Annotated in this window: 103 protein-coding genes and 4 pseudogenes; 55 read left to right on the plus strand and 52 right to left on the minus strand. The window is 61.5% G+C overall.

Annotation, left to right across the window (positions count from 1 at the left end):
* Positions 1-398 (plus strand): hypothetical protein (locus MESS4_RS34200; RefSeq protein WP_210161682.1); only part of this gene is annotated, 398 nt, incomplete at its 5' end.
* Positions 399-812: 414 nt separating this feature from the next.
* Here MESS4_RS34200 and MESS4_RS09915 read toward each other — a convergent pair.
* The 5 genes from MESS4_RS09915 to MESS4_RS09935 form a co-directional block, all read right to left on the minus strand.
* The gene (locus tag MESS4_RS09915) at positions 813-986 is read right to left on the minus strand and encodes a hypothetical protein (RefSeq protein WP_244441099.1); all 174 of its coding nucleotides are present in this window, start codon (positions 984-986) and stop codon (positions 813-815) included.
* 132 nt (positions 987-1,118) lie between these two features.
* On the minus strand, positions 1,119-1,865 hold the full coding sequence (locus MESS4_RS09920; RefSeq protein WP_006329545.1) for a VWA domain-containing protein: 747 nt from the start codon (positions 1,863-1,865) through the stop codon (positions 1,119-1,121).
* 13 nt (positions 1,866-1,878) lie between these two features.
* Positions 1,879-2,928, minus strand: a complete 1,050-nt coding sequence (locus MESS4_RS09925) for a hypothetical protein (protein WP_244441100.1) — start codon at positions 2,926-2,928, stop codon at positions 1,879-1,881.
* A gap of 43 nt (positions 2,929-2,971) precedes the next feature.
* Positions 2,972-3,631, minus strand: coding sequence for a TerD family protein (locus MESS4_RS09930; protein WP_006329549.1), 660 nt, complete (start codon positions 3,629-3,631; stop codon positions 2,972-2,974).
* Positions 3,632-3,695: 64 nt separating this feature from the next.
* Positions 3,696-4,871: a hypothetical protein gene (locus tag MESS4_RS09935; RefSeq protein WP_006329551.1), complete on the minus strand. Its 1,176-nt coding sequence runs from the start codon at positions 4,869-4,871 to the stop codon at positions 3,696-3,698.
* A gap of 276 nt (positions 4,872-5,147) precedes the next feature.
* Here MESS4_RS09935 and MESS4_RS09940 point away from each other — a divergent pair, with 276 nt between their 5' ends.
* The 3 genes from MESS4_RS09940 (at position 5,148) to MESS4_RS32020 (ending at position 7,377) form a co-directional block, all read left to right on the plus strand.
* Positions 5,148-6,077 (plus strand): YihY/virulence factor BrkB family protein, encoded by a 930-nt coding sequence (locus MESS4_RS09940; protein ID WP_006329552.1) that lies wholly within the window; start codon positions 5,148-5,150, stop codon positions 6,075-6,077.
* Between the two features lie 44 nt (positions 6,078-6,121).
* Positions 6,122-6,706 carry a DUF922 domain-containing protein gene (locus MESS4_RS09945; protein WP_006329554.1) on the plus strand — a complete coding sequence of 195 codons (585 nt, stop codon included), beginning with the start codon at positions 6,122-6,124 and terminating at the stop codon, positions 6,704-6,706.
* 401 nt (positions 6,707-7,107) lie between these two features.
* Positions 7,108-7,377, plus strand: a complete 270-nt coding sequence (locus MESS4_RS32020) for a zf-TFIIB domain-containing protein (protein WP_081609681.1) — start codon at positions 7,108-7,110, stop codon at positions 7,375-7,377.
* 220 nt (positions 7,378-7,597) lie between these two features.
* Here the strand turns inward: MESS4_RS32020 and MESS4_RS09955 are convergent, their stop codons facing one another.
* Entirely contained in the window at positions 7,598-8,725 is a 1,128-nt protein-coding gene (locus MESS4_RS09955) for a cell wall hydrolase (protein WP_244441101.1), read from the minus strand.
* 118 nt (positions 8,726-8,843) lie between these two features.
* Here MESS4_RS09955 and MESS4_RS34470 point away from each other — a divergent pair.
* The 5 genes and pseudogenes from MESS4_RS34470 to MESS4_RS09975 form a co-directional block, all read left to right on the plus strand.
* Positions 8,844-9,020: pseudogene (locus MESS4_RS34470) on the plus strand (penicillin-binding protein 2); the annotation flags it as partial.
* Between the two features lie 211 nt (positions 9,021-9,231).
* A complete protein-coding gene (locus MESS4_RS09960; RefSeq protein WP_006329571.1) occupies positions 9,232-11,979 on the plus strand; it encodes a heavy metal translocating P-type ATPase in 2,748 nt (915 codons plus the stop codon).
* Between the two features lie 71 nt (positions 11,980-12,050).
* A complete protein-coding gene (locus MESS4_RS09965) occupies positions 12,051-12,782 on the plus strand; it encodes a cytochrome c biogenesis protein CcdA (protein WP_006329572.1) in 732 nt (243 codons plus the stop codon).
* A 36-nt stretch (positions 12,783-12,818) separates the two neighbouring features.
* Positions 12,819-13,709: a cation diffusion facilitator family transporter gene (locus MESS4_RS09970; protein ID WP_006329573.1), complete on the plus strand. Its 891-nt coding sequence runs from the start codon at positions 12,819-12,821 to the stop codon at positions 13,707-13,709.
* A 233-nt stretch (positions 13,710-13,942) separates the two neighbouring features.
* The gene (locus MESS4_RS09975) at positions 13,943-14,626 is read left to right on the plus strand and encodes a transporter (RefSeq protein ID WP_036241022.1); all 684 of its coding nucleotides are present in this window, start codon (positions 13,943-13,945) and stop codon (positions 14,624-14,626) included.
* Between the two features lie 58 nt (positions 14,627-14,684).
* On the opposite strand, the gene MESS4_RS09980 is transcribed toward MESS4_RS09975, so the two are convergent.
* From MESS4_RS09980 to MESS4_RS10000, 5 genes are all read right to left on the minus strand, one after another.
* Positions 14,685-15,269 (minus strand): isoprenylcysteine carboxylmethyltransferase family protein, encoded by a 585-nt coding sequence (locus tag MESS4_RS09980; RefSeq protein ID WP_157385548.1) that lies wholly within the window; start codon positions 15,267-15,269, stop codon positions 14,685-14,687.
* Positions 15,270-15,360: 91 nt separating this feature from the next.
* On the minus strand, positions 15,361-15,903 hold the full coding sequence (locus MESS4_RS09985; protein ID WP_006329578.1) for a L,D-transpeptidase: 543 nt from the start codon (positions 15,901-15,903) through the stop codon (positions 15,361-15,363).
* 196 nt (positions 15,904-16,099) lie between these two features.
* Positions 16,100-16,990 carry a peptidylprolyl isomerase gene (locus MESS4_RS09990; protein ID WP_157385549.1) on the minus strand — a complete coding sequence of 297 codons (891 nt, stop codon included), beginning with the start codon at positions 16,988-16,990 and terminating at the stop codon, positions 16,100-16,102.
* A gap of 26 nt (positions 16,991-17,016) precedes the next feature.
* Positions 17,017-17,841 (minus strand): DsbA family protein, encoded by an 825-nt coding sequence (locus tag MESS4_RS09995; RefSeq protein ID WP_244441102.1) that lies wholly within the window; start codon positions 17,839-17,841, stop codon positions 17,017-17,019.
* A gap of 518 nt (positions 17,842-18,359) precedes the next feature.
* Entirely contained in the window at positions 18,360-19,355 is a 996-nt protein-coding gene (locus tag MESS4_RS10000; RefSeq protein ID WP_006329582.1) for a murein L,D-transpeptidase family protein, read from the minus strand.
* A 217-nt stretch (positions 19,356-19,572) separates the two neighbouring features.
* Between MESS4_RS10000 and lspA the strand changes: the two genes are divergently transcribed.
* Both lspA and MESS4_RS10010 read left to right on the plus strand, forming a co-directional pair.
* Entirely contained in the window at positions 19,573-20,079 is a 507-nt protein-coding gene (gene lspA, locus MESS4_RS10005) for a signal peptidase II (RefSeq protein WP_006329583.1), read from the plus strand.
* A 7-nt stretch (positions 20,080-20,086) separates the two neighbouring features.
* Complete coding sequence (locus tag MESS4_RS10010; RefSeq protein WP_244441103.1) at positions 20,087-20,317, plus strand: hypothetical protein; 231 nt, start codon at positions 20,087-20,089, stop codon at positions 20,315-20,317.
* Positions 20,318-20,593: 276 nt separating this feature from the next.
* Here MESS4_RS10010 and MESS4_RS10020 read toward each other — a convergent pair whose 3' ends face one another.
* The 3 genes from MESS4_RS10020 to MESS4_RS10030 all read right to left on the minus strand — a co-directional run bounded on the left by MESS4_RS10020 (position 20,594) and on the right by MESS4_RS10030 (position 22,570).
* Positions 20,594-21,184, minus strand: a complete 591-nt coding sequence (locus MESS4_RS10020) for a transglutaminase-like cysteine peptidase (RefSeq protein ID WP_006329589.1) — start codon at positions 21,182-21,184, stop codon at positions 20,594-20,596.
* 238 nt (positions 21,185-21,422) lie between these two features.
* On the minus strand, positions 21,423-22,049 hold the full coding sequence (locus tag MESS4_RS10025; RefSeq protein ID WP_006329593.1) for an SCO family protein: 627 nt from the start codon (positions 22,047-22,049) through the stop codon (positions 21,423-21,425).
* Between the two features lie 11 nt (positions 22,050-22,060).
* Positions 22,061-22,570 (minus strand): copper chaperone PCu(A)C, encoded by a 510-nt coding sequence (locus tag MESS4_RS10030; RefSeq protein WP_006329595.1) that lies wholly within the window; start codon positions 22,568-22,570, stop codon positions 22,061-22,063.
* Between the two features lie 247 nt (positions 22,571-22,817).
* Here MESS4_RS10030 and MESS4_RS10035 point away from each other — a divergent pair, with 247 nt between their 5' ends.
* Together MESS4_RS10035 and MESS4_RS10040 are read left to right on the plus strand one after the other, a co-directional pair.
* Positions 22,818-23,231, plus strand: a complete 414-nt coding sequence (locus MESS4_RS10035) for a helix-turn-helix domain-containing protein (RefSeq protein WP_006329597.1) — start codon at positions 22,818-22,820, stop codon at positions 23,229-23,231.
* Between the two features lie 432 nt (positions 23,232-23,663).
* Entirely contained in the window at positions 23,664-24,728 is a 1,065-nt protein-coding gene (locus MESS4_RS10040) for a DMT family transporter (protein ID WP_006329599.1), read from the plus strand.
* Positions 24,729-24,779: 51 nt separating this feature from the next.
* Here the strand turns inward: MESS4_RS10040 and MESS4_RS10045 are convergent, their stop codons facing one another.
* Positions 24,780-25,967, minus strand: a complete 1,188-nt coding sequence (locus tag MESS4_RS10045) for a metal cation transporter (protein ID WP_006329603.1) — start codon at positions 25,965-25,967, stop codon at positions 24,780-24,782.
* Positions 25,964-27,082 (minus strand): multicopper oxidase domain-containing protein, encoded by a 1,119-nt coding sequence (locus tag MESS4_RS10050; RefSeq protein WP_198292743.1) that lies wholly within the window; start codon positions 27,080-27,082, stop codon positions 25,964-25,966. Before MESS4_RS10050 ends, MESS4_RS10045 begins: the two co-directional genes overlap by 4 nt.
* Before the next feature lie 787 nt (positions 27,083-27,869).
* On the opposite strand from MESS4_RS10050, the gene MESS4_RS10055 reads away from it, so the two are divergent.
* A complete protein-coding gene (locus MESS4_RS10055; RefSeq protein ID WP_006329610.1) occupies positions 27,870-28,583 on the plus strand; it encodes a phosphatase PAP2 family protein in 714 nt (237 codons plus the stop codon).
* A gap of 78 nt (positions 28,584-28,661) precedes the next feature.
* Here the strand turns inward: MESS4_RS10055 and MESS4_RS10060 are convergent, their stop codons facing one another.
* Positions 28,662-29,561 (minus strand): lipid kinase, encoded by a 900-nt coding sequence (locus MESS4_RS10060; RefSeq protein ID WP_006329612.1) that lies wholly within the window; start codon positions 29,559-29,561, stop codon positions 28,662-28,664.
* 113 nt (positions 29,562-29,674) lie between these two features.
* Between MESS4_RS10060 and MESS4_RS10065 the strand changes: the two are divergent.
* Positions 29,675-29,926, plus strand: a pseudogene (locus MESS4_RS10065) (cation transporter); the annotation flags it as partial.
* A gap of 81 nt (positions 29,927-30,007) precedes the next feature.
* Here the strand turns inward: MESS4_RS10065 and MESS4_RS10070 are convergent.
* The 4 genes from MESS4_RS10070 to MESS4_RS10085 form a co-directional block, all read right to left on the minus strand.
* On the minus strand, positions 30,008-30,472 hold the full coding sequence (locus tag MESS4_RS10070) for a hypothetical protein (RefSeq protein WP_006329618.1): 465 nt from the start codon (positions 30,470-30,472) through the stop codon (positions 30,008-30,010).
* Positions 30,473-30,544: 72 nt separating this feature from the next.
* On the minus strand, positions 30,545-31,462 hold the full coding sequence (locus tag MESS4_RS10075) for a cation diffusion facilitator family transporter (RefSeq protein ID WP_006329619.1): 918 nt from the start codon (positions 31,460-31,462) through the stop codon (positions 30,545-30,547).
* Positions 31,463-31,530: 68 nt separating this feature from the next.
* Positions 31,531-31,881, minus strand: a complete 351-nt coding sequence (locus MESS4_RS32040) for a zf-TFIIB domain-containing protein (RefSeq protein ID WP_006329620.1) — start codon at positions 31,879-31,881, stop codon at positions 31,531-31,533.
* A 337-nt stretch (positions 31,882-32,218) separates the two neighbouring features.
* Positions 32,219-34,198 carry a M23 family metallopeptidase gene (locus MESS4_RS10085; RefSeq protein WP_006329621.1) on the minus strand — a complete coding sequence of 660 codons (1,980 nt, stop codon included), beginning with the start codon at positions 34,196-34,198 and terminating at the stop codon, positions 32,219-32,221.
* Positions 34,199-34,389: 191 nt separating this feature from the next.
* Here MESS4_RS10085 and MESS4_RS34975 point away from each other — a divergent pair, with 191 nt between their 5' ends.
* The 13 genes and pseudogenes from MESS4_RS34975 (at position 34,390) to MESS4_RS32055 (ending at position 42,837) form a co-directional block, all read left to right on the plus strand.
* On the plus strand, positions 34,390-34,977 hold the full coding sequence (locus MESS4_RS34975; RefSeq protein ID WP_157385550.1) for an NrsF family protein: 588 nt from the start codon (positions 34,390-34,392) through the stop codon (positions 34,975-34,977).
* Positions 34,978-35,423: 446 nt separating this feature from the next.
* A complete protein-coding gene (locus tag MESS4_RS10095) occupies positions 35,424-36,047 on the plus strand; it encodes a transglutaminase-like cysteine peptidase (protein WP_006329623.1) in 624 nt (207 codons plus the stop codon).
* Between the two features lie 223 nt (positions 36,048-36,270).
* Positions 36,271-36,651, plus strand: a complete 381-nt coding sequence (locus tag MESS4_RS10100) for a hypothetical protein (protein ID WP_006329625.1) — start codon at positions 36,271-36,273, stop codon at positions 36,649-36,651.
* A gap of 129 nt (positions 36,652-36,780) precedes the next feature.
* The gene (locus tag MESS4_RS10105; RefSeq protein WP_036241028.1) at positions 36,781-38,223 is read left to right on the plus strand and encodes a multicopper oxidase family protein; all 1,443 of its coding nucleotides are present in this window, start codon (positions 36,781-36,783) and stop codon (positions 38,221-38,223) included.
* Between the two features lie 60 nt (positions 38,224-38,283).
* Positions 38,284-38,724 carry a DUF411 domain-containing protein gene (locus MESS4_RS10110; RefSeq protein ID WP_006329627.1) on the plus strand — a complete coding sequence of 147 codons (441 nt, stop codon included), beginning with the start codon at positions 38,284-38,286 and terminating at the stop codon, positions 38,722-38,724.
* Between the two features lie 38 nt (positions 38,725-38,762).
* Positions 38,763-39,203, plus strand: a complete 441-nt coding sequence (locus MESS4_RS10115; protein WP_006329628.1) for a DUF411 domain-containing protein — start codon at positions 38,763-38,765, stop codon at positions 39,201-39,203.
* Between the two features lie 88 nt (positions 39,204-39,291).
* Positions 39,292-39,903, plus strand: coding sequence for a DsbE family thiol:disulfide interchange protein (locus MESS4_RS10120; RefSeq protein ID WP_006329629.1), 612 nt, complete (start codon positions 39,292-39,294; stop codon positions 39,901-39,903).
* A complete protein-coding gene (locus MESS4_RS10125) occupies positions 39,900-40,427 on the plus strand; it encodes a TlpA disulfide reductase family protein (protein ID WP_006329630.1) in 528 nt (175 codons plus the stop codon). The genes MESS4_RS10120 and MESS4_RS10125 overlap by 4 nt, the downstream gene beginning before the upstream one ends.
* 13 nt (positions 40,428-40,440) lie before the next feature.
* Positions 40,441-40,764, plus strand: a complete 324-nt coding sequence (locus tag MESS4_RS10130; RefSeq protein ID WP_006329631.1) for a hypothetical protein — start codon at positions 40,441-40,443, stop codon at positions 40,762-40,764.
* Positions 40,764-41,546, plus strand: coding sequence for an SCO family protein (locus MESS4_RS10135; RefSeq protein WP_051070868.1), 783 nt, complete (start codon positions 40,764-40,766; stop codon positions 41,544-41,546). The genes MESS4_RS10130 and MESS4_RS10135 overlap by 1 nt, the downstream gene beginning before the upstream one ends.
* A gap of 15 nt (positions 41,547-41,561) precedes the next feature.
* Entirely contained in the window at positions 41,562-42,359 is a 798-nt protein-coding gene (locus MESS4_RS10140; protein ID WP_157385553.1) for a DsbA family protein, read from the plus strand.
* Positions 42,360-42,388: 29 nt separating this feature from the next.
* A pseudogene (locus MESS4_RS10145) lies at positions 42,389-42,589 on the plus strand (cytochrome c biogenesis protein CcdA); the annotation flags it as partial.
* Positions 42,565-42,837, plus strand: a complete 273-nt coding sequence (locus MESS4_RS32055; protein WP_006329636.1) for a LysR substrate-binding domain-containing protein — start codon at positions 42,565-42,567, stop codon at positions 42,835-42,837. The pseudogene MESS4_RS10145 and the gene MESS4_RS32055, both read left to right, overlap by 25 nt.
* A gap of 441 nt (positions 42,838-43,278) precedes the next feature.
* Here the strand turns inward: MESS4_RS32055 and MESS4_RS10150 are convergent, their stop codons facing one another.
* Positions 43,279-44,181 carry a LysR family transcriptional regulator gene (locus MESS4_RS10150; RefSeq protein WP_006329639.1) on the minus strand — a complete coding sequence of 301 codons (903 nt, stop codon included), beginning with the start codon at positions 44,179-44,181 and terminating at the stop codon, positions 43,279-43,281.
* 310 nt (positions 44,182-44,491) lie between these two features.
* Between MESS4_RS10150 and MESS4_RS10155 the strand changes: the two genes are divergently transcribed.
* Entirely contained in the window at positions 44,492-45,232 is a 741-nt protein-coding gene (locus MESS4_RS10155; protein WP_006329640.1) for an SDR family oxidoreductase, read from the plus strand.
* Between the two features lie 12 nt (positions 45,233-45,244).
* Positions 45,245-45,490, plus strand: coding sequence for an SDR family NAD(P)-dependent oxidoreductase (locus MESS4_RS10160; protein WP_006329641.1), 246 nt, complete (start codon positions 45,245-45,247; stop codon positions 45,488-45,490).
* A gap of 425 nt (positions 45,491-45,915) precedes the next feature.
* On the opposite strand, the gene MESS4_RS33410 is transcribed toward MESS4_RS10160, so the two are convergent.
* Positions 45,916-46,071, minus strand: coding sequence for a hypothetical protein (locus MESS4_RS33410; protein WP_006329642.1), 156 nt, complete (start codon positions 46,069-46,071; stop codon positions 45,916-45,918).
* A gap of 245 nt (positions 46,072-46,316) precedes the next feature.
* On the opposite strand from MESS4_RS33410, the gene MESS4_RS33930 reads away from it, so the two are divergent.
* The 4 genes from MESS4_RS33930 (at position 46,317) to MESS4_RS10180 (ending at position 52,612) form a co-directional block, all read left to right on the plus strand.
* Positions 46,317-46,643 carry a hypothetical protein gene (locus MESS4_RS33930; protein ID WP_198292740.1) on the plus strand — a complete coding sequence of 109 codons (327 nt, stop codon included), beginning with the start codon at positions 46,317-46,319 and terminating at the stop codon, positions 46,641-46,643.
* A 28-nt stretch (positions 46,644-46,671) separates the two neighbouring features.
* Positions 46,672-49,164, plus strand: a complete 2,493-nt coding sequence (locus MESS4_RS10170; RefSeq protein ID WP_006329646.1) for a DEAD/DEAH box helicase — start codon at positions 46,672-46,674, stop codon at positions 49,162-49,164.
* A 521-nt stretch (positions 49,165-49,685) separates the two neighbouring features.
* Positions 49,686-52,238, plus strand: a complete 2,553-nt coding sequence (locus MESS4_RS10175) for a caspase family protein (RefSeq protein WP_006329648.1) — start codon at positions 49,686-49,688, stop codon at positions 52,236-52,238.
* Positions 52,239-52,255: 17 nt separating this feature from the next.
* A complete protein-coding gene (locus tag MESS4_RS10180) occupies positions 52,256-52,612 on the plus strand; it encodes a hypothetical protein (protein ID WP_006329650.1) in 357 nt (118 codons plus the stop codon).
* A gap of 117 nt (positions 52,613-52,729) precedes the next feature.
* Here MESS4_RS10180 and MESS4_RS10185 read toward each other — a convergent pair whose 3' ends face one another.
* Complete coding sequence (locus MESS4_RS10185; RefSeq protein ID WP_198292741.1) at positions 52,730-53,308, minus strand: hypothetical protein; 579 nt, start codon at positions 53,306-53,308, stop codon at positions 52,730-52,732.
* 194 nt (positions 53,309-53,502) lie between these two features.
* On the opposite strand from MESS4_RS10185, the gene MESS4_RS10190 reads away from it, so the two are divergent.
* Positions 53,503-54,036, plus strand: a complete 534-nt coding sequence (locus MESS4_RS10190) for an OmpA family protein (protein WP_006329659.1) — start codon at positions 53,503-53,505, stop codon at positions 54,034-54,036.
* A gap of 57 nt (positions 54,037-54,093) precedes the next feature.
* Here MESS4_RS10190 and MESS4_RS10195 read toward each other — a convergent pair whose 3' ends face one another.
* The 8 genes from MESS4_RS10195 to tagH (MESS4_RS10230) form a co-directional block, all read right to left on the minus strand.
* Positions 54,094-55,968 (minus strand): caspase family protein, encoded by a 1,875-nt coding sequence (locus MESS4_RS10195; protein WP_244441105.1) that lies wholly within the window; start codon positions 55,966-55,968, stop codon positions 54,094-54,096.
* The gene (locus MESS4_RS10200; RefSeq protein WP_006329663.1) at positions 55,965-58,295 is read right to left on the minus strand and encodes a M23 family metallopeptidase; all 2,331 of its coding nucleotides are present in this window, start codon (positions 58,293-58,295) and stop codon (positions 55,965-55,967) included. Before MESS4_RS10200 ends, MESS4_RS10195 begins: the two co-directional genes overlap by 4 nt.
* Complete coding sequence (locus MESS4_RS10205; protein WP_244441106.1) at positions 58,292-58,735, minus strand: DUF1036 domain-containing protein; 444 nt, start codon at positions 58,733-58,735, stop codon at positions 58,292-58,294. Before MESS4_RS10205 ends, MESS4_RS10200 begins: the two co-directional genes overlap by 4 nt.
* Positions 58,736-58,809: 74 nt before the next feature.
* Positions 58,810-61,356, minus strand: coding sequence for a serine/threonine-protein kinase (locus MESS4_RS10210; protein ID WP_006329668.1), 2,547 nt, complete (start codon positions 61,354-61,356; stop codon positions 58,810-58,812).
* A complete protein-coding gene (locus tag MESS4_RS10215; RefSeq protein WP_036241035.1) occupies positions 61,356-62,126 on the minus strand; it encodes a protein phosphatase 2C domain-containing protein in 771 nt (256 codons plus the stop codon). The genes MESS4_RS10210 and MESS4_RS10215 overlap by 1 nt, the downstream gene beginning before the upstream one ends.
* A gap of 160 nt (positions 62,127-62,286) precedes the next feature.
* Positions 62,287-65,844 (minus strand): type VI secretion system membrane subunit TssM, encoded by a 3,558-nt coding sequence (gene tssM / locus MESS4_RS10220; protein WP_006329670.1) that lies wholly within the window; start codon positions 65,842-65,844, stop codon positions 62,287-62,289.
* Positions 65,845-65,866: 22 nt separating this feature from the next.
* Positions 65,867-67,117 (minus strand): type VI secretion system protein TssL, long form, encoded by a 1,251-nt coding sequence (tssL, locus tag MESS4_RS10225; protein WP_244441107.1) that lies wholly within the window; start codon positions 67,115-67,117, stop codon positions 65,867-65,869.
* Positions 67,118-67,795: 678 nt separating this feature from the next.
* Positions 67,796-68,860 carry a type VI secretion system-associated FHA domain protein TagH gene (gene tagH / locus MESS4_RS10230; RefSeq protein WP_006329672.1) on the minus strand — a complete coding sequence of 355 codons (1,065 nt, stop codon included), beginning with the start codon at positions 68,858-68,860 and terminating at the stop codon, positions 67,796-67,798.
* A 251-nt stretch (positions 68,861-69,111) separates the two neighbouring features.
* Between tagH (MESS4_RS10230) and tssI the strand changes: the two genes are divergently transcribed.
* The 3 genes from tssI to MESS4_RS10245 are packed head-to-tail and all read left to right on the plus strand — an operon-like array spanning position 69,112 to position 72,223.
* Positions 69,112-71,442: a type VI secretion system tip protein TssI/VgrG gene (tssI, locus tag MESS4_RS10235; protein ID WP_006329673.1), complete on the plus strand. Its 2,331-nt coding sequence runs from the start codon at positions 69,112-69,114 to the stop codon at positions 71,440-71,442.
* Positions 71,443-71,450: 8 nt separating this feature from the next.
* Positions 71,451-71,876 carry a DUF6484 domain-containing protein gene (locus MESS4_RS10240; RefSeq protein WP_006329674.1) on the plus strand — a complete coding sequence of 142 codons (426 nt, stop codon included), beginning with the start codon at positions 71,451-71,453 and terminating at the stop codon, positions 71,874-71,876.
* Positions 71,876-72,223 (plus strand): hypothetical protein, encoded by a 348-nt coding sequence (locus MESS4_RS10245; RefSeq protein WP_006329675.1) that lies wholly within the window; start codon positions 71,876-71,878, stop codon positions 72,221-72,223. Before MESS4_RS10240 ends, MESS4_RS10245 begins: the two co-directional genes overlap by 1 nt.
* Here the strand turns inward: MESS4_RS10245 and MESS4_RS10250 are convergent.
* The 17 genes from MESS4_RS10250 to tssA are packed head-to-tail and all read right to left on the minus strand — an operon-like array spanning position 72,220 to position 92,460.
* Positions 72,220-73,254 carry a hypothetical protein gene (locus MESS4_RS10250; protein WP_006329677.1) on the minus strand — a complete coding sequence of 345 codons (1,035 nt, stop codon included), beginning with the start codon at positions 73,252-73,254 and terminating at the stop codon, positions 72,220-72,222. The genes MESS4_RS10245 and MESS4_RS10250 overlap by 4 nt on opposite strands.
* Positions 73,251-74,240, minus strand: coding sequence for a PAAR-like domain-containing protein (locus MESS4_RS10255; protein WP_036241011.1), 990 nt, complete (start codon positions 74,238-74,240; stop codon positions 73,251-73,253). Before MESS4_RS10255 ends, MESS4_RS10250 begins: the two co-directional genes overlap by 4 nt.
* Positions 74,237-75,262, minus strand: coding sequence for a hypothetical protein (locus tag MESS4_RS10260; RefSeq protein WP_006329681.1), 1,026 nt, complete (start codon positions 75,260-75,262; stop codon positions 74,237-74,239). The genes MESS4_RS10255 and MESS4_RS10260 overlap by 4 nt, the downstream gene beginning before the upstream one ends.
* Positions 75,259-76,371, minus strand: a complete 1,113-nt coding sequence (locus MESS4_RS10265) for a DUF2169 domain-containing protein (protein WP_006329683.1) — start codon at positions 76,369-76,371, stop codon at positions 75,259-75,261. The genes MESS4_RS10260 and MESS4_RS10265 overlap by 4 nt, the downstream gene beginning before the upstream one ends.
* The gene (gene tagF, locus MESS4_RS10270) at positions 76,371-76,898 is read right to left on the minus strand and encodes a type VI secretion system-associated protein TagF (RefSeq protein ID WP_006329685.1); all 528 of its coding nucleotides are present in this window, start codon (positions 76,896-76,898) and stop codon (positions 76,371-76,373) included. Before tagF ends, MESS4_RS10265 begins: the two co-directional genes overlap by 1 nt.
* On the minus strand, positions 76,895-80,434 hold the full coding sequence (tssM, locus tag MESS4_RS10275) for a type VI secretion system membrane subunit TssM (protein WP_006329692.1): 3,540 nt from the start codon (positions 80,432-80,434) through the stop codon (positions 76,895-76,897). Before tssM (MESS4_RS10275) ends, tagF begins: the two co-directional genes overlap by 4 nt.
* A 1-nt stretch (position 80,435) precedes the next feature.
* On the minus strand, positions 80,436-81,758 hold the full coding sequence (gene icmH, locus MESS4_RS10280; protein WP_006329694.1) for a type IVB secretion system protein IcmH/DotU: 1,323 nt from the start codon (positions 81,756-81,758) through the stop codon (positions 80,436-80,438).
* A 4-nt stretch (positions 81,759-81,762) separates the two neighbouring features.
* Complete coding sequence (tssK, locus tag MESS4_RS10285; protein ID WP_006329696.1) at positions 81,763-83,097, minus strand: type VI secretion system baseplate subunit TssK; 1,335 nt, start codon at positions 83,095-83,097, stop codon at positions 81,763-81,765.
* A gap of 39 nt (positions 83,098-83,136) precedes the next feature.
* Positions 83,137-83,589, minus strand: coding sequence for a type VI secretion system lipoprotein TssJ (gene tssJ, locus MESS4_RS10290; RefSeq protein WP_006329698.1), 453 nt, complete (start codon positions 83,587-83,589; stop codon positions 83,137-83,139).
* Between the two features lie 3 nt (positions 83,590-83,592).
* The gene (gene tagH, locus MESS4_RS10295) at positions 83,593-85,065 is read right to left on the minus strand and encodes a type VI secretion system-associated FHA domain protein TagH (RefSeq protein ID WP_006329700.1); all 1,473 of its coding nucleotides are present in this window, start codon (positions 85,063-85,065) and stop codon (positions 83,593-83,595) included.
* Positions 85,062-86,147 (minus strand): type VI secretion system baseplate subunit TssG, encoded by a 1,086-nt coding sequence (gene tssG, locus MESS4_RS10300; protein ID WP_006329702.1) that lies wholly within the window; start codon positions 86,145-86,147, stop codon positions 85,062-85,064. The genes tagH (MESS4_RS10295) and tssG overlap by 4 nt, the downstream gene beginning before the upstream one ends.
* The gene (tssF, locus tag MESS4_RS10305; RefSeq protein ID WP_006329704.1) at positions 86,111-87,976 is read right to left on the minus strand and encodes a type VI secretion system baseplate subunit TssF; all 1,866 of its coding nucleotides are present in this window, start codon (positions 87,974-87,976) and stop codon (positions 86,111-86,113) included. The genes tssG and tssF overlap by 37 nt, the downstream gene beginning before the upstream one ends.
* A gap of 1 nt (position 87,977) precedes the next feature.
* Positions 87,978-88,733 carry a type VI secretion system baseplate subunit TssE gene (gene tssE, locus MESS4_RS10310; RefSeq protein ID WP_006329706.1) on the minus strand — a complete coding sequence of 252 codons (756 nt, stop codon included), beginning with the start codon at positions 88,731-88,733 and terminating at the stop codon, positions 87,978-87,980.
* Positions 88,720-89,181, minus strand: coding sequence for an Hcp family type VI secretion system effector (locus tag MESS4_RS10315; RefSeq protein ID WP_006329708.1), 462 nt, complete (start codon positions 89,179-89,181; stop codon positions 88,720-88,722). Before MESS4_RS10315 ends, tssE begins: the two co-directional genes overlap by 14 nt.
* A 48-nt stretch (positions 89,182-89,229) precedes the next feature.
* Positions 89,230-90,735, minus strand: coding sequence for a type VI secretion system contractile sheath large subunit (tssC, locus tag MESS4_RS10320; RefSeq protein WP_006329710.1), 1,506 nt, complete (start codon positions 90,733-90,735; stop codon positions 89,230-89,232).
* A gap of 3 nt (positions 90,736-90,738) precedes the next feature.
* Positions 90,739-91,275, minus strand: coding sequence for a type VI secretion system contractile sheath small subunit (gene tssB, locus MESS4_RS10325; RefSeq protein ID WP_006329712.1), 537 nt, complete (start codon positions 91,273-91,275; stop codon positions 90,739-90,741).
* Positions 91,276-91,281: 6 nt separating this feature from the next.
* Entirely contained in the window at positions 91,282-92,460 is a 1,179-nt protein-coding gene (gene tssA / locus MESS4_RS10330; RefSeq protein ID WP_006329715.1) for a type VI secretion system protein TssA, read from the minus strand.
* Positions 92,461-92,790: 330 nt separating this feature from the next.
* Here tssA and tssH point away from each other — a divergent pair, with 330 nt between their 5' ends.
* Positions 92,791-95,544, plus strand: a complete 2,754-nt coding sequence (tssH, locus tag MESS4_RS10335; protein WP_006329717.1) for a type VI secretion system ATPase TssH — start codon at positions 92,791-92,793, stop codon at positions 95,542-95,544.
* Between the two features lie 8 nt (positions 95,545-95,552).
* Here tssH and MESS4_RS10340 read toward each other — a convergent pair whose 3' ends face one another.
* Both MESS4_RS10340 and MESS4_RS10345 read right to left on the minus strand, forming a co-directional pair.
* A complete protein-coding gene (locus tag MESS4_RS10340) occupies positions 95,553-97,124 on the minus strand; it encodes a GMC family oxidoreductase N-terminal domain-containing protein (protein ID WP_006329718.1) in 1,572 nt (523 codons plus the stop codon).
* 46 nt (positions 97,125-97,170) lie between these two features.
* Positions 97,171-97,848, minus strand: a complete 678-nt coding sequence (locus MESS4_RS10345; protein WP_006329719.1) for an FCD domain-containing protein — start codon at positions 97,846-97,848, stop codon at positions 97,171-97,173.
* A gap of 212 nt (positions 97,849-98,060) precedes the next feature.
* On the opposite strand from MESS4_RS10345, the gene MESS4_RS10350 reads away from it, so the two are divergent.
* From MESS4_RS10350 to MESS4_RS10390, 9 genes are all read left to right on the plus strand, one after another.
* Positions 98,061-99,689 (plus strand): choline dehydrogenase, encoded by a 1,629-nt coding sequence (locus MESS4_RS10350; protein WP_006329720.1) that lies wholly within the window; start codon positions 98,061-98,063, stop codon positions 99,687-99,689.
* A gap of 279 nt (positions 99,690-99,968) precedes the next feature.
* Positions 99,969-101,120, plus strand: coding sequence for a cupin domain-containing protein (locus MESS4_RS10355; protein WP_006329721.1), 1,152 nt, complete (start codon positions 99,969-99,971; stop codon positions 101,118-101,120).
* A 79-nt stretch (positions 101,121-101,199) separates the two neighbouring features.
* Positions 101,200-102,327, plus strand: coding sequence for a hypothetical protein (locus tag MESS4_RS10360; RefSeq protein ID WP_006329722.1), 1,128 nt, complete (start codon positions 101,200-101,202; stop codon positions 102,325-102,327).
* An 11-nt stretch (positions 102,328-102,338) separates the two neighbouring features.
* Positions 102,339-102,746, plus strand: coding sequence for a RidA family protein (locus tag MESS4_RS10365; RefSeq protein ID WP_006329725.1), 408 nt, complete (start codon positions 102,339-102,341; stop codon positions 102,744-102,746).
* A 25-nt stretch (positions 102,747-102,771) separates the two neighbouring features.
* A complete protein-coding gene (locus MESS4_RS10370; RefSeq protein WP_006329730.1) occupies positions 102,772-103,392 on the plus strand; it encodes a glutathione S-transferase family protein in 621 nt (206 codons plus the stop codon).
* Positions 103,393-104,322, plus strand: coding sequence for a 5-formyl-3-hydroxy-2-methylpyridine 4-carboxylate 5-dehydrogenase (gene fhmpcd1, locus MESS4_RS10375; protein ID WP_006329731.1), 930 nt, complete (start codon positions 103,393-103,395; stop codon positions 104,320-104,322).
* 136 nt (positions 104,323-104,458) lie between these two features.
* The gene (locus MESS4_RS10380; protein WP_006329732.1) at positions 104,459-105,301 is read left to right on the plus strand and encodes an ABC transporter ATP-binding protein; all 843 of its coding nucleotides are present in this window, start codon (positions 104,459-104,461) and stop codon (positions 105,299-105,301) included.
* Positions 105,298-106,113: an ABC transporter permease gene (locus MESS4_RS10385; protein ID WP_006329733.1), complete on the plus strand. Its 816-nt coding sequence runs from the start codon at positions 105,298-105,300 to the stop codon at positions 106,111-106,113. Before MESS4_RS10380 ends, MESS4_RS10385 begins: the two co-directional genes overlap by 4 nt.
* A gap of 39 nt (positions 106,114-106,152) precedes the next feature.
* Positions 106,153-107,160, plus strand: a complete 1,008-nt coding sequence (locus MESS4_RS10390; RefSeq protein ID WP_006329734.1) for an ABC transporter substrate-binding protein — start codon at positions 106,153-106,155, stop codon at positions 107,158-107,160.
* Between the two features lie 39 nt (positions 107,161-107,199).
* On the opposite strand, the gene MESS4_RS10395 is transcribed toward MESS4_RS10390, so the two are convergent.
* Positions 107,200-107,601: a hypothetical protein gene (locus tag MESS4_RS10395; protein ID WP_244441109.1), complete on the minus strand. Its 402-nt coding sequence runs from the start codon at positions 107,599-107,601 to the stop codon at positions 107,200-107,202.
* Positions 107,602-107,759: 158 nt separating this feature from the next.
* Between MESS4_RS10395 and MESS4_RS10400 the strand changes: the two genes are divergently transcribed.
* The 7 genes and pseudogenes from MESS4_RS10400 to MESS4_RS10430 all read left to right on the plus strand — a co-directional run bounded on the left by MESS4_RS10400 (position 107,760) and on the right by MESS4_RS10430 (position 115,280).
* Positions 107,760-108,752: a BMP family protein gene (locus MESS4_RS10400; protein WP_244441110.1), complete on the plus strand. Its 993-nt coding sequence runs from the start codon at positions 107,760-107,762 to the stop codon at positions 108,750-108,752.
* Positions 108,753-108,831: 79 nt separating this feature from the next.
* The gene (locus MESS4_RS10405; RefSeq protein ID WP_006329740.1) at positions 108,832-110,403 is read left to right on the plus strand and encodes an ABC transporter ATP-binding protein; all 1,572 of its coding nucleotides are present in this window, start codon (positions 108,832-108,834) and stop codon (positions 110,401-110,403) included.
* Complete coding sequence (locus MESS4_RS10410) at positions 110,400-111,497, plus strand: ABC transporter permease (protein WP_006329741.1); 1,098 nt, start codon at positions 110,400-110,402, stop codon at positions 111,495-111,497. Before MESS4_RS10405 ends, MESS4_RS10410 begins: the two co-directional genes overlap by 4 nt.
* A gap of 4 nt (positions 111,498-111,501) precedes the next feature.
* Positions 111,502-112,437 carry an ABC transporter permease gene (locus tag MESS4_RS10415; protein WP_006329742.1) on the plus strand — a complete coding sequence of 312 codons (936 nt, stop codon included), beginning with the start codon at positions 111,502-111,504 and terminating at the stop codon, positions 112,435-112,437.
* Between the two features lie 47 nt (positions 112,438-112,484).
* Complete coding sequence (locus tag MESS4_RS10420; protein ID WP_006329743.1) at positions 112,485-113,291, plus strand: 4-pyridoxolactonase; 807 nt, start codon at positions 112,485-112,487, stop codon at positions 113,289-113,291.
* 26 nt (positions 113,292-113,317) lie between these two features.
* Positions 113,318-114,496 (plus strand): alanine--glyoxylate aminotransferase family protein, encoded by a 1,179-nt coding sequence (locus MESS4_RS10425; RefSeq protein WP_006329744.1) that lies wholly within the window; start codon positions 113,318-113,320, stop codon positions 114,494-114,496.
* 38 nt (positions 114,497-114,534) lie between these two features.
* Positions 114,535-115,280: pseudogene (locus MESS4_RS10430) on the plus strand (SDR family NAD(P)-dependent oxidoreductase).
* Positions 115,281-115,343: the final 63 nt, after the last annotated feature.

Genomic DNA, 115,343 nt, shown 5'->3' on the forward strand with positions numbered 1-115,343 from the left:
CGAAAATAGACCAACCTATATCGATAGTCTTTGAAACCGAGCAAATCGCGGATCGCCGAAATTCTCCTTTGAATTCAAGAGCGAGAATTTCTGACGGATCCGGGATACGGTTCTTCGTCGTCAGCGGAAAAATTTTCCTCGATGGATCAATGCGTTATGATGCTTCAGAACAATCGAGTGGGAATGATTCAGGCCTATCCAGACGCATCCGAAACTACGCTATGGTACGCCACAAGGCATTGAAAATAAAAATAAATCAATTCGTTGGCAATCGACAGCTATCGGCACGCAGAGTTTGGCTTTGGCGGCTGCGTGACGGACCTCCGGCATATTGGGTGACAGGTGGCGAGATCCGTTGGTGCTTGCCCGATGAAGAGCAATTCAACTTAACAGGATGAGCATTGTCAAAAGCCAAGCCGGCGAAGGGCAGAGCATCGTCGCCGATCGGCGGCTGGCTATCGAGAATCGTAACCACGCGCGACCGGTCGTTCGGCCCCCATCCTGGCGCAACATGCGGACCACCACGGACGGGGACAGTCGGTCCCGCGTCCCGTCCTGCGGCCGGCGCTATGCTGACGCTCCCTGTCCCGTTCACTGTCTGCGGCGGGGGCGAATTTCCTCCATCCTACGCGCGACAATCGTCCGTCGTTGCGGACGCGCGCAGGACTGCGGCTTATACGCCGTTCTTCTTAATCCACAGATCGGCTTGCGAACAGTCCGTGCGAGGTCTGCGACTTCGACCGCTTGTGTCCAGGCGAGGAACAAAGGACGAAATCGTGCGTTGCTTTGGGCTGCTTAAAGGTACGAGCACGTCAACCAAGGAGGAAACAATGCCGCAGGAAAAACCTGGCCAACATCACGATCATCCCGGCCACAAGCCTGGCGATCTCGATCAGCACGGCCACCGCGACAAGGCTGGTCAGAAGGAAGTCGCCGGCGAACACCACGATCATCCCGGCCACGAGCCTGGCGATCTCGATCAGCACGGCCACCGCGACAAGAGTGGGGCGGCCAAGAAGTAGCTTTGACAGGTTGAATTCTATGCGGCTTCTCGCATTTCGCGGGGAGCCGCATTTGTGAGTCGAACTGGCTCTAACTTGACGCCCGATACGCGGCCGTCAGGATCGGAGCCATTGCAGCAATTCGGATCCAAGAAGCTGCGCGTTCAGTTCCTCGTCGGAAAGGTCCACGAAGCTGTCGAGATCTCTCACGATCACGACGCCGGTGTTCTTAAAACGCTTTGCGATGGTGTCGAGGAATTTGAATTCGACGGTGTGCTCGCAGGCTCCCATGAACAGAAAATACACCTGGTCGCCGCGCTTCTCGGATTCTTCCAGAACACGCATGGTCCGATCTTCGTCGGAAGGGTCGTTATCGCCGTCGGTGACGAAGATGACGACTGACCGCTTCTTTTCCAAAACCGGCGCCTCCCTGGAAATTCCAAAGAACCGGCTAAGGAAGCCTCCCGTCTCCTCGCCCGGCAGCCAGCCGAAGTGTTGGAGATTACGCTCCAGCACATAGCTGTAGGTGGTCCCGCCCTTCCAGCCAGGCACCTTGTCGATCACGTTTCGGACGATGTAGTTCTCGCAATCGTCCGGCGTCACAGTCCCGACATGGTGGACGTGCGCCTTGCCGTTGCTGAAGCTGAAGACATCCACCTTTCCGTCGGGGTCGAGCACCATGCCGTAGGGCACCAGCCGTGCGACGAGCTTGCTCGTGGTGCCTTCCTCGTGCTCGTGCTCGAAAGACCCGGAGACATCCATGTCGAAGATCAATTCGGCTTTGATGTCCGCCGCGACCCCCGCCTTGTCGAGAGAAAGACGCAGCGTTTTCGCCGACTTATTGAGGTTGAGTTGCAGTGCCATGGCCGATCGGTCCTCACTCTTTGAGTTGCTGCAGGATGTTCCGAAGCTGATAAGCAAGTTCGCCGGCTTCGGTCGGCGTCAGCTTGCGGTTGCTGTCGAGCATCGTGGTCAGCGCCGCGATGCTTCCCAAGAATCCGGGAACTGTGACGAGCGCCACATTCTGGATCGCCTCAATGAGCCGCAGCGGCTGCTCAATCTGCACCTCGCGCATCGATGCGCCGCTACGGATCTGCGCCACGGTCTGTGTCAGGCTCATGCCGCGCTCCAGGAACCGTTGCGAGAGCGGCGGCCGGATTGCGCGTAGGTGATCCGACAGGAAAGACGCCGCCAGTGCCGAGGCTTCGGCCTCGTCCCCAATGCCCTCGATCCGACGGGCATGCTGCTCCAGCGTCTCCTTGAATGACAAGAGCTGTTCAAGTGCCTCGCCCATCAGCCTTACCAACTGGTCGAGCTCGATGCGCGCCGTTTCAAGCTCGCCGGCCGTATCGATCCTGCTGTTCGTCTTCTTGAAGTACTCGCCGAAAATTCCCGCCCTCGAAGGGGCGCCGCAGACGGCCTCAATGTCGATCGAGCCGAGGATATCGGTCATGCGGCCGATATAGCCCGTCGCCTTCTTGAGCACATCGGCCTGCGAGAGTTCGAGCGTGCGCGACACCAGATCGCTGTAGTCCAGCTGGAGGTGATGGCCCCAAAGCACCGCCTGCCTGTCCCGCGCGCTTTCCACCACGAAGGACTGGATCAGCCGAAGCGCCTGTTCCAGCACGGCAGGTTTTGCCAGTGGCGACAGTTTCCCGATGTCGGAAAGCCCGACAGCGATCCGCTTGCGTTCCACACCGGGAATCGCCGTCGGCCTGGCCACCGGCGGCGTCCGCACGGGCGTTTCAGGCTCCGCCGCATTCGCGCTGCGGGTTCGGTCGCGGGCGCCGGCGGGCGCTACCACGGTCGACCCGGCGGGAGCGTCGTGTTGGGCAGCTTCGGCTGCCTTGGCCTTTAGGGTCCGTGCCCGCGCGGCTGGCGGAATGATCACGGTGGGGCGAAGCCTCCCCTGGTCATCGACCAGCATGGAACCACGTGAGGGAGGGGTCTTGTTCTGGGGCATCGCTGTCTCAAGAGAAATGCGCGAGAACGTCGTTGAAGGTGCCGTTGAAGCCACGGCCGACGGCCGCATATTCCCAGCCATTGGGGCCGAGCAATATGCTGCCCAGCTGGACGACATTGAATTCCTTGAATTCGTCCGACAGCTTGTAAGCGCCGAGTTGCTTGCCGGTGTCGTCCGACAGCGTGATGGTGCAGACGTCGATGTCGCCGAACGCCGCTTCCTCCTCCTCTTCGGCGCCCTGTTCGGTCTCGTGGCTGCCTCCATGTTCGGCTTCATGCACCGTGACGAAGATCGGTATCTCGTTGATCCCCGCCGACAGCTTGGAGCCGTCAATAACGATGGACTCGGTGTTGTTTTGCACTCTCTTGTCGCCACTGTGGAAGAGCCCGCCGTTGGGCGTCTGGAACGATCCGTCGGGGTTTGACGGCAAGGCGCCGCCCTTCGGGTTCATCCGCGTGGTGTTGTAGGTTGACAGCACGCTGGCAAGATCCGTCACCTTCGCGCCGTTCCCGTCATTGCGCGCCTCGAGCGCATGGACGTCGACATCATCGGCGTGGTCGGCATCGCATATCCACTCGACCTTGACGGTGAACTGCGCTCCCTTGTTGAGGGAAAGTCTGAGCTTTGGCGTCTCGGTGCCGGGCTTTTCAAGGGAGAGGGTCAGCATGCTGGTGAAATTCCTTTGATCTGACTACTTGCATGGTTGAGGCAAGGAAGCCGATGGACGCAGTTTAGCGCGACGAGAGGGTCGCGAGTTCCTGACGTGCGGCTGCGAATTTCTGTCGCGCCAGCTCGAACTTTTCCTCGGTCGACTTCCGCGCCGCCGCGACGAGACCGTGGATCTCGTTGGTGGTGGCAATGATCTGCTCGATCTGCTGCGCCTGAGCGAGGCGGTTGTCCCCCGGCGCCTGCGCGGCGGTGACGGCGACGTCCTTCAGGGCGCGGCCGCGCATCTCGGTCAGCTGCTTGTCGAGCTTGGCCTGGCGGCCGGCCAGTTGCTGCACACTCTTCACCGCGAACGCGCCATGGATCGACAGCAGCGTCATTTTGATCGACGCGAACCGCGACGCTACCGTGGTGGCGGTTTCCTGCAAGGTCGCTATTCCGGCCTGTTCGATCTGCTGGATTACCAACTGGTCGGCCGGCAGCCGCGTGTAGGTGCCTTCCAGCGCCAGCGCGCGGCTCTCGAGCAGCAGGAGCCTGTCCTTGAATTCCATCATCCTGGTCTGCGCCACAGGATCGGCTGGATTGAGCCGCGCCTCCTCGTCGGCGACATAGGCGCGCGCCTTGTCCAGGAAAGCGCGGGCGACAGCCGCGGCCACGGTGAAATCGCTGAAATGGTCGCCATAGCTCTGCTTTAGTGCATCGAGTGCCTGCAACTCGCCGAACAGCTTCTGCATTTCGCTGGAAAGTTCGCCTTCGAGCTTCATCATCCGGTCGGCGAGCGTCTTTGTTCGCCCGGTGATGAGGTCGCCGATTTCCGCGAGAAATGCCGCCGCGACCTCGTCTGGCTGCTTGCCGCGAAACTTTCCCAGCAGCGAGCCTATGAAACCGGGCTTTTCGCCGTTCTGCAATTTGTCGAGAATTTCCGGGAGATCAGCATCCTCGACGCCCTGTTCGAGGCGGCCGAATAGTGCGAATACGGCGGCCGCGCTGTTTTTGTCGAGCCGCGAGAGGAATCCGTCGAGCGTCCGCTGCAGCGCCCGCTCGGCCTCCAGGCCGATCTTGATGACGTCGCCTGACTGCATGGCGGGAAAATCCAGTGTGGCCAGAGCCTTCTCCGCTTCCGGCACCTGCGCCGGGCTGAGCACGATGGCGCCCGTATTCATCGGTATCGCGGGAAGGCTCCCTTGCAGGGGCTCGCCTGTGAGAAGGTTGGGAGGTGAGTCGATGGTTGTCGGTTTCATGAATGAAGATCCTCCTCCAAGATACATTGCTTGCGAACGTGGGAGGGATCTCTCTTATCGCTATAGCATCTAAATCGCAATTCGCAGGCGCGCTTGGCAGTCGAGCGAGAAAGGCCGACGCAGGACAAAAACGGTTTCCTTCCTGCCCCACCGCATTTACAAAAGCCTCACTTGGCACCATCCGGATCAAAGCGCTATTGCTTGGAACCAACGATGGCCCCCTGTGGGCGAAATGATCGACAACCGCGCGTCGACGGCCCTAGGACGAGAGATGCCATGCCTGACAGTTCGGCCGATCATAAGCGTTCAGGCATACTCAGCGATCAGCCGTCGGACTTGGTCGGCGGGTCCGGCTGGCTTGCCATCTGGGCGGTGCTTCGTGAGGCCCTGCTCCGGCTCTGGGATGACGAGGCGTTGCCGCTCGCCGGAAACATCGCGTTCCGCGCGGTACTTGCAATGTTTCCGTTTCTCATTTTCGTCAGTTCGCTTACGGCCTTCATAGGCGATCCGAGCATGGCTAATCGCCTTATCGAATTTCTGATCCAAATTGTTCCAGCTCCCTTGGTGGACACGTTGATCGAAGAGGTTCGCGCGGTCTTGGCGGTAAGACGCGGCGGAGTGGCAAGTATCGGTGTCCTGCTGACTATCTGGTTTGCCGTTGGCGGCGTCGACAGCGTTCGTGTGGGATTGAATCGCGCCTACGACATCAAGGAGCATCGACCGACCTTGGCGATCTTTGCGCTGCAAGTCGTGGTGGTAATTGGCGGTGCGCTGGTCTTTGTGGTTGTCGCGTACCTCCTGGTGATGGGCTCCCTTGTTGGCACAGCAGCGCACCGGCTATTGTCCGGCTTCCAGCCGGCCTTGCTAACGCTCGATTTGGTGCGCTATCCGTCCGCGGCGGCAATTCTGACATCCGCCTTGTTCGCGGCACATATCTTCCTGCCGGCACGTCGGACCCGATTTTCCAGCCTTTGGCCGGGAGTCCTCTTTACCGTTTTGGTGTGGATGGGATTAGCAGCAGCATTTTCCTTATATCTGGCCCGTTTCGCCAATTATGCGAGCTATTATGCAGGGCTGGCGGGCCTCATTGCCGCGTTGTACTTTCTTTATCTTTCTGCGTTGGTTCTGATATTTGGCGGCGAGATCAATCGGGTGATTAGGATCAGGCGGTTGGCGCGCGCGTTCGCTGTGAGTCAAAGTGGCTAGCCATTGGAAGCACACGGAGCGCAGCAACACAAAGGAGCACGACTTTGAATAGCCCATTCTCAAACCGCAACCTGACCGGACGCGCCGTCAAGTTAAGCGGCATTGCCATCCTTGTGTGTGCCGCGCCGGCGTCGGCTGATGTGAAAGTGGAGGTTACGCAGTCAACCTACGAACTGCGCGGCCTGAGCCGTGAAGCGATCCATGAGGACATGCACCGCGTTGCCAGAAAGGACGGCGATGGCATTATCGAAGGCGAGGTGAATGACGATCTGGCCTGGAAGTTCAAGTTTGCGGTAGCGGACAACTCCTGCCATGTCACGTCCGGCGAGATTACCCTCAAGCTGAGCGTCATGCTGCCCACCTGGGTCGATGAAGCGCGCGCGGACGAAAGTGTGCGCACCGTCTGGAATAGCTACTTTCAGGAGCTAAAGGCCCATGAAGATGGCCACAAAACCATCGCTGTGGATGCGGCCGAAAAGATCAACCAGATAGCACATGGCGTCAAAGCGGCCGGTCCATGCAATGCCCTTGAGGAATCGCTCAACGACGCTGCCAGGCAGATCGTCGAGACGGCAGAGAAAGCTCAGGACCAGCATGACGCCGACGCCAAGCCGTTTGCTCTCGAATGAGCCGAGGTCTGACAATCCCTTTGGTCGCTAGAGAATGCACGTGCTCTGGCCGGCGATCCTCGCCGACATCGGCGCGACCGTGATGGTGACGGGCAGCGCAGATGGTGTCGGCTGTGGCAATTTACACACGCGCAGAGCGGCTCGCTTTCGATGAAGCTGGGCGATATGCGTTCCTCTCATCGTAAAGCTGGGCGGTGAATTCGCTGACGAGGCGCGATGGGGACGCGCCTGGTGGTCGAAGGACCAACGCGCGGAAGGTGACGCGCTGATGAAGAGCGAACGGCACGAAACTCCACGATAGAGGGAGTGAGTGCCGTGAAAATCGGGCGCGTCGGTTGAACGAGTTGGCGAACGGTACCATATCCGCCGCAGCGGGCTAGAACACGTATCAGGATTTAAAGATGAAATGTCCAATCGATGATGCAGAACTCGTCATGTCAGAGCGTCAGGGTATCGAGATCGACTATTGCCCCAAATGCCGCGGCGTATGGTTGGACAGAGGCGAACTCGACAAGATAATCGAACGTTCCGCCACGAACGAGATGCAGGCACAAGATTCTGGCGAGCCGCCCGGTCGCGAACAATCCACAGGTCACGGCGAGCATCGTGACACCTACTCGTATCGCGGAAGAAAAAAGAAGTCCCTTCTGGGGGAGCTTTTCGACTTTTGACAGCTTCTCCAACTGCTCGCCCCAAAACCGGAATGGTTGCCGCACGTCGCTGGCAAAGATCGAAGGCCATTGTGGGACAAAATCGCGTACCGATAACGGCTGTGCTGATGTCCGGCGAGGTTTCGTCGAGCCGGAATTTCGCCGGTGTGCAAAGGGTGGCGCCAAGGTATTCGCCGCCGCTTCAACGGCGATGGCGTGTTGCGGGGGCCGCTCCTTCGCCCTAACTCAAGCCTCCCCCGTAGGTTCGATAGAAGAGATGTGAGCCTATCTGGGTCATCTTCTCCATCGCGCGAGCCCAGCCCGGATTCACATATGATGCGTAATAGTGCGTCGACGAGGCGACGTCCGGAAGGAAGATTTTCCCGGCGGCGACGGCCATGGCGACGTCTGCGGCCAGAGCATAGGCGGCTTTATCCGTTATCCGGTCCGGAATGCCGTCGCAGGCGAAGGAAAACTGGCAGCGATTGAACCAATCGTCGTTTTGGTAGACGACTTTGCAGACAGTATTCGGGTATGCGGGATTGCGTACCCTATTGAGGATCACCTGCGCAACCGCAGCCTGCCCCTTGGCGCTTTCGCCCCTCGCTTCGAAATAGACCGCCGTCGCGAGGCAACGCTGTTCTGTCTTCGAGAACACGCTTGCCGGGAGAGGCCGCCTCATCCAATCATGATCACCCTTTGCAAGCGGCGGAATGAAGCGGCCGCCCCCGTCATTGGCCTCTTTCAGCAGGCTGTCAAATGGCGAGGTTGCCTCGTGAAGCGGGTCTGTCGGGGCATAGGCGGTCGCAAGGATGTCAGCCTGGTCGTTGGTAACCAGTTCAGCCAATTTGGCCGGCACGCCGGCGTAGCGATCATCCTTCTTGCTATGAAATATGGCGGCTATGGCCATCTCGCCGCTACCACCAAGGGGCGTTGAAAGGGCCTCCGCATCCAGGCCCGGCCGGAGAGCTACACTCTGCCAAATCGGAACAAGATTCGCGGAGATCGTCTTGATTGGCGGGTCCGCGACCGCATTTGGAATTCGTGGCTGCTTGTCGTCGCGGCCAATGCTGGCCTCATCCAAAGATTCTCTCAATCTTGCCGTTTCGACGCGAAACCCGACCGATCGTGATACCCTCGTGTCCGCGACAATCCTGCGCAGAATAATCGGAACTGGAAGATCCACCCGATGGGTGTTTGTCCAATTGCCGAGGCGGAAGACCCATCCCGGGGCGCCTCTGCCATCCACTTTCGAATCCGGCAAACCCTGCAGCGCGGCAAGGGACGGTACGGCGAATAGGGTGGACAGCCCGCCGGCGATCAATGCAAGCGGAAAGCACGCCAGACAAAGCAATGTCAGCAGCCTCAAGCGGCGACTAGGTTGCACGCTTACCCCCGAAAATCTGTACCTTGGTTCGGCAAAAATGAATTGTTAACCTTGATACCAGGTTAACGCCGCCAGCCTGACGGGGTCGCGGCCTCTGCGTGTAGCGGCGTTTCCGATCGATGCGCCGCGATATGTCGTGCTGGTGATTATTGATGAGCCGCGGGTAGAGGAAGGCAAAGCCGGAGCAACCGCTGGTTCAAACGCAGCTCCAACCGTTGGTGCCATCATCCGAAGGTCGGCGGCTTTGTTGGAGGTAACGCCAGACTTTGAACAAGAGGGAAAGATCGTACCAACGCTGGAGTGTGGATCGCTCATGCCGAATTCGGGGCTGACGTTGGATTGCCGATCCCAAGGCGACTTGCCCACGAGCCCGCGAAGGCAGCCAAGTTATGGGGGACAGCCGAAAAAAACGCTTGCTCCTCTAGTTGCTAGAGGAATTAGCGTCGCGTTGACTAGGAAACGCAAGAGCATTCGGAAGGCGTAATGCGATGAATGAAGCTGTTCTCAAAAGCCGTTACCGGGTAGCGGGCATGGATTGCGCGGCCTGCGCGAAGAAAATTGATACGGCTGCACGGCGCATTGACGGCGTCGCAGACGTCGCGGTTTCAGTTACAGCTGGAACCATGACCATCGACCACTCGCCGAAAGCGGATATGGAAAAACTCGCCAAGCGCGTGGAGAGCCTGGGCTACAAGGTCGCCCCGCTCGCCTTGGCGCAGGTGAAGGCAACTGCCGGCGCGGCGCCGAAGAGCGAAGACGCAAGCTGCACCAACCCCGATCACCATCACGATCATGCTGGCGATGATCATTCGGATCACGATCACGCTGATCACGACCATTCAGGCCACGACCATTCAGGCCACGACCATTCGGATCATGATCATGCCGACCATGATCATGCGTCGCATGGCAAAACGCTGGAGCAGCGGGCAAATGCGGCCGGCCTGATTGCAGCGAACGCAAACACGACCTTGCAAAGCCGGTACCGGGTAGCGGGCATGGATTGCGCCGCCTGCGCGAAGAAAATCGACACCGCGGCGAGGCGGGTTGAAGGCGTCCAGGATGTTTCGGTTTCGGTGACCGCCGGAACCATGACCGTCGATCATTCGTCGAAAGCGGATATGGAAAAGCTTGCCAAGCGCGTTGAAAGCTTGGGCTACAAGGTCGCCCCAATTGCGTTAGGGCAGGCAAAAGCTGTTGGCGGCGCGGCGCTCAGGAGCGATCCCGCAAACTCCACTGACCTGGATCACGATCATCTTGGCCATGACCATTCGGATCACGACCATTCGAGTCACGACAATGGCAAGAAGGCCGATGCCCAGGACGGCGCGGTGGCTGGCCTTCATGGCCACGATCACGGAAGTGAAGAGGGTCCGTGGTGGAAAACCTCGAAGGTGCGGCTGACGATCCTGTGCGGTCTCGCGCTCGCCGCGGCGTTCGTCCTGGCCAAGCTTGTTCCGGAAACCGCGCCATGGGCGTTCATCGCCGCCATGGCGGTGGGACTTATCCCGATCGCGCGGCGCGCGATCATGGCCGCTCTCAACGGGTCGCCGTTCACCATCGAAACGCTGATGACGATCGCCGCCGTCGGCGCCGTCATCATCAATGCCAGCGAGGAAGCCGCTGCTGTCGTTTTCCTCTTCCTGGTTGGAGAAATGCTCGAAGGGGTGGCCGCTGGCCGCGCCCGTGCCAGCATCAAGGCGCTTGCGACGTTGGTGCCGAAGACCGCGCTGCTGGAGGTCGACGGAAAAACATTGGAAGTGCCAGCAGAGAGCCTTGCCGTCGGCTCAACCATACTGGTGCGCCCCGGCGACCGCGTTCCTGCCGACGGCACGATCATCTCCGGCGAAAGCTCGATCGACGAATCCCCAATGACGGGCGAGTCCGTGCCGAAACGGAAGATTCCCGAAGATCAGGTTTTTGCCGGCACGATCAACCAGGATGCGCCGATACGCGTCAAGGTAACCGCGGCTGCCGCGGACAACACGATCGCGCGCATTATCCAACTGGTCGAGAAGGCACAAGAATCGAAAGCGCCGACCGAGCGGTTCATCGACCGCTTTTCAACCTACTATACGCCCGCCGTCATGATCGTCGCGGCGCTGGTGGCGATCGTCCCGCCGCTCGTCTTTGGCGGCGTCTGGAACGAGTGGATCTACAAGGGCCTCGCCATCCTCCTGATCGGTTGTCCTTGTGCGCTGGTCATCTCTACCCCGGCCGCCATCGCGGCGAGCCTTTCGGCCGGTGCCCGCAGGGGATTGCTGATGAAGGGCGGGGCGGTTCTGGAGACCCTTGGCAAGATCACCAAGGTTGCGTTCGACAAAACCGGCACGCTCACCGAAGGCAAGCCCAAGGTCACCGATATCGTTGCGGTCGGGCGGACCGAAGCCGAGACGTTGGCACTGGCGGCCGATTTGGAGATCGGATCCAGCCATCCGCTCGCCGTGGCCATTTTGGATGAAGCCAGAAAGAGGGACATCAATCCCACTTCAGCCAGCGAGGCAAGGGCCATAGGCGGCGAGGGCATCGTCGGAAAAGTGGGCGGCGTTGAACTTTTCCTTGGTTCGCCCAAGGCGGCAGAAAAGCGCTGCGCGCTCACGCAGGATCTGCGGGATCGCATCGCCAAGCTCAATGACGAAGGCAAGAGTGTCTCGGTGCTGCTTGCAGGCAAGGTGGTCGCCGGCGTCATCGCCATGCGCGACGAGCCGCGCGAGGACGCCAAGGAGGGTATTGAAGCGCTGAAACGCCTCGACGTCACTGCTGTGATGCTGACCGGCGACAACAAGCGTACCGCCGCTGCCATCGCCAAGAGTCTCGGTCTCGAACCCAGGGCCGAGCTGCTGCCGGAGGACAAGCTGCGCATCGTCGGCGAATTGCAGAAGACCGGACATATCGTAGGCAAGGTGGGTGACGGCATCAATGATGCGCCGGCGCTCGCCGCCGCCAATGTCGGCATCGCCATGGGCGGCGGAACCGATGTCGCGCTGGAGACCGCTGACGCCGCCGTTCTGCACGGCCGGGTCAAGGATGTCGCCAACATGATAGCGCTGTCGCGGGCGACCATGAGCAACATCATGCAGAACATCACAATTTCGCTCGGGCTAAAGGCGGTGTTCCTGGTCACCACAGTCATGGGGATAACCGGCCTTTGGCCGGCGATTCTGGCCGACACCGGGGCGACGGTCATTGTCACGGCGAACGCAATGAGGCTCCTGGGCTGGCGTGGGCTGAAGTGATCGCATCGGAGACCCGCAGTACATTGGGAGCCCGCGCGGCAAGCAACCGCGAATTCGGGCCGAGCTGAGAAGTGGTAGCGATCGAGGTCTCGGCTATAGGGTTGGCAACCGCCGCACTGGCCGGTGCGATTTCGTTCGTTTCGCCATGCGTCCTTCCTCTTGTCCCCGGATATCTCTCGTTCGTATCGAATGGGGTCGACCCGTCATCCACCCGCATGATCGACCGCCTTCGCGTGACATGGCCGGCGCTGTGGTTCGTGGCGGGATTTACGACTGTCTTCGTGCTTCTCGGCCTTGGCGCGCAGGCACTGGGCGGTTTGTTTATCCGCTACAGCGCCGAAGCGAATCTGGTCGGTGGGGCATTGGTCATCATGTTTGGATTGTTGATGACTGGCCTGATCAGAATTCCGGTCCTCATGCAGGAATTTCGATCGCTGGGCCCGAATTCGGTCTCGGGGCCGGGCAGCGCCTATGTGCTCGGTCTTGCCTTCGCATTTGGCTGGACGCCCTGTATAGGCCCCGTTCTTGGTTCCATCCTGACCGTCTCGGCGCTCTCGGCGGGCAGTGGCGCAATCCTCCTCGCAGCTTATGGTCTGGGTCTGGGCGTGCCATTTCTGCTCGCAGCGGTGTTGTTCGCCAACATGGCGGCGACGCTGAAGCGACTTCGATATGCCGGGCATGTCCTCAACGTCGCAGCCGGCGGCGTGATGATCGTCATGGGCCTGCTGATGATGACCGGCCAGCTCCAGATGATCGCGTATTGGCTGCTTGAGCGATTTCCTGGCCTAGGGTCAATCGGGTAAGGGATTTCCTGCATTTCTCGGTTTTGGAGTGAGCCCATGGATAGAGCCGTGAAGCTTGCCGCTGTAAGCATAGTTGTCGGAATTATTGTTTTTGGAGTGAAATATGCCGCATATCTGCTCACCGGAAGCGTAGCCCTTTATTCGGATGCCCTGGAAAGTATTGTCAATGTCGCCACCGCGATTGTGGCTTTTTATGCTGTAAAATTGAGTGCTGTTCCGCCAGACGCAAATCACCCATTCGGGCACCACAAGATCGAATACCTTTCAGCGGTCTTCGAAGGTGTTCTAATTATCGTCGCGGCGCTTTTGATCATGCGAGCAGCCTATTTCGGCTATTTAGATCCAAAGCCGCTGGACGCGCCCATCGAGGGTCTGGCGGTCAACGCCTTGGCAAGCACTATCAACGCTGGCTGGTGCTTTGCACTTTTCCGTTATGGCCGACGTTGGCGCTCGCACGCCTTGGTTGCGGATGGCCGGCACCTTTTGACGGACGTTATCACATCCGCGGGCGTGCTTGTCGGCGTGGCTCTTGTGGCTATCACAGGTTGGTTGATGCTCGACTCCGCTCTCGCGGCCCTTGTCGCGTTGAATATTCTCTGGTCTGGCTGGAAACTCATGCGTGAATCCGTTGGCGGGCTGATGGATGAGGCAGCCCCAAATGAGGTACTCGCCCGAATCCGTGACATGATCTCCAAGGAAGCCGCAGGAGCTTTGGAGGCGCATGATCTCCGTACAAGGCATGCCGGCCGAATGACTTTTATCGAATTCCACCTCGTTGTGCCGGGGACCATGAGCGTGGCCACCTCACATGAAATTTGTGACCGACTGGAAAGCGCGATAGAGGCTGAGATAACCGATGCCGTCGTCACGATTCATGTGGAGCCGGAGCAAAAGGCCATGCATCTGGGCCGAGTACCGGTGATCTGAGCTGTTTCGCGGTCGAAATCGACCATGACACGTCGGCACGCCTTCAACCGGGCGCTGCTGCGACCGGCTTCAGTGATCGCCCCCCTCGGCTGCATCGGCAATTTCCTGGACTTGGGCGATCGGCCGATTGTCGTATCAAAACGTCGATACCAGACGACATCGCTGCAAAACCGAAAGTCCTAATCTATACTGGAGAAAACCGCAAAGACGAGCCGGCTATGCAATCGCTGGGAATGACCACCCTGATCTATACGCTCATTCCTGTCAGCGCCGCGATCATAGGCGCGGCGATCGCAGCCTATCGCCGTCCGGGGCCGATAGTCGTCAGCGCAATCCAGCATTTCGCGGCAGGCGTGGTCTTTGCCGCGGCAGCGGGCGAAATCTTGCCTGACCTCAAGCATGCAGGGTCGGTGGTGCCGGTTGCTGTCGGAGGCACGATCGGTGTGATCGTGATGCTTTTGCTCAAGAGCTTCGAGGAACGCATGCAGGGGCCGCTCGGTCTCACAACGATTATCGGCGTCGACATCCTGATCGACGGACTGGTGCTTGGGCTCGGATTTGCCGCCGGCGAGAAAGTCGGCCTGCTGCTGACGATCGCGCTTACGATCGAAGTGCTCTTTCTCGGCCTGACCGTGGCGGCGGAACTCGGCGAGTCGATGAAGCCCGGCCGGGTGGTTGGTCTCACCGCTGGCCTCGTGCTGCTGCTGCCGGTCGGGGCACTTGTAGCGATGCCGGTTGCATCTCTGCCCGGCCCTTATCTCACCGGGTTCTTCGCCTTCGGATTGATAGCGCTGCTTTACCTCGTGACGGAAGAGTTGCTGGTCGAGGCGCATGAGGCTCCAGACCGACCTTGGGTCGCGGCCATGTTCTTCGTCGGTTTCCTGCTCCTGCTGTTGCTTGAAAGCGCCATGGGATAGGTCATCCCTCTATTCCCCAATGCGTGTGGCTCCGATCGATCAGCCACCGGCCGCTGTCCTAGGGAAGCAGTGCCAGGACGGGCACTATTCCCAGATTCTGTAGTCTTTCAAGCACTTCGAAGACTGGGATGGCGAGAGCGAACCACATGGCATCAAAAAACGTTGTGACGATAAGAACCGGCGACACCGTGACTGTGCTGGCGTCGCGCCAAAGCGATGGATGCGGAATCCATCGGGGCACCTGCAAAAGATAAAGCTGGTAGTCGTCCCCCAGTTTTCCCAGAAGGTACCGCTCCTCACGCCGAACCACAGCGGCAAACACAATGAAGACGATCAGTCCAATCGCAAGGCCGAGGACGAGGCTACCGCTTGCCAGACCGATGCCAACCGAACCGAGGATCGAGAACGCGTAGAGCGGATTGCGCACGACGGAGTAGGGGCCGTGGCGCACCAGGACTTCGCTCTTGCGTCCGCCGACGTAGAGCGAGCACCATGAGCGCCCGATGATGCAGATTACAATGGCAGCCCAGCCGATAAGCTCGACCCCGATGTGCGGCAGGCTCCCCGTCTCAGCGAGCGAGTGGGTAAAGAGCAAGAAGATCGCTAGCGGGACTGCCGTGATCGCAAGAACGGTCTTTCGCAATTTTTGTATCGATGACAGAGCAAGCATGATTTTTTATGGAGTTCCATTGTCAGGGAGGTAGCTTGATCGCGATGGAGTTCCCTGCGTTCCCTCAAAGCACTACAACCGTGGCGCCAACCGGAACTCTCTCGTAGAGATCCGCAACATGGTCGTTCAGCATCCGAATACAGCCATTCGAGACGGCGCGTCCGATCGTCCACGGTTCGGTGGTGCCATGAATGCGGTAATAGGTGTCGATGCCGTCCCGGTACAGGTAGAGCGCGCGCGACCCCAGCGGGTTGCCCCCACCGCCGGGCATGCCGCCACCGTACTTGGCGTATTTTCCAGGATCGCGCCTTATCATGTTTGCGGTAGGCTTCCAGCGCGGCCATTTCGCCTTGCGGCCCACCGTTGCCGTTCCCGACCAGGCAAGGGCTGCTCGACCGACGCCAACCCCGTATCGCCGCGCGACCCCCAAGCTTTCCACCAGGTAAAGAAACCTGTTCCTTGGATCGACGACAACCGTACCCGGAGCATAGCCGGGGGCGAACTCGACAAGCTGGGGCTGGTACTTCGGATCGAGGACGAACGGTTTCCCGGCCTTGCGGGCCAAAGCGACGCCAGGCGCAGCAAATGCGCCAACGATTCCGAGCATTAATGAACGACGTGTGATCATGTTACACCTGAGAAGAGGATGGACTGCTCAATCGGGACATGCAGACATCTCCGTCGCCTGCCGGCTCTCGCAGCGGGCTGGTTTGCCACGGCTTCACACAGCACAACCGCTGCCACCAAAATGAGCGGCATCCGGTTGCGGTGGCATGCGGCGCGAAGACAGACCAGGCACGACGTTATTCGGCCTGCTGATTATGGCCGTCATCGACCGGCGGCGGCGTGACGTCCGGTACGAACTTTTCGATCTTTGCCTTGCTGCGCAAATCAGCCAGCATCTGTTGCGAGGCCGTGGCTTCAAGCGATTCGCGGATCTGCCCAGAGATGGTCTCGAAGGCTGGAGCAGGGCGCTTGCGCCGCTCGTCCAGCTTGACGACGTGAAACCCGAACGCGCTCTTGACCGGGCTCTGTGTGTACTCGCCCTGCTGAAGTGACGCCGCTGCGGAGTCGATCTCTGCAATTGTCTGGCCCGAACTCACGAACCCAAGATCGCCACCATTGGCCTTTGAGGCCGTGTCTTGCGATACCTCCCTAGCCAGTTCGGCGAAGTCCTTGCCGCTCCGCAACGCGGCGACGGCATCGTTGCCCTGCTGCTCGGTTGCCAGCAAGACATGGCTCAGCCTGTATTCCTCGACCGGCGGGATCTTGACGACCTGGTCGTCGTAAGACTTCCGGACGGCCTCATCCGTAACCCGCTCCGCGACTTTGCTGTCCATGAATATTGTGCGCAGCGTTTGTGCCTCGAAGAATGCCAACTGGCGTTTGAAGGAATCGGTTTCAGCCACGTTCGCTGCTTTCGCGGCGTCGGCGACGACCCGCAGTTCGATCAAAGCATCGACGAGCACGGAACGTCTCGCGTCCTCCGGCATCTTACCGAGCTGGTCGGAGTACATTTCAGCAGCTACGGCCAGATCGGCGCCGGTTATGTCGACGCCGTTTACTCGCGCCAGCACCGCGTTCTCTTGCGGCGCTGCGGCGGTGGACGCAAGGCACGCAATGGCGATGGTTGCTGCACAGGCCGCCAACCGAAATGGCGCACGGGCCTTCAGATGGATTTTCCTTAGGGTCATTTTTCTGGTCTCCTGTCCGCGCTGCGTCATGGTTTCTTTGCCGCAGCGACAAGCGGGTCGATGATCTCGCTGAATTTCTCCAAGGTCAGTGCTCCCTTCTGCATCTTGCCGTTGATGAAGAAGCTTGGGGTGGAATCGACGCCGAAACCCTTTCCGGCCTCGGCGATAGCGGTGATCTTTTCCAGGAGGGACTGGTCCTTGAGACATGTCTCGACCGCGTCGCCAGTCATGCCCGTCATTCCCATTACTGACTTCAAGGCCGTGGTGGGATCGCTAACGCGAGCCCAGCGATCCTGTGAGCGGTAAAGAACATCGATAGTCGCGTACCATTTGTCGTCGCCCGCGCAACGCGCCAGCATGAAGCCGGCTGAAGCGCGCGGATCGAACGGAAACTCGCGCATGATGAAGCGCACCTTTCCGGTGTCGACATATTTTTCCTTGATCGCAGGCCATGTGTCTATGTGAAAGGCCCTGCAATGAGGACAGGTCAGCGACGCATATTCGATGATGGTAACGGGGGCGTCGAGATTACCGAAAGACTTCTCCGGAAGCGGACCTGGCGCGAGTAGATCCGGAATTGTTGTCTGCGCGGATACCGGCCTGGGACTCTGAAAGAGAACGAGTGCCGAGGCACCGGTAAGGAATTCGCGGCGTTTCATAAGGTACTCCATGGCTTGCAAGGATTGTTTCTCCGAAGATTTCGGAACGGCATGTCGTTCGCCACCGAGCACGGATCGGCGTGTGACTTGGAAATGCGTTGGATACGGATCTGCGCGGATGAGCAGGAGTCGCTGGAGCAGATTTTCTGACCTTGACGCCAGCAGCGTCTTGTCAGCCCGGAACGCCAGCAATACGGCTGCCTGCGCCAGTCTTGCGATAGCAGTCGAGTTGGCCGTCTGTGGATTGCCTATCGAGGCGGCGGCACCGAGACGGATGCAGTGGCCGAAGCTACGGCCGCAGGCGCGGGCAGGGTCTGCAGGTTACCAGTTCGACGAACCTGTCGAGCAGTGGTGTCGCCCACCCAATTGCAATTGTCATGGCACGGTGAAAAGTGCTGCGAAGAACCGACGCCCGGGGCCACAATATCGTCTCTGTCGCCCAGTGGAGCGTTGACCTGGCTACCATCAGATCGCAACTCAATGGAAACAACAAGCGAGTTGGCGGGGGCTTGCGCGGCAGCCATCGAAAAGCTTGCCGCGTGAACAAGCAGCATCACTCCGAGCAAGACTGTAAAGATCTGTCGCGCCATCGTCAGCCAGTAAAACATATAGACAGGCTGAAACATAGGGCGGCGGCTTGTCGCAAGGGCTGACGCTGTAGCAAAATCGGAAGGCGTTGAATGTCGCGCGGTAATCTCACGACCGGGCAGCTATTCGTCCTCAATATGAGGATCGGCCAGCGCGGCGTCCGGCCTGCTGACCGGGACAGAGTTTGTCGACGTCATTTCCGCCAGTTTTTTCGGCCCGCGGCGATCAAGCAATTTCCGGAACGACGGGTGCATGCCGCCGTCGGAGTAGGCGTGGACCGATGCTCCAGCTCCGGCCGACACGAGTTTGTTCATGGCAAGCAGATCGGCTTCGTCGCGGGATGCCACGGCCGGAAGCATCGAACTTGTCGAGGGCGGGCAAGCCGCGAGCGGGTCGGCAGGTTCCCCGCCTTCAAACTGGGAATTGAAAACGTAGCGCCTGTCGCAATAGGACACACTTGGCTGTTGCCGTGTGACTTCGAAGAAGTCGTATCCTTGCTTAAGGTTGAGCCAGAAGCTGAAATTCGGATCCCCCCGGTTCTTGGCCATGTTTTGAGGCGTCATTCGAAACGGGAAAGCTTCCACCTGGAACGACGCTTGGCCGCCTCTCAGCGCTTCCCTAGCGACGGCATAGATCTCGGCAACGCCCTCATCCGTCATGGCGAAACATCCGGACGAAGAGCATGCGCCATGCACCATCAGCGCTTCACCGCTGTAACCAAGCGCGCTCTCCAGGCGGTTCGGATAGCCGAGATTGAAGGAGAGGTAATATTGCGAGGCAGGGTTCAGCATCCCCGCCGTAACGTGATAGAAACCCTCGGGCGCCTGGCGGTCGCCGTTTTTTGTCTTTGGACCCAGCTTCCCGGACCAGCGACACATGGGGTAGGTTTTCAACAGCGCGAAGCGCCCTGATCGGTCGCGCTTCCAGATTTCCAATTCGCTCTCGTCTTTGAATATGCGGACGAGGACAGGTGCCGCGGGCGACATTCCCTTCTTGCTCATCTCGGCGATAAGCTTTGCCGGAATGGGTTGCGTTGCCTTCTTATCGACGTCGAGAACATTGGAAACCGACGTAACGCATCCCGAGATGACGATTGAGAGCACAAGCAGCGCAACCAATCCGCATAATCTGTAAAGCAAGTCGCACCGCCTTTCCCGCCAGATTCACCAGACGGAGCCAAATGCACCCCAGTCCATGATTCGTCTCCGCTATTAGCAAGCTTGCCATTCTTCGTCAGTATGATTAACGGAAAATTGACAGTGAGCTCTTGCATCTCACCCTGCTAGAGACGCCATAGGGTTGGATCACAGCATCGGACAGAAATGGTGATCGCTTATGGCTTCATACAAAATTCAACCGGCTTACCTGATGTTTGCCCTGCTTTTCACGCTGTCTGCCGTGTCAGCCGACCTGTTCACCAAGACAATCATCGTGGAACTGGTGATGCAGCCGCCACGAGTCATTCCGGTCACGAGCTTCTTCAATCTGGTGCTCAGCTACAATGAAGGCGTGAGTTTTGGTCTGTTTGCTGACCTCTTCCGCAACCGACCCGGAATTCTCACGTTCGGCACATCCCTTATCGTCTTGATCATTATCGGCTGGGCGGCAGTGGCAAAGAACCGCACCGAAGCTGCGGCTCTTGGCCTCATTTCTGGCGGAGCGAGTGGAAATATCGTCGACCGGGCCAAGAATGGTGCAGTGACCGATTTCCTTGATTTTTATATCGCCGACTGGCATTGGCCAGCATTCAACCTGGCTGACGTCGCCATAGTTGGTGGAACGATCATTCTTGTCGGCGCATCGCTTCTGTCAGCATCGCCATCCGGCATACGCGCCGATTGAGATCTGGTTGAACGCTGTTGAGTTGGAAGGAAAAATATTGGAAATCGGCCTGCAAAAGCTTTCCGAAGCTGAAACGCTGGAACTGGTCCGCAAGCGAAAAAGGGGGAACGCGATTCTGATGGTCGCGCTTCTGGTTTTTGTCGCAGCGGTGTTCGCGTCGAGTTTCGTCCATCTGCGCAAGGAAAGTCGCGGGCCGGCTCCTTCAACCGTCCAGCGTCCAGCGGTCACAAACCAGTGAGTGGCGAGCCGGTGAAAATCGAACCATACTCCCGGCACAAGAAATGTGCTGCCAGGGGAAACATGTCGCTTCTAGGAAGACTGGGTATTTTCGCCGTCGTGGGCTCAACTGCATACGTTGCGTTGTCAGCCGTGTTCTGGCTTTATTGCATTGTAGGTGGCCACGATCTTCTCGAAATGTTTTATGGCGGGACGGCCGCGATTGTCCTTGCGTTGGCGGCCGGCGTCGAATTTGCCTGGCTTGCGCCGTCCTTGAGGCTTATTCGAAATTGATTGCTCAGCCGCTTACGAGACTTACCCATGTATTTGGGTCCGTTTGCGCCTGTCGTTTCAGGAAGTAGATCTCCGCGTCGCGCCACAGCAGGATCTGCTGCTCGACATTGTCCAGCACGAAATCGCCCTTGTCGGTGACTATCGTGAGAACTGCGTGTCCGCCGCCGTTCGCATCTCGACCGACCGTCATCAGAAGAGAGCCAAGTGGAAACCCGCTCTGGTTTAGAAGCTTGCGCTTCATCAGGGCGTAATCCTCGCAATCGCCGGTCGCCTTGGGGTATTCCCATCGTTCTTCGACGCCGAAGATTTCGAGATCGGTCATGGGCTTTACCGAGGCGTTCACCTGGTTGTTGATCTCTATCATCTGGCTCCAGCGCTTCCGAGTTAGCTCGACCGAGTCGCTAACGGCCGGCCGCGCACACTCGGTCGAGATGCGCCGGCAGAACTCATAATAGCCCACCGGTATCGTCGTTTTCCCGAACGTTTGCATGTTCGGCGCCTCGTCCGGCTGAGCGGGATTGAGATGGAGCGCATTTGCGCTCGCCGACGCGCAAGACAAGACAAGCGCAAATGCGCTCAAAACGAAGCTTTTCATGGTGACACTCTCCCCAGAGGTTTATGAGAAGAGCCTACCAAACAGGCGTCAAAACCACCCAAAAACGAGCACTTGGATTTTAGGAAAAGTTGTCTCTAAATCAAATGTTTCGCTTTACAATTCGATCATCTCTTCGAGCCATCTGGATGGCGGCCTGCTAGACCAGGCATCGCCGTCGCAAGCCGTTCGATCATTAAGCGCCGCCGACAACAGCAAGGCCTTCCTCGAGGGGCGGGTTTCAGTTCGCCCCGACCGGGAGCAGGCGTCGAATTTTCTGCAGGGCCATATCGCGTGACTCTTCGCGATCGATCGTTCCGGAAAACCTGCCTTCGCGGTCGAAGAGAAGGACTCCGGCCGTGTGATCCATCGTATAGTCGCCGTCCTGTGTCGGAACCTTGGCGTAGTAAATCCTGTAGGCTTTTGCAAAACGAGTGAGTTCCGCCGGCTCCGGCCGCAGGGCGACAATCCTGCGGTCAAACGATGACATGTACTGCTTCAGTGTGGCCACTGTGTCGCGCTCGGGGTCGACGGATATGAGGAAGCCTCGGAGTTCGTCGGCTTCGGCGCCAAGCGCGTCGAACCAGGATGACATTTCGGCCAGGGTCGTCGGGCAGATGTCGGGGCAATTGGTGAAACCGACGAACATCAGCCACCCCTTGCCGGCGTAGGTCTTTTCAGTAACCACTTCGCCCGTTTGCGAAACCATGGAAAAGGGGCCTCCAAGCGGCTTCCCGACACTTTCTGTTCCGCCGAGAGTTGGCGCCACACTTTTGGTTCCGGTTCCGGCAATAACAAGATAGACCAACAGCGCCAGGGTTGCCGCAATCGCCCCCCAAGTGACCTTGCGAAAGGTGGTGACGTTCATTGGACCGGCTCTCAATCAACTGAACCGTGGTGATGGTCTATCGGCTTGGTGCCTATTGGTCGGGTAATGGCCGTCGTTGACAACGACGCTCCATCCGCAAATGCAAGCAGCAAATCAACCTTGTCGCCTGGCTTGAAATCGACTGTCGGCGCCATGAGCATCATGTGAATCCCTCCGGGCTTCATCAGAAGCTCCGCGTGCCCAGGGATGAATATGCCCTCCTTTATCGGTCGCATCTTCGCCACCCCGTCAACGACCTCTGTTCGATGAAGCGAGACCGAAGCAAAATCGTCGCTCTGAACAGAGACAAGATCCGACTGTTGCTTCGAACCGTTCCAGACGGTGATGTATCCTGCCAGCATCTTTGCGCCGGACAGTGCCAGAATGACCTCGGCGTGTTCGACAACCAGCTTGCTTTCGGCGTCGGCGTGGCGGGGGCGCTCCTGCGCCGAAGCGCTCTGCAAGCAAATGATCAGAGCGCCCGCGGTTAGCGCGACCATCCCGAAGGAGTTTTTGATCATCCGCGAATCCTCGTGGTAGTCGGCTGGCCGAACAGTCGGCCCAGGCTCATGTGTGTGCAAACTTAGATGCAGTCAACGTGACAAACGGCGCCATCTGTCACGCGAGATTGGGCGGTTAGGTTCAAATCTGACTGGAAACATCGCCTTTGGCTTGGCTGCGACAAATCCTCGCGATGTGGCGCGAACAGTTGACGTGCGGCAATTGAGTGGCCAATCTCTAGTCACTATAGAAAATGAGGTGCTGCCCATGCTGACGATTGGCGATCTTTCTCGCAAAACCGGGGTGAAGATTCCCACCATTCGCTACTACGAGCAAATGGGTCTTTTGGATGCCGCGGAACGATCCGAGGGCAACCAGAGACGGTATGCTGCTCCGGAAAGAGAGCGGCTGTCCTTTATCAAGCATGCCCGCGAGCTCGGTCTGACAATTGAGGCAATTCGCGAACTGATCGATCTCAGTGCGCACCCGGAGCGTCCATGCGAGGAAGCCGACCGGATTGCGGCCGAGCAGCTAACCGCCGTTCGGGAGAAGATAGAGAAACTCCGGCGTTTGGAAAAGGAACTCAAGCGAATCGCCACCCGTTGCGCCGGCGACCAGATCAAGGACTGCTATGTCATCCGGGCGTTGGCACATCATGAGATGTGCGAAAGCGACCACTGACAACTGGGTGTACCTCGGGCTCGAAGGATCGGTAATCTACGCGCCGTTATGCATTTCGGCTCAAGGTGGGTTCTCGAGTCTCAAGGCTACCGGGTTGGCCGCCGTCCGCAACTTGCGGCCACCGTTTCGGTCAATGCCGACGCCCTCTATCGCTCACCCTCTGGAAGGCCTATGGCGTCATCAACCCGCCATCATACCTGAGCGGGGCAGCCACGGCCCAGCCAGTTGTTTGAATGCGACCGGACGATTGGCCTAGTCGTGCCTGACATGCCTTGAGGCTCGCCTGGCATGGGCGAAGCTGGCCTGGATACTCACCCCCACGACATGCGGCTGATGCGTGGGACGGCACAACGTCCGTTGTACGCCAGCTATCCATAAATCGCCGGTCGGTTTGAAGGTAGACAACCAAGGCAAGAAGGGCAAGACTCTCACATGATTCAGCCCCGCTCTCATTCGCACCTTTGGCCCGGCGTCCCGCTCGCACTGGGTTCAGCCGCTCTGTTCGGAGCAGTGTCGCCGTTATCCAAGCTGCTGCTCGATGTGGTGAGCCCGCTCATGCTCGCAGGGTTGCTCTATCTGGGCGCGGGCCTCGGGCTGGCTCTGTTCTGGTTTTATCGCAACTCGATCGGCGAAGGCGCAAACGAGGCCTCCCTACAACGGGCTGATCTTCCCTGGCTAGCGGCCGCCATTGCTGTTGGTGGTGTCGTCGCACCTGTCCTGCTTATGTCTGGACTCGCCTTAGCAACTGCTTCCAGCGCCGCCCTACTGCTGAATGTCGAAGGGTTGGCCACCATGGCGATTGCGTGGCTGGTGTTCCGTGAAAACGTCGACCGCCGGCTGCTGGTCGGGGCTGGCGCAATCCTTGCCGGTGCCGTCGTTCTCTCCTGGGAAGGACAGGGGCTGGCACTCAATGCCGGCGCCCTGCTGATCGTTGGCGCCTGCGTGGCTTGGGGCATCGATAACAATCTGACCAGGAAGATTTCCGCAGCCGACCCAGTCACCATCGCAATGCTCAAGGGCTTGGTGGCCGGAACGACCAACGTAGTGGTGGCATTGCTTTCGGGCGCTGCACTTCCTCATCCCGCGTCCTTCTGGGCGGCGGCGGTCGTCGGCTTTCTCGGCATCGGCGTCAGCCTGGTGATGTTCATTCTCGCGCTGCGGCACCTCGGGACGGCGCGCACCGGCGCCTATTATTCCCTGGCGCCGTTCATCGGCGCGTTTCTGGCGATTGCCTTGCTGGGTGAGTCGCTAACCGTCCGGCTGCTCGTGGCCGGTGTGCTGATGGGGGCAGGGCTCTGGCTGCATCTTGCCGAACGTCACGCGCATGATCACGAGCACGAAGGGCTGGAACACGAGCACAGTCATGTCCACGACGCGCACCACCAGCATGCTCATGACGGGCCCGTGACCGAACCGCATTCACATTGGCACCGTCATGCGCCGATGCGGCACTCGCACGTCCACTACCCCGACCTTCACCACCAACATCGGCACTGAGCCGAGGACGTCGTCAGCCGCAGCAGCGCACCTTTGTCGGTGCGGCCATGGTCAGACCTTCACCAAAGCCGCCGTCGCGTACATGAAGGCGACGCCGGCCGCCAGGCCACCCATCACCGGCGGCGTGAAGAAGGCATCGAGGCCCTTCTGGTTGCTGCGCATCAGATAGGCGCCGACCTCGACGATGACCTGCAGGATCGCACCGGCGCCGATGGCGAGCGCAAGTGCTGACCATTGCGGGGCATAGGCCAGGCTGCCGAGCCACATGCCGACCACGGCGGGCCCGCCGGCGAGCAAGGTCAGGCCGACAAACGTCCACAGCGGTGGCCGCTGCTTCAGGATCGGGGCGGCGATGCCGATGCCTTCGGTAATGTTGTGCAAGGTGAAGCCGAGCACCAGGAAGGTTCCGAGGCTTGCCGAGCCGGCGGCGAAGGCGGCGCCGATGGCAAGACCTTCGCCGAGATTGTGAAGGCCGATGCCGAGCGCGATATAGGTGGCCAACGCCAGCCCTGTCGGCGTGCCGCTTCGCCGTCCGATCGCCATCAGCACAAGGAAGCTGGCTAGGCCCGCCAGCACCACCATCACCGGCCCCTGGAAGACGGCGGCCGCGGTTCCGACAAGGTCGAAGGATTCCTCGATCGTATCGATCAGCAGAAAGGCCAGCAGTCCGATGGTCAGCGCCAGCAGGAAGTTCATGCCGCTTCGCCCGACACCGCGCAGCGCCGGGTAGAACAACAGGCCAATGGCGACGGGTAGCACGCCGACGATGACGCCTACCAACCCCTGCAGCTTGAGTTGCCCAGCTGTCACTGTTGGCGTCGGAACGGCAACCTCGATCATATGTTCAAAGGTCACGCCCGTATTGGTTACGACGTTGACTCGATGTGTCTCGCCCAGGATCCATGGGAAAGGCAGGTTGATCCACGCCGTGGAGGCGCGCGCGATATCGCCAGGTGGGTCCTGGGTGAATTGCCAGTAGGCCCCGTCGACCTGGACCTGGGCGATCTTCATCGGCTCGGAGCCGCCGGCCCGCACAAGCAGGTGAAGGCCTGACGTGTCGAGCACGGTACGCTCGAACGTCAGTTTCTCGACAGCGGGCGCGCCATTTGAAAATCCCTGCAGCGGATTGACGGCGAGGATCCACGCCGCGGCAATGGCGAGCGCTGCCAGAGGCAGGCCAATCCACAAAAGACGGATTCGCGACCGTGCCGGCGAACCGGCTGCAACGACTTTGCTCATGCGAGCGCCTCCACGACGTCGAACATTCCCATCCAGCCGAGCTCGGTGAACTCGCTTTGATGCGCGTGGAACATGTAAAGGCCCGGTTCATGCTCTCCGAAGGTGAACTCCAGGATGCCGCGCTGGGCCTGGCACTGCATGATGAGATCGACCGTTTTCAACGTCGGCGTCAGCGTCGTGCCCTGATCGAAATAGTCGAAGAAATTTCCGTGCAGGTGAAACGAGTTGATGAGATCGAACTCCAGCACATTGACCAGATAGATGCGCACAGGCTTGCCGCGCTCGATGCGGATCGGCTTTTTGGCATAGGCATGGGCGATGGTGTTGGCGGCGTAGAATTCGTTCTCCTCGTCGAAATTGGTGTCGAACCCGTTCATGACCATCACCAGTTCTTGCCAGCCGGCATTCTCGGGCGTGCCGAGCAGCCGCGACCGGGCGATCTCCGCCTGGTCGGGATGGCGGTCTGGGTCTGGGTCGATGACGAAGGCGCCGTACATGCCTTTGTGGATATGGCGTTTCAGCGGCAAGGCGTGGCAGTGATAGAGGTGGCAGCCAAACGGCCTGGCGTCGAATTCGTAGACGAACTCTTCACCCGGATCGATCAGCCCGGCGCCGGGAATTCCATCCATGCGGGCGGCATGGATGCCGTGGAAATGCATCGAGTGCGGATGCGAGCCGTTGTTCTGGAAGACGACGCGAATTCGCTCGCCTTCCTTGGCGCGGAGTGAAGGGCCGGGCACGCGGCCGTTGTACGTCCACGCTGGGAAGGTTACGCCCGGCGCGATCTCAATCGTCTTGTCCTCGGCCGTGACCTCGAATGTCCGCAACGGCCGGCCATCGGGCAGAACCGAGACCGTCCCTCGCTCCCAGTCCGTCAAAATCGCGGAGGGGTCGAACCCATTGGCCGCATTGTCGACGTCGCCGACGGTGACCATGGCGCCATGCGCATTCATATGTTGAGGCGCAGCGCCGGTCGGGGCCATAGCAGCCATGTCATGACCGGTAGACGGAGCGGACTGGCTGAGCGCGCCGCGGGCAGCGATCGCCGTGCCGCCAACCGCCGCGAGACTTCCCGTCAAGATGGATCGCCGGCTTATCCGGTCGCGCAACCACATCCCGACATCAACCATTGAACTGTTCCATAAATGCCCACTCTTCGGCCGCAGAATAGCGTTAGCTGTCAAATATAGCAATGGCTTAGTTTGTCGCGAGCCTTCTGCTTTGTGGCATGCTCAGTTCCAAGAAGGTGCCGGCTGCCTGGGCATCTTTCGCGATGCCGGCACTAAGGCGTTTGCACGCAGATGTGTTCGACGTGGTGTAGCCGTCGATGTTATCAATTCCCGTCGCATGCGTTTCCTCCACTTTTCGGTCACGTGCGATCTGGAGCGGTCGCCGGCACGCGGACGCTCCAACAGTTTCCCCTTTCTATGTAGCGGAACACGCCGACGGGCGCAGGTTGCGGAGAAAGCATCTGACCAACTCTCCGACGACCTGGTGGTGAAAATCTGACGCTTGATACCCATGTGGAAGACGTCGCTTGTCGGACGTTCCTTCGACCGGCGCAGCGGGAAAGACTTAAGGCGCCGTATCTGTTTTGGCGGTGCGTGCGGCTCCCATGGCGTATGGAGAGCTCGGTCCTCGGATGAGTCTCAATGGAATCTTGGAGGCTGCGGAAAGGCCTTCGACTACATTCTTTCTAGGCTCGAGAACCGCCGAATGAGCAGCGTGGAGATTGTGCTTGCTTCTATAGCCACTAGAGGGTGTAGAGCGATCAATCGAATTGATGAGCGCCGTCCACGCAGACTGAAGCGCGTTAAATCCACCGGCAGGGGCCGGTGTACCCGCGCGAACAATTCAACGTCAGCCCCCAAATCAAATCACACAAGCCGAGCACACAATCGCATGAACCAAGCTAAGTCAGGCAAATCGGCTATTGCAGGCATTCAGCAATCGGCAAACCGTCAGCCTCCCGAGCGGGCGACGCTGATAACTATCGTGCTTCTTACCAGTTCGGTATTGACCTTTCTGGCTCTCGCAAGTCTCGTCATGCGCAACTGGACGACGGATTTCGACAGGGCCATCCTCTTGATTATGCGCAATCCGACGGATCTCGCCGATCCGATCGGTCCGACCTGGTTTGAAGAACTGATGCGGGACGTCAGCGGCCTAGGGGGCTTAGGGTTGCTCACATTCATCACGCTCGCCGTCGCTGGATTTCTGGCGCTCAGCGGCTCGCTTCGCAATGCCATCGCGGTTATCCTGGCTGTCGGCAGTGGTGTGATCCTGAGCTCCTTGCTGAAATACGGCTTCGATCGCCCTCGTCCGGATTTGGTTGCCTACGGCACGCGTATATACACCTCCAGCTTTCCGAGTGGGCACGCCTTCATGGCGGCCACGGTCTACTTCACCCTAGGCATCATACTGGCGCGCAAGTTTGAACCCCGACTGCTGCGCATCTTCATCATGGCCATCTCGATGCTGGTCACATTCGCGGTTGGGGCAAGCCGAATCTATCTTGGTGTCCACTGGCCGACCGACGTGATCGCCGGCTGGACGATTGGCGCCGGTTGGGCCCTGTTCTGCTCGACGTTGATGGTACGATTGAAGGTGGACTGAAAAGAGGAGCCCTATCGTTCGGGTGACGGGGAAAGTCGTGGGATCGACGGCGTCGCCCTTCCGGTTCACGAGCCTTCGTCAACGCGTGGTCGCGGGCGGAGCGTAGACATTTATCGCCCGTCTAACGATCTTGAAATGGGCTGGCGTCCAGGTGGTAAGTTCGCCATCGGTGTTCACTGGTCTGGGTCGGCTCGTCTTCACCACAAGTTCGGTGGTTCCAAAGGCGCGCACATCATTCCATTTACCGTGCGTCCCCTTGCGCAAGCTAGGCAACAGGGTCAGCAGCCTCCACCAATGATCGATCTCAAGGCTGTAGAAATCGAGTTGTCCATCGTCGGCGGTAGCCGTCTCCTCCACGCTCATCCCCCCGCCGTAATATTTGCCATTGCCTACGGAGACCTGAAGCGTCTTGATTTTTTCTGTCGAACCATCATGCTCGAGATAAGCAGTGAAAAGCCGCGAACGAGCAAGGAGGCGCGCCGCCACCAAGGCATATCCGAGTTTGCCGAAACGCTTCTTGGCCTTCTCGGTAAGCTGAGCGGCGAGTTCCGCGCTGAAGCCAATGCTGGCGACATTGAAGAAGAGTTGCCCGTTCACCTCGCCCAGATCCATCGGCCTCGGTTGCCCCGAGACGATCAGCGCCGCCGCCTTGAGGGGATCGGGTGGGATGCCCACCGTCCTGGCGAAGTCGTTGGCGGTGCCCAGAGGCAAGACGCCAAGTGGCAGGCCCGTCTCCAACAGGCCTTTCGCCGAGGAGTTCAATGTTCCATCTCCACCGCCGAGGACTATCAAATCGCAATCGTTGCGACGGCGAATAATGATGTCGGAAACGGTTTCTCCCTTCCCGATCTGATCTTCCAATAGGGCAAGACCTCCGCCTTCCAACGTCTTTCGGACATCATCTGCCGCCTTCCGACCGTTACGGGCGTTAGGATTGACGATCAAAAGCGCCCGCCTGTCCGGTTTTATGCTCGTCATGCGGCTCCAACACTCCACTTGCCCAATATTGCAACACTCACAACGTCTAATTGGCTACGAGGTCCGGCTGCCGCTACCTTGCCGGCACGGACAAATGAGCGCAGCTTCGTCCAATGAGCCACGACCATCACGTCCATTCGCAGGCAGAGGATAAGCCGGATCACGGGGCGACGCACGCGCACGGACCGGCGAGCTTCGGAAGGGCGTTCGCGATAGGCATAGGCCTCAACACAGCATTCGTTGCCGTCGAGGCGACTTTCGGCATATTCAGCAACTCTGTGGCTCTACTTGCCGATGCCGGTCACAATATGTCCGACGTTCTCGGCCTTGTGATCGCATGGGTGGCGAGCATCCTTGCAAGGCGGCTCGCGGCCCTGCGTCTCCGGTACCAAGCGTTAGATTTCACTTTGGCTGCACGATGCGCAGAACCTTGGTGCCGATCGTGATCAGTGCCGGCGCGCCGCGAGCAGCCGGCCGATTCTCGACAGGATCAAGGGTGCCGTGAGAAGGGCAAGGGCGCCGATCACCCAGAGAATAACGATCGCCGGCTTCGCGACTACTCTCAGCAATGCGATAGCCTGACCCAACAAGCCGCTGACGTTGAGAGCATCCACCGCACCGACTTGCTCCTTGCCGACGCCGATCCCCGTTGCGAGGTTTTTGCCGCTGTCGATAGCGATGCCGGCATTCGCCGCCGCCCAGCCAAGCAGACTGTCAACCGTCACGTAACCAATCCAGGCGGCGGCCGACCAAATCAGCAGGCCGATAAGCACGGCGATCCAGGCGACCGGCCTGAGCGTTCTCGGCGCAGGCCGTCCAGCGACCGGAACGTCCGTGAACCTTCGCTCGGAATACTCATCTCTGCGGTGATCCTCCCGGCCTGAACGATAGCTCCGCTTGTGGCCGCTCATGCGATCTCCTTTGCTCGTACCGGCAGTCGTCGAAGATGCCAATTTACCTTCAAGACCCAGTTTCCCTGATTTCTACAGCCTCAATTCACCTTCGGCCTCGCGCAGGATCCGATCCTCGATCTGGATTGTGGTATGCGTCAGGCCGAAGCTGGTCTTCATGGCCTCATTGGCGCTGAGGAGCGTCGTCCGCGCCTGGGCCATGTCGGCCACGACGAGGTGGCAGCTCATGGCGTCAATGCCGGAGGTTATCGTCCAGACATGAAGATCGTGGACGGCCGTCACGCCCGGGATATCGAGCAGTTTTCGTTCCAGCGACGCGACGTCGACTTCGGGTGGCGTGCCTTCCATGAGGATGTGGATCGCCTGTTTCAGAAGGATCCAAGTGCGCGGGATAATAAATAGCCCGATGCCGGCGCCGATGATCGGATCGGCCAGCGTCCAGCCGGTGAGCATTACGACGCCCGCGGCGACGATGACGCCGAGCGAGCCCAGCATGTCGCTGAGCACCTCGAAATAGGCTCCCTTAACATTGAGGCTTTCCGACGACCCGGCGGACAGGAGCTTCATGCTGATCAGATTGACCGCGAGGCCGACAACGGCAACCGCCAGCATCGGACCGCCCAGAATTTCCGGCGGGTTCAGGAAGCGCTTGTACGCCTCGTAGAAGATGTAGACCGTCAACAGCAGGAGAACGACGGCATTCGTCAGTGCCGAAAGAACCTCCATGCGAACGTAACCGTAGGTCTTCTGCGGAGTCGCCGGGCGTTCCGCGAAGCGGATGGCGATCAGCGCCAGGGCAAGGCCGCCGGCGTCGGTCAGCATATGCGCCGCATCGGCCAGAAGCGCGAGGCTCCCCGTCCACAGACCGCCGATAACCTCGACCGCCATGAAAGTCGTCGTCAGAGCAAGAGCTCCTATGAGCCTGCTCTTGTGCCGCCCCGCGGCAGTCCCCGACGAAGTTGCCGGTGCGTGTGAATGTCCTGCGCCCACGGTCAACTCCCGTCGTCAGTGAAGATCCGGCGCTGCGAAAGCCGACCCCGTATCATGAACGAACGTCGTTAGTCGAACAGCCGCCCGAGGAATGATCCGTGCCTGCGGCTTTGACCGTGGCCGCCACCATGTCCGCCACCGTGCCCCGAACCATGACCGCTATCGTAGTAGCCCTGGGACGGATAGGACTGCCCCTGCGGCGCGGGCTGCGGCGGAGAGGGTTGCACCTGCGCACCCCGAACCTCTTCGCCAGCGCTTCGCTCGATGATCTTGTCGAGTTCGCCGCGATCCAGCCAGACGCCCCGACACTTGGGACAGTAGTCGATCTCGATGCCCTGGCGCTCGCTCATGACGAGGTCGACCCTGCAAGTAGGGCAAAGAAGACCATGCCCAGAAGCAATATTTGCGGCGTCTACCATTTCTTTCTCCTCAGTTTCTGCGGGCATCAGCAACCCAGTGGCCGGCTGAACTGACCTTAGGTGGGGTCTCTAGTTACCAGAGGTTCAAGGGGTGATTGCAATTTTATTTGCGGGTCCGATCTTGATGGCTTGCCGACCTTGCGGCTGAAACCGCTCCGTTGCCCCTAATTCTGTCAGCATCCGACCCAAGGATCAACGGGCCAAACGCGCCCTCAAATAATTGTTTTGCGAATTGGCCGCACGCCTTCTGGGTATTGGAGCAATGCCGAATCTGAACTGATTGTGATGGTCCGGCTAGCCAGATGCCCGACGCCAAGTGCGATATTTGTCCCGCGGTTCAGCAGATGAGTGTTCTGCAGCCTTCAAGCTTGATGCTGGCGACCTTCTGTTGGTCGCTGTCCTCCTGCTTGAGCAGATCGTCGATGCGTTCGCGCTCGCGCTGGAAGGCGACGAGATCGTCGCCCTTCAGCACCTTGCCGACCGGCAGGCGAACGCGCATCGGATCGACCTTGGTGCCGTTGACGGCCAGCTCGTAGTGGAGATGCGGGCCGGTGGACAGTCCGGTCCTGCCGACATAGCCGATGATTTGTCCCTGGCGCACACGCACGCCCGACTCGATGCCCTTGGCGAAAGCGTTCTGGTGATTGTAGGTCGTCTCGTAGCCATTGGTGTGGCGGATGATGGTCTGGTTGCCGTAGCCGCCGGCCCAGCCGGCCTTTTCGACGACGCCATTGCCGGCGGCGATGATCGGCGTGCCGATGGGCGCGGCCCAATCGACGCCGGTGTGCATACGGACATAGCCGAGGATCGGATGCCTGCGGGCACCGAAGCCGGAGGTGAAACGGCCATTTGGCAGCGGATTGCGCAACAGGAACTGCTGCGCGATCGAGCCGTCCTCGTCGAAATAGTCGGTGCCGCCGTCCTGCATCTGGAAGCGGTAGAAATTGCGTGTCGTGCCGCCGAAGGTCGCCGAGACATAGAGGAGTTCGGATTCGTCGGATGCCTGATCGTCGCCGTCCGGCTGCGAGAACAGCACCTCGATGCGATCCGACGGACTGAGCCGCGACTGGAAATCGACACCGGACGCCAGCAGCTTGATCAGCCGCTGGGTCATCGCCTTCGACATGCCGTAGGAATAGGCGGCGCGGTAGATGCCGTCATAGACGTTCGGCAGACTGCCGCGCACCACCACCGGCGGCGAATCATCGAACGCGGTCAGCAATTCGGGATTGGGCTCCGGCTCCTGCGCCGGCACATACTGGCCGCGATCGTCGAGCGCGATGGTGACGATGTGCTGGGTCCTGTCGTAGACGCCGGTGCGGACGACCTTGGCGGTGTCGCCACGGACTTCGAGCCCGACGCGCAAGACGGTTCCTGCCTTGAGCGCCGTGGCGTTCAGCAATTTGCCGATCGCCTCGGCCATGCCGGTGGCGTCGTCGCCCTTGTAGCCCGAATCGGCGAAGGCTTCGGCGATGTCCGTATCCTTGGTGAAGGGAATGATTTCCTCGGCGAAAGCCGGCGCCTGATCGTCTGCAACGGCACGCGGCGACACCGAGACGTTTTCCGGCACGATCTTGATGTCGTAGGAGCTGGTCGCGAACTGCGTTGGCTGACCGCCAAACCGCTGCGGATCGACGTAGTGCAATGCCGCGACCTGCACTGCGCCGTCGCCCAGACCCGAGTTGGCCTCGCGCACCCCCTTTTCCACCTCGTCGGCGGACAGGTCGCTCTTTTCGTTAAACGACGCCGTCCCGATCGGGAAATCGATGGTCTTCAGGCTCATCTCGCTTTCGACCTTGGCGCCATAGATCTGACCGGCGGCGGCGGTCGCCGGCTGGCCGGCACTGTTATCGCTGTCGTCGCCAAACACCTGCATCGGGTCGAACGGCGGATAGGAACGGCTGGTCGTGTACCCGGCGGCCAGCGCCATCTTGATCTGCACGAACGGCATTGTGCGGATGACGTCGCGGTCGCCGACCTTGGTCACCATCGACACTTCCATGCGCCGGCGGTCCTTGGCCTTGGCGATCTGGCGCGGCGCCACCAGCCTGGTCGTCTTGGCGACGTCGCCGGAATCATCGCCGCTGGCAAGGCTGATCAGTTCGGCGATTTCGGGCGGCGTCGCCAATTGCTGGCGGCCGTCAAGGGCGGCGAACAGCGCCACGCCCATCAGCACACTCGAGGTCACGCCGGTGAGAAAAGTACCCGACAACCAGCGCGCCGAGACCTCGCGCCGGTCGGGCGGGCCGCTGCGGCCATCCGCGACCAGCGGTGGCTCGTTGCCGAGCCCAGCTATGACGTCGACCCTGTCGTGCATTCAGAAAGGCTGCTTCTTCCCCGGGCGGAACGGCTTGTCGTTTTTGTTGTGGCCGTGACATTTGCCTGTCGCGGCGGATGAATTCAACGAAGGGTATGGCCAGAGCAGGACTCGGTTGGTTCAGCCTCTCGTCCAGACCGGTTTCCGATGGCAATGGGGCGGCAATTGGGTCCAAATGTGGCAATCCGAAATTGGCACTGGAAGTTCGTCTCGGCAGCTACTCGTTTGCCTTTGCCCGCCACCATCGACGGATGGGCTTCGAGAAAAGAATTGATCATCGTCGCCATCATGGCCAAAGACGCGACGATCATCACGGCGACCTGTGGGCGGCCTTCTTGCAATTTTCGAAGGCTTGCGTGCGCAATCGGATACTCGTCATGTCGCGGGATCGTCGGTGCGAATCTGCTCCTCTGAGGTCCATCAACCGTCGAGTTTTTTGGGAAGTTCGTATTGTATTTTGGCGTGGACGAATGTGTGTTCGGCTGCCCATCAGGCTGAACAATAAGCTGAACCTAGGTAACAAAGGCGGGTCACGAAACGAATTTGTGAAGAAGCGGTTTTCGAATGCTTCGGCCGCCCAGACGCCACGTTTTCTATTTAAGTTTGTAGTCACCATATCGCTTGCGGTGAGCGCGTTTGGTCCGGCTCGCGCGCTTTCGCGGCCCGAGGATGCGTGGCGAAAAGCGATGCCGTATTTGGCGGTCGCTCCTGTACTCATCGCCATTGCCGCGATCGTCGAATTGTTCGTTCTTCCTCAGGATGTCTGGCCGGCAGCATGATCGGCATGAACAGCATGTTTGCCTGACCTACATACCGTTTGGTAGCGGTCCATCGGCCAATTTCCTGGCAGTCTTGCGCCACGACGCACCGACGCAACCGACCCTTGCAGGCGCGATTTGTGGTACATTCGCTGGAGCTATCGCCGCGACATTCTATGCAGCCCAGTGCACGGACGATTCTCCGCTGTTCGTTGCCACCTGGTATATGATCGCCCATCGCGGGTTGGCGGTGATCGGGGCCGTCAGCGCGAACATAGTCGCTCGGTGGCAGCGTCCTCACTCCAGTCGCCAAACGGCTGCATTGCGCTCGTTGTCTTGAGCTGTTGCACAACGGCCGCTGTTACAGCCATCCGGGTAACCATGCTGCCAATCTGGCCGTCGATGTAATTGACACGGACTGCCAATTGCCTTTAACATTTCGTTAACTAACAGGGGCGAGCGGGACAATGATTTCCTTTTCGACGGCGCGGTTGGTCCGCGCGTGTGCCGGGATTGCTGCCGGACTGGCTGTTTCGGCGTGGTCGGCAGCGCCAGCAGTTGCTGCCCATCCGATGGCAACCGGCGGCCCGACCTCGCAACCGATCGGCCACTATGATTTCTGCCGGGCCAATCCTGCCGAATGCTCGATTCGCCCGAGCAACCTTGCTCCAGCCAAAATGACCGATGCGTTCTTGCAGAAGCTGACCAGCGTCACCATCAAGGTCAACGCCGCCGTCAAGCCTATGAGCGACGACGATATCTATGGCAAGGACGAGGTCTGGGCCTACCCTGACAAGGGTGTTGGCGACTGCGAGGATTATGTTCTCGAAAAGCGCCGTGAATTGAACCGCATGGGAGTATCGTTCGCCGCTCTTCTGGTCACTGTCGTCCGCAAACCCGACGGCGAGGGCCATGCAGTGCTGACGGTGCGCACCGACAAGGGCGATTTCCTCCTCGACAATCTGACCGACAAGGTCCGCCAGTGGGATGAAACGGATTATACTTTCTTGAAGCGTCAGGCGATCGACAACACAGGCCGCTGGGTCTCGATCCGCGAAAGCCAGCCAGTGCTGGTCGGCGCGGTAAAATAGGGAGCATGTGCATCGCGGAACGCAGCTTATTGCGCATAGTTTGGCGGATTGGACCGTATAGCTGTGTGGTCGCTGGTGATGATGAGCTGGTAACGTGGTGGCGTACTGAAACTGCAAATGCCAAGCTGACTCCCGCCAAGTATCTTGGCCACAGGCTGTTCCAACATCGCACTCTTTGTTTGGGCTTGCAAAAGCCGCACTTTGCGGTCAGCCTGAGTGGATGATGGCACGCTGGTCGCCAAAATACGTCCTTGTCATGCTGCTCGCGGTCTTCCTGACCGCCGGGTTCAGCCTGTCTGCCGCTCAGGCGAGCGTCATGTCGGTGAAGATGGCCAGCGGCATGACCATGCCGTCCGACGCCGGTATGTCCGGTATGGGAACCGCCGGCGATTGCAGCGCCTGCCTCAAGGGCGCGGGCGACACCGGCAATCCGATGCACTGTCCGCCGACCTGTATCGCGCCGGCGTTCGCTATGCTGCCGCAAAACCTCGCCGTGATGATGGTTCCACCGGCGCAACAGCCATCACCGCTGCCGACCCCGTTCCTGCACGGGCGAAGTACCCTGCCCGAACCATCCCCTCCAAGACCCAGCGCTCTCGTCTGACGCCGTTTCAGCCGTCCCGCGGCTGATTTCCGGCGCTTGACCGCCCGCCAAGCGCGTTGTTGCGCCGTGGGCGCGAACAGCAATTCAATCGATGGCTCGCCGTCGATCGAGATCGCAAAGGGCACAAGGGTGAATTCCGATTTCAGTCATTTCATATCGCGCCGCGGGCTTCTCGTCGCGACGACGGGGCTTGCCGTTGCCGCATCGATGCGCCCGGCATCGTCACTGGCAACAGCCGTCGACGAACGCCGGATCAGGGCCGCGCCGAGCCAGGCCCGGTTCACCGGCCCGGATGGCCCGCATACCGCCGTCTGGGCCTATGACGGCATCATCCCCGGCCCGACGCTGCGCCTGCGCCAGGGCCAACCGGTCCGCATCATTGTCGAAAACGAACTCAACCAGGACACCACGGTGCATTGGCATGGCATCCGGCTGCCAAACGCCATGGACGGCGTACCGGGCCTGACCCAGAAGCCGATCGGGCCGGGGACGAGCTTCGTCTATGAGTTCACGCCGCCCGATGCCGGCACCTTCTGGTATCACCCGCATGCCAACAGTCTGGTGCAGCTCGGTCGCGGCCTTGCCGGCGCCCTCATCGTCGAGGAGGCCGAGCCTGTCGCCGTTGACCGCGACCTTATGTGGCTGCTGCAGGACTGGCGGCTTTCCGGCGATGGCCAGATCGCCGCCGGTTTCGGCAGCCCGATGGATGCGGCGATGTCGGGCCGCGTCGGCAATGTCGTCACCATCAACGGCACGGTGCCGGCCGACCAGAGCGTGAAAGCCGGCGAGCGCGTCAGGCTGCGGCTCGCCAATGGCTCGCTCGCCCGTATCATGGCGCTGCGCTTCGAAGGCCATCGCCCGGTCGTCGTCGCCATCGACGGTCAGCCCTGCGACCCGCATGAGCCGGAGGGTGGCCGTCTGCTGCTGGCGCCGGCCATGCGCATCGACATCGTGCTCGACATGCAGGGCGGCCCCGGCAAGCGATACGCGGTGATCGACGATTATTATGACGGCCTCGCCTATACGCTGACCACGCTTGCCTATGACAATGCACCACCGCTGCGGGCGCATCCTCTCGACACGCCTGTCGGCCTGCCGCGCAATCCCTTGCCCGAACCCGACCTCTCCGGGGCCGAGCGCCAGCAGATCGTATTGCAGGGCGGCATGATGGGCGGCGGCAAGCTCGCCGGCGTCGGCGGCATGATGGGTATGGCGATGCCCGGCATGAATGGCGGCGCTGCCTGGGCGATCAACGGGATGTCGATGACCGGCGACGGCCACGCCGGCATGATGCCGCGGTTCACGCTGAAACGCGGCTCCACTTGTCATCTCACCATGCGCAACGAAACCGCGTGGTGGCATCCCATGCACATCCACGGCTTCAGCATGCTGGTGCTTTCGCGCAACGGTTCGCCGGTGCCGTACCGGCAATGGCAGGACGCGGTGCTGCTTGCCCCCAAGGACACGATCGAATGCGCCTTCGTCGCCGACAATCCCGGCGACTGGATGCTGCACTGTCATATCGTCGACCACCAGATGGCAGGTCTCATGACCGTCTTCCGGGTGACCTGATTTTTCGTCAACCCTGAACCTTTGCGTCGGCCAAGCCGACCAATCAACCGAGGAACTGCAATGAAACCGACTTACGCCTTCGCCGCCTTCGCGCTCGCAGTCGCCATGCCGATTCCAGCCGTCGCGGCGCCAATCCAGACACTGATGTACAAGAACCCGAGCTGCAGTTGCTGCGAGACCTACGCTGCCTATCTCGAACAGAACGGCTTCAAGGTCGAACTCAAGCCGACTAACGATCTGTCAGAGATAAGCGCCGGGCTGGGCGTTCCCGCGCAATTGCAGGGCTGCCATTCGGTGGTGATCGGCGATTACGTGGTCGATGGCTTCGTGCCGGTCGACCTGATCAAGAAGATGCTGGCGGAGCGACCTGAAATCGCCGGCATCGCCATGGCGGGCATGCCGATAGGCTCGCCGGGAATGGGCGGCCAGAAGACCGAGACCTGGAAAATCTACGCCTTCACCAAGGATGGCAAGGCGCCGACCGTCTACGCGACAGAGTAACGGCCGACCCCGGACCTCTGCAACCAATGGAGATTTCAATGAAGCTGACCTATCGCCTTGCCGCTCTATCGCTGCTGATCGCTACGCCTGTGCCTGCGGTTGCCGCGACGATCAGCGCCGTAATGTACAAGAACCCGCAATGCAGCTGCTGCGAGGCCTATGCCGCTTATCTCGAGCAGAACGGCTTCAAGGTCGACATCAAGCCGGTCAACAACCTTTCGCAGATCAGCAGCGATGCCGGCGTGCCCGCCGATCTCGAAGGCTGCCACACGATGATGGTCGACGGTTATGTCGTCGATGGCCTGGTGCCGGTCGATATCGTCAAGAAGCTATTGACCGAACGGCCCGCCATATCCGGCATCACGCTGGCCGGCATGCCGGCGGGGGCACCGGGCATGGGCGGCGAAAAGGATGGCACATGGACGATCTACGCCTTCACCAAGGACGGCAAGGCGCCGACCGTTTATGCGACGGAGTGAAAGGCGACCGCGATGTTGGCCAACGTGTCTGAATGCCCTGCAAGAATCTGGCTTTCCATGACGTTCCTTTTGGATCAGCGGATGCATCATGACCAGCGGTAACATCATTCAGTCCGACGCGGACCCACCGGCCGCCCAGCGCACCACGCTGCAACGGCTTGCGGTCTTCCTGCCGGCGTTGATTTTCGCCGGCATGGCCGCCTTGCTTGCCTGGGGGCTCACGCGCAACGCATCCGATATCCCATCGGCGCTGATCGACAAGCCGGTGCCCGCATTTGGCCTGCCACCGGTCCAGGGCCGCACCCTTGGCCTGTCGAGCGGTGACCTCAGGGGCGAGGTCTCACTGGTTAACGTCTTTGCATCCTGGTGCCTGGCCTGCCGGGAGGAGCATCCCGTGTTCATGCAGTTGGCGGCAGACGGCACTGTGCCGCTGTATGGGATAAACTACAAGGACAGGCCCGACGACGCCGCGCGATGGCTCGACACGATGGGTGATCCCTATACGCGCACCGGCGCGGACCTCAACGGCCGCGTCGCCATCGACTGGGGCGTCTACGGCATCCCTGAAACCTTCGTGGTCGGCGCCGACGGCCGCATTGCCTACAAGCACATTGGCGCTGTGACAGAAGAGGTTCTTGAGAAGACGATCCTGCCGCTCGTCGAGCGCTTGCGTGCCGAAGCAAGGGGGCGGCAACCATGAGCAAGCTCGCCATCGCTTTTCTTGGCGTGCTGCTGGCGTCGTCGCAGCCTGCATCGGCGGCTGAGCCGCCGCAGAACTTTGTCGTTCATGAGGCTCCCGTGCCGGTGGCGGAAATCCGCTTCGAGGACGGCGCCGGCCAGCCGAGAACACTCGCCGATTTTTACGGCAAGGTCGTGCTGCTCAACATCTGGGCGACATGGTGCGCGCCCTGCCGCAAGGAAATGCCGACGCTCGACCGGCTGCAGGCCAAGCTCGGTGGGCAAGATTTCGAGGTCGTCGCGCTCTCCATGGACCGCGCCGGACCGGACATCGTCAAAAAGTTCTACGCCGAGACGGGCGTCACACATCTCGCGCTCAATATCGACACCTCTGCCAAGGCGATGTTCGCGCTCGGCACCGTGGGCCTGCCGACAACCCTGCTGATCGACCGCCAGGGCAAGGAGATCGGCCGGCTGATCGGCCCGGCTGAATGGGATGCGCCCGACATGGTCGACTTCATCAGTGGCCGCATCGCCGCAAAATGAGAAAGGAAATGACATGACGACGACAGAACTGACCCAGGCCCGGCAGGCATCGCCAAGCCGCGATATCCAATCTTTTCGACCCGGCCGGCGCGGCCTGATTGCCGCCGGCGCGGCCATTGCCGTCGCCGGCCTTGCCTTCAACTGGTCGTGGCTGATTGCCGCAGGAATTGCGCCGCTGCTGCTCGGCGTCCTGCCCTGCGTCGCCATGTGCGCGCTTGGGCTCTGTATGAGCCGGATGACAGGCCGCGCCTGCTCGACCGAAAATGTTGTCCCAAAGGCCGACGGGGACAGCGATGGCGCCAAGGCACTGCCCATCAATCTGAAAGCCAATGGGTGATGTTCGTCCGGGTCCAAGATAAGCCGCAGGCTCCGTTGCCGGCTTTACGAATGCGCATGCTGCGCGGCCTGATCGCCCTGACGGCGCTGATCGCCGGCTTTGTCCACGGCGCGCAAGCGCACTCGCTGGATGAAGTCGACGCCATGCTCCGGGGCGACGAGAAGTACTTCCAGCCGATCGACAAACCGGCGCCCGATTTCACGCTGCGCACCGCCGACGGACGCGTCGTGCGGCTGGCCGATCTCAGTGGCAAGGTCGTCGTGCTCCACTTCATCTACACATCGTGCCCGGACGTGTGCCCGCTGCACGCCGAGAAGATCGCCGAGATCCAGAAGATGGTGAACGCCACGCCGATGAAGGATCAGGTTACCTTCGTCAGCATCACGACGGATCCGAAGAAAGACACGCCCGATGTCCTCAAAGGCTACGGGCCGGCGCACGGGCTCGACCCCGCCAACTGGCTGTTCCTGACCACGACGCCGGACCAGCCCGAGGATACGACGCGCAAGCTGGCGGAAGCCTTCGGCCACAAATTCACCCTGACCGATGACGGCTACCAGATGCACGGCATCGTCACGCATGTGATCGACAAGGAGGGCCGCTGGCGGGCAAATTTCCATGGCTTGAAATTCGAACCCATCAACCTCGTCACCTTCGTCAACGCGCTGACCAATAATGTCGAACGGCCGCACCACGAGCAGGACGAAGGCTGGCTGGCAAAATTGAAGGGCCTTTTTTTGCCCATTTTTACATCACCGGCACCCGCTGGCCCCAACAGATAGCAAGGGGAGACGAACATGAGTACAGCAGCAAAACAGATGAACCGATATAGCGGCGGCAGCCTTGGCGCCCTCCTGCTTATAGGACTGACGGGATGGTTCCTGCTCAATCCCGGCTTTCAGGGGGCGCAGCGATCAGCGAACGCCGCAGGCGAGATGTCCCAGGACCAGTTCGACAAGCGTGTGCGAGATTATATTCTCGCTAATCCCGAAATCATCATGCAAGCCTTGCAGAGCCTGGACGCTCGCCAGCGCGAGGCCGAGGCGGCAGAGGCAAAGGCGGTGCTCGTGTCACGCGCCGACGACATCTTCCGCGACAAGCAAAGCCCGGTCGGCGGCAACGCGCAGGGCGACGTCACCATGGTCGAGTTCTTCGACTACAACTGCCCCTATTGCCGCCAGGTGGCGCCGATCATGGCGCAAGCCGCGGCCGACGATCCGCAACTCAGGATCGTCTACAAGGAATTTCCCATTCTCGGCCCAGATTCGATGTTCGCGGCCAAGGCGGCGCTCGCGGCCGAGCGGCAAGGCAAATACGCGGCGTTCCACAAGGCGCTGTTGGGCGCCAAGACAAGGGTGACCGAAGCGATCGTGCTCAAGGTTGCGGCCGAGGCCGGCCTCGACGTCCCGCGCCTGAAGATCGACATGCAGCATCCCGACATCCAGGCATCGATAGACCGGAACGCGGAGCTGGCCCAGGCGCTGAAAATAACCGGAACGCCGGGTTTCGTCGTCGGCGACCAGATCTTTCCCGGTGCCACCGACCTTGCGACGATGAAGAAACTGATCGGGCAGGCGAGGGGGCTGCAGAAATGAGGCACGCGCCAGCAACCGGGAACAACTGAATGCCCGAACTCTCCAACATCGGCGTGCTGACCGCATTCACGGCGGGCATCGTCTCGTTTCTCTCGCCCTGCGTACTGCCGCTGGTGCCGGGCTATGTTTCCTATGTCGCCGGTAGGACGCCAATGGACGGGCCCGCCGACCGGACGACTCGCTTGTCGGCAGCGGGCCTCAGCCTGTGCTTCGTGCTCGGATTTTCGACATAGACGGAGAGGTCCGCAGCGTCCCTTTGCCGGCGACGCTTTCGGCGACAGGGCCCGAGAGCTACCTCTCGGGCGTAAGGCTCGGGCTCGGTCTGGCGCAAATGCCGCGCTTCCATGTCGAAGAGGATCTTCGTCGAGGAAGCCTCGTGGCTGTGTTGCCTGATCTTCCGCCGCCCTCTGTTCCTGTGTCTCTCCTTTATGCGCAAAGCCGGCGGCTTTCACCGCGTGTCCGGGTCTTTATCGATTAGTTGGCGCAGCAGTTCTCTGGCCGGCTGGGAAGACCGCGGCCACACATGCCCGAGCAAGGCGTTTGAACTCGCTGGTCTCTATGTAAGACGGTCAAGAGGCGCGGCGAGAAAACGGCGAATTTTGGCGCACATAGGCGGGTTCAACCATGGGAGCCGCCAAAACAGAGGTGCGCAGGCGGCGTCCTGTTCTCCTACTGCGGGCACATCATCCACATCGAGCTGTCAGTAAGCTGCAGTTGCACGAGGCGCTTGGCGAGTCCGTGATCTTTGCCATCGGCAACAGGACGCGGCGTTGCTTCAGGAGGCGGGGTTCTCGAACATCGAGCTGTTCTATGTTGCGTTCACATTCAAGGGTTGGGTCGGGTAAGGTTTGATGGCTTGCACCGCCCAGGCTGCGCAAGCTTTCACTCACCTCTCGCGGGCTTCTGGTGATGGTTTCGATCACTTTTGGTGCGCTTGGGCCGATCGAAACAGCTCGGAGAGCCAGTCGATGAAAACCCGGATGCGCGACGATAGATGGCGGCTCTGGGGATAGAGCACGGAGACGGGCATCGGCGGGGGTGGAAAGCCGTCCATCACCACGACGAGCTCTCCTGTCGCGATTTGATGCTCGACGCGGTAGCGCGGGACCTGAATCAATCCCAGCCCGGCGACACCCGACGCGGTGTAGATCTCCGCGCCGCGGACGAGCAGGTCGAAGGGTAACGGGATGTCCAACGGCCGTCCGTCCTTCTCGAACTCCATCGGATAGGGCTGGCCTGTCGCTGAGGCCGTATAGGCGACCATCCGATGGCCCTCAAGTTCGTCTGGCCTCGAGGGGATGCCATGGCGTTCGAGATAGGCCGGACTGGCGAGGGTCACTTGCGGGAGCGAGGCGATCCGGCGGCCAATGAGTGATGAATCCGACAATTCTCCAGAGCGGATAACGCAGTCGACCCCTTCGGTGATGAGATCGACCATGCGGTCGGCTTCGCTCAGGTTCAACGAGATTTCCGGGTAGCGGGCTATGAAGTCAGGCAACCCGGGGAGCACGAAGAAGCGCGCGACGGTGCCTTGCATATCGACGCGAAGCGGCCCTTTGGGCTCCGCGTTGCGAAAGACACTCTCCACTTCGTCGAGGTCGGCCAGGAGACGAATGCAGCGCTCATGGTAGAGCGCGCCGTCGAGCGTCGGCCTCACATTCCGCGTTGTCCGGTCGAGCAGCCGGACGCCGAGATCGGCCTCGAGACGCTGAATGGCATGGGTCGCGGTCGGGCGCGGAACCTGCAGGTCCCTAGCGGCCTGAGCGAAGCTCCCACGCTCCACGATCCGAACGAACAAACGCATGACGCCGATGCGATCCATGAACGTCTCGTAGCAGATTGTTATGTTTTCTGAAATGCTGATGTTGAAACAGGCTCGCTACCGCTGAAATTCGAAACGGCTACTTTCTGCGCCACGAAGCGACGGAAAGGAGTTCCAAATGTCGAATGAAGCAAAAAGGATAGCCGCCGGTGCACTGGGCCCGGAAACGCGGCCGCGCCGACGAGACCTTCACCATCGCCAAGATGCAGGAAATGCAGAAGCAGAACCCCGGCTGATCGGTCGCATTTGGGGCGATCTCACGGGCCGCACGCCGTCGTCTCGACGGGGCAACAATTACAGGAAAATCACTATGACCACCTCAACGAACAAGGTCGCAATCGTCACCGGGGCGTCTCGCGGCATTGGAGCCGCCATCGCGCGGCGACTGGCAAGCGACGGCCTCACAGTCATCGTCAACTATGCGGGCAACACCCACGCGGCCGCCAAGCTTGTCGATCGGATCGAGAAGGCGGGCGGCCGGGCCATATCCGCCCAGGCCGATGTCAGCGACCCGCTGGCTGTGAAGCGGCTGTTCGATTCCGCGGAGGCGACCTACGGCGGCGTCGACGTGCTGGTGAACAACGCCGGCATCATGAAGCTGACGCCGGTGGCCCAGGTTGACGACGCGACGTTCGATCAGACGATCGCGATCAATCTGAAGGGCACCTTCAACGGTCTTCGGGAGGCCGCAAAGCGGCTGCGCGACGGCGGGCGCATCGTGAACTTCTCCTCGAGCGTCGTGGGTCTCTATCAGCCGACCTATGGCATCTACGCGGCCACGAAGGCAGCGGTCGAGGCCCTGACGCATATCCTCGCCAAAGAGCTTGGATCTCGGGGGATCACCGTCAACGCGGTCGCGCCCGGGCCGGTGGCCACCGAGCTTTTCCTCGAGGGGAAGGACCAGGCCACGCTCGACCGCATCAAGCAGATGAACCCGCTCGGCCGCCTGGGCGAGGTCGACGACATCGCGCGCGTCGTCTCCCTGCTCGTGGGACCGGACGGCGGCTGGATCAACGGACAGATCGTGCGCGCGAACGGCGGCGTGGTCTGAGGAGTAAGAACTATGAAGCAAGTTGTTCTCATCACCGGCGCATCGAGCGGCTTCGGCCGCATGATGGCCAATGCGCTGGCGGCGTCCGGTCACACGGTCCATGCCTCGATGCGTGGACTGAGCCGCAAGAACGCCGGACAGATCGCCGAGGTCGCCACCTACGCCCAGGAGCACAAGGTCGATCTCCGGACGGTCGCGCTCGACGTCCAGTCCGACGCCTCGGCGACGTCGGCGATCGGGGGCAAACGGCGGCAATAGCGCAGGTTTGTCGGGTTATCGCCCTACGTCCGTCACTTGATACGATCTGCCTCCACCTGGCACCAGGGCCGATTAGAGCCGCGATCTTCGTGATGACCCGGTTGGTCGCCCGCTCGAGGATCGTTCTGCAAATGCGCATCCAAGCAGCGGGCTCACTGCATCCCAGACGACGCGCTGACATGGACAACGCTTAGAGATGGTGCGGATGGCGCTGGCGATCATCTCGTCCGACGTGGTCCGGACACGCGCGATCGTATCAAACGTGAGCGCCTCTCGACCGAACTGTGCTTGACCTGCCGGCCCATCTCACTAGCCTTGCTCAAATCGCAGAGGTGGCTGCGAGCAGATAGCCGAAGGGCTCTTAAACATTTCGGCGTGGCACATGTAAACGCGCATTGCACGCATTTGGAGGAGGTCGTTCCGTGCTAGGCGGTGACGCCGGGGGTGAACGCGAAATTGAGGCAGGGATCGAGCGGATTCGAGCCCGAATGGCCGCGATTGAGTCCGAACGGGCTGAACTCGAGGCGGCCCTGAGCGATCTCGTGGATCAGCGCGTGGCGATGACCCAGATAAATCATCAACCAAACACCCTCGGAGATGCGCTGACCGTCACGACGACATCCTCCAGCACCGACAAGATCGCGCTCTTTCGGCGCCTGTTCGCAGGTCGTCCTGACGTATATCCTCTCCGATGGGAAACCAGAAGATCGCCAAGTCCGGTTATGCGCCCGCGTGCGCGAACGAGTGGGTCAGGGGGATATGCGGCAAACCGCGGGTCAAATGCGGCGAGTGCCCTCATCAAGCCTTCATACCGGTCTCCGATGGCGTGATCGAAAAGCATCTGCGCGGTGCCGACAGCCTGCGCCCATCTACCAATGACTTCGTCGCTGGCGTTTACCCGCTTCTTCCTGACGAGACCTGTTGGTTTATTGCTGCCGATTTTGATGAGGAGAACTGGGCGGCCGATGCGTTAGCTATATGCTCGAAACGTGCCGTGCCAAAGGGGTGCCCGCCGCCCTTGAGCGTTCTCGATCCGGCAATGGAGGTCCCGTCTGGATTTTCTTTGGCGCGCATGGCGGCAAAGCGGAGAACGGGATATCGGTCGCTCGGTTACACAGTTGAGTCGCCCGCATCTACGATTAACGTCTCGTGAGAAATTTTTCTGAACGGATTATGCTTCGATGAAATCCAAGCGCCAAAGCCTGAATTCCGCGATCAAGCCGAACAGGGAGCCTAAGCTCTCGCGCACCCACGCGCCTACCGATCTTTCGCCGGTGGACTGGCAACGCGGGTTGCGCCGCCAGTTCGGGCGCGAGCAGGACTTCGGGCTTGAGAATCTGACCAACGAACCGTTTTTCTCCGAATTTCGGGTCAGCAATCCTGTTTCGAAGTCCAGCTACCGCGTGGCGATCCGAGGCTTGGGGCCAGGTGGAAATTTCTGTTCATGCCCCGATTATGCCACCAGCGAATTGGGGACCTGCAAGCATCTCGAATTCACGCTTGCCCAGTTGAAGAAAAAGCGCGGCGCCAGGACGGCGTTTGCGCGCGGTTACCAGCCGGCATTTTCCGAGCTTTATTTGCGTAATGAAGGCAAACGCCGCGTACATTTTCGCGCCGGAACGGACTGCCCGCCGGCGGTAAGCGAGGCCGCCGACGGTTTGTTCGATGCCGAACGCAACGGGATGCTGCCGGACGAGCGCTTTGGCGAGCTGGAGCGTTTCATGACCATGGTGTCGAAGTGCGGTCATGAGTTGCGAGCCTATGACGATGCGCTCGATTTCATCGCGGCAAGGCGAGATGCGGACTGGCGCGCCGCAAAGCTCGAACAGTTGTTTCCACGCGGTGCCGCCGATCCCAAGCTGCTGGCACTGCTGAAGGTACCGCTCTATCCCTATCAGGCCGAGGGGGCGCTGTTCGCGGTGCGGTCCGGCCGGGCACTGATCGGCGACGATATGGGGCTAGGCAAGACCATACAGGCAATTGCCGCGGCGGAAATACTGGCGCGACATTTTGGCGTCTCGAAAGTGCTGGTGGTCTGCCCGACCTCGCTCAAATACCAGTGGCAAAGCGAGATCGTGCGTTTCTCGGAGCGAGAGGGTGAAAATGCCGCGCGAGTCATCAACGGCGGTCGGGCGCAGCGGCAGAAGGACTACGCCCTGGACGATTTCTGCAAGATCACGAACTACGAGAAACTCCAGCCCGATCTCGACCTCATCGCCGCATGGGCGCCCGAACTGATCATCGTCGATGAAGCGCAACGGGTCAAAAACTGGAACACCATAGCGGCGCGCGCCTTGAAACGCATCGATAGTTCCTATGCGATCGTGCTTACCGGGACGCCTTTGGAAAACAAGCTCGAGGAACTGGTCTCCATCGTCCAGTTTGTCGATCAGCACCGGCTGGGGCCGACCTGGAAGCTGTTGCACGAGCATCAGGTCAAGGACGAAGCCGGGCGCGTCACCGGCTATACCGGGCTGGAAAGGATCGGCCAAACGCTGGCGCCGGTGATGATCCGCCGGCGCAAATCCGAGGTGCTGCGGCAACTGCCCAGCCGGACCGACCAGAACCTGCTGGTGCCGATGACAGAGATGCAAACGCTCCATCATCAGGAAAACGCCGACGTGGTGGCGAAGATAGTCCAGCGCTGGCGCAAGACCAGGTTCCTGTCGGACAAGGATCAGCGGAGGCTGACCTGTGCCCTGCAGAACATGCGCATGTCGTGCAACAGCACCTATCTGCTGGACCGCGAAACCGACCATGGCGTCAAGGCAGACGAACTGGCGGCCCTGTTCGACGGATTGTTCGCCGAGCCCGAGGCCAAGGCGGTGGTGTTTTCGCAATGGACGCGGACCCATGACATCGTCATCCGCCGCCTCGAGGCGCGTGGGCTGGGCTATGTCAGTTTCCACGGCGGTGTGCCATCGGAAAAACGGCCGGCACTGGTCGAGCGGTTTCGCGACGATCCCGCCTGCCGCGTGTTCCTGTCCACCGACGCCGGCAGCACGGGCCTCAATCTGCAGCATGCATCGACCCTGGTGAACATGGATTTGCCGTGGAACCCGGCGATCCTCGAACAGCGCATCGCGCGCATCCATCGCATGGGTCAGTTGCGGCCGGTGCAGGTCGTCAATTTCGTGGCAAAGGGCACCATCGAGGAGGGTATGCTTTCGGTGCTGGCGTTCAAACGCTCCTTGTCGGCGGGAATTCTCGACGGCGGCAGTGGCGAGATTTCGCTCGGCGGCTCGCGTCTCAACCGCTTCATGAAGGACGTGGAAAATGTCACCGGAAGCATGGGGGAGGGCGAGGCCGTAACGCCGGCTGAGGAGGTGACGAACATCGCCGCCGCGGATGCGGCCGGATCCGTGGAAGATGTAAATGCGGATGTAAACGCTGGCGCTAGCGAGACGGCGATCGCGCGAACTGATAAGGCCGGAGCACCACCGAGCGATACGGGTGCCGATCCCTGGCACGCCTTGCTGCAGGTCGGCGCCCAGTTTGTCGCCGCGCTGGCGTCCGCCAACGATCCCAGCGCTCCGGCGCATCCATGGATCGAGCGCGATCCCGCCACCGGCGCGCAAAGCCTCAAAATGCCGCTGCCGCCACCGGAAGCCGCGAGACAACTTGCCGATACGCTTTCTGCACTCGCCGACAGCTTGCGGGGGAAGATTGCGTGACGGGCGGCCGCTGAACACATGATCGCTTCGGTCGCCAGCCAACTCGTCTGCCGCGCCGGGCTCCAGTCCGACCTAATTGCAGGCTGGGCCTTAATGCGGCGCGGCTGTCAGCGAGAACAATGTCCATGGCGAGAAGGCCGGTGATCTTGCTTGATGACAACGAACAGCCTGCGCCTCGGGTAGGCCCCAGGGGCGGCAATCTAGAAGGTGAAGGTCCGACCTTTCGCGGAAGTTTCGTGGACCCATCTGACAGCGCCGTTTAATTAACCATAACATCGTTCCGGCAGCCGGCCCCAAGGCGACCATGGATCCGAATAGCCAGGTTGAGAAACCGTCCGGCAATCATTGCGGACACTCGGCCTCTGATGTAATTTAGGAATTGATCAAGTGAGGAATATGCCCGCTGTCGCGACGGCTTTTCTCTCTTTCCTGTCCCGGCAGATTGCATGCTCTCTAACAGACCTTGATACCGCAAGTTGTGTTCTTGTGGTGACCAGGGAACAACGGTTAAGGGATTTGCCATGCTCCGACGTTGCGGATTCGTTGCAGCCGTCATCCTCGCAAGCTTTGCGACCTTGGACGCGTCCGCCCTCGAGCGAAGAGTTGCCTTTGTCATCGGCAATTCCGACTACCGGGAAATCTCGGCCCTCAAGAACCCGGCCAAGGATGTTGTGGCCGTATCCGATATGTTTCGGCAGGCTGGTTTCGAGGTGTTCGTTGCGAGCAATCTCACCAAGCTGCAGTTCGAAGACCAGTTCCGCAACTATCTGGCCGCCGTGGACGGCGCCGATATCGCCGTCCTCTACTATTCCGGTCACGGCTTTCAGATCGGTGGCGAAAATTTCCTCATCCCGGTAGACGCGTCGTTGAAACAGGCGGCCGACGTCGAGGTCCAGGCGATCAAGCTGAACGACGTGCTGGAGCAGATGCGTTCGAAGTCGAAAATCCAGGTGATCATGCTCGATGCCTGCCGCAACAATCCATTCCCGCGAAAGGATTATTGGCTGAGGGATCAGCTTGTTGTCGCGAGCGGCACCGGTCTTGCGCAAGTAAGAAGCTCGCTGAACACGCTGATCGCCTTTGCCACCGCACCCGGCGCGGTTGCCTATGACGGCGCCGGCGACCTCAGTCCTTTTTCCTCAGCGTTTGCTCGTCGCGCTCTGGCCCCCAACCAGGAGATTCACACGGTCATGTCGGCCGTGCGCCGGGATGTGGTTGAGGCTACAAAGGGCTTGCAGGTTCCCTGGGAGAACTCATCGCTGATCGACGAAGTCGTTCTGATGCGTCGCAGCAGCCGCCCATCGCTGCCGCCGGTGCTGGAGAAGGTCGTGCTGTCGGGGGCCGGCCCCGTCGATCTGGATCTCGCGGAACCGGTCGAGGCCGACGGCGGGACAATCACCGTCAGCATCGAAAGATCGCCCACGCTCGGACGCCTGATGCTGGACGGTAAGGTCGTCGAGGCGGGAGAACAGATCCAGGGCAAGGACCTGCCGCGTTTGCAGATGGATGTCCCCAAGGGGATCGGCGAGCCGGAAGAGATGGATATGCTGGCCTATGCCGCACGCGACAATTGGGGCGGCGAAGCCAGGGGCATGCTGGTGTTTCGGGTCAAGAGCGGCGAAGGACCCCGGGGCGAACAGGTGATGGCCTCGCTCGAAGCCGAGCAGAAGCAGCAGGTGCTGGAGCGGGGCATCCATATCACCGGCGCCGCCGAGGCGATCGAAAACCGGGAGATCGACATTCCCGTCGGCGTCGGCCCGATTCCGCTGAAGCTGAATTTCCCGACAGAGGATCCGGCGGTCAGCCTGAGAGTTGCGAGCTATCCGGCCACGGGAACACTCTCGCTGCCCGATCGAATCCTGTCGCCCGACTCGAGTCTGATGGCCGATGAGGTCGACCGGCTGCGCTATGAGCCCCAGATCGGAGCCGGCAAAACGGTCGAGGTCGCCTTCGAGATCCGGGCGGGGAGCGCCGCATCCAAGCCCGCCACGATGAAACTCTCGCCCACCGTCGATCCGTGCGATTCGGCTGCCGGCGAACCCCTCGACCTGCAAGGCGTCGTCCCCGGCCTGCTGCCAAATGAAATCGGCGCCGACGCGGTGAAGCTCTGCGAGGCTGCGGTCAAGGCGTATCCCGATGTCGCTCGCTTCCGCTATGAACTGGGGCGCGCGCTGCTTGCAGCCCGCAAGGTCGACCAGGCCAGGAAAGCTATCCAGCAGGCTGCCGACAGGGGGCACGTGCGCGCCGTTTTCGAACTCGGCTACCTCTACGCGACCGGAACGGGCGTGCCTGTCGACCGCAAGCAGGCCAATACCTTCTACGCGGCTGCGGCCGACAAGGGCGATCCCTACGGGATGACGTCGTGGGGCCGTGCCTTGTTCAATGGCTACGGCGTCGAGCGCGATACGGCCAAGGGGCTGGACCTGCTGCTCAAGGCGGCGGCGATGGGGCACACCTATGCCATGAACGATCTCGGCGCGATCTTCACCGAAGGCCGCAATGGTGTGACCGCCGATCAGGCCCGCGCCGTTGCTTTCCTGGAGGCTGGCGTGCAGCGGCAGGACATGTATTCGATGAACCTGCTTGCCCGGAACTATCTGTCCGGCGCGGGCGTCGAGAAAAATCCGAAAACGGCGCTGGCCCTGTTTCAGAAAGCCACCGAACTCGGCCAGCCCTATGCTCCGGGCAATCTTGCGCGCATGTATCGCGACGGCGTCGGCGTCGAGCGCAACCCGGCGGAAGCGCAAAGACTGTTCGAGATGGCGACCATGCGGGGCGACCCGTCCGGTGCCTTCGATCGCGCGGTTCTCGAAATGGAAAAGGGCGAAAAGGCCGATCAGGCCACGGCCGTCCGTTTTCTGGCATTCGCGGTCGCGCTGGACACCCGCGACCAGTTGCCGGAGGCCCGGACGAACCTCGCGAAATTCGGCACGAAGGTGAAAACGGCAGCGTTGAAGCAGTTGCGCCAGGAGCTCAGGTCGAAGGTCCCCGCATCCGGTTCGCCGGACAATCAACTGGTCGGCGCGGCCAGGCGGGTCTGGGAAGAAGCCAACCCGCGTCGGGACGTGTTTTAATCAATCAGGAGGGGCAAATGGTGCACAGGACATTCAAGCAAGCAATCGTCGGAACAACCCTGTCCGGCATCCTGGCGGGGCTCACCGGCTGCACGTCCTTGATGCCACCCGAACCGACGCCGCTGGTGGAGACGTCGCCGCAAAAGGTCGTTCGCAGGGTACCTGTTGAGCAAAGGGTTGTTCGCAGGACACCTGTGGAGAAAAAGGTCGTCAAGGCCGCTCCCGAACGCGTGGTCAAGAAAAAAGTGATCAAGCCGGTTGAGGAAGAGCCTGTTGCCGCGCCCGTCGTGATCGTTCCTTCTTCGGGCGGCGGCGGCGGCGGCGGGGCCGGCGGGACTGGCGGGAGCAGTGGGGGCGGCGGCTGGGGCGGTTGACCAGGTGAACATTGACCGGCAGCCGGAAGCGAACACCCGTATCTTGGGCGCGGTCAGCCAATTTCCGTGTCGAGAGGCTGGCGTTTGGTCGTAAGGCCTCTCCGGCTTGATCGTCGCTTAATTTGCATCCGCTGATTGGCGCAGCGCCTCGATCTCTGCCATCTGGATGCCCATTTCGACAAACGCGGAAAGAACCGAAAAGCGGTCCGCTAATGCAACACGCGCCAACCCGGCCAGAACTCCCGCATTGACTGCGTGGGCGGCAGGAAATGATTGCAAGTGCGATGCCGCAGCCATGTCCGTGGTCGTACCGTTGCCGCGCCATCCTGCAGCCAGGGCAATCCAGGCAGCCGGCGTTGTTGGCGGCATTGCCGCAGCCTTGCTCACTTCCGCGCTATGGTGAGGACTATCCGGTTGGCCGACCCATTCGTGAACAAGCGCGAGCAACTCCTGATCCCTGCTGTCGAGCAGATCGGTCAGGTGGCTCAGGCACTCATGGGCCCACCAGACCGCGGCCCGCTCGGGAAGGAGATAGGCACAGAACGTAATCGCCTCCTCGGGCACCCGTCCGGCAAGGAGGGCGCGGCAAAACTCGATTGAAGGCTGTTCGGTTGGAAGTGCGACCATGTCCCCGGCAACAGCGGGGCAGGCCATGAAAAGATCCCGTGCCGTTTTGAATCGAAGCTCATTGGCCATGGCCGCCACGCTTTCACTTGGGGAACAATCGGCACTGAAGCCCTGGACGGGGCGCGGGTCAAGCCTCGATCCATGGCAAGGTGGCAACCGCCGTTCATCGCTCATATGCTCAACGTTTATGACAGACAATTGCTTCGCAATTTGGTATAGTCCGGGGCTGGCGAAATCGGATGCTCAAAACAGGAGTAACCGCTGTGCGGTTGTGGGGTTCAGCCTTAGTGGCGGCGGTCGCGCTTTTTTCGGCACAGGCTTCCGCCGATCCACTTCAGAAATCAGAAGACATTGTGAAGTTTTTTGCCGGGGCGAGCGAATTCGGCCCGTCGCGTGGGGTTTGTGTCGGTACCGAAGACGAGTGCAAGAGCAAGAAGAAGGAGGCGGCGCCTGCCGAAAAAACCAGCCTCGATATGCTGATCAATTTCGGCCTGGATTCCGCGGAACTCGACACGACCGCGCGCGCTGAACTCGACGAGTTCGCCAAGGCGCTCAAGGACAGCCGGCTGAGCACGCTGAGTTTTGTCGTAGAAGGCTACACCGACGCTTCCGGTTCGGCTCGCTACAATGAGGGACTGTCGGAACGAAGAGCTCAATCGGTGACCGCCTTCCTGATGTCCAACGGCGTCGACGCTGTCCGCATCAAGGCGATCGGCCTGGGCGAAACGCGTCCACGCAACCCCGACCCCTACAGTCCTGCCAACCGCCGGGTGGAAATGCGGATAAGCACCGAGTAGCCGGAACCGGGACGAAGGCCCGGCTCATGTGCCGAACAGACTTGAAACGCTGGCTCGTCAGTTGTTGTTGAGCACGCCACCAACCGCCACGCCGGTGCCGAAAATCAGCGCCTTGGTCAGGAAGTCGTTGTTGTCTCGCGGCGGAGGGGCATCCCGCCGAACCACCTCGCGGTAGCGCTTTTTCTGCACGACCTGCTGTTGTTTGCGGGGCTTCTGTGCCACTGGCTTTTGTGTCCGAGCCTTCTGTGCCACCGGCTTTTGTGTGCGGGCCTTCTGCACCTGTTTTTTCGGCTGTGTTGCTCGAGCCTGATCGGCGGCATATCTGGCGCGCACCGACTCCATCATGGGATCCGTCTGGATCACCAGGAACGCCAGTTGCTCGCGTGTCAAGAAATTGGTCTGCGGCAGCCCATTCTTCGCCTGCCAGATGCCGATCGCGTGGCGGGTCTTCAGACCGATGGTTCCGTCGATACGGCCGAGTTCATTGCCCAGGGCTTCGATGCGCAACTGCAGATCGATGCGGCCCTCGCGATCGAGACCGATCGCAATTTCTGTCAACTCGGTACCCGGAGTCTGCTTCGCCTCGTCGGAAACGCCAACCGAGGTGCGAACGGCTGAGCCGGAATTGGCATTCGCCTCGTCCTCATCCACCGCCGCGACCTGCCGGTTTTCGGCTTTCGGTTCCTTCAACTGGTCGATGTTCAGCCGTGCCACCGTAGCGAAGCGGCCGCTTGGAAACTGGTCGAGATAGGCTTTGTAGAAAGGAACGGAATTGCGCTTCGAAGCTTCATCCCACAGACGCTGCTCGACCTCCCAGGAAGGAGGCTCGCTGGTTACGGGGGCAGGGGTCGGTGTCGCTGCGGCGCCGGAGGCGTCGGCGACGGGTTTTACGGCAGGCGCCGCTTCCGCAACGGATTGTCCAAGGAAGACCTCGCGCCCCAGCGATGCGTTGTGCCAAGGCCTCTGGCGACCTTTTGTAGTTTTGGTCACTTCGCCGCGCACACGCGTCAGCGCGGTCTGGATTTCAACGCCAGGTTCAGTCAGGTACCTGGCGAGCGCCGCAGTGTAAGGACTGTTGACGCCGTTGCCGTCGAAAGCGATGGCGCCTGGATCCGTTGCATAGGCAATCAGAATGCCGCCGGTTCCAACGCCGTCCGATTTTGCTTCGACCGGCGCCAGACCGGAGCCCAACGACGTGGAGCGGCCCTTCGGCATCGAGGCGGCCAGCATCCTTGCCAGCGGATTGTCGCGGCAGGCATCGAGGATGATCACGCCAACCGCCGGGTCGGGCGGTAGTGCTGCCATGAAGTCGTCGATCTGAATGGTGCGGGTCTTGAGATAAGCGGGCGATGTCAACTCGGCGTCGACCGGAAACAGGAAATTCTTGCCGTCGACCTGCATACCGTGGCCGGCATAAAAAATGACGGCGAGGTCGGCGTCGTAGGATTGCTCGGTAAACCGACTGATGAGGCTGTGCATGCCTGCATTGTCTTGATCGACCCCCTCGATCACCTGGAAGCCGGCATTGCGCAGGGTGGATGCGATGAGGCGCGCATCGTTGGCGGGATTGGGCAAGGCAACGGCATGGACATATTTGCTGTTGCCGATGACCAGTGCCACGCGTTTGGCATCGGGCGCGGCGGCTTCGGCGCCAAGCGAGGCGATGACAAACAGGATAAACCCGCTCAGAAAGACAGCAAATGCTTTCATGGACCAGCCCTCCGCCCCACTGGGGCGCACTTTTGATGTCTGCGCATGCCAAATTTCATCAGCGACATAGTCGCTTCTGCCAAAATGGCTCCTGGGCGTATGTGATCTCGACCACAGTTTTGGTTCACAAAGGGCCAGAAAAAAGTTCGCTATAACAACACTTGGCGCAGGAACACCAATGGTCCAACGGCGAAACTCGCACGCCGCGAGAAGCAGGTTCAAAGGGTATTCTGAATCGAGCTTATGAGGGCCGTGATTGCCTGCTTGTACTTTCCGAACTCCGGCGATGTCTGGCGGACTTCCGTCGTCGTCGTTGTCTGCTGGGCCACTTCGGTCGTCGGCGGGCTCAGCTTCCGACCCATTTTCCTTTCGGCCCAGCTCACGACATAGCTGGCGGTCTTGCCGGTGAGAAACGGGTTGGCTTGAATGACGGCCGACCCGAGCACGGCGCTCAATTGCGCCGAACCCGGCGCCGACAACACCTGATGCGCGCCTTCCATTCCCAGGAAATGGCAGAGATAGAGCCGGCCGGCTGTGATCTGGTGGCCACGCGCCCGAAGATACGCTTCGCCTTCGCGCGCCAGATTGCTCACCATCTCGCGCGAGATCGTGGCGTCGTAGCGCAGAGCGAGCAGGTCAGCGGTTGACAATGTCCGCGCAAGTTCGGGGCGGTATGTGTTCATCATCCTGATCCAGGTCTTTGTTATGAACTGACCGGCGCCAGTCGCTGAGGAATTGGGGTTCTTGGCGCGGGCGCTGCCGCCACTTTCGACTTGAACGATACGGTCGGTCAGCGTTTCGACAGCGGAATCGTCCGTGGCGATTGTGGTGACCGTGCCCAGGGGATCGACGGCCTCGCCACTCCGATAAAGTTCGAAGTGCAGGTGCGGCCCCGTCGAAAGGCCGGTGGTGCCGATATAGCCGATGATATCGCCTGCCTTCACCTTCGTGCCGACGCCGTCCTTGATCGCGAACTTCTGCATATGCGCATAGCGCGTCTCGCGCCCGTTTCCGTGCGAAATCTTCACCAGGTTGCCGTAGCCCCCGCCATCGCCCTGAAAGACGACTTCGCCGTCGAAGGCGGCTGCAATCGGCGTACCCATAGGTGCCGCCCAATCCACACCCTTGTGGATCCGAACGGTTCCGAGGATCGGGTGCTTGCGTGGGCCGAAGGTGGACGTCATGACCCCGTTGACCGGCGTGGCCATGCCGTTGGTGACCGTCAGCGAGCGAACCTGATCGTCACCGCTAACGCATGCAAACTGGCCGTCGCTCTGCTGGAAGACGAAACAGTCGAGGCTCTTTTCGGTACCCTGGATGCCCACATACAACACCCGTCCGGCAGTCTCTCCCTTGCCACGTGGCCTTTGGGAATAGATCAGCACCAGACGCTGGTCTTCGCTGGCGAAGGCATCCAGATCCTGTCCTCTGGAGAGATACATGATCGCTTCTCCGATCACGCCGGTCGGAACTTTGTTGCGTGCCGCCGTCGAATAGATTGCGTCGAGTAGTCGGTATTGCCTCTTGTGCGTGCCTTCCGCTTGTGCGCCGGAGTAGTTGAACAGATCTTCACGGACCCAGGGGTCAACACCAGACACAAACGCACCAGCGGCATTGCGCGTCAGCGTGCCGACAAATACGTTCTTGGCGTAGATCGAAACCTGCATGAGGGACATGGTTGTCGTCTCGCGCGCCGGTCTGAAACCGCGCATGGCGACGACATAACCGGGCTCAAGGCTTTCGCGACTGAAAAGCACCTTCAGGGCTTCGCCTGCCAGCTTGGCATCCTCGGCGGAGAAATGCGCATCCAGGGCAACGCTGTCCAAACTGCGGTCGTTGAGAATCTTTACGAAAATGTCTTCGGTAGCCGCGAATCGTTGGTATTCACTCGTGACAGTTGCAACGCTTGTGTTGTTTTCGATCTGGGTCTTCTGGAATGCGGGAAGGGCTGCCTCGCCTGCGGCGATTGTTTCGCCCCAGCCTGCTTGGGGATCATCGGCGTCCGCCTGCGGGCCAGAAGCAACCGGAGCCTCGCCTGGGACGGGTGGCTGAAGATCGTCTTGCAGATCGCTGGCTGGCGCCGCCGCGGTCTGTCGCTGTGCCTGGAAGAATGCGAAATCTTCTTGCGTGGACGGTATCGTCGTCATGAATTTTTCGCTGGCGCTAAGCATCACGTCAGACAGAATCTCGATCTGGGGAGAAACTCCGGCCTGATCGAGTTCTGCCGGGCGCGGGATCACTTTACCTTTCGTTGCGGCGCCGGCGTCGGGCGCAAGGGTGATCCACATAGGATCCCCTGCGAGGTCGATGATGGCAGGCACATAGACCGATGCATCGGCCGGCACGTCGTCCGTTCCTTCGACCGCCTGCAACTCCTCGTCTTCATCGCCGAACGACCAATAGTCCGCGGTGAGGTAAAAGCCGGTGGCGATCGACAACAGGACAATCACGGCAAGACCGGCAAGGAGCCTGCGCCACAGCGTGCGCCTGCGAAGGGCAGCGCGCGCCTGCCTCTTTGCCCGGAAGCTCGTGTCGATACTGTGCGTCACGGATTGCCTGCGGTGAGGAAAAAGGTCCACCGCGCCTGTTCGAGCGTATCGACTTCGAGAAATTTTGCGGCGATGTGGCCGCGCGGCCAGCATTCATCGATGCCGCGTATCGAGAAGCGCCGCCGGTCGATGCACATTTCGGTCGACCCTGTCAGGATCGCGTGACCAAAAACGTCCGTCGCATAGATGTAGATGTAGCGGTTCGTCAGTTCCTCGCGGATGACGTTTACGCATTGATTTGCGCCGATGGTCCACCAGCCGTCGGTCTGGTCCGCATTGTCGACCTTCTGGCCAACGGCGAGATTGACCACGTCGAGTGTCTGATTGCAGACGGTGAATTCGGCACGCGCTTCGCTGGTCGAGAGGAGAGCCAGCAGCGTCGCGCCCGAGATGACCGTAAGTTTGATACGACCTCTCAGGGCAAGCAGGGCTCGAACCAAGTCATGCTGCTTTTTGGGCGGGACAGCGGGCAGGGAGGAAAAACGCGAGCGGCGGAGGTCCATGGGCGTCCATGCTACCCGCCGAGCCGGAAGTACTGTGCAGTCGCGGAGAATTCAGATCCACTGGTCTCGATTTCCTCGAGGATTTTGGGCAGCAGCATCGAGGCTGGTGTTGGTCCGGAGAATGCCGCAGCCTGAATATCCTGTCGACCTGTGATGACCATTATGATCTGCGGCACGGGCTTGCCGGCCGCCTTGTCGGCGGCATCGAGACTGGTCGGGATGTTGAAAGTGGCCTTGTCCGGTTGCACGACGATACGATCGTCGAGGTTGAATGCCATACCCTCGTGGTCGATCAGGAGCACGCTGGAAATGAGGCCGCCTTGCGTCACCAGCGTGCCGCTGATTGGCGAACCGCTCGGCACCGACGTTCGATCGAGAGCAAGCTGCGGCTTGTCGGCAGCTGTCCGGTCCAGAAAGCGCAGAAAGTTGGTGACTTCGCATTGGGCTGGTTCAATGAGGCGGACGCTGATGTCCGGTTCGACATGGAATCTTGCCTGGAAATCGTTCATCATTCGTTCGAATGGTGGGACCTCCGTTCCAAATCCCTCGATCGCGGCAGCCTTGTCGGTCGCCGACGTCAACGCCGCATAGAAACAGTCGCCGCCGCTGAAGTCGCGCACCCAGGAGACCCGTTGCGCCATCGCATCGACGGGAGGGGCCGGCGGAGCTTCCGGTCTGGGCACATTCAAGGCGACGGCGTCGTTGTCCGGTGGTTTGCCTGCCGGTGGCTGCGGCGCAGGCTCCACCTTTGCTGCCTGCTCCGGGGCCTTGCTTCCGGCGTCGAGCTTGACCTTCTCCTCCGACTCGATCCGCATCGCCTGCTCCGCCTTCTGACGCTCGTCCTCTTCGGCTTGTGTCTTCGCCGCCTCTTCGGCGGCCTGTCGCTCCGCCTTGGCCTTGGCTTCGGCATCAGCCTTGGCTTCAGCATCAGCCTTAGCTTCCTCTGCAGCCTGTTGCTCGGGCTTCTGCCTCTCCACGACATCGGGCTGGACCGCTGGCGGCGGCGGGGCTTTCTCGGCTGGTGACACAGGCGCGACCTCGGCGGTCGGCGGAACCGCCTGCTGGCTGTCGCTGGTCACCGCATCCGGCTGAATTGCCGGTGGGGCTTCTTCGGGTGGCGTTTGCGCCTTGGCTGCAGACGGTTTCGAGATTTCCTCGGTCGGCGGGGGGACTTTGGCCGGCTGTGTCGGCTCCGGCTCCTGACCGGCCGCGGCATCGGCCTGATTTTCAACGGGCGCTGTGACCCCTGTTTGTGACTGCTGAGGCGAAGCTGCCTTTGCCGGTTCATCGCCTGGAGGCTTCGCAGCCCTGTCCGTTCTGGCCGGCTTTGATGCTCCTGGTGCCAAAAGCGATGTATCGCCGGCGACCGGCGTGGAAGGCGTCATCAAGCCGCTCAGATAGACGCCTGCGCCGGACACCGCAGCCAGCGCCGCCAAGGCAGCGATCGCGATGGTTCGGGTCTTTGCAGACTTCCCGGTGGCATCAGGCGTGACCGCGCGCGAAGGAGGGGCGACCGCCGAAGACCGCGGTTCGGACAGATGCGCCGGCCGGACATGCGGGACGAAGCGCTGCTCCCCCGGTTTCGCTGCAATTGGCAAGCCGTGCCCCAGGGCTTTGGAGCCGGGCGCGACGGTCCCCCCGGTGCGCGGCAGACCGCTCCGGTCGCGGGGTGTGATGGACGGTGGAGGCGTTGTCTCCTCGCTGTCATCACGCGTCAGCCTGGCGATGTCCGCCATGCTGACCGGCCGATCCCGCGGGTCCGGTTGCAGCATGGCTTCGACAATGTCGCGAAAATCGGCATCGATGTCGGACAGGTCCGGCACGGTTCGGCGCTTCTCCACGATCTCGAACTGGGAGCCGCCCATGTCGATCGGTTTTCCGCGTAGTGCGGCGGCCAGCACCAATCCCAGGCTGTAGATGTCGGACTGCTCGCTGACGTCGCCGCCATACAGCCCGAGCTGTTCGGGAGAAACGTAGTTGTACTTTCCCGCGAACTTTCCGCCGATCAGGGTCTCCCCGCCGACGGTTGCCGATCGCGCGATGCCGAAGTCGATGATCTTTGCGCGGTCGACCCGGCCTCCTGGCAGGATGATGTTATCCGGGGAGAGGTCGCGGTGTATTGCTCCCGCCTGGTGCACGGCGCTCAAACCGGATGCGAGGCGGTGGCAGAGCTTGCGCACGTCTTCCGTCTGCATCGCGCCACGTCGCATGACGTCGAACAGCGATTCACCGTCGACGAATTCCATGGCAAGGTAGGGCCGGCCGATCCCGGGATCGATCGTGAAGACGTGATATCTGACGACCGCGTCGTGCGACAGGTGATTGAGGATCGAGGCTTCCTTGCGGAACAGGGACAGAATCGTCTGGTCACGGGCGAACTCGGGCAGAACAATCTTGATCGCGACGTGGTCGCCGGTCTGGATGTTGTGGCCACGGTAGACCTCACCCATGCCACCGAACGCGATCCGCTCGTCAAGTTCGTAGATGCCGCTGAGTTGCGTACCTACGGCGGTGTTGGCCAGGCCAGGCGATATTCGTGTCTTGTCGTCGGCGCTCATCAGCCTCCAACCTCCGCGGATGGATCAGGACGGGACCCATTGCTCCCGTCTCCGATCTTCACCAGCACAATCGTGACATTGTCTGTTCCGCCGCGGGCCAGCACAGTTTGCAGCAGGTTTTCGCATGCCGCCTGAGGTGTCGCGGACACCGCTGCCGCCTCGATCTCGGCGTCGGTGACGTGCGCCGTCAGCCCATCGGTGCTCAACACGAAAATGTCCCCCGGCATGATTTCGCCTTGCTGGAAATCGATGACGATCTCGTCGCTGACCCCAACCGCATGCGTGATGACATTGCGGCGCGGCCAGGTGAGCGCTTCGGCCGCGCTGATCATGCCCCTGTCGAGAAGTTCCTGAACTTCGGTATGGTCCCTCGAAATCTGCGAGATCGAGGCGTTGCGGATCAGGTAGACCCGGCTGTCGCCCGCCCACAGGCAGGCAAACCGTCCATTCATCGCCAGCAGGGCGGCGACGGTTGAGCCTATGGTTATGCCGCGAGACTCCGATATCCCGCGGATCTCGGCATTGGCCCGGCTCAGCCGGTCCTCGAAGCGCGCGCGAAGATCCGGTGCGGAACTTGCTATGCCGATCGTTGCCAGATGATCGACGATGCTGGCCGAAGCGACTTCTCCGGCATCATGTCCGCCCATTCCATCGGCCACCACCCACAGGCCGGTTTCCGGCTCGACCAGATAGCTGTCTTCATTGAGCTCGCGGACACAGCCTCTGTGGCTAACGCCGAAGCTTTCAAAGGGAAGGGCGACATTGTTCAATTTGCCACCAAGCGCTTCGCAAGCGTCCTCTGCGGCGCATTTTTCCAGCGCTCGCCCGCGCCAGTTTGCCACAGGCGCAGATATTAAAGTATCGAAATCAACGTCCGAGCGTCTGTTGCCCATGGACAGCGCCACCATGCTGGAAAGCTCGAAGGCCATCTCAAAAAGCCTTTGGACAGCTGAATCCGGAAAGCGCGGGAAGGAGGAGGGGGTTGGGGTCCGAACCGGTCTGGATCGTATAGGCGACATCGCGTCCGCCGATCACGAAGCGGGCTTCAGTGTTGCCGCCGGTGCTGGTGATGGCCGCCTTGTCCAGCAGTCGCTTCAGTGCCCACGGACCGTCGAACTTGATGGCGGACTCACGGCCTGGCATTTCCGGCATGAGGCTCAGGCTGGCGGACGAGGAAGCCGTGCCGCTCGGCCAGGTCACCGTGCTTGGCGCGTTGCCTGCCTGGTTGCTTTGGACGATCTGGCCATCGACGTCGAGTATTGCCGCATCGGCATCGCCATGCAGTGAAGACGGCGTAAAGGTGACGCTCACCGACGGCACAGAACCGCCCGAGGGAAAGAAGACGTTGCGGATTTCCGCAGCCAGCTGGAAGCCTTTCAAGGTCGACTTCGAGAGGTCGCGCCCGAAGCGCGCATCCTGTTTCCAACTCCAGTCCTGGCTGGTCATGTCGATCAGCGGTGCGAGATTTTGTGCGAAGAAGCGGTCCAGCAGCCCGCCTGGAGCGAACAGTTTCGAGAAATCCGCCATTGCAATGTCCTCGGTGCTGTTGCCAGCGAAAGGATAGTGACCGTTGACGGCCTCTTCGCAGGCGCGCGTCACCGTCTGGTCGAGCATCTGGTTCAGATTCGCCACCGAGGTTTCGGCGACGTTGCCCTCAAACTCGTCGGCCGTCGCGTTGACCATCCGCGCGAGTTGCTTGGGCAGACGCGAGACATTGGCGCGAAGGGTGGATATCTGCAGTTGTAGATTCATGTTGACGCGTTCCGTCTGCGAGGGAACGTCGGCCGCCAGTTGCAGGCTCTGGTAGATGTCACGGAAATTCTGGGTCAATGCATCGATGGGGCGGCGTCCGGCAGGACCGTTCACCAGCGTCTGGAATGACCTGAACTGCGCTTCGATGTTTGCCCCGGGATGCTGGTTCTGTGTGCTCGGGGACCCTGCGCCGGCGCGGCTTTGCGATTTGCCCGTGGCAATCTGTATGCCGATGCGGGCCAAACCCTTGGCGATGTCCGCAGCCTTCCGCGGCTGGTTCTGAACGGCGCTGGATTCTAGTTCGGAGGCTCTGTTGAGCCCGACTTCCCGCGTCAGGGCTGTCTCGTCGGCTATCGCCGTAAAAAGCTGGTCGATCGGCGAGGTTGGTGATGCGGCAGCGGAAAGCGCGATATAGTGCGGTTTGTCTTTCAGCATCGCTTTGAACCTCAGTTCATCGAGGACGGCGTTCCACGCCGCGGCGAACTCCTTCCCGTAGCGATCGAGAAGTTCTGGACCGAGCTTGAGCAGTTCCTGATCGATGCCGCCTTGCTCGCCGCCACCGCCGAGAACCCATTGGTCGTCGACCAGCATCTGCGCAACGCGCGAGAGTTGCCCGAGGTAGAAGTCGTTGAAGCCGGCATAGGTGTAGATACCGGGAACACGAACATCAGACAGATCGCTGCCGTCGGTGCGCTCGAACAGCAACTGCGCTTCCGGGCCACCTTTCGCGGTAACAGAAAAATCGTCCAGCGCCGCCGCGTATGCAGCCGACTTGATCAATGCGGAGGCGCGATCGGCCAGGCTCATGCGCCCGAGCGAGCGCTGGGCGGATTCGACAAGCGGTCGGTTAAGTTCGAAAATCGGATCATAGGCGTCGTCCAATGCAAGCATGGCGCGCAGATGCTTATCGAGCTGCGCCCGTCCCTCGCGGTTGTTTTCGCCCGGATACCGGTTCTGCTCCCAATCCTGTCTCATCCAGGAAACGATCAACGCGTCGTCGACCTTCGGCGCCTTGCCGCCAAGCATCAGATAGATTTTCAACGGTTCATAGAGCGCGGCGGGGTCAGCCATCTTGGCCTGGATCGTCCGCTCGGCCTGGATCAACAGGCGCGCGCGGAATGTGCGCTCCAGTGCTTGCCGGTAAGCCGTTTTGGATGCCGAAAGAAGTCTTTCCCGCTGGCTGAGGCCGAACGTCTCCTCGACCGGTGTCGGCAAGTCACCGGTTTCGAACCCTGCCGGCAGATTGCGCAACTGGTCGAGCGGGTCAATGACGTTTTCGAGATCGACATCGGTGACCGTCGTGCTTTTGAGCAGCGGGTCCGCTGTCTCGCGATACTGGTTCATCGCCTGCGTGGTAGCGGCGATCAGTGACCTGTTGGCTGTAAAGCTCATGGCCAAGGCGCCCAGGGCCACCGCAGCGATCAATGCGATTATGCCAACGCCGCCATATCTGGCGACCGCCGCACGCCTTTCAGCCGATTTGTCGTATGAAACCCACCCGGCCTCCGCAAAAATGACGCGAGTGAGAAGATCGTGCAAAAAGAAGCTTTTGCCGGTGCCGGACAGATGGGCCCTGGAACTGCTGCCGAAACTGCGGCCGATTGCGCCCAGCACCTGGTCGATCGGTGTTCCTTCTTGCGTGCCTGACGAAAAATAAAGGCCACGCAGGCTGACATTCACCTGGCTGCGGGCCGGATCGAACAGGCTGGCGACGAAAGTGGTGATCCGTCCCTTCAGCGCGCCAAATTGCGCCGGAAAGCCAAAGATGGTTATGCGCGCGACCGGATCAGCCTCCTCCTGCAGCCGGTCGGGTATCTCCTCCGCCAGCCGTTTTGCCAGCGCCTCGAACTCGGCCGGAGCCTCGCCGACCATGTTCTTATTGCGATCCGTGGTCTGGAATGTCGCGCCCCACACCTTGCGTCTGCGCTGCTCGTCGAACCCGCCGAAATAGTCCATGAACCCGGAAACAAGGTCGGCCTTGGTGAAAAGCAGGTAGACCGGGAACTGGATTTTCAGCGTCTCGTGGATTTCCCGCAGGCGACTGCGTATTTCGACGATATGGGCGTCCAACTGCTGATCATCGAGGCTGATGAAGTCGGCAAGACTGATGGCCAGGATAACGCCGTTTATCGGTTGCCTGGCGCGGTATCCCTTGAGCAGCGCCAAAAAGGCAAGCCAACTCTTCTTGTCGCTCTCGGCGTGCGAATCCTGCGTTGTGTAGCGTCCGGCGGTGTCGATCAGCACCGCCTCGTCGGTGAACCACCAGTCGCAGGACCGTGTGCCGCCGATACCGGCCACCGGCTGGGCGTCACCCGACCCGGCAAGCGGAAATTTCAGGCCCGAATTGACCAACGCCGTCGTCTTGCCTGCGCCGGGCGGGCCGATGATGATGTACCAGGGGATCTCATAGAGGAAGTTGCGCTTGCCGCTCGACCGCTTCAGCGTCGCAATGGCCTCGTTCATGCGGGCCTCGAGCACCTGCGAGTCGCCATCCCTGTCGTCGTTGTGGACGATTGCCGCCTCGAGCGCCTTCTGCGCCTTTCGCATTTGCCAGAAACGGAAGCCGTAGAAGAGCGCCGCGATCGCCAGGATGACGCCTATTATCGTGGCACGCAGCCAGACGGGGCCGAGCGGGCGGGTGTCGGCAAAACGGATCAATGGCCCGGCAAACCAGATGGCTGCCGCGAAACCGGCCAGCGCGATCGCGCTGAATATCCGCAGCAGCCAACGCGTCATGGGCGCTTCCAGCCGGCCGTGCTCACAACGTCTCCTCCTTGGGGATCATCACGTCGACACGGCGATTCTGGGCGCGGCCTTCCGGCGTCGCATTGTCGGCGATCGGCTCGTCCTCGCCCTTGCCCTCGACCGTGACCCGCGAAGGCTTGCTGAACCGCGGCGCCATCATTGCTTCGACGGCCTTTGCCCGGGCAACGGAAAGGTCGAAGTTGGATTTGAACGCGCTCGATTTTCGCGGCTTCACATTGTCCGTATGGCCGACGATCCTGATCGGTCCGGGCTCGGGTTCCAGCGCGGCGGCGATGTCCGCGGCTATCGGCCCAAACTCCGGCTTTATCTCGGCCCTGCCGGACTGGAACAACAGGAGATTGTTGATTTCCACGACGATGAACATGCCCTGTGTGCCCACGGTCAGTCCGCCGCGCGCGATATCCTTGGCCAGTGCGGAGCGGATGCGATCGATCTGGGTGGCGGTGGCGGCGACAGGCGGGACGACTTTCGCCGGCCCGGCCAACGGCGCCACGCTGGCGCGTTCAATGGTGATCGGTGTCGATGGATTGAGGGCCAGCAATTCGCCGGCTACGGCATCGCCCTCGTTGGTGATGAAGACCCGCAACGCGAAGAATGCCGCTGTCAGCAGCGCCGATGCAGCGGCCGCGACGACCCAGAGCGGCAGCCGGGCCGACGACTTCGCCATTGTCGCCGCCATGCCCTGCCAGTGGGGCGAGAGCTCTTCGTCGGCGCGAGCCCTGAAGTAGCGGAGCGTCTCATAGACGTCGCGCCGGACGCGTTCGAGATTGGTGTCCTCGCGCGCCAGGTCTCGATACTGGCCTTCGAACCCCAACGACAGGCAGGCGTGCATCAATTCGAGCAAATCATAGTGTGCCTCCGAGGTGGCCAGCACCTTGTTCAGCGCTTCGAAGAAGCCGGTGCCGGTGGGTTCGACGTGGAAGAACCGCGACAGCATGCTGTGCTGCGCCCCGTCATCACTCTTGGGCCAAGGCAGATTGCCGATCAGATCGTCGGCGGTTTCGCAAAGGGCGAATTTTGCGATCCGGGCATCCTCTTCGGGTACGCCTGACTTCTCCATTGTCCGGTCGAACTTTTCAATCGTATCGGCGACATGTTCCGCCAGTGGCTCCGCCTGTCTTTCGATAGACATAAGCCTGAGCTGGCCGAACAGCATCAGCAAGGGCGCGGCCGCGGCGAGGATCGGGTTTGCAGCGGAATATCTGACGCCGTCCGCGGCATCGAGCAGGACATCCTGCTGCATGGCTGGCGTCGCCGCGGAAGAACCGGTTGCCACCGCGGCGTTGGAAGATGCGCCTTGATAGATCACAGTTCCGGATGTCCAGCCCGGGGGCGTATGCCGGCCGACACCCGGATCGAAGATTGTTGAATCCTTGACCGGCGGGGGACCGCGCTGCCCGCTGCCAGGAACGGGCCCCTGAGCAGCTGGCGCCGATTTTTGCTCGCGCCGTGGATTTGCGCGAATTACGGTCTTGCCCGCCGGGCCGAAAGGATTGTCCTTCGAGCTCATTGCGGATATTCCATCCAGCCGCGATGCCCGCGTTTGCGCCAGATGGGCGCAAAACGGTTCCTGGTCATGTGCAGGAAATGCAGGCGCTGCTGACGAGGGCAGTGTCTGGAAGAAGGTCGGCTACAAAACACTATCCCGCCGTAACATGACATTTGCCGCAGACCCCTAGGTCAATCAGCCTTACCCGCTGGCGAACTGTCGTATGTGATCGTAATCTCAGAAGCTGTCGATTGGAACCTAAAGCAGTGCTGCGAAAGGATTTTTCTTCGCCACCTACAGCGCCGCGCGTCCTTGGACTCGCAAAGGACGCTCCAATACTTTCCAGTCGCGGCCTAATCCGTTTCGCAACCGAAGGTTAATGCAGCAAACGATCCGATTTCCGGGGCATGCGCCTGATTCAGTCTTCCCAGCCTATTTTTGCTTGTCGGCCTTGGCATAGGCTTCGCTGAAATAGGCCAGGAATATGTCCAGCATGCCGTTTTCGTGGGCTTCCTCCATGGTTCGCCATTTCGCGACAAAGGCGTCCCAGGCCAGACCTTTCTTCGAGCTGAACGAGGTAGGCGGAAGCTTTTTGCCGATCGCCTCGGGCGACAAATCGTCAAGCAGCCGGGAGAGAGCAGCTTGCATGGCTGCATAGGTGGCAAATTCGTGCGTCTTGAGATCGCGAAATGCGTCTTCGATGCTGCGCCTGGCATCAAGATAGCCGGCTCTGCGCCGCGCGAACATGATCTCAAGGATGTCGTCGGTTCCCGGGACGAACTTTAGGGGATTGTTATCCTCGGCACTTATCATCGTCCGGTGTGTGCTCTTGGCCAGTACTTTCGCAGCCGCCCGTGCCTTCAGCAGCAAGGCCAGTTCCTCGACCACCGTCCGCAGCACTGTGCCGATTTCGGCAGCAACTTCATGCGGATCACGAGATTGAAGCAATTCCGGGGAGATGCCGGCTCCGATCGCGATTTCCCGCAGCACCTCGTCTCGTGTCGAGGAGAGAGGCGTCGGTTGCGACGAGAACGTCGGCGCTGGCGCCCGCTGCCCCGACCGTTGCTCCGCCGCCGCATTGAAGAAAGGCTCGTTTTCGAAGCTCAGCGGCCGGCCTGTGGCGACCGGCATTTCCCGTTGCGTCGAACCGTGGTTGCTTTGAGGATGGCCTGTCGTCGCGCGCTCGTCGTCAATCGCTACCAAGATGACGTAGCGGCCAATCAGCAGCCGGTCGCCATGACCGAGCCGATGCGGGCCAGCCATGCGCTGGCTCGATCCATTGATGAAAGTTCCATTGCGCGAGATATCGTGCAGCCAGAACGCGCCTGCGTCGTACCTGACCTCGCAGTGCCGGCCGGAAATGAACTTGTCCGGGTCGGACAAGGTCCAGTCACAAGCCTCGCGTCCGATTTCGAAGCTGCGATCACGGGCTGCATAGCCGGTTGAGATGCCAGCGGGCAGGGCGTCGACATTGTTGATCTGCAGCCTGATGAACATCCAAAATCGCCGTCGATCACCGATCGATACGCCACCACTCTAGCAGCTTGGAAGTATAACAGGACAGCAGCGTTTCAAGCCGGTGAAATCGATGGGTGAGGTTCAGCTGCCGGTCGTTCTTTTTGGTCGGCAGGAAAACCTGTGGTAGGCTCAACATGGCCTGGTGTGGCGTTCCTGAAGGTGATGCCGATCATATAGCAGGAACTTCAAATCCGCTACACTAGCGGCCGCGTCCAGGAGGGGCACGACCCATGCCGAACGAACAACGCGCCACGGTTGTGCAGACACCGGTTGGCGCCGAGTTGTTGACTTTCACCCATCTTGTCGGGCGCGATGAGATCAGTCGTTGTTTGGCCTATACTGTCGGGTTCGTGAGTAGCAGCCCCGATATCGACCCGCTCAAGATGCTGGGCGGTGCTGTCTCGATCGAGGGTGAATCCGATCCGAAACGCTGGTTCAGCGGCCTGATCTCGGAATTTCGGCTGACCCGGATCGAGGACAGGCTGGCATATTACGAAGCGGTCATCAGGCCATGGCTCTGGTTCCTCGGCAACACGACCGACTGCCGCATTTTCCAGAACATGAGCGTCGTCGAAATCGTCGAGGAGGTTTTCTCGAAATACAGCACCGCAAAATTCGAGAAGCGCCTGCAAGGGTCTTATCCGCCGCGCGAATACTGCGTCCAGTATGACGAGACCGATCTCGATTTCGTGCAGCGGCTGCTCGAGCACGAAGGCATTCTGTATTTTTTCGAGCATGACGATGGCAAGCACACGCTTGTGCTCGCCGATGCGATGAGCAAGCTCAAGCCGGCGCCGGGCTATGAGAAAGTGCCTTATCACTTTGAAGGGCAGGGCTCGCGGCGCGATGTCGAGTATATAACGGAATGGATTCCGGGCAGTTCGGTGCGGCCGGGCGCCTATGTCCATACCGACTATGATTTCGAGAAGCCTGGCGCCGACCTGATGGCCAAATCCGCCCAGCCGTTCGGCCACAAACTGGCCGCGGGCGAGAATTACCGCCAACCGGGTGCGCATCTCGAGGTGGGCCGGGGCGACAGCCTGGCGGCGATCCGGCGCGAGGAAATCCAGGCTGTGCACCAGCGCATCGCCGCGGTCGGGACCGTGCGCGGCCTGTATTCCGGCTGCACGTTCAAGCTGGATGGCTTCCCGCGCGAAGACCAGAACCAGGAGTATCTGGTGGTCAGCGCCGAATACCGGCTGTTCGATCCGGGTTACAGGGCTCTTGCCGACGTCGGCAGCGAGAACTTCAAGGTGATCCTGGGTGTCGCGCCGACCGCCTTGCCCTATCGTCCGCCACGGATCACGCCCCGGCCGATCATGCGCGGCCCGCAGACGGCGACGGTGGTCGGTCCCTCCGGCGAGGAGATCTTCACCGACAAATATGCCCGGGTGAAGGTGCAGTTCCATTGGGATCGTCTGGGCAAGAAGGACCAGAACAGTTCCTGTTTCGTGCGGGTCTCGCAGACCTGGGCCGGCAGCGGCTGGGGGTTCATCCAGATACCGCGCATCGGCCAGGAGGTCATCATCGATTTCATCGAAGGCGACCCGGATCTGCCGATCATCACCGGCCGGGTCTACAACGCCTCGCAGATGCCGCCCTACGGGCTGCCGGGCAGCGCCACGCAATCCGGCTGGAAGTCCGACTCATCGAAAGGTGGCGGTGGTTACAACGAGCTGATGTTCGAGGACAAGGCCGGCTCCGAACTGGTCAATTTCCAGGCGCAGAAGGATCATAACCTTCTGATCAAGAACGACCGCGCCAAGCTGGTCCAGCACGACCAGTCGGACCGCATCGACCACGACGCCAAGCACTCCGTCGGCCACAACCTCGACGAAGACGTCGGCAACAACAAGACGGTCAAGGTCGGCGTCGACCAGACGACCGACATTGGCTCGAACGATACCGAGACCGTGGGTGTCGATCGTTCGCTGACGGTCGGGTCGAACGAGACGATCAATATTGGGTCAAACTCCACCGAAACGATCGGCATAGCGCATACGCAAACTGTCGGCGCCGTCCAGACGGTGACCGTCGGTACGGCTCGGGTCGATTCAGTCGGCGCATCAGAGACCCGGACCGTGGGTGGCCCGCAGACGAATACAATCGGTGCGACACGGTCGGTGACGGTAGGTGCGGCGCAGAGCCACGACATCGGGGCTGCGGACAGCTGGCAGATTGCTGCCGCGCAGAGCATTCAGATTGGTGCTGATCAGGGGATAAAAATTGGTGGGGCGCATAGCACCGAGATAGGAAAAACACGGACGACCAAGGTCGGCGGCGATCAAACGGGCGAGGTCGGCGGATCCCACCTGTTGAAGGTTGCCAAAAAGAGCCTGACTCAGGTCGCCGACGACATGACGATTGCCGTCGGCAAGAACATGACGATCGAGGTGAAGGACAGTATCACCCTGAAGTGCGGCAGCGCGATGATCACCATGAAGAAGAACGGTGAGATCATGATCAAGGGTAAGGATATTTCTGTCACCGCTTCGGGCAAGATCAATGCGAAAGCGTCGAGCAATATCACCATGAAGGGTGCGAAAATCCTCCAGAACTGAGGCTAGGCATGAGCACTGTTTTAGAGCGGATCGACGGCGTGGTTATTGGCGTGTTCCTTGGCTTTGGAGAAAGCGGACCGCTGGTCGTATTTAACGGCAATCCGGAAGAAACGGCCTTGTCCGCGCGCAGCCTGGCCGAACTGCATTTGGACATGATTGGCTCGGAAGTCGCGCTGCTGTTTGAGAATGGTGACCCACGCAGACCTCTGATCGTCGGCAGAATTGTGGAGCCAGCGAAGAAGCAAGCGGACACTCATGTAGTCCGCGACGGCGAGACCGTAAAGATTACAGCCAGCGAGCGGCTGGAACTGCGCTGCGGCAAGTCGGTGATCATTATGGAAAAAGACGGCCACCTGACCATCCGCGGAACCTATCTCGTTAGCCATGCCAGCGCGGCTAATCGCATCAGAGGCGGTTCGGTGAACTTGAACTGATGGCGAAGGCTCCCGTTATCGAGAACATTGTACGCCAGCACGCGGAAATGGCGGCGCACCTTTGGAATATTTACGATCATCACTTACTTCACCCGGACGACAACCCGGACATGGACGAGGAACGCTTGGCGCGGCTGGTGGAGCGTCTGGAGGCACACCTTGATGGGCTTCGCACTGCGGAAGAAGCAGGGCGCGAGATTGCACAAGCGCTCTACGCCGAGTTTCCCGAGGCGGGGGAACTGTTCGTGCTGAGGATGCTAAGCTCAAGCCAGCCGCTCAAGGTTGCTACCCTCAATTTGGAGCGGGTTCGAGCGTACTTGGCCGCTACCCTACCGCAACAATCCTAGCCAAGGACAGGCGTCAAACGGCTCCATGAGGTGCCGTCATAGAGTTGAACGGCGTTCCTGTGCACGGCGGCAAGTCCTGCCGCCGAGGGCGAGACACTGAGGCAAGACGTGTCCAACGCTGGAAGCGCATCAGGAAAATCGACGAGTGCGTTGCCTTGCAAGACGAAGAGGGAGTCATCGTTCAGCACGAGTGGACGCCCGTTCCACTGTTTGACGTCACCCCATCCGTCCTGCGGTTGCTCCGTAGCAAAGACTTCCTCGAAAGACCGAAATTCGCTCGTGCGCCAGATGGTGCCGCTAGAGACGAAGATCAGCCAGGTTGATGCATCTTCGACGAGAATTGGCGCCGCTATGCCCTCAACGTCGAACTCGTTCTCTATCCATGTTCCGTCGAACATGCGAATGGTCAGGGTATCGTCGCCGACCGCAGCCAAGATGAGGTCGGCCAAGCGATCAGAATCGTCCTCTTCGTCAGCAGCTTCGATCTCGTCGGTGTCTTGGTACTCCGAAACATTCAAGCCTCCGAAGATGAAGCTGTCGAGGGCAGGGCCCGGAGCCACAGTGAGGAGTGAGGGTGGGCTCGGCGGCATGTCGGACGACGGAGGCACGCTAATGTCCTCCCACCCCGAATCGACACGCCGACGGTAGACCTGGCCACCGAATCCCATTGCAAAAAGCCATCCGCTCGCCTCCCCCAGAGTGTTCATACGGCCGACACCGCGGGAGTCGTCTCGCGCATATCCGGACCCGGGAACAATCTCGGGCTGGGCGCCGGATGGTGTCAAGAAATAGACGAGTCCTTCCGCTGTAAGGCATGCAGCTTGACCCAGTGCTGCCCAGTCGGCGGACAAGCAGATCATGGACACGATCTCCTCAAGGCCGGTGAGCTCCTTCAACACGATCTGGTCGCGCTCGGCGCGTCCGACGGCGACCACGGATTCGTCGTCCTCGGCGTCGTCGGTTTCGACCAGGAGATAGAACGTGCCGCTGTCATGCAGGACACCGCCAGTGAGGGGAGCTTTGTCGGTCATTGATTGTTCATCCTTCCGGCAGCGCTGCTGCTTACGTTGGACAGGCTCTTTTCCGCCCTGATGTCGGCGTTCTCGATATCTTTCGTTGCTTTCTTCACTTCCTCGACCGCCAATTTGTAGCACTCCTCATCCAGCACGCCCTTCTTCACAAGCTTTGCCAGCGACGCAAAAGATTGCCGTCGAACTTTATTGAGTTTGGCGAGGCCGCGATTTCTGGACCCTCTGTTACGACTTGTTCCAAGCTTGGTGAGCTTGTCGTCCAGGTCTGCGTGAACCGCAAAGTCCCCCGCCGCTTTGCCAGCCTTCGTCCCGCAATGGTTCTGCGGCGGAAGGCAGATACAGATACCCTCGCCATGCGACGGGAAACCGTTGTCCTGGCTCATTCGGACGTCGCGCGGGGTCTTCCGTCCACGGACTTTCACACGTCCGGAGCGGAAGCAGCGATCGGGAATGACATGATGGAACTGCCCGGGTGGTTTCTGGGCGGCACATTGCGCCTGTTTCTCGGCGTACTCGCCGACGATGCATTCGATCTGGTTTGGTGCAGCCGGCGCACCTGGCTTTCCAATCTTTACGCTAGGCGCACCACCTGCCGTCGGAGAGGCATGGTCGTTGCTTGAGAGGTCTGAGAACCGACTGATCGGCTCGGCGTCCATCTTGACGTTGCCAGACCACGCATGGGCATACTCCTTGCCCTTGTTCACCGATGTGATGAGATTCTTCTTTGGCGCACAGCCGGCTTCGTTGCCGGTGCATTCGGTGTAGTAGGACTTGTTCTTCTGCGTGACGGTCTTGCCGCCGATCTTGACCGTACCGGTGCCCTTGTCGGTATCTCCGTCCATGCCGAATGTCGGATAGGGAACAGGAACACCGGGGGGCGTAGCCGGCGTCTGGGGCGGAGTCATGCAGACATAGGGAAACGCTGCGATCACCTGGTTTGCCTGCACCTTGCAAGCAATCTCGAGCCCGTTCGCGAACACCGTCATCGGGAAGCCCTCGCCCCCAGCAATGCCGCACCACAAGAACCGGCGTCGCTGGATGCTTCCACAAGAACCGGGTTTCCAGCTTCATAACCTTTCTTGGCCGCCATCCATGCCATGCCAACCATCAGCGGCACCACGGCCGCACCAATATTTCCAAGGGATTCCGCGGGCGACCACAAATCCTGGAACTCGTGCCGCTCTCGCAGCAGCCGGATGCTCGCCAGTGCCGTTTGCTTGAACCAGTACTGCTCGCCTATCAGGTCCGAAATCCGGTATCCGAGGCGGTTCAACTCGATGCCGGCCTCGTTGAGCGCTGCGCGATAGGCGGCCGTCATGCCGTCCGCGCGGAATGGCAGCTCATGGGTATCGTAGATCGGGGCCGGATCGCGCGACAGGCCTAGGCCATACAGGCCAAAGCCGCGGCTCTGGGCATGCGTGCAAAGCACGGCGGCTGCCGCTTCCCCAGGGATGAAGCCATTCGGATTGTTGGGAATAAGCAGGCGATTCTGGCTGAGATAATAGTCGATCGACAATGATGTCAAATAGCTGTCGACGCCGGCGATCATGACATAGGGCGCTTCGCCGGCGGCGATCAGCCGTCGCGCCCGGTCAAGCGCGACATAGCCGGAGGGACGGCCGTGCGCTACGACAGACGGCCGCGGACTGGCATCGAACTCGCCGATTTCGGTGATGCGGCGCACCAACGCGGAGGGATCCTTGTAGGGGCAACCGGGACGGTCCGTTTCGGGAAGACACAGGATCAGGGCTGTCCCGCCGCGCGCCTCGGGCACCGCCTCGAAGGCCTCACAGATGGCACCAGCCGCCAGATGTGCAATGCGGTTCTCGCCGATCCAGTTGCGCGGCAGAAGCACCGGCGCTCCGACTAGCCATTCTCCGCCTGCATCGACAAATCTGGTTTCCTGAAATCCATCCAATCTTGCCCGCATCGCGGCGCAACTGGACGGCGCATCCAGTCCGACAGCCGTCACCATTCCGACCGAGACAATATCGAGGCTGGCGCTCACGCGGCTTCGGCCTCCCCACCGTCGTCCCGAGCCGGTAGATCGAAGGTGCGGATGTAACGCTTGCCAGTTGCTTTGGCGCGCAGCATCCCCCTCGTTGGCGGGCCGACCCAACCTTCGGAGAAATCGAGAATCGTTCGATGAATCCGCTGCGACACGCGCCACACCAACGAGAAGCGTCTGTTTTCCGGGTCGAGCAGGATGGTGTCAGGGTGAATACTCCCCTCGAAAGCCTTCGCGCGACGCTTGAACAAAGTCATCGGCAGCGCGGTGTCCGGCAACCTGAAACTCACCCGGCCCTCAGGCGTAAGGTTGACCAGTTGCACTTCTTCGCCGCCTCTCGGTGGGTCGATCTGCTGGTCGGGCGGCGCCATCTGAAAATACCGCTCGTCGAAGTCAGGCGGCAGAAATGGAAAGATGTTCTTCGTCCAGTTGTCGTCATAGGTACCGCCATATTCGATGCGTCCCGGCCAGCCGCGGCCCATCGGGCCAAAACTCAGCGGCTTGTAGTCGCCGAAGGGCGAGCGGATTTCTTCGCCGACAGCTTGTGTATTCGGCACCCGCAGGCCGGGAATGAGGCGCTGGTTCTTGGTCCGTGACCAGCCGGTTCCGACCGGATTGTATTTGTAGGAGGCGGGGAGCTTGTCCTCCGGGTCCAGCTTGTCGACGCCACCCCAGGCAACGTCATAGGAGATGGGCAGTTTCAGGAAGGGCTGCGGCGACGTGGCGGTAAAGACCGGGCCGATGGAGCGCCATTCGCGGTGGCCGACGACCTCGAATAGTTTTGACCAATTGCCCACCTTGATACCGACCGGCACACGCTCGGCCGGTCTGCCGTTTGGTGCGTAAGCACAGCCATTGGCGACAACGTCGCAGCGCGGCTTGCGGAAGGCGAAATCGGTTTCCCATAGCGTGGCCGAATAGCCGGGCACGCCGGTTTGCGTATCGGCCATGACCAGCGGAACCTGTTCCGACGATTTTTTCACCAGTCCGCCGGGTGTCTTGGGAAAGTCGAACGTGCCTTTCACCACCACGACGATCCACTCGTGGCCGGCCTTGTCCAAGCCCATGGTGAATTGGTGCGGATAGCCCATCTGGTTCCAGATTTGCATCAGCTGGTCTCCCAACTGGCGGCAAAGATCCGCTCCAGCGTCTCCGCAGGAGATTGCGGATCGATATCGAAAATGTCGGAATGTGCAGTCCACATCACCAGGTCGGTAATGATCTCACTGCCCGGCTCTACGGGCGGTACCGGCAGTGCCGTCAGGGCGGCATCCAGCTCGTCGGGGGTCAGTTCACCTTGTTGTGCGGCGATGGCCGTCTCTTCGATCTCGGCAAACCACGCTTGCGCATGCGCCAGCTGGAAGGGAGCTTCGGAGAGCTGCGCGACGACAGTCAGCGGAAACTGCCTGCCTACCCTGTCGGCGCTCTGCAAGATGATGCCTGCCGATGCGCCGAAAGAAGCCGGGCCGGCCAGGAAGCGCAGCGCGGTGCTGCCGGGCCACTTCTCTTGGCCCATCAGCGGGACGATGTGCTGTGCCAGCCAGCGGTCCCAGACGCGCACGAAGTCCCCAGGCAGCCGCCGCGCGACGAAATCGCCGGTGGCAGGCATTTTGCCGTAAAAGCCGGGCAGGATCATATCTGGGGCGGACATGAGAACTTCTTGAACATCTGAAGATTGTAGGGGTTCTCGACGCTTGCCGCCTTGAGCTCGAAATCGGCGTACATGCCTTGCGTCCCCAATCGCAGGCTGTAGACATCAGACAGCGAGGTGCCGGTAAAACGGCCGCCGCGCAACATCCTCAGCCATGCCCAGCTGCCGGTCTCGTTGAGCATGATTTCGGGTGAGCCGTCGATCGGCTGGAAGGCGAGCGAGATGACGCCGGTGCCGTCCTTGCCGGGCCAGGTCATTGGCTGCGGGCGCGTCGCGTTGTTGAAGTAGACGAGGTTCTGGCCATCGAGATTGAGCGTGACGCGTGTGACGTTCGGAGACAGATCCTTGGGCTCGAGCGTGAAGTTCATCACCGGACCCGTACCGCCGGGAAAGAGATCGTCGCGGATCCGCCTGGCCTGTTCGAATGCCGCCAGAGCCGAAGAGTCCAGGCCAAAATCGGCACGCCATTTCCATGGTTGGCTGGCGGTGTCGACATAGCTGATCAGGTGGTCGTTGATGAAAGCGTCGATCATTCCGGCCGGCCCGAACAGACGGGCGAAGTCACGGACATTGACGTCGACCGCGCTTTCGGGGCTGAAGGGATAACGGTCGTTCAGCGCTGCCTGGCAGAACGGCAGGATGTCGGCGCGCCAGATGGCGTTAAGCTCCGAGGTGACCGCCTTCTGCGTCAGGCCGCTGGTATCGCCGGCGATGCCGCCGAGCCAGTCGTCGACCGGATCGGGCAGGATCTGCGCCTGCCTGGCGACCGCTCCCGTCAGCTCGGCGAGGCCGCCCTGCTTCTTGATGGCGTCCTGGGGGTCGGGATTGGCCGTGACCGTCTGCAGCACGTTGGACAGGGCGGTCAGGGCCACCACCGCGGCGTCGAGTGCCGGCGGCTGGCCGTCAACCTCGGCGATTGCGCCCTTGAGCGGCTTGAAGTGTTCGGCCACCAGATTGCCGGTAAGATCCACCTCGTCGGGGGAGCCCGCGCGTGGCAGCAGTTTTGCCCCCGTCTTCACGATCTTTCCCAGCTTCCCCAGCTTGCCGAGCAGTTTCGAGCCACCCTTCTTGGCCGCAGCCTTGTCGTCGGCTGGCGCTTCGTCGGATCGAGTAAGATCGGTCTCCTGAATGACCGCCGTAAGCAGGCGCTTCAGCGCGGAGTCGGCACTCGAAAGGTCCTTGAGGTTCTCGCTGGCGACGTTGAGGTCGGCCAATGGCGCGAGCCTCATATCGCGCAGGAAGCTGTCCCATTGCGCGATGTAGTCTTCGTAATAGAGCTTCAGAATATCCTCGGACAGCGCCGAGACGGAGGTTTCGGAATTTTCCGAACAGCCTCCGGCGAAGACCGCCCGATCCAGCGCCGCCTGGGCGGCGACATCCTCGATCCGGTCGAGAATGGCATCATGGAAGCCGGAATAGGTGAACGCTCCCGAAATGCCGACGCGCAGCGTCTTGTCGGAACGCCGCGCAAAAACCTTGGCGCCGTTGGGACCCGCGAAATTCGCGGGGATCCATTCCTTGAGCCCGGCCACCGCCGGGTCGGCCAGCAACTGCCTGTAGGCACGCGCCGGCAAGGAAATCGTGCAAACTGTTTTCAGCGCCTCGGCAACCAGCCCCTGATCCGGCGCGATATAGCTGTCGTCGACCGCCATGCGGCGGATCGCGGCAAGCTGGTGCTCTTCCGCGTCGGCGGTCGGAAAGGGCGCCGCCGGTGCGAATTCGGGCAAGTCGTTCACCCACCAGTTCTGGACGAAATCGGAATCCATCTGTGACAGGCCCGTCATCATGCGATAGGTCTTCAGCGCTCCCAGCATGAAATCCGGATCGCGGATCTGCCGCCACATGGTTGCCTCGAGCAGAGCGATCATGTGCGGCTCGAGAACGTTGCGCAGCGCGTGGTCGTAGGTGTCGGCCTGCGCCCGCAGCAGTTCCGCCGAGGCCGATGGTCCCAGCAAATCCTGGGCACTGCCCGGCGGGGCCGTTCGGGCATTTGCGACCTCGGCCATCGCATTGAGCGCGCCGTCGATGGCCGGCTGCGACACCGACGCCGGGTTTGCCGCGGCCGCGGTCAGCGGCGCCTGCAGCGCCTCGAACTGGCTTGCCTGCGCCGTGATCGCATTGCGGTTGTCATAGTAGGACCAGGTGAACACCGCACCGGCCAACACGGCCGCGGCGGCACATGCGGCGGCGGCGCCACGCCAGATCCAGGTGCGGCGGCGCTGCGCCAGCGGATCGAACGTTCCAAGGCCGGCTTCCCTAAAGATGACCTCGGTCAGCAGGTTCTTCAGGAAAAAGCTGCGTTTTTCGATGCGTTGCGCCGGCATGGCCCGTCGCGGCGGAAGACCGAAGGAAGAAGACAGCGCCGCGGCCAGCCGGTCGATGGGCGCCCCTTCCTGGGTTGCTGACGTCAGATAGAGGCCGCGCAGCCAGGCGGCTTCTTCGTACCGGCTTTCGCCGAACATTGCCTCGATCAGTACCTGGATTGGTTCGGACAGACTTGCGAGTTGGGCGGGAAACCTGAAGATCTCGGCGCGAGCGGCGAGTTTGTCCTCGTCCTCCAGGCGCGGCACCAGCCGCCGCTCGAGTTCCGTCGCCAGAGTGGCGATTTCCCGCTCTATGGTCTTTGCGTCGACACGCGCGTCCAGCGCGAACGTCGTCCCCCAGACCTGTTCGCGCGCGGCCGTCGACAGGCCGCCGAAGAAAGCCTCGAAACCCTTGATCAGATCGGCCTTGGTCAGCATCAGATAGACAGGAAGGCGGATTTCGAGCCGATCGTTGAGCTCAGCCAGCCGACGGCGGATCTTGCGGCCATGTGCCTTGATGGCTTCGTCGCCCTCCGAAAGCACGTCGATCGATAGCGCGACGATCACGCCGTTCAGTGCCCGGCGGCCCCGGTGCTTCTTCAAAAGGTCGAGGAATCCCAGCCATTCCGCCGCATCGACGTCGGGCTGGCTCTCCTGCTGGACGTAGCGGCCGGCGGTGTCGATCAGAACCGCGTTCTCCGAAAAGAACCAGTCGCAGTTGCGTGTGCCGCCAACCCCCTGCAGGTCGTCGGTCAGGTCGATCGGGAAGTTCAGCCCGGACTGCCGCAAGGCAGTGGTCTTGCCGGTGGCCGGCGGCCCGACGATCACGTACCAGGGCATCTCGCGCAGAAACTTGCGCCCGCCCAGCTTGCGGCGCTTCAGTTCGGCCATCACCTCGGCGAACTTGGCACCGACAGCGGCGACGTTCTCCTCGCCGGGGCCGAGCGGCTTTTCCACCGCCGGCGCGGCGATCTCGGCGACGAACATGCGGTTGGCGCGGATCGCCCGGCGCTGGGCGACAATCAGCCAGATCAGCCAGAAGATGACCAGCAGCGCAATGATGACGATGCGCACATTTTCCGAAGCGAAGGGTTCGTAGGCACCAACCCTGACGATCGGACCGAACACCCAGATAACCAGGGAAAGCAGTGTGATGCCGATCAGCGTCCAGAGCCAGCGCGATGTCAGAACCGCCCAGAGGAAGCGCAGGATGAACATCTCACAGCCTCTTTTCGACCAGCACCTCGACGCGGCGGTTGAGGGCCCGGCCTTGGCGCGTGCTGTTTTTGGCTACGGGATCGGTGGCTGCGCGGCCTTCGGAACGAACGCGGTCCCGCGGCACTCCGTTCTGGACCAGCATGTCGGCAATGGCCGCGGCGCGCGCTTCGGACAGCCGCTGGTTGGTGGAGAGCGGGTTGGAGCTTTGTAGCGGAACGCTGTCGGTGTGGCCGACCACCGTGATGTTTCCGATCAGTTCCTGATTGGCGAGGATCACCTTGGCGATCGAACCGATCAGGGGCTCGAAACCGCCCGTCAGTTGTGCCCGCGACGACTGGAACAGTTCGGGGTTGGAGGCCTGAACGACCAGCTTCGCCAGCGAAACGCTCTCGGTGCCACGCAGGGCCGACCTGAGATTGGCCGGCGCCCCGGCCTGAAATTCCGGCAACAGCGCAAAATCCACGGCCTCTGGCGGCGGTGCGTCGACCTGTGGCGACGTGCGGCTGATATCCCCCGGCGTGGGAGGCGGCAGCGCGCGGACAAGCGCGGAAAGCTCGACCGCCTGGCTGCTCAGGCCCATCGAGAGCCCGATATGGATTGCGGTGGCGACAACAGCGGCGGCGAGCGCCATCACCCAGATCGGAACGATGAAGCGCTGTGGCTCGTCTGAGGCGATCACGCCTTTCCAGTTCGGCGACAGCGGCGCGCCTTCGGCGTCGGCATCGCGCAGGAAGCGTGCCGCCGCCACGCGAACGGCATTGAGTGAGCGGTCGCCCGACCGGCCGGGCACGCGATACTTGCCGCGGAAGCCGAGCGCCAGGCAATGATATTGCAGTTCCAGCAATTCGCGATCACGGTTCGGGTGGCGCTCCAGTTCGTCGAGACGGGTAAAGAACTGCGTGCCGGCATCGACATCGCCGCGGAGCATGACCACGAGCGGTTGACGGGGCCATGCGCTGGCACCACCCCACGGCGTGTTCAAGGCCAGATCGTCGAGCAGCGCCGCCACCACCCAGGCTGCCTGATCGGCCCGCTCCAGCGAGGACCCCGCCGCCATTGCCGTATCGCGTGCCCGAACCAGTTCGTCGAGCAGCCGGGTGCGCAGCGCTTCCGGATTCTCCGGCGGCAGCGCGCTTTCAAGCTCGGGCGCGAACTCGAGCAAGGGCGCGAATGCGTTGACAAGTGCGTTCGGATGGGTACGGGACCGTTTTATCGGCGCGCCCGGCAAGAGTGGTGCCATCGGTCGCGGCGTCGGCGCGCCGGTCAGCCGTATGCGAGTGCGTTCACGATCCTCTGACAGTCCGAAAGGATCATCCCGGCTCATGATCTCACCTGTTCACCGAATAGCAGTCCACCTGCGGCTCGCTCGGCAACACGCCCGAAACGCCGATGACGAAGCCCGGGGCATCGAGCAGCGAGGCCCAGTGCTCGCTTTTCTGATCCAGCTCAAGACACAGCCGATCGCCATCGTAGGGGATTTCACGGGGTTGCGAATGAAGCGGTTTCAGCGGAATGCCGGGCAAACGGGATTTCCACAGGCCCTCGAACTGATCGGCTGCGCCGACAGTCGCCTGATTGACGAATATCTTGCGCAGGGCGTCCTCCGACAGCTCGGACCCGACCCGGATGACGATCCGGCTGGCCACCAAGAGCTTCGGATTGTCGATGCGGATTTTCCAAACATTGGTCGAATGCCGCATGACGGGCAGCGCGCGTGATTTCGGCTCGATGTAGCGCAGGCTCAGGATGAGGGAGCGCAGGGCATCCGCAAGCGCCGAATATGCGGGGCCAGGCGCCATGTGATCGTAAGCGGGCAACTCGCCCAGTCGCCGCGCGCTGGAGCCATAGGTCGCCATCGAACCGGCAAGACCGGCAAGCTCCAGATAAAGCTCGGCTGGATGGAAAACATCCTGAGCCAGCATGTGGGCCAGTCGGGGACGCGCCGCATTGGCGAGATTGAGCATCAACAGGTCTTCGACACTGCGCCCTGGCCCGCCCATGACCATCTTGCCATGGGCCTCGGCGATCTGGTCGAGGCCTGTAACGACTTCCAGAAGCAATTGCCGATACCAGGCCACCGCGCCGGTAACCAAGGTCGGCGGCAGGAACGTCTCGTCCAGGGACACCCCGCCGTCGGCTCGAACGCCCTTGATGTCGGCTATGGGCAGGGCGGTGTAACCGCCTACCGATTTTCCTGGGGCAAGCAGCAGCGCCTGCGGACGGGCGATTTCGATCTCTTCGGGGTCTGAACCTCCCTGCACGGCGTCGCGCACCGCAACGATCCGCCCGTGATAGCGTGCGCCGGTGGAGGCGGCGTGTGCCGGATCAAAGCCGATGCCGCCAGCAGGCTCGAGCGGCAAGGCGACCAGCACTGAGCCGGCGCCCGTATCGGCGTTCACAGGCAGCGGTCGCGGCGCGTCCATCATGTCTGGAATGGAGAAGGGGGTTCCGTCCGGGAAGATGCCCCGTGCCGACAGGATCGAGACCTGGCCGGCATCGAGCAATGCCTGGTCCAGCGTCAGCTGCTGAAAGCCGAACGTGTGGAGCTGCCCGGCCTGCAAAGCGCCGCGCACAGTCGCCTCGAAAAAACGATCCTGCTGCTGGAAATGCTGGGTCCGCAGAAACAGTCCTTCGGACCACAGCACCCTGTTTGCATCGCTCATGCCGCCACTCTCTGCATCGAGCACCCCTTGCCTTGGCCGCTAGGCGGAAATGCCCCCGCTGCCAAGCGTTACATTGACGGTAAATTGTGATCCCGGCGAAACTGACTTGGTTGTCCGCCAGTTCCTGCCGCCGGGCTCGCGTATCAGTGCAACGAAGCCCAGCGCAGTTGCGTCCGGCTCGACGGTGATGATTTTGGTCGCGGTCTTTCCCGGCGCGACTGACATCTGGTCGGATCCGATGAGATCGCCTGCGAGCGCGGAGCCGGCATCCCCCTGCAGCGCGAAATAATCGGCCGAATTGAATTTACCGGCGCTGCGCAGCCGCATCACCAGGACCGTCACCGGCCGGTCGCCGCCACCTGGTCCCGGGTTCATGCCGGCCGCGCCGGTCAGGTTGACCGTGATGGCCGATGGCTTTGGCGGGCCGCTTTGGCAAGCCGCAAGCAGCCCCGTCGCGCCCAGGGCAATGACGAATTCGCGTCGATCGATCATGTCTCACTCCTCCTCATATGCGTCCCGAAAATCTGCGCCAATTTCACCAAGGAAGCTCGATTCCGCGCTCTGGGCGATTTCACGATGGCGTTTCTGGTAGAGCTCCCACAATTTGGCGCCGCGCCCGCCCGAAAGCAGGGTGCCGATCGCGGAATTCGATTTCAGCTCTTCCTCGATCGCTGCCGGATCAAAACGGTCAATCATCCGCCGCAAGGCGGTCTGCACGCCGCGCCAGGCGCGCACGTGATGTTGCGCGAGATCGCGGATCGCGTCGGCGATTGCTGCTTCGCCGGCGAGAAATCCAGGGCTGCGCTCGGCGATAATGGTCACGATGGCGTCGTCGACAGTCGGCAGAAACTTGAGCGGATTGACCTCAGAGGCTCCGACCATCGTCTGGGCGACGCGAGCGCTTCCCTTTTCCTCGGCTCGCTTGCGCAGAAGCTGCATAAGGCCTTCCATCATCAGCCGATATTCGCGCCCGAACTTCTCCATTTCCGCGGCGGTGTCGCGCCCGGGAAAATCGGCTTCCTCGATGCCCATGCCGCGCAAGAACGCGATGCGAAGCGCCGTGTCCTCCTGCGGCGCCGCTGCCGGCGGCCGGGCAGGTTTGGCAGCGACGCCCGTTCTTGGTGGAGGAGGCGCCTCTGCCGGTTGCGCAGGCAGGTCCCAGGGCTTGGCGGATTGCGATCTTTCGGCGACACGTTCGCGCTGACCGGACGGGCCGGCGTCCTTCTCCAAGCCGGGCGATGCGGCCGGCCCGAAACCGAAATCGTCTTCGAATCCAGACGGCTTTCGTGGCACGGACTCGCTTGCACCGTTACGTGAAGGCTCCGGATCAAGGCTGAATGGGTCTGCGAGACTTGGCCCGCCACGAGGTTCGGGAACCGGGGCGGCACCGTTCGGGGCGGGAGTTGATACCGGGTCGAGGCTGAACGGATCGTCGAAGGCAGGCGAACTGGGCTGGCTGGAATTGGCACGCCCGAACGCGCCGGCAACCGGCTGTTCGAATGGGTTCGGCAGATCGGCTGGGCGTGGTCGTCTCGGTTCTTCTTCGACCCTGGCTGAAAAAAAGTCATCGTGGCCGATGCTTACCGGCGCTCGGGATGCAGGCTGGGACCATTCCGGAACCGGATGGCTGACTGGCGGCGCCTGAGCGGTCGGCGTCTGCAGGTCGACATATACAACGTAGTCGCCCAGCCTCAGCCGCATGCCGCTTTGGAGACGCGCGGACTTGCCGGAGCCGAGCGGGCTGCCGGAGTCGTTTATGAACAGCCCGCTGCTCGACGTGTCGGTGACGAAATATCCATCTCGCCCGCCAGTAATCTTGCAATGAGCGCGTGAAACGAACATGTCGGGATCGTCGATCTGCCAGTCCGCGTCCGCGCTGCGGCCGATCACCAACTCACCCTGGTCCAGCCGGGTCTGCCTTACCGCCTGGGTACGTGGTCCTTGCTCCAGCGTCAGCAGCAGGCTCATGCCGCGACCCCCGCCAATTCCGGCCGCCATCCGACGATCGTCCGCAGCCGCATGTCGTCAGCATCCCCCCTTTCGGCGGGCCGCGCAAGCCAGGTGGTCCGGCCGAGCTGTATCGCTCCGATACGCGGCGGCGGCACGGCCTCGCGCGCGAGCACGATCCGCAGATCGACGTCGAGCGATTCCCCGACCATGTCGCGGACCGCCTGCTTGAACACTTTCAGACGCTGGCCACCCGGCAGGAACGCCTTGAAGTCCTCATATCCGAGCGGGCCGACGCGGAGTTCGATCCTGCTTTGGCGGCTGAAAACGCGTGGGCCGATCGTCGCCCCGCGACCGAGCGCAGCGTAGGCCTTGGCAAGGCGGGTCTGGAGCATGGCTGGTATGGTTATCCACGCGGCGACGAACTCCCTGATCTGGACCGGCACCTTGAATGCTTCCGCCAGAAACAGCGTCAGTCGCTCTGGGCCGTCGACCTGGCTGGCGAGCGAAGCGGCCTGGCGAAGCTTCACTGTGTCGAGATCGGGATTCCGGGTGCCGGGCAGGCCGATCCCCGCCATGGCTTCAAGCATGGCGCGAACGCGGCCGCCGACCGCGCGTTCCACCTGTACCGCGGGGTGGGCATCCGCCCAGGCCCGATAGTACAGGGCAATCATGCGGTGCTGAAGAATGTTGACGAAATCCACGAAGGTCGTGTCGCTGGTCTGCTGCGCATCGGCGCCGGTGAACCAGCGCTGCGACAGGCGATCGAGCACCCAACGCGTCAGATGCAGGGGCAAGGGGCCTTCAGGTCCCATCAGCCCGAGATTTGCAACCGTGACCCGGGCCGGCGCACTGTTCTTCCCCGGCGCCTTGTCCTTCGCGTCGCGGAACTCAACCACGTCCTTGGCGGTAAAGCTGAGACGCACATGCTGCCCGAGCCTTGCCGGCTCGCGATCCGGCTGGCCGGAATAGCCGAACAGACCGCCCCTCCGTTCGAGCCGACGCAACAGCTCGAAGAAGTCGAACGATTCAGACAGCCCCTCGGCCCGGTCCAGGTCGAATGGGTCTAGATCAGGTAGCGATTGCCGGGCGTCATCGGCCATGGCACATCCTCCTGCTTCTGCAGCAGCCGCGTGCGGGTCCGCACAAAGCCGTTTATTCCGGCGTGACGGGTAAACAGCCGCGCGAGCAAGGCCGAAAGCAGCAATGTGCTTTGCCCCGCCAGAACCGACTGGTCCACATGCAGCGTCACTTCCGTGCCCCGTCCGAAGCACATCGGCCCGTCGATCTGCAGCCGTTCGATGACCGACCGCGAGTCGATGCGAACGATCGAGTGCACATTGCGGGCGAGGCTCGGATCTCCCCGGTCGGCATAGAGATCGAGCAGCGCATGCAGCGGATCCGTACCGCGACCTTCCTTGGCAAGGCTGAGAAAGTTGAGCGCGAGTTGCGCCACGAGACGCCAGGCGAGATTGTCGGCGCGGGATTCGCCCTCGGCGCCCGCCGGCAGCGCCGCAGGGATGGCCGGCTGCGGTGAACGCAATGCGCCCAGAAGCCTGACCGTTTCGACCGGATCGCCTGTCTCCAGCGTCAAAGTGGGGTTGTCGTCGAGGATCGGCAGATCGCGGTTGGTGCAAAGCGCCGTGATCTCGACCCGCTTTAGCGGACGGTTCGGCGGGCTTCCAAGCGGACGGGAGATCGACAGGAAGACGTCGTCTCCGGTGTATGAGGTGCGGGTCAGGCCGTCGCGCCGTTCATCTTCGGTGGCCCGGCGGGGGCGCCGTTCGGTGGAGTAGACCCAGCCACTGCCGCGGTTCTGCCCGAGGCTGAAGAGCTCCGGGATTTCGGCGTCGTTCCCCTCGGTGTCGGCGTCCTCGACGCGGGTGACCCGGTAGATTTCGAAGTCCCGCGCCCGCGTGCGGTCGGCATGCAGCACTTGCCGCGTCTTGCGGGGATCGAGCTCGATGACGTTGCACTCACGCTCGAAGAGGTTGATGATCGGCGTTGCGAACAGTTCGAAATCGGCTGGTGTCAGGTCGGCAAGCTCGGCCACCGGACGCCGGAATATGAAGATGATCTCGATCCCGGCCTCGCATTTGCGCAGGACGGGTTGCAGCCCTGCAATCCGCACATAGTGGAAGCGCTCGGGCATCATGAAATATTCGCGCAGCAGTCGGTACCCTTCGAATGTCGGACGGGTACGAGGCATCAGGGCCTCGTCGTCGCCGATGCCGACCATTTCGGGTTCCCGCAAAGGCGATAGCGGGTTGGTCTTGCCTTCCGCTCGTGCGCCAACAGTCGAGCAGGCACCGAAAATCGCGTCAAAAAGCAGCGGCGCCTTGGTACGCCCGGCAAAATAGAGATCAAGCCGGTCGAGCGCCAGTTCGTTGAGCTTGCCTTTTCCGGTCCGAGTGAGCGCGATACGGAGCGCAGCCTCGCCACCTATCGGCGTTATGCCGGCCGCTACCAGCCCGCTGCGATCCTGAAAATAGCTGACCGAAGTGATGGCTATCGGCCACAGCGTCATCTCCTGCGCGGTGGTGAATGTGCAGCGCGTCGACAGGCCGGGTTGCAGGCTGGAGACCAGCCGCGTGTTCCGCTTGATGACATGGCCGGCAATCATCGACTGGACCTGCTGGCCGGGTTTCAACACAGCCATCGCCGTTGCCGGCGCCGGTGTAACGAGATCGGGATAGAGGACATCCAGGACGCTGCGTGAAAACCGCGAGCGCTCCGCATCGACTTTCAATCTGGTGCGCGCGGCGAGAAAGGCAACGCCATCAAGCAGCCGCTCGACATACGGATCCGGACACGGGACCGTATCGAGCGAAAGATTGCGCGCCACAGCCGGATGCATGTCGGCAAATTCCGCTGCGAGCGCACGGATATGGGTCAGTTCCTCCTCGTAATATTCTACGAAGACCCGATCCATCTCAGGCTTCCCTAAATTCGGTCCGCGCCAAGCCGTTGTCGAGATTGATCGTGGTGCGCAGGCGCATGCGTTCTGGCGTCGGCGTCATGATCAGCACAGCGTCTATCTCGATCTTCAGGCCCATGCTTTTATCGCCAAGGGTCACCGTAACCTTTGTTGCGCTCTCCTTGAGACGTGGCTCGAACGTGGCGAGGATGGAACGGATCTCGCGCGCCAGGGCCTCGCGATCAAAGTCGCGGGACGAGCGGCCCGAAAACGAAGGCACGCCGTAATTGACCACACTTCGACGAACCTCCGGAAAATCGGCCAGCGATGGCGGATTGTCCGCGGCCTGTTCGTTTTCGAGATCGGAGAGAAGTGGAACAGCCTCGAAGCGCTCGGTGTTGAACAGCGCCTCGATGTCGCGTCGCACGGCCTCCCTGAGCACACGGGCGGATACGACCACGCCGCGACTCTCGATCTCCACACGGTGCTCGGTCTGAAAGGCCAGTCTCTGCAGGCGCCGCTTCTGTTCGGATGTCAGCTCCACATCGGCATCGATGAGCCGCGCACTGCCCGCAACGAAGGCATCCAGCCGGTCCGCGCCAAGCTCGTCCTGCAGGACTTGGCGCAGCCCGTCTATCTCGGAAGTCAGGCCCGGCAGATCATTGACGAGGCGATCCCAAAGAGAGGGCTGGACCGCTTCGCGTTTCGCTCGCGAACTGCCGGTGACCTGTAGCTTGTCGGCGCCAGGCCGGCGCGCCTCACTTGCCGACATAGACATCCATTTCGATTTCGTCATCCTTGTCATAGACGAACTTGATCTTCTTGTAGGCGAAGCTGACCTCCTCCTGGATCAGGTCTTCCTCGTCCTCGGCCTGCGACATGTCGTATTCCATGATCGAGGCGTCGGTCAGGGTGACGACCAGGTAGTCGCTGGTCTCCCCATCGATGGTCCGGCGTGCGGAGAACACAACTTCGTCCAGCGCCTTGTTGTCGAACAGCGCCTTTTTCAAATAGGGCGACGACTTGTCATAATGTTTGGTGAACTTGATCATGCCGAGGGAGACACGACCGCGACGTGAGAGCGAATTCGGATCGTATGGCGCGATTATCTTGTAATCGACCCCGTGGACTTCGATTTCATCTTCGTGGCCGTCTCGAACGCTTGGACCTTTGATATCCGGAACCTTTAGAAAGCCATCGATCTTCACTGTTGTGGGCATTGTCTTTCTCCACCGCTTTCAAACAAAACAAGATGATGCTGCTGCAAATCAAGACTTCACGGACGGTAGTTCCGACACCAGCCTGAGCGAGGCGTTGATGCCCTCCAACTGGTAATGCGGGCGCAGATAGAAGCGGGCATTGTAATAGCCCGGCCGCCCCTCCACGCTGTCCACCTGGACCTCCGCGGCGGCAAGCGGGCGCTTGGCGCGCGCCTTATCGTCGGCAAAGGCCGGGTTGGCCAGCACGTATCGGTTGATCCACTCGGTCAACCAGATCTGCATGTCCGAGCGCTCCTTGAACGAGCCGACCTTGTCGCGCGCGATGGCCTTGAGGTAATGCGCAAAGCGCGAGACCGGGAAGAGATAGGGCAGGTTGGCGCTCAGCCGTTCGTTGGACTGTGCATCGGGGTCGACCAGCCGTCCCGCCCGCGTCTCGTCGTCCTGCAGCGAGTGTGCGCCAATAAAGGCCGCGAGATCGGTATTCTTGCGATGCAGGATCGGCATCAGACCGAGCTTGGCCAGCTCTGCCTCGCGCCTATCGTCGATGGCGACTTCCGTAGGACATTTCATCGCTACCGACCCATCATCGGTTGGAAAGCTGTGCACCGGCAGGTTGAGGACCGTGCCGCCGTTCTCGACGCCGCGGATCTGGGTCCCCCAGCCAAAAAGCTTGTGGCTGCGGTTTATGTTCACGCCCATCGGGAAGGCGGCGTTCATCCAGACATATTTGTTGTGATCGCCCTGCACCTCTTCCTCGAAGGTGAAACCCTTAACCGGAACGGTATCCGTGCCATATGGCAGTCGCGCCAGGACACGTGGCATGGTCAGGCCGATATAGCGCGCATCCTCGCTCTCGCGCAGAGATTGCCACGAGGCATAGGCCGGATTGGAGACGATCTGCTGCAGGTCCTGCGGGTTCGGCAGTTCCTGCCAGCTGTCCATGCGGAACAGGCGCGGCGAGGCGGCCGCGATGAACGGCGTATGCGCGGAGGCGCAGATGCCGGAGATGTTGCGCAGCAGGCCGACGTCACGCGGATGGTTCGAGAATTCGTAGGCACCAATAACGCAGCCGATCGGTTCGCCACCGAGCATCGAATACTCGTCGGTATAGACTTTCTTGAAGATCGGGCTCTGATCCCACATCTGGCCCTCATAGTCTTCAAGCGTGTCGGCGAGCTGCTCCTTGGAAATGTTCATGACCCGGATTTTCAGCTTCTGATCCGTCTCGGTGTTGTTGACGAGGTACCAGAGGCCACGCCACGTGCCTTCCATTTCACGCACTTCCGGCGCGTGCAGGATCTCGTTCATCTGGGTCGTCAGCATCTTGTCAATGCCGGCAATCAGCGACTTGATCGACTTGATCGAGTTGGACGAAATGGTTGTCGTTTCAGAGCGGGACTGCGCGGCCAGCGCAAGATTGCGCACCAATTGCTGCAGCTTCTCGCTATCGTCTTTCTTGACCTTGAAGTCCTTTTCGAGCAGTTGGCTGAATTCTCCGAGGTCGACGGCTTCGGCCTCGGCGACGGCTGCTTCGGTTTTTTGTTGTTCGGCCATGACTTATTCCTCGCCCTTGTCGTCGGACAGTGCCTGGCTGGCAATCTGGCCAAGCAGCGGCTGGTTGTTCAGCAACTGGGCGATGCGTTTTTCGGCATCGACCCGGCCGTCCATGAAGCCGAGCAGCTCTTCGAGCTGGCGGCGCATCTTTAGGATCTCGGCCAGTTGCGGAACTTGCTCGGCGATTTTGTCCGGGGCGAAATCGCCAATCTTGGTGAAGGTGAGGTCAAGCGCCAGCTCCTCGTCGCGCTCGGCACCCTCTGCCTGCGGCAGCGTGTTCTTCACCCGCGCCTTCACCCGGGGCCCAAGCGCTTCCATGAACTTGGGAAAGCGGTTCGCATCGGTCTCGACAAAGGAGCGGTCCAGCACTGACTTTGATGCTTCCTTGGTCTGTGAAGCGCCGGAAAGGTCGGCCATCACGCCCATGACGAACGGCAGTTCAATCGTCGTCGGGCTGCCATAGGTTTCCACGTCATAGGCGATCTGCACCCGCGGCGCGCGATTTCGTTCGATGACCTTTGCTTTGCTTTCGGCTGGCATGGCTTGTTACCTTTCATCCTTCTGAGCCGTCTTCTTGGCATCGGGAACGCCGGCAAGAAGCCGGAATTCCTTCAGCCCCGAAGGGGCGAGATCTTCCATCAGTTCGACAAAATCCATGTGCACCATCCGACGCACGCGCCGTGCCAGATGCGGGATCGGGCTCGACGGTTCGGTGCGGTCATAGAAGGCGACGACAAGGTCGAGGCACTTCACGACATCGTCGCGCGAGGTGATCCGATCGGGAAGCCCCGTGCTCGGTTCCGCGTAGCTTGCCATAGTTGCCATAGTATCGGCTCCGTGACCGTTTCGAGCAGGCGTTGCCGGATCCGCGGGCGTGGAAGCCGTCGTTGCCGCGCCATTCGCCGTGGTCCCGGCAGCCGAATTCCGCTCGAGGGTCGTCAGCACACGCTGCAGAAGCCGCTTTAATTCCGGGGCGATGGCGCCGCCGCTGCCGTCAAGGTGGGTGTTGAGTGCTGTCTCGACCGCATCGAGAGCTGCGATCGCTGCCCGGGCATCGGCGAGGAGCGACACCATCTCCGCATTGGCCTGGTCCGCCTGTGCCGCGCATCCAGCGCGTACCCGGTTCAGAAGCTGACTGTGGGCGCTGGCCAGCGCCGCCTTTTCAGCCGCGTTCAACCCCGAAGCGGCTTCCTGGAGCATGACACGCTCGTCGAGCGCGCCATTTTCCAGATCGCGTCCGGTGATCGGTCCGATCGCGCGCGGCGCAAAGAATGTCCTTTGCCGCAGGTCCGCCAGCAATCCCTCCTGGCCATTCTGGAGGTCTGCGAGGGCGTTGAGACGGCGCAAGGCCGCGTCGCGTGGCGGAGCGTTCGGCCGCAATGCCGGATGCATGGTTTCCCAATATTGGTCGAAGCTCTTCGCAATCAGGGTCAGGCCCTGCGCGAGCCCGGCCGGGCCTTCTTCATTGGCCAGCGCGCGCGCGACAAGGACAAGCAAGCGCAGATCCCGGCCATGCGCGCGCAGTTCCTCAGCCTTGCCGAGAACGGCGGGCCAGTCGACCGGAATGGTGCTTTGCGAGGCGGGCTTGTTGTTGCCGTCATGGACGACCTTGACCTGGGGCTCGATGAGCCGCTCCAGCTCGTGGAAAGCCGGATCGTTGCGCAAATCCTCCCCGGACGGATTTTCACCGTCGAGAGGAGCAAGCCAGAGTGCGAGATCAATCACACAAACCCCCAGCGGGCGGCCCCGAGACCGCATGACGCAACGTTATCACACTGCGTCACTTTACCACAATTTAGTTGCTGCTTAAAAGTTAATGGAAGCCCGCAACCCGATCCTGAGCGCCGGGATCAGTGGCGTGATCGCCGAAACCTGTATGTGAAATTCATCGCATAGACGCCGGCAATTCCGTGGTTGTTTGCGGCCCGAATGTGGGACTATCCGCGAAACGGAAGCCGGCCGGGCCGGCGGCCGAGCGCCCTATCCGTCATGCGCTTTGTCAAGTCGCCACTAATGTGGCAGGTTGCTGGCTGGCAGATTTCAGGAGCAGGTTCGATGGAACAGCGCCGGTCATCGCAGAGTTTCAAGCGCAAGGAACTGGTCGGCAAGCTCAATCCTGTCTGTGTGCGCGCCTTCAAGGCCGCGGCCGATACCGCCAAGCTGCGCGGCAATCCTTACGTCGAACTCGTCCACTTCATCGAACAACTGGTGCTTTCCGACCGCTCGGATGTGCAAATGATACTTGCCGATGCGGGAGTGGATGCAAGCCGGCTTACCGCCGACATGACCCGCGCCGTCGACAAGCTGCCCTATGGCGCGACTTCGATCGAGGAATTCTCCGATCATATCTTTCATGCCATCCAGGAAGGCTGGAACCTGGCGGGGCTGGAATTCAGCGTCGAGGAGGTCCGCAGCGGCCATATCATCCTTGCCTGCCTGAAGACGCCGGTGCTGGAAGGCCTGCTGTCGAAGATCAGCGGCGAATTCGACAAGATCGACGCCGATGGGGTCATCGCGCGGTTCGCTGACGTGGTCGAAGGATCGCTCGAAGCCGGAGCCGCCCCGGCCGCTCCTGCCACTGAAACGCCGATGAAACGGGGCCCGGGCGGGGATTCGGCGCTGGCCAAATATGCCACCGACCTGACCCAGCGTGCCCGTGACGGCAAGATCGACCCGGTCGTCGGCCGTGATCCGGAGATCAGGCAGATCGTCGATATCCTGATGCGGCGCCGGCAAAACAACCCGATCCTGACCGGCGAGGCCGGGGTTGGCAAGACGGCAGTCGTCGAAGGCTTTGCCTTGCGCATCGCCGATGGCGACGTGCCGCCAACGCTGCAGGGCGTCAGCGTGCGCATGCTCGACGTCGGATTGATGCAGGCGGGTGCAAGCGTAAAGGGTGAATTCGAAAAACGGCTTAAGGCGGTCATCGATGAGGTTCAATCCTCCGAAACCTCGGTCATCCTGTTCATCGACGAAGCCCACACCTTGATTGGAGCGGGCGGCGCGGCTGGAACGGGCGATGCGGCCAACCTGCTGAAACCGGCGCTGGCGCGCGGCGAACTTCGCACCATCGCGGCAACGACCTGGGCCGAATACAAGCAGCACATCGAGAAAGACCCGGCGCTGACGCGCCGCTTCCAGGTGGTCAAGATCGACGAGCCGTCCGAGGCGGTGGCCGTTCTCATGCTGCGCGGTGTGGCCGGCGTCCTGGAGCAGCACCACAAGGTGCAGATACTCGATGAGGCGATCGAGGCGGCGGTCGGCCTGTCGCATCGCTACATCCCTGCGCGGCAATTGCCGGACAAGGCGGTGAGCCTTCTCGACACCGCCTGCGCCCGTGTCGCCATTTCGCAGCATGCCACCCCGGCCGAGGTGGAGGATATTATGCGCCGCCGCCAGGCGCTGGAGGTCGAGCGCGGCATCATCGGCCGCGAGGCGGCGATCGGCATCGAAGTGGCTGACCGGCAGGCTCGGGTCGAAACGGGTCTAGCCGAAACCGAAGTCACGCTCGCCGCCGCGCGGCAACGTTGGGAGCGGGAAAAGGCGCTGGTTGCCGAGATACTCGAACTGCGCGCCAGGCTGCGCGGCGAGGGAGTGCCGCTCGATGCGGTGGAGACGCAGGAGGCGGTCGCCGAAACAGCAGGCGCCGACGCGCCTGAGACCAAAACGCCTGAGACCGAGACGACGGCGACGGCGCCCCCCGATCCTCCCTCATCCGATCCGGTTGCCGATCTCGCGCGGCTGCGGGAACTAATGGCCGAACTGGCCGAGGCGCAGGGCGAGACGCCGCTGATCCTGCCGTCGGTCGACCGCAACGCCGTGGCGGCCGTGGTACAGGACTGGACTGGCATCCCCACTGGCAGGATGCTGTCGAGCCAGACCGAAAAGGCGCTACGGCTCGCCGCCACCTTGTCCGAACGCGTGGTCGGCCAGGATCATGCGATGGAGATGATCGCCAAGCGCGTGCAGACCAGCCGCGCCGGGCTGGGCGCGCCGGAAAAGCCGGTAGGCGTGTTCTTGCTCTGCGGTCCCTCGGGCGTGGGTAAGACCGAAACCGCGCTGGCCTTGGCCGAGACGCTTTACGGCGGCGAACAAAACCTCATCTCCATCAATATGTCCGAGTTCCAGGAGGCACATACAGTCTCCACCCTGAAAGGCGCGCCGCCCGGATATGTCGGCTATGGCAAGGGTGGCATCCTGACCGAGGCGGTCCGCCGCAAACCCTATTCGGTGATCCTGCTCGACGAGGTCGAGAAGGCTCATCCGGACGTGCACGAAATCTTCTTCCAGGTTTTTGACAAGGGGATGATGGACGACAGCGAAGGCCGTCGGATAGATTTCAAGAACACGCTGATCCTGCTCACCTCGAACGTCGGCTCCGAAGTCATCATGGACCGGACCAGAAACGGCACGGTACGGGCGGGGCTCGACGATCTAGACACAGCGCTGCGCGCCCCATTGTTGAAGGTTTTCCCGGCGGCCTTCCTTGGCCGGGTGGTAACCATCCCTTACTACCCGCTCTCGGATTCTATGATCGAAGCGATCACCCGCCATCAGTTCGCCAAGATCGCGCGCCGGTTGCGTGCAAGCAATGATGCCGAGTTGGTGATCGGTGACGGTGTCATGGATCTCGTCAAGGCCCGCTGCAGCGAGATCGAATCCGGCGGGCGAATGATCGACGCCATTCTGACAAACACGCTTCTGCCGGAATTGAGCCGCGGGGTGCTGAACCGGTCGCTCGAGGGGGAAAAGATGACGAAGGTGACTGTCGGAGCCTCCGAAGGAGGTTTCACCTATTCTTTCGAATAGCTCAGGGATCAATTCTGACGAAACATCCGACGGCTGCTTTTGTAGTTGCTTGAGGAAAGCGACGAAGCCCAGCTTTCCGCGATGGCGACCACGGCGGCATTGATCGGTCCGCTCGGGATCGTCGGCATCACCGAGGCGTCGACGATGAAGATGTTGTCGAAGCCGTTCAGCCGCAAATCCGGGTCGACGACGGCGTCCGTATCCTTGCCCATCCTGCACGTGCCGGCAGGATGATGGTGCGTGGAGGCAGCGCTCGCGATGAAAGCGTCAAGCTCGTCGTCCGACTGCACCGATGATCCTGGCAGAACTTCCACGTCGCGCCACTCGTCGAGCGCTGCATGATGACCAACCGCGCGCGCCGTCTTCAGGGCCATTCGGAAAACCGCTCGGTCGTGTTCGGTTTCGAGATAATGCGGGTCGATGACCGGTGCATCGCTGCGGCCCGGCCCGCCCGGGACGATGCGTCCACGGCTCGTCGGATGGGTGACGCCGCACAGGATCGTGAAGGCGGAGCCGTAGGACGGGGCATCCAGGCCCTCGGCCGCTGACGGAGCAACGACGCAGGCGAGCACGATATCGGGACTTCCCGTGGAACGGGTAGGGTCGTCGCCATGCAGATACATCAGCGATTCGGAGTGCTGCAAGCGGGACGGCGGCACCGGCTTTTTCGCGGCATACACATTGCCAAGCGCTAGCAGATGGTCCTGCAGATTACGGCCGACATCGCCCCGGTCGGCAAGGCAGCGTATCCCTGCCTGCCGCAGCGTATCCGGATCGCCGATGCCCGACCGCATGAGGATGAGCGGCGAGGACACCGCGCCGGCGCAAAGAACAATCCGGTCGGCGGAGACCGTCATGGCATTTCCATTGCACATGACAGCCACACCGGTGGCCCGGTGGCCACCCAGCACGAGGTGCTCGACCTCGTGGGCCATGAGCAAGGCGAGGTTCGGCCGCGCCATCACTTCCGGGGGCAGATAGGCGTCGGCGACGCTCAGCCGCCTGCCGTCTCGGATGTTCAGCGAATTGGGGCTGGTGCCGACCAGCTCGCCGCTGTTGTGGTCGGTCAGGACGGGAGCACCCATGGCCCGCCCGGCTGCCATATAGGCGCGGACCACGGGGCTGACCGCGGCATCCGGCAGATAGACGTCCAGCGGTCCGCTCCGGCCGCGCGACGGCGCGTCGAAGGCCGTGAAAGCTTCACTGCGCACAAAGCCCGGCAACAGCCCTTGATAGGACCAGCGCTCGCCCCCGGCCTCTGCCCAGGGTTGGAAATCATTAGGATGACCGCGCACATAGGCCATGGCGTGCAGGCAGCTCGAGCCGCCGACGATCTTTCCACGCGGCCATTCATGGACGCGGTTCGCGGTAAAGGGCTGCGGCACGGTCCGGTAAGCCCAGTCATAGGCGCGGCCTTGCAGCATCGTCCATTTCAGCGGGTCGGCGATATCGGGATCGGACGGCATGACCCCGGCCTCGATCAGGCCGACCTGGCAGGATCGGTCCTCGCTCAGCCGGCTGGCCACGACCGAGCCGGCGGATCCCGCGCCGACGACCAGCACGTCGAAATGACGTTTCACCTTGATGTCCCCGCGAGCAGGCCGATTGGCTAATAGGAAGAAACGATCATGCGGCGAAAGCGCCGGCATTCGACCGCTCGGTGATCTGTCTTTGCACGGACAGCAAATGCGCGCGCATGGCCGCCTCGGCGGCTTCCGGGTCGCGCTGCGAGATCGCTTCGGCAATCAGGCGATGCTCGCCGTCGCGCTCGGCGATCCGCTTGGGGCAGGTGGGCGCGGCGGTGCGTGCGATCTTCACCCGCGCATCGACCCCGACCTGGCGCAGCATCTTGTAGAATTCGGCGGCAAGATGGTTGCGCGCGGCGGCAACGATGGCGAGATGGAAAGCGAAATCGACCGCGCCTGACGAGGCGTTCTCCGGCGTGGTTGCCGCATCAATGATCCGGGCCGTCTCGAACGAGGAAGCGCGCAGCGATGCCAGCCGGGCAAGCCCCGGCTCCATGAGCAGGCGCAGTTCCAGAACCTCGATAGGGTTGGTTACCCTGACAAGTTCCTCGCCATATCTGGGCAGGGCCGTCGGCGCCCGCCTGGCGCGCGCTGGTTTCAAGTCGCCCGACCGGCGCAGCATCTCGAGCGCCTTGCGAAGCTGATGGCGCTTCACGTTCAGGTGGTCGGCAAGATCGCGCTCGGAAGGAAGCTTGCCGCCGCCCTGCTGCAACTGGCGGACCGCTGCAATGATGTCGTCGAGATCCGATGCTACGATCTGCGGCTCGAATGCGTTCAAAACCAAATCTCCTGTCTGATCGGCAGCCGCCGACTCAACGTTCGGTTATCCTATTGTGACACGAAACCTGATGGAAACGGCACTCAACCAACTCAACCAATCTACATCTGTGCACGATGGTTGACAACACCAGTTGCGCGATGGTTGAGTGACGCAGTTGTTTCTAGACGGCTCTCATCGCGGCGGGCCGTCCTTCTCCCGAGGACCCGTGCATGCCGTTTGGGGAAACCTTTGACTACGTCATTGTCGGAGCCGGGTCGGCCGGCTGCGTGCTTGCAAACCGCCTGAGTGAAGACCCCGCGGTTTCCGTGCTGCTCCTGGAAGCCGGGGATTGGGATCGCGATCCGATGATCCACATCCCGCTCGGCTGGGGCAAGATCCTGACCGAGCGCCGTCACGACTGGATGTATTTCTGCGAGCCTGAAGCCAATGTCGGCGGGCGCAAGGTCGAATGCGCACGCGGCAAGGTTGTCGGCGGCTCTTCCTCCACCAACGCCATGGCTTATGTGCGCGGCAATCGTGGCGACTACGATCGCTGGGCGGCAAGCGGCCTGACCGATTGGTCGTTCGACAAGGTCCTGCCTTATTTCAGGAAGCAGGAGCACTGGGAAAAGGGCGCAAGCGACTATCGTGGCGGCAGCGGGCCGCTGAATACCCAGTTCTGCCGCTACAAGGACGAACTGATCGATGCCTTCGCCACGGCCAGCCGGGATGCCGGATACCCTCAGACCGACGACTACAATGGCGCCGTACAGGAGGGGTTCGGCCGCCTGCAGATGACAATTGCGAACGGCCGCCGTTGCTCGACCGCGTCCGCCTATCTGCGGCCCGCCATGCGCCGCGGCAATGTGAAGGTGCTGACCGGCGCGATGGCGACGAAGGTCCTGCTGAAGGATGGGCGCGCAACGGGCATCGCCTACACCAGAGGCGGCGCGACCCACGAGGTTCTGGCGCGGCGTGAGGTACTGCTTGCCGGCGGCGTCATCAATACGCCTCAGCTGCTGATGCTGTCGGGGATCGGCGATAGCGCCGAGCTCGCCGCGCATGGTATCGAGACGAAAGTCGATCGTGCGCAGGTCGGCAAGAACCTGCAGGACCATGTTTCGGTCATCCTGATGTATCGGCGTAGGCAGCCAGGGCCATTCCTCAAGATGATGCGGGCGGATCGTATCGGGATGGATTTCGTCAAGACCTATTTCACCGGAAAGGGCTTTTCGGGAGATGTGCCTGGCGGGGTCGTGGCGTTCCTGAAAAGCGATGCAAGCCGGCCGTTGCCGGACGTCCAGCTGCTTTTCACGGCTGCACCGCTCGCTGCATGGCCCTACATGTCGCCATTCAAGGCGCCCTTCGCCGATGGCTTTGCGACGCGCATCGTCGCTGTCCAGCCGGAAAGCCGGGGGAGCGTGAAGCTGGCATCGAGCGACCCGTTGGCCGCACCGCTGATCCACCAGAACTTCCTGTCTTCGCCGCGTGACTGGCAGTCGCTTCGCGCCGGCTTCCGCGTCGCGCGCAACCTCGCTGCGCAGCCCTCGATGACGCCGTTCATCGCATCGGAATTCTTTCCGGGTCCAAAATGCCAGAGCGACGACGAGATCGATGAGCATATCCGCAAAACCTCGATCACCGTGCACCATCCCGGCGGCACCTGTCGCATGGGCATCGATGCCGGGTCGGTGGTCGATCCCGAACTGCGGGTGCGCGGTGTTGCCGGGCTTCGCGTGGTGGATGCTTCCGTGATGCCGGACCTCATATGCGGCAACATCAATGCGGCGGTCATCATGATCGCCGAAAGGGCCTCGGACTTGATCCGCAGCCGTGCTGAACAAAGCATGGCGGCCTGACCGGCATCGCCCGGAATTCAACCAAAATCCATTGGTTGAACAAAAAATTCGAGTTGGTTGGGCTGCCGTGCGGCGGCCGGGGTCATCATGGCTCGTCCTGGATTGACTGTTTTCCGCATTTTTTTAGACTTTTCTGCCGTTTTTCGGGGCATTTGCCTTTGAAAAAAGCATCCAACCAAAAACTTTAAAAATTCTCAGTTTTGGGATTGTCGAGCAAAACCAATCCGAATACGGTTGAGTTGGTTAAACGTATTTTCTTCTTGAAGAGAGGTGTCAGACATGTCCGTGGCGCAACCAGCAAACGTCAACGTCACCAACAAGAAGGCGGCGCTGAAGGGCCTCTACGACGCCCTCTACGAAAAGAACATGTTTCCGTTCTGGGCGACATCGGAAGGCGTCGATCACGACGAGATCAAGCAGCTCATGGCGACGTCGAAGGCGGTTCCCTTCGTCTGGTCCTATGCCGACATCGAGCCGCTGCTGCAGCGGGCCGCGGAACTGGTGACCATGGACGACAGCGAGCGCCGGTCGCTGATCCTGGTCAATCCGGGTCTGGCGCCCAAGCGCGCCTCGGTCAGCACGATGTACACCGCCTACCGCCTGAATGATCCCGACGAGATCATGCCGCCGCACAAGCATTCGCCGAGCGCCATTCGTTTTGGCCTGACCGGCAAGGGCAACTTCACCGGCGTCGAGGGCGAGGATGTGGTTTTCGGTCCTGGCGACATGGTGCTGACGCCCAACGACGCCTGGCACAATCACGGCACGGTCGGTGGCGAGCAGGCGGTCAACCTTTCGGTTCTCGACCTGCCGCTGGTCGAGACGCTGCACGCCGTGCATTTCGACCACAAATACACCGAGATGGTCGACGGCAAGGAAGTCGAGAAGAAGGTCCAGACGGCGCGCTTCCCGAGCGATTATTCGCAGCGGATCTATGGCGAGGGCGGCCTGATGCCGCGCTTCGTCGACCACAAGCGTGGCGGCGGCCTGTCGTCGCCGATGTATGTCTATCGCTGGGAGAAGATGGAAGCGATCCTCGACGCCCACAAGGATTGGGACGGCGATCCGCATGAAGGCATCGTCATCGACTATGTCGACCCCACCACTGGCGGTCCGGTCTTCCACACGATCAACTTCTACGTCCAGATGTTGCGGCCGGGCGAGAAGACGCTGCCGCAGCGCGAGACGGCCAGCCTGCTGTTGGCGCCGTTCCGCGGCAATGGCCATTCGGTCATCGACGGCAAGCGCTACGACTGGAACCAGTTCGACACGATCGCCATTCCGGGCGGTTCGTGGGTCGAGCATGTCAATGGCTCCTCGAGCGAACCGGTCATCTTCTTCGGTGCGACCGATGCGCCGACCCAGAAGGCGCTGCTCCTCTACAAGCGCTGGGGCCGCGACCAGGCTGGCGATCTGCTCCGTATCGCCTGACCTTGCAGCGAAAAATGTCCGTGCCGCTTTATCGCGGCGCGGACACCGAAAAACGTTTCAGCAGCAAGGGCGTAAGCATTTGGTTTCGGCGTTCAACACCAAGCAGATCGGCCATGTCGATTGTCCGGGCGGCGGTCAGGTCTGGGTCGACGGCAACATCCTCTATATCGGCCACATGCGCCCGCCTAGCGGCACGACGCTGGTCGACATTTCAGATCCGCGCAATCCGACGAAGATCGCGACGATCGATGTTCCGCCGGGCTGGCACTCACACAAGGTGCGCGCCCAGGACGGCCTGATGATCATCAACCACGAGCGCTTCGGCAATGCAGGTCCGGCCGATTTCGGTGGCGGCCTGGCGCTCTACGACACGACACGACCGGCAGAGCCGAAACTCATCTCGAAATGGACAACCGGCGGCCATGGCGTACATCGCTATGATTATGACGGCCGCTACGCCTATATCTCGCCAACCGCTGACGGCTATGTCGGCAACATCGTGATGATCCTCGATCTGATCGATCCGGTTAACCCGATTGAAGTCGGGCGCTGGTGGATACCGGGCCAGTGGACCGGCGGCGGCGAAGAGTACCCGTGGCATGACTACGTCACGCCGCGCTGCCACCATCCGCTGCGCATGGGCGACCGGCTCTATGTCAGCTACTGGCATCATGGCCTGTTCATCCTCGACATTTCGGACATTTCGAAGCCGAAGCTTGTCTCGCACGTCAATTCGAGCCCGAGCTTTCCGCATCCCACCCACACATGCCTGCCGATCCCGCAGCCGCTCAAGGGTCGCAACATCATGGTGGTGGCGGACGAGGATGTCGCAAAGCTTCGACCTTCGGCGCCAGCCTTCACCTGGATCTACGACATCACCGACGAGACGAACCCGCTGCCGATCTCGACCTTCCAGGTGCCAGGCCTCGACCCGGACGGCGCACCGCAACCGCCGATGACGGGCTGCCATCAGCCTTCCGAGCGGTTCAAGGGCACCATCATTCCCTTTGCGTGGTTCGCGCAGGGGCTGCGGCTGGTCGACATCGCCGACCCGTTCGCCCCCAAGGAGGTCGGCCATTTCATGCCCGATGCGCCGGAGGGCGCCGAGCGTTCGTCTTCCAACGACGTCACCATCGACGACCGTGGCATCGTCTACTTGATCGACCGCATCCGCGGCGTCGACATCATCGAAACCAGCGTACTCTAGGGGGGGATAGGTTGAGCGACAGCACGCGAAAATCCGCCAGCCACTACGCCATCGGCAACAAGAACCCGAATCTGCCGTTTCATCCGGCGGTCCGCGCGGGTGATTTCATATTCGTCTCCGGCCAGGTGCCGAAGGACGAGAACAACAACATGATAAGCGGCACGATCGAGGAAGAGACGCTGGCCACGCTGAAGACCATAGCGCGCGTCATCGCGGATGAGGGCGCGACGCTGTCCGATGTCGTGCGGATCACAACCTATCTCGAGGATACGCGCGACTTTGGCCGCTACAACAAGGCGTTCCTCGAGGGGATCGGCGACGCGGTGCTGGCGCGCACGACCGTCGAGGCAAAGGCGGTCATCAACACCAAGATCGAAATGGACGCCATCGTCTACAAGCCGTTGCCGGCGGGCAAGTAGGCCACGACACAATCGAGGAGACGACATGTACAAGCTCTTAGGCCGCCAGACATCTGGCAACGTTCAAAAGGTGCTCTTCATGCTCGAGGAGCTTGGCGCCTCGTACAAGCGTGAGGACTACGGCCGCCAGTTCGAGAACACCCAGACGGCCGAGTACAAGGCGCTCAATCCGACGTCGAAAGTCCCGACGCTGGTCGACGGCAACACAGTGATCTGGGAGTCCAACACAATCCTGCGCTATCTGGCGGCATCCGGCGCCGAGCAGTTGAATGGCGCCACGCCGGCGGAAAGGACCGAGGTCGAGCGTTGGATGGATTTCCTGCTGGCTGCCGTCAATCCCGGCTATCTGGCTGCTTTCAAAGGCGCCAAGCTGACGCCCGAGGAACAGACCGCCGAATACAAGGAACAGGTGAAGGATCTAGTCGCACAGCTCAAGATCGTCGATGGGCATCTGGCCGGCAAGGATTTCCTGGCGCTGGGCAAGCTGACCATCGCCGACATCGCCTGCGCGCCGATCCTGAAGCGCTGCGTCGACTTCAAGATCGACCGGCCTTCTCTGCCCGATCTCGAGCGCTGGGTGGCCGCGGTAGCGGCTCGCCCGGCCTTCAAGGCGGCGACCGCCGCCGCCCCGGCAAAGGCCGCATAAATGATCAAGCGCGCCGCCCTCATCGGTCTGGGAACGATGGGCCCGGGCATCGCCGCGCGGCTTTCGCGCAGTGGGCTCGATGTCGCGGCGCATGATGTTTCAGAAACCGCGGTCGAACGCGCCCGCGGCATGCTCGATATGGCCGGCGGGGTTCTGGATCGTCTCGATATCAAGGCGCCTCCGTCGGGGCCAGGCGCTGTGCGCTTCGTGGGCACCATCGCCGAGGCCGTCGATGGTGCGGAGCTGGTGATCGAGAATGTGCCTGAGAACATCGACATCAAGGCCGAAACCTATCGCGCCATCGACCCGCTGATCGCCTCCTCGGTCATCGTCGCCTCCGACACGTCCGGCATCCCGATCACCAAGCTGCAGGCCCATATCTCCCATCCTGAACGGATGGTCGGCATGCACTGGTCGAACCCGCCGCATATCATTCCGATGATCGAGGTGATCGGCGGCGAGAAGACCGCCCCGCAAACCGTGGCAACGATCCGCGACCTGATCCGCTCGATCGGCCTGTTGCCGGTGGTGGTGAAGAAGGACGTCCCGGGCTTCGTCGAAAACCGCGTGCTCTACGCGCTGCTGCGCGAGGCGGTCGACCTGGTCGAGCGCGGCGTCATCGAACCGGAGGATCTCGACACCTGCGTTTCATGGGGCATCGGCTACAAGATCGCCGTCATAGGGCCGATGGCGCTGCTCGATATGGCGGGCCTCGATATCTACAAATCCGTCTCGTCGTTCCTGAACGCCGACCTTTCCAATCGGGGTGACGTCGCCCCGATCGTGCTGGAAAAGACGGGCGCGTCGAAATTCGGCATCAAGTCGGGCGAGGGCATGTTCTCCTACACAGCCGAGCAGATAAAGGCGCTGCAAGGCGAACGGGCGCGCAAGCTCGTCGCGGTGCGCCGCATCCTCGAAGGCCGGGAGTAGGCAATGGCACAAGGCGCGCGCAGCCGGGTTGGGGAGTTCTGCCGGTCAGCCGCTTGCGCGCACGGCGCCGAGGTCGTCGCCATCACAGTCAAGACGGCATGTGCGCGGGTAACGAATGCGCGTGGGGCAACAAGCCATGCAGGTTGAAACCATCCGGCCAGCCGGTGGCAGACCGGCCCACATCCGCCACGATGACCTCATCTCCGCCCAGGGCGTTTCGGTCGTCATGGGCGCGGATCAGAACCGGCAGCTGATCCTCAGGGACATCGACCTTTCTGTTCCCAAAGGGTCGTTCGTTTCCCTGATCGGCCCTTCAGGCTGTGGCAAGAGTACTTTGCTCAAAGTGCTGGCCGGGCTGGTGCGTCCAAGCAGCGGCAGCGTTTCGATCGCGGGCCTTTCGCCAGGCGAAGCAGCGCGCAAACGGATGATCGGTCTCGTCTTTCAGGACGCCAATCTGCTGCCGTGGAAAAATGCCGTCGACAACGCCTCGATGCTGCTGAGTATCGCCGACAGGTCGATGTCGCGCTCGGCGTTGCGAGCGCGTGGACAGGAGATGCTGGACCTGGTGGGACTGGGCGACGCCGCCCACAAGCGCCCAAACGAATTGTCCGGCGGCATGCGTCAGCGGGTCGCCATCGCCCGGGCCCTGGCGCTCGATCCGGCGGTCCTGCTGATGGACGAGCCGTTTGGCGCGCTTGACGCGATCACCCGCGATCAGATGGGCCAGTCGCTGCTCGAGATCTGGCAGAGGACCGGCAAGACGATTGTCCTGGTGACGCATTCCATCGACGAAGCCATTCACCTGTCCCGCCAGGTTCATGTGCTGGGAATCAATCCGGGACGCATCACGCAGAGCCTGGATATTTCGCTGCCCTATCCGCGCGACGCTTCCGTGGCCGAAGTCCCCGAATTTGTCAGGCTGGTGCTTCAGCTTCGGGGGATGCTGCGCTCCAGCCATCAGCCGGGAGGCGTGTCTTGAGCAAACAACCCGTCGTCGATATCTCGCCGCCGCAGCCGGCTTCCGGCTGGAGCGCTGCGACAAGCAGCTGGCTGCCGGCGGTCATCCTTCTGCTGGTGACGATCGTGTTGTGGGAAGCCGCCGTGCGGATATTCTCCATATCCTCCTTTATCGTTCCCGCCCCTTCCGAGATTGCACGATCCCTGGTCGCGCAATGGGACACGCTCGCGCAGGCGACGATGATCACGGCAGGCGAAATCCTGTTTGGCTTTCTTGTCTCGGTCATGGTCGGCATTGCGCTGGCTCTCGTCATTGTGCGCTTCGACTGGCTGGGGCGCGCCCTCTATCCGCTCGTGGTGCTGTTCCAGAATGTCCCGAAGGTCGCGCTTGCCCCGATCTTCATCCTCTGGTTCGGCTATGGGCTCGCACCCAAGATCGGCTTGATCCTGGTCATCGCCTTCTTCCCGGTGACGCTGTCGATGCTGGCGGGGATGCAGTCGGTCGACCGCTCGCTTCTGGCGCTGATGAATTCGGTTGGCGCCAGCCCGACCCAGATCCTGTTCAGGATCCGTGTTCCCCACTCGCTGCCGAGCCTCATGGCCGGGACCAAGATAGCCGCGACCCTGAGCGTCATCGGCGCCATCGTCGGCGAATTCGCCGGAGCCTCGGACGGACTCGGCTACGTTATCCAGTTCGCCTCGACCCAGCTCGACACAGCCCTGGTCTTCGCGGCGCTCCTGCTCGTTTCCGTGCTTGGCATCGCCTTCTACTACGCAGCCGAAATTCTCGAACGCCTCGTGGTGCCATGGGCGCCGAAATTCAGCCATGCCTAGGCTTTCTCGAACAACCAAGGTCAAAGAAGGGAACAAACAATGCTGAGACGCTCTCTTATCAAGGCAGCCGCCTTTGCCGCGTTTGTCGGCGCGCTTGGCCCGAACGCGGCTGAGGCTGCGGACAAGGTCAACGTCCAGCTCGACTGGGTGGTGCGCGGCAATCACGCCATGTTCTTTGTCGGCAAGGAAAAGGGCTTTTTCGCCAAGAACGACATCGACGTCGCCGAGATCCGCAAGGGCTCCGGCTCGCCCGACGCAATGCGCTTCGTCGGCAACGGTACTGCTGAATTCGGGTTCGGCGATCTTCCCACGCTTGCCGTGGCAAGGTCCCAGAATGTTCCCGTCGTGGCGCTGGCGGCGGTCAACCAGCAGTCGCCACTGGGGATTATCTCGCTCGCCAAGACGGTCAAGCTCACCAAGCCGTCCGACCTCAAGGGCTTGACCATCGGCATCCATCCGGCCGGCTCCACTTACATCTTCTTCAGGGGCTTCCTGGCTGCCAACGGCTTGAGCGAGAAGGATATGACGCTCAACAGCGTCTCGCCGCCCTACGAAAGCTACCTGCTGCTCGGGCGTGTGCAGACGGTGGCCGGCTATCTCGATGCGGAGGTTCCCGAACTTGAAGCCAAGGCCGGCGGCCCGGGTTCGCTAAGCATCATGCTCGGTGCCGACCACGGCTGGAAAGCCTATGGCTCGGGGCTGTTCACGTCCGAGGAGATGATCAAGGACAAGCCCGATGTCGTGCGCCGCTTCGTGAAGGCCTACAGGGAAGCGTTCGACTATGTCGCTGCCCATCCCGAAGAAGCCGCCGAGATCACGGCCAAAACCGTTCCAGGCTATGCGGAAAAGAAGGATGTCCTGCTGGCCCAGCTCAAGGCCGACATTGCCTCGACGTTCAACAGCCCGGCGACGAAGGAGCACGGCCTCGGCTGGATGACCAAGGCGCAGTGGGACGAAACCTTGAAAACCCTTCTGGACCAGGGGGTGCTCAAGTCGGCGCTGCCTGCCGATGAGGTGTTTACCGACAAATTCCTGGCGGCAAAGTGAAGGTCGGGGGCGGTGTCCGAGTTGGCAAAAGCTGAGCGTCTACCGACAGACCAGACGGTCCTGCGCCACATCGCAGGTGACGGCCCGCTCGCCTTTCACCGCCTCGGTTCGGTCGAGCGCGATTTGCACGCGCGTGGCGTATGCATGGCCGGCCAGACCGCACCACAGCCGCTCGACGGGCAGGTTTTCGCGCTTGTCGTTGAGGATCGCATACGTCCCGGTTTTTGGATCGAACCACAGCTCGACACGCGCGCTCTTGCCAGGCGCCGCGGTGGCGATCGCGGCCGAATACCAGTGGGCGAAGTCGGCGTTGCAGGAAAGCGCCTCGCGCCCGGCATTCGAAATCGTCAGCGGTACTGGATCGAGTCCTTCGGTGCCTGTCCGGACGGTGACGTGCCGCAACTCGACCGCGTTGGCGAACGACGTGAACGTCAGCAACACCGGAAGGATATATCGAACTACCACTTTGCCTGAACTCCATATGTGATGATTCTGGCAGTATATCTCGCTTTTGCGCAATAACAATAAGAATATTTGTTGGTCAACCAAACAGAGAGGGTAACATGTCTAGGTTTTTTAAGAGCAGCGTAAGCGCCTTGATGTTGAGCAGCTTCTTGCTGGGCAGCGCACTGGCGGCTGAAGTCAAGTCGATTGCCATCCTGACGCCGGAAGAAGGCACCGACTATGGCTGGAACCAGCAAGGTATCGACGCAGCCAAGGCGGCGGCGAAAGCGGCCGGTGTCGAGGTGGTCGTGGCCCAGGGCCTCGGCTATGGCGACGTGCGGCCGACATTGCGCGAACTGGCGTCCGACGGCGCCAGCCTGCTTATTGCGCACGCCAGCGGCTACAATACCGCGGCTCCCGAGATCGCCAAGGAACTCAAGGTGCCGGTGGCGATCGTCGATACGCCGACCGGTCTGGAGAAGGGCCTCGTCGCCGACTACACGCTGAGCGGCCACCAGGGCGCCTACCTTGCCGGCCGCCTCGCCGCCAAGATGTCGCGCTCCAAGTCGGTCGGCATCGTCGTTTCGGGCGAGCCGCCCTCGTGGAACTCGCAGTCGGCAGCGTTCGCGCAGGGGGTGAAGGCCGAGAACCCGGACGTCAAGGTCACCTATGCCGTGATCGGACCCGCCGCTTACAGCGACGCAGCCGGCGGCAAGCGCGTCACCGAAAGCGTGATCGCGTCGGGCGCCGACATCATCTTCGGCCAGGGCAACGGTTCGAGCTTCGGGATGCTGCAGGCGGTCGAGACGACCAAGGCCGGCGACGGCGGCAAGGTCTATTTCATCGACGTCATCGGCGACAAGACGCCGATCGACAAAGGCTTCCTGCTTTCGTCGGTGGTCTGGAACATCGAGCCAGTCTATGCGGCGATGATCGCCGACCTGAAGGCCGACACGTTCGGCACCAAGAGCTACTCGATCGGCCTCAAGGACGATTCGGTCAAGCTTCTGAAGACCGCTGCGATCCCGGACAATGTCTGGACCGAGATCCAGGCGCTGCGTGAAGACGTCATTTCCGGCAAGATCCCGGTCGAGCCGGTCTATGATGCGGCAGCCGTCAGGGCGCTGATGACCAGCGTCGCCCAGTAGGGCGATCAAAACCGGCTACTCGGAGGGGTGACCAGTTCATCCCTCCGGACCGATTCATGTTTTTAGGTTCTGGGCTTTCATGGGCAGTCTTTCTTCATTGTCGGGCGCCGACAAGCGCGACATCGTCGCCCTTGAAGGCGTGACGAAACGGTTCCCCGGCGTCGTCGCCAATGACAGCGTCGATCTGGCAATCCGTCCGGGCGAGGTCCATGTGCTGCTCGGTGAAAACGGCGCTGGAAAATCCACCTTGATCGGCATGCTGTCGGGCCTGCAGCAGCCGGACGAGGGGCGCATACTGGTCGACGGCGAGCCTACCGCGATCACCTCGCCCCGCCATGCACTGGCGCTCGGCATCGGCACCGTATTCCAGCACATGATGCTGGTGCCGACGCTGACGGTCGCGGAAAACCTGCTGCTCGGCGGACCGTGGTGGCAGCGCCCCAAGACCGAAGAACTGGAAGCGCGTGTCGCCGGGATCACCAGGACGCTCGGCATCACGGTCAAGCTGCATGCCAAGGTGTCCGAGCTTTCGCTCGGCGAACAGCAGCAGGTCGAGATCCTGCGCGCGATGGTGCGCAACAGCCGGCTGCTGATCCTCGACGAGTCGACCTCGATGCTGACGCCGAAGGGCATCGATGAGCTGGGCGCGCTGATGCGCCGCCTGGTCGAGCAGGGCTTGGCGATCGTCTTCATCACCCACAAGCTCAAGGAGGCGGCGGCCTTCGGCGACCGCATCTCGGTGCTGAAGCTCGGCCGCAAGGTCGGAGAAATTCCTCCAGAGCGGTTTCGCGCGCTGGGCGAGCAGGCGATCATCTCGGAGATCGTCGAATTGATGTTCGGCAAGCAGAAGGACGATCCGGAAGCGGCCCAGCGTCCGGTTCGCACCATCCATGCCGAAGCGGCTCCGCTGCTTCGGGTCCATGATCTCGCGGTCGCGCCGACAGACGATGCGCCGGGCCTGTCGTCGATTTCGTTCGACATCCGCCCGGGCGAGTTGCTGGGCATAGCCGGCATCGACGGCAATGGCCAGAAGCAACTGGCGGAGGCGCTGGCAGGCCAGCGTGCGACAGCGGGCGGTTCGGTGCGGCTGGAGGGAGCGTCCATCGAGGCGCTGAGTGTCGGCGAACGCCGCCAGAAGGGCCTTCGCTACCTGACCGACGACCGGCTCGGCGAGGGCACGGTCGGAACCTTTCCGGTCTCGATCAATTTCTTCCTCAAGCAGGTCGGCGCGGCCCCCTTCTGGCGCAAAGGCGTCGAGCAGCGCGCCGAAATCGACCAGCGCGCCGCTCAACTCGTCCGCGAATACGACGTGCGCACGCCAAGCCTGAAAACGCCGGTCGCCCGGCTCTCCGGCGGCAACATCCAGAAGGTGCTTTTGGCGCGCGAACTCGCCGAAGGCGCAAAAGTGGTGATCTTCAACAAGCCGACCTATGGGCTCGATCTCGCCAACACACTGGCTTCGCGCCAGCGCATCCGCGACACGGCGGCACGCGGCCTTGCCGTGCTGCTCATCTCCACCGACCTCGAGGAATTGCTCAGCATGTGCGACCGCATCGCCGTCATCGCGAACGGATCGCTCGTCGGCACGGTCGAGAATGTCGACGATGCCCGCACCAAGGTCGGTCGCTTGATGATTGGACTTGCCGCATGAGCATCGAGACCGCCCCATCCGCCAGCGCAACCGCACTCGACGCCACGGCCGCGGTGGCAACGCGCCGCGATATCCAGCATCGGCTGCTGATGACGCTCGGCCCGATCCTGGCCGCCCTGATCATCGCCGGCTGCATCCTGCTTGCCGTCGGCGTCGATCCGCTTGCCTATTATGGTTTCGTGCTTGAGAAAGGACTTTTCTCGCCGCTCGGCATCCAGCAGACGCTGACGCGCATGGCGCCGCTGCTGTTTCTTGCCGCCGGTCTCATCGTGGCTTTTCGCGCCGGCATGTGGAACCTCGGCGGCGACGGCCAGTTCCTGCTCGGAGCGGTAACGGCGGCGGCCAGCGCTCCGCTTTTCGTGCAGGTCATGCCGGCCTGGCTGGCGCTCTTCTGCTCGTTCGTCATCGCCATGGTGGTGGCGATGATCTGGTCGCTGTTGCCGGCCCTGCTGCGCGCCTATCAGGGCGTCAACGAGATCATCACCACGCTGATGATGACGTTCCTTGGCACCTCGCTCGCCAATGTGCTGGTCAAGCTGGTGTTTCGCGATCCAGGCACAACCGTGCCGCAGACCCGCACCTTGCCGGTCGAGGACAGGCTGCCGCGGCTGTTCGGAACGACCATCACCAGCGGGTTGCTGCTGGGACTGGCGGCAATCATCATCGTGCATCTGGTGATGACGCGTACGGCGTTCGGGCTGAAGCTGAGGATCGTCGGCGCAAACCCCCGCGCGGCGATCCATTCGGGGCTCGGCGTGCCGGGGCTGACCATTGCCGTCTTTGCTATTTCGGCCGGGCTGGCCGGCCTTGCCGGCGCTGTCGATATCCTCGGTGTGCAGGGCAACGTCCGCGCCGACTGGAACCCCGCCTATGGGCTGGCTGTCATCCCCGTCGTGTTCCTCGCCCGCATGAACGGCTTTGCCGCCATCGGTTTCGTGTTCCTGCTCTCGGTGCTTTCGATCGGCGGTGAGAGTGCCGCGCGCCGGCTCGGCGTGCCCAAACATTTCACGCTGGTGCTGGTCTCCATCGTGCTGATCGTGCTGGCGCTCGCCGAATATATCGATCACCGCTACAACCAGTCGCGGAGGGCCTGAAGCCATGACCGGGCTGTTCAGCGAAGTCTTTCTCAGCGCGCTTCTGTTCGGTGCGGTCACCGCGGCGATCCCGCTGCTCCTGGCCGGCCTCGGTGAACAGATGTCTGAAAAGGCCGGCGTGCTCAACATCGGCATCGAGGGCATGATGCTGGCCGGCGCCTATCTCGGTTTCGTCGGCGCCTTCTATTCCGGATCGCTGTGGCTGGGCTTTCTCACCGGCGCCGGCGGCGGGATGGCAGTGGCGCTTGTCATGGCGCTGCTTTGCGTGCGCATCGGGCTGAACCAGATCGTCATCGGCATCGCGCTGACCCTGGGCCTTGAAGGTCTGACGGCGCTGCTCCACCATTTCCAGTTTTCGCGCAGCTATCCCCGCCTGCCGGCGGTGGACGTCACGGTCATTCCGTTGCTGTCGGACATTCCGGTCATCGGGCCGGCGCTGTTCAAGCAGCATCTGATCGTCTATCTGGCGGTCGCGCTGGTTTTCGGCATGGGCTACATCTATCGGCGCACGCAGCTCGGCCTCAACCTGCAGGCTGCCGGCGACAAGCCGGCAGCGCTTGATGTCGCCGGCATCGACGTCTTGCGAACCCGCACCGTCGCCGTGCTGACGACCGGAGCACTGGCCGGGCTAGGCGGCGCCTATCTCGCCAATATCGGGGCCGGCCTGTTCATTCCCTTCATCACCAATGGCGCGGGCTTTCTCGGCATCGTGCTGGCCATGCTGGCGCGCGGCCGGCCGGTCTGGGTGCTGTTCGGCGCGTTGTTGTTCGGCGTCTGCCTGTCGCTGACGACGGCCATGCAGGTGGCCGGCATCAACATACCGACCGACATCATCCAGATGCTGCCGTTCCTGGCGGTGATGATCATGCTGGTGCTGTTTGGGAGAAGGGCCGGTCTGCCGGCCGCCCTCGGCATTCCATATGAGCGGGGCGCGCGCTGATCACAGTTCATGCGCGGACGGGACCCGCGCCAAAAGAGGAGACAAAAATGTCGGATACCAAGGTCTACCTGCTCGATGGCGGCTCGCTCGTTCTCGACGGGTATCACGTGTTCTGGAATCGCGGCCCCGGCGGCGAAGTGCGCTTTCCCGTCTATTCGATCCTGATCGAGCATGCCGAGGGCCGTTTCCTCATCGACACCGGCTACGACTACGATCACGTCATGAAGGTGCTGCCTTTCGAAAAGCCGATCCAGGAAAAGCACCAGACCATTCCCGGCGCCCTGGCGCTGCTCGGCCTCGAGCCGAAGGACATCGACGTCGTCGTCAACTCGCATTTCCACTTCGACCATTGCGGCGGCAACAAGTATTTCCCGCATGCCAAGAAGATCTGCCACCGGACCGAGGTGCCGCAGGCCTGCAACCCCGAGCCTTTCGAACATCTCGGCTATTCCGATCTGAGCTTTTCGGCGGAGGCTGCCGAAGCGCGTGGCGCGACCGGGCAGTTGCTTGCGGGAACGACGCGCGCCAACTCGACCTTCGAGGGCATCGACGGCGACGTCGACCTTGCCAGGGGCGTCAGGCTGATCTCGACGCCCGGTCATTCGATCGGCCATTACAGCCTGCTGGTGGAGTTTCCCAAACGCAAGCCGATCATGTTCACGATCGATGCGGCCTACACGCAGAAGAGTCTTGAAACGCTGTGCCAGGCGGCTTTTCACATAGACCCGGTGGCGGGCGTCAAGTCGATGCGCAAGGTGAAGAAACTCGCCGAGGACCATGGCGCCGAGTTGATGTATTCGCACGACATGGAAAACTTCAAGACCTACAGGACCGGCACGCAGTTCTACGGCTGACTGCCGCCAATGCGGAGAACAAGACCATGCGCTATCTCGAACACGCCGAACCGGTCATCACGCTCACCGCGGGGCCGGTGAACGCCTATCCCGATGTGCTGCGCGGCCTCGCTCGCACGGTGCTCTACGATTACGATCCGGCGTTCCAGCTCTTTTACGAGGGTGTGGTCGACAAAGCGCAGAAGGCGATGCGGCTGTCGAACAAGCCGGTCATTCTCCATGGCGAGCCGGTGCTCGGCCTGGAGGCGGCGGCAGCATCCCTGATCACGCCCGATGACGTCGTGCTCAACCTTGCCTCCGGCGTCTACGGCAAGGGGTTTGGCTATTGGGCGAAGCGCTATTCGCCGCATCTCCTCGAAATCGAGGTGCCCTACAACGAGGCGATCGACCCGCAGGCGGTCGCGGCAATGCTGAAAGCGCATCCGGAAATCACCATCGTTTCCGTCTGCCACCACGACACGCCGTCGGGCACCATCAACCCGATCGACGCTATCGGCGCGCTGGTCTCGGCGCATGGCGGCTATCTGATCGTCGATGCGGTTTCGTCCTTCGGCGGCATGAAGACGCATCCGGAGGACTGCAAGGCCGATATCTATGTCACGGGCCCGAACAAATGCCTGGGCGCGCCTCCCGGCCTCACGATGATGGGGGTCAGCGAGCGGGCCTGGGCCAAGATGAAAGCCAACAAGGCAGCGCCACGCGCGTCGATGCTCAGCATCGTCGACTGGGAGCATGCGTGGTCGAAGGACCAGCCGTTTCCGTTCACGCCGTCCGTCGCGGAGATGAACGGACTCGACGTCGCGCTCGACCTCTACCTCAATGAGGGACCGGAGGCGGTGTGGGCGCGCCACGCGCTCACTGCCAAGGCCACGCGCGCCGGCGTCGCCGCCATGGGCCTGTCGATCTGGGCCGCCAGCGACAAGATCGCGTCGCCGACCACGACCGCTGTCCGGACGCCGGAAGGTGTCGACGAGAAGGCGCTTCGCCAGGCCGCGCGCGCCCGCTATAGCGTGGTGTTTTCGTCGGGTCGCGGCGAGACATTGGGGAAGCTGACACGTATCGGCCATATGGGCCCGACCGCCCAGCCGATCTATGCGATCGCGGCGCTGACGGCGCTTGGCGGCGCGATGAATGCTTTGGGCCGGAAGCTTGCGATCGGCAAAGGCATCGAGGCGGCGCTCGCCATTATCGACGCCGACGCATGAGATGAATTCACAGGATCACGGATTGAGGGAGCACTTTCATGACTGAACGGCTTGCGGGAAAGACGGCGCTGGTTACCGGGGCCGCACAAGGCATCGGCAAGGCGATCGCGGCGCGGTTGGCCGCCGATGGCGCGACCGTCATCGTCAGCGATATCAACGCGGAAGGCGCCAAGACGGCGGCCGCGTCGATCGGTGGAAAAGCAAAGGCGATCGCCGCCGACATTTCCGATCCTGCATCGGTCAAGGCACTCTTCGCCGAGATCCAGGCGCTGACCGGAGGCATCGACATCCTGGTCAACAATGCCAGCATCGTGCCTTTCATTGCCTGGGACGATGTCGATCTCGACCATTGGCGCAAGATCATCGACGTCAATCTGACCGGCACCTTCATTGTCAGCCGCGCCGGCACGGACCAGATGCGCGCCGCCGGCAAGGCCGGGCGGGTGATCAGCATCGCATCCAACACCTTCTTTGCCGGTACGCCGAACATGGCGGCCTATGTCGCGGCCAAGGGCGGCGTCATCGGCTTCACCGGGCGCTCGCCACGGAGCTCGGCAAATACAACATCACCGCCAACGCGATAACGCCTGGCCTGATCGAGAGCGACGGCGTCAAGTCGAGCCCGCACAACGAGGCGTTCGGCTTCGTCGAAATGCTTCAGGCGATGAAAGGCAAAGGGCAACCGGAACATATCGCCGATGTGGTTTCGTTCCTGGCCTCCGACGATGCGCGCTGGATCACCGGCCAGACGCTGAACGTCGACGCCGGGATGGTGCGCCACTAAAACGCGTTGCGTCTGAAGAGATTCGTACGGCGCGCATTAAGTCTTTGTTTTTATGCATGTCGC

Origin of the sequence: Mesorhizobium sp. STM 4661 (genome assembly GCF_000359125.1) — a bacterium.
Lineage (GTDB): Bacteria > Pseudomonadota > Alphaproteobacteria > Rhizobiales > Rhizobiaceae > Mesorhizobium.

Excerpts from the sequence above, each read along its gene's own strand:
- MESS4_RS09920 (WP_006329545.1), bottom strand. The coding sequence starts at position 1,865 with ATGGCACTGCAACTCAACCTCAATAAGTCGGCGAAAACGCTGCGTCTT.
- MESS4_RS09925 (WP_244441100.1), bottom strand. The coding sequence starts at position 2,928 with ATGCTGGTCGATGACCAGGGGAGGCTTCGCCCCACCGTGATCATTCCG.
- MESS4_RS09930 (WP_006329549.1), bottom strand. The coding sequence starts at position 3,631 with ATGCTGACCCTCTCCCTTGAAAAGCCCGGCACCGAGACGCCAAAGCTC.
- MESS4_RS09935 (WP_006329551.1), bottom strand. The coding sequence starts at position 4,871 with ATGAAACCGACAACCATCGACTCACCTCCCAACCTTCTCACAGGCGAG.
- MESS4_RS09940 (WP_006329552.1), top strand. The coding sequence starts at position 5,148 with ATGCCTGACAGTTCGGCCGATCATAAGCGTTCAGGCATACTCAGCGAT.
- MESS4_RS32020 (WP_081609681.1), top strand. The coding sequence starts at position 7,108 with ATGAAATGTCCAATCGATGATGCAGAACTCGTCATGTCAGAGCGTCAG.
- MESS4_RS09960 (WP_006329571.1), top strand. The coding sequence starts at position 9,232 with ATGAATGAAGCTGTTCTCAAAAGCCGTTACCGGGTAGCGGGCATGGAT.
- MESS4_RS09970 (WP_006329573.1), top strand. The coding sequence starts at position 12,819 with ATGGATAGAGCCGTGAAGCTTGCCGCTGTAAGCATAGTTGTCGGAATT.
- MESS4_RS09975 (WP_036241022.1), top strand. The coding sequence starts at position 13,943 with ATGACCACCCTGATCTATACGCTCATTCCTGTCAGCGCCGCGATCATA.
- MESS4_RS09985 (WP_006329578.1), bottom strand. The coding sequence starts at position 15,903 with ATGCTCGGAATCGTTGGCGCATTTGCTGCGCCTGGCGTCGCTTTGGCC.
- MESS4_RS09990 (WP_157385549.1), bottom strand. The coding sequence starts at position 16,990 with ATGACCCTAAGGAAAATCCATCTGAAGGCCCGTGCGCCATTTCGGTTG.
- lspA (WP_006329583.1), top strand. The coding sequence starts at position 19,573 with ATGGCTTCATACAAAATTCAACCGGCTTACCTGATGTTTGCCCTGCTT.
- MESS4_RS10020 (WP_006329589.1), bottom strand. The coding sequence starts at position 21,184 with ATGAAAAGCTTCGTTTTGAGCGCATTTGCGCTTGTCTTGTCTTGCGCG.
- MESS4_RS10025 (WP_006329593.1), bottom strand. The coding sequence starts at position 22,049 with ATGAACGTCACCACCTTTCGCAAGGTCACTTGGGGGGCGATTGCGGCA.
- MESS4_RS10030 (WP_006329595.1), bottom strand. The coding sequence starts at position 22,570 with ATGATCAAAAACTCCTTCGGGATGGTCGCGCTAACCGCGGGCGCTCTG.
- MESS4_RS10035 (WP_006329597.1), top strand. The coding sequence starts at position 22,818 with ATGCTGACGATTGGCGATCTTTCTCGCAAAACCGGGGTGAAGATTCCC.
- MESS4_RS10040 (WP_006329599.1), top strand. The coding sequence starts at position 23,664 with ATGATTCAGCCCCGCTCTCATTCGCACCTTTGGCCCGGCGTCCCGCTC.
- MESS4_RS10045 (WP_006329603.1), bottom strand. The coding sequence starts at position 25,967 with ATGAGCAAAGTCGTTGCAGCCGGTTCGCCGGCACGGTCGCGAATCCGT.
- MESS4_RS10050 (WP_198292743.1), bottom strand. The coding sequence starts at position 27,082 with ATGTGGTTGCGCGACCGGATAAGCCGGCGATCCATCTTGACGGGAAGT.
- MESS4_RS10055 (WP_006329610.1), top strand. The coding sequence starts at position 27,870 with ATGAACCAAGCTAAGTCAGGCAAATCGGCTATTGCAGGCATTCAGCAA.
- MESS4_RS10060 (WP_006329612.1), bottom strand. The coding sequence starts at position 29,561 with ATGACGAGCATAAAACCGGACAGGCGGGCGCTTTTGATCGTCAATCCT.
- MESS4_RS10070 (WP_006329618.1), bottom strand. The coding sequence starts at position 30,472 with ATGAGCGGCCACAAGCGGAGCTATCGTTCAGGCCGGGAGGATCACCGC.
- MESS4_RS32040 (WP_006329620.1), bottom strand. The coding sequence starts at position 31,881 with ATGGTAGACGCCGCAAATATTGCTTCTGGGCATGGTCTTCTTTGCCCT.
- MESS4_RS10085 (WP_006329621.1), bottom strand. The coding sequence starts at position 34,198 with ATGCACGACAGGGTCGACGTCATAGCTGGGCTCGGCAACGAGCCACCG.
- MESS4_RS10095 (WP_006329623.1), top strand. The coding sequence starts at position 35,424 with ATGATTTCCTTTTCGACGGCGCGGTTGGTCCGCGCGTGTGCCGGGATT.
- MESS4_RS10100 (WP_006329625.1), top strand. The coding sequence starts at position 36,271 with ATGGCACGCTGGTCGCCAAAATACGTCCTTGTCATGCTGCTCGCGGTC.
- MESS4_RS10110 (WP_006329627.1), top strand. The coding sequence starts at position 38,284 with ATGAAACCGACTTACGCCTTCGCCGCCTTCGCGCTCGCAGTCGCCATG.
- MESS4_RS10115 (WP_006329628.1), top strand. The coding sequence starts at position 38,763 with ATGAAGCTGACCTATCGCCTTGCCGCTCTATCGCTGCTGATCGCTACG.
- MESS4_RS10120 (WP_006329629.1), top strand. The coding sequence starts at position 39,292 with ATGACCAGCGGTAACATCATTCAGTCCGACGCGGACCCACCGGCCGCC.
- MESS4_RS10125 (WP_006329630.1), top strand. The coding sequence starts at position 39,900 with ATGAGCAAGCTCGCCATCGCTTTTCTTGGCGTGCTGCTGGCGTCGTCG.
- MESS4_RS10130 (WP_006329631.1), top strand. The coding sequence starts at position 40,441 with ATGACGACGACAGAACTGACCCAGGCCCGGCAGGCATCGCCAAGCCGC.
- MESS4_RS10135 (WP_051070868.1), top strand. The coding sequence starts at position 40,764 with ATGTTCGTCCGGGTCCAAGATAAGCCGCAGGCTCCGTTGCCGGCTTTA.
- MESS4_RS10140 (WP_157385553.1), top strand. The coding sequence starts at position 41,562 with ATGAGTACAGCAGCAAAACAGATGAACCGATATAGCGGCGGCAGCCTT.
- MESS4_RS10150 (WP_006329639.1), bottom strand. The coding sequence starts at position 44,181 with ATGGATCGCATCGGCGTCATGCGTTTGTTCGTTCGGATCGTGGAGCGT.
- MESS4_RS10155 (WP_006329640.1), top strand. The coding sequence starts at position 44,492 with ATGACCACCTCAACGAACAAGGTCGCAATCGTCACCGGGGCGTCTCGC.
- MESS4_RS10160 (WP_006329641.1), top strand. The coding sequence starts at position 45,245 with ATGAAGCAAGTTGTTCTCATCACCGGCGCATCGAGCGGCTTCGGCCGC.
- MESS4_RS10170 (WP_006329646.1), top strand. The coding sequence starts at position 46,672 with ATGAAATCCAAGCGCCAAAGCCTGAATTCCGCGATCAAGCCGAACAGG.
- MESS4_RS10175 (WP_006329648.1), top strand. The coding sequence starts at position 49,686 with ATGCTCCGACGTTGCGGATTCGTTGCAGCCGTCATCCTCGCAAGCTTT.
- MESS4_RS10180 (WP_006329650.1), top strand. The coding sequence starts at position 52,256 with ATGGTGCACAGGACATTCAAGCAAGCAATCGTCGGAACAACCCTGTCC.
- MESS4_RS10185 (WP_198292741.1), bottom strand. The coding sequence starts at position 53,308 with ATGGCCAATGAGCTTCGATTCAAAACGGCACGGGATCTTTTCATGGCC.
- MESS4_RS10210 (WP_006329668.1), bottom strand. The coding sequence starts at position 61,356 with ATGAGCGCCGACGACAAGACACGAATATCGCCTGGCCTGGCCAACACC.
- tssM (WP_006329670.1), bottom strand. The coding sequence starts at position 65,844 with ATGACGCGTTGGCTGCTGCGGATATTCAGCGCGATCGCGCTGGCCGGT.
- tssL (WP_244441107.1), bottom strand. The coding sequence starts at position 67,117 with ATGCAGCAGGATGTCCTGCTCGATGCCGCGGACGGCGTCAGATATTCC.
- tagH (WP_006329672.1), bottom strand. The coding sequence starts at position 68,860 with ATGTTCATCAGGCTGCAGATCAACAATGTCGACGCCCTGCCCGCTGGC.
- tssI (WP_006329673.1), top strand. The coding sequence starts at position 69,112 with ATGCCGAACGAACAACGCGCCACGGTTGTGCAGACACCGGTTGGCGCC.
- MESS4_RS10240 (WP_006329674.1), top strand. The coding sequence starts at position 71,451 with ATGAGCACTGTTTTAGAGCGGATCGACGGCGTGGTTATTGGCGTGTTC.
- MESS4_RS10245 (WP_006329675.1), top strand. The coding sequence starts at position 71,876 with ATGGCGAAGGCTCCCGTTATCGAGAACATTGTACGCCAGCACGCGGAA.
- MESS4_RS10250 (WP_006329677.1), bottom strand. The coding sequence starts at position 73,254 with ATGACCGACAAAGCTCCCCTCACTGGCGGTGTCCTGCATGACAGCGGC.
- MESS4_RS10255 (WP_036241011.1), bottom strand. The coding sequence starts at position 74,240 with ATGACGGTGTTCGCGAACGGGCTCGAGATTGCTTGCAAGGTGCAGGCA.
- MESS4_RS10265 (WP_006329683.1), bottom strand. The coding sequence starts at position 76,371 with ATGCAAATCTGGAACCAGATGGGCTATCCGCACCAATTCACCATGGGC.
- tagF (WP_006329685.1), bottom strand. The coding sequence starts at position 76,898 with ATGATCCTGCCCGGCTTTTACGGCAAAATGCCTGCCACCGGCGATTTC.
- tssM (WP_006329692.1), bottom strand. The coding sequence starts at position 80,434 with ATGTTCATCCTGCGCTTCCTCTGGGCGGTTCTGACATCGCGCTGGCTC.
- icmH (WP_006329694.1), bottom strand. The coding sequence starts at position 81,758 with ATGAGCCGGGATGATCCTTTCGGACTGTCAGAGGATCGTGAACGCACT.
- tssK (WP_006329696.1), bottom strand. The coding sequence starts at position 83,097 with ATGAGCGATGCAAACAGGGTGCTGTGGTCCGAAGGACTGTTTCTGCGG.
- tssJ (WP_006329698.1), bottom strand. The coding sequence starts at position 83,589 with ATGATCGATCGACGCGAATTCGTCATTGCCCTGGGCGCGACGGGGCTG.
- tagH (WP_006329700.1), bottom strand. The coding sequence starts at position 85,065 with ATGAGCCTGCTGCTGACGCTGGAGCAAGGACCACGTACCCAGGCGGTA.
- tssG (WP_006329702.1), bottom strand. The coding sequence starts at position 86,147 with ATGGCCGATGACGCCCGGCAATCGCTACCTGATCTAGACCCATTCGAC.
- tssF (WP_006329704.1), bottom strand. The coding sequence starts at position 87,976 with ATGGATCGGGTCTTCGTAGAATATTACGAGGAGGAACTGACCCATATC.
- tssE (WP_006329706.1), bottom strand. The coding sequence starts at position 88,733 with ATGTCGGCAAGTGAGGCGCGCCGGCCTGGCGCCGACAAGCTACAGGTC.
- MESS4_RS10315 (WP_006329708.1), bottom strand. The coding sequence starts at position 89,181 with ATGCCCACAACAGTGAAGATCGATGGCTTTCTAAAGGTTCCGGATATC.
- tssC (WP_006329710.1), bottom strand. The coding sequence starts at position 90,735 with ATGGCCGAACAACAAAAAACCGAAGCAGCCGTCGCCGAGGCCGAAGCC.
- tssB (WP_006329712.1), bottom strand. The coding sequence starts at position 91,275 with ATGCCAGCCGAAAGCAAAGCAAAGGTCATCGAACGAAATCGCGCGCCG.
- tssH (WP_006329717.1), top strand. The coding sequence starts at position 92,791 with ATGGAACAGCGCCGGTCATCGCAGAGTTTCAAGCGCAAGGAACTGGTC.
- MESS4_RS10350 (WP_006329720.1), top strand. The coding sequence starts at position 98,061 with ATGCCGTTTGGGGAAACCTTTGACTACGTCATTGTCGGAGCCGGGTCG.
- MESS4_RS10355 (WP_006329721.1), top strand. The coding sequence starts at position 99,969 with ATGTCCGTGGCGCAACCAGCAAACGTCAACGTCACCAACAAGAAGGCG.
- MESS4_RS10370 (WP_006329730.1), top strand. The coding sequence starts at position 102,772 with ATGTACAAGCTCTTAGGCCGCCAGACATCTGGCAACGTTCAAAAGGTG.
- fhmpcd1 (WP_006329731.1), top strand. The coding sequence starts at position 103,393 with ATGATCAAGCGCGCCGCCCTCATCGGTCTGGGAACGATGGGCCCGGGC.
- MESS4_RS10380 (WP_006329732.1), top strand. The coding sequence starts at position 104,459 with ATGCAGGTTGAAACCATCCGGCCAGCCGGTGGCAGACCGGCCCACATC.
- MESS4_RS10390 (WP_006329734.1), top strand. The coding sequence starts at position 106,153 with ATGCTGAGACGCTCTCTTATCAAGGCAGCCGCCTTTGCCGCGTTTGTC.
- MESS4_RS10400 (WP_244441110.1), top strand. The coding sequence starts at position 107,760 with ATGTTGAGCAGCTTCTTGCTGGGCAGCGCACTGGCGGCTGAAGTCAAG.
- MESS4_RS10405 (WP_006329740.1), top strand. The coding sequence starts at position 108,832 with ATGGGCAGTCTTTCTTCATTGTCGGGCGCCGACAAGCGCGACATCGTC.
- MESS4_RS10410 (WP_006329741.1), top strand. The coding sequence starts at position 110,400 with ATGAGCATCGAGACCGCCCCATCCGCCAGCGCAACCGCACTCGACGCC.
- MESS4_RS10415 (WP_006329742.1), top strand. The coding sequence starts at position 111,502 with ATGACCGGGCTGTTCAGCGAAGTCTTTCTCAGCGCGCTTCTGTTCGGT.
- MESS4_RS10420 (WP_006329743.1), top strand. The coding sequence starts at position 112,485 with ATGTCGGATACCAAGGTCTACCTGCTCGATGGCGGCTCGCTCGTTCTC.
- MESS4_RS10425 (WP_006329744.1), top strand. The coding sequence starts at position 113,318 with ATGCGCTATCTCGAACACGCCGAACCGGTCATCACGCTCACCGCGGGG.